Origin of the sequence: Proteus vulgaris, assembly GCF_023100685.1 — a bacterium.
Taxonomy (GTDB): domain Bacteria; phylum Pseudomonadota; class Gammaproteobacteria; order Enterobacterales; family Enterobacteriaceae; genus Proteus.
Genome location: NZ_CP090064.1, coordinates 4102844 through 4218186, shown reverse-complemented (window position 1 = coordinate 4218186; position 115343 = coordinate 4102844). Strand labels below are relative to the sequence as shown.

Sequence of the window (115343 nt, the reverse complement as noted above, 5' to 3'; positions counted from 1 at the left end):
GTTAAGATTACTTAAATATGCATAAGGTGTGTATTTTCATAATCTTATATAAATATAACCAATCCTAAAAATGTAATCCAAAAAAGATTGATTATTAACGGTGAGATTATTTATGAACAATCAGACTGGAAATGAAATAAATATAGAGAAAGGCCAAGTTATAAAAATAAGTCGATCGGAAATAAAAACAATCATTAAAGACGATAATAACCTTATTATTGTTAAAAATAACGGTGAGAAATTAGTTATTAATGATTTTTTTAATACATCTGAAAATTACTTTATTGTAGAAATGGATGGTGTTCAATACAAAGCATCCTTAACACCTAATTCAGATAAATTAGAGCTTATTTTTAATAAATTAGATGATGCAACAGATAGTGAAAATTTATTAGGTTTAACTGGTGGCGAATGGTTTTCTATCGCTATTGGTGCTGCCGTTCTTGGTGCAGGGATTGCAATAGCCTCTTCTTCAAGTAGCAGTAGTGGTGGTTCACCAGATCATGTGACGCCACCACAGCCAACTGAAAAAGAGTTAGCTGAAAAACTGATTGTCGATAAATCATTAGATTTGAAGAAAATCATTGATGCTGCAAAAAGTCTTGTTGATAAAGCCACAGAAGCAACTGAAAAAGCACAAAAAACAGGTGATGAGAAAGATCTAGATTTAGCGTTAGAAGCTCATAAAGATGCAACAACAGCACTTGCTCTAATTGATAAATTAAAAACTGAATTAAATGAATTAATTGAGCAAGGCGAAAAGCTTAATGTTGATTCAAAAATTATAGATCAAGCCAAAGAACTATTAACAACGAATACTGACTCTCTCGGTAAAACATTAGATGAGTTAGGTAAGTTATTAGAGAAACTGCAATTAGAGTTAGAGCAGAAAAAGGCGATTGATGACACTGATACGGCGATCGACGATCTGCCGGATGATGCGTCTGACAAAGAAAAAGCCGAAGTTAAAGCGAAGCTGGATAATGCCGCCGAGTTGATTGGTCAGCAAATTACTGATGCTTTAGCGTTAGCCAAAGCGGCAGAAACCGCGGCGGAAAAAGCGCAAGCCAGCGGTGATAAAGCCGATTTAGCCCAAGCGCAAGCCGACCTAAAAGTGGCGCAAGAAGCCGTTGCTAACGCTGAAGCGGTGAAAGCCAAGTTAGATGCGTTGATCAGCAAAGCGAATGCTAAAGGGGTTGATACTGCCGATGCACAGTTGGTGGCAGATAAAGCGCAAAGTCAGTTAGATGACGCCAACAGTGCGCTGAATGCGGCCGAAAAAATCATCGACAGCCTGTTAGACGTCGATGTGATTGATGACACTGATACGGCGATCGACGATCTGCCGGATGATGCGTCTGACAAAGAAAAAGCCGAAGTTAAAGCGAAGCTGGATAATGCCGCCGAGTTGATTGGTCAGCAAATTACTGATGCCTTAGCGTTAGCCAAAGCGGCAGAAACCGCGGCGGAAAAAGCGCAAGCCAGCGGAGATAAAGCCGATTTAGCCCAAGCGCAAGCCGACCTAAAAGTGGCTCAAGAAGCCGTTGCTAACGCTGAAGCGGTGAAAGCCAAATTAGATGCGTTGATCAGCAAAGCGAACGCTAAAGGGGTTGATACTGCCGATGCACAGTTGGTGGCAGATAAAGCGCAAAGTCAGTTAGATGACGCCAACAGTGCGCTGAATGCGGCCGAAAAAATCATCGACAGCCTGTTAGACGTCGATGTGATTGATGACACTGATACGGCGATCGACGATCTGCCGGATGATGCGTCTGACAAAGAAAAAGCCGAAGTTAAAGCGAAGCTGGATAATGCCGCCGAGTTGATTGGCCAGCAAATTACTGATGCCTTAGCGTTAGCCCAAGCGGCAGAAACCGCGGCGGAAAAAGCGCAAGCCAGCGGAGATAAAGTCGATTTAGCCCAAGCGCAAGCCGACCTAAAAGTGGCGCAAGAAGCCGTTGCTAACGCTGAAGCGGTGAAAGCCAAGTTAGATGCGTTGATCAGCAAAGCGAATGCTAAAGGGGTTGATACTGCCGATGCACAGTTGGTGGCAGATAAAGCGCAAAGTCAGTTAGATGACGCCAACAGTGCGCTGAATGCGGCCGAAAAAATCATCGACAGCCTGTTAGACGTCGATGTGATTGATGACACTGATACGGCGATCGACGATCTGCCGGATGATGCGTCTGACAAAGAAAAAGCCGAAGTTAAAGCGAAGCTGGATAATGCCGCCGAGTTGATTGGTCAGCAAATTACTGATGCCTTAGCGTTAGCCAAAGCGGCAGAAACCGCGGCGGAAAAAGCGCAAGCCAGCGGTGATAAAGCCGATTTAGCCCAAGCGCAAGCCGACCTAAAAGTGGCTCAAGAAGCCGTTGCTAACGCTGAAGCGGTGAAAGCCAAATTAGATGCGTTGATCAGCAAAGCGAACGCTAAAGGGGTTGATACTGCCGATGCACAGTTGGTGGCAGATAAAGCGCAAAGTCAGTTAGATGACGCCAACAGTGCGCTGAATGCGGCCGAAAAAATCATCGACAGCCTGTTAGACGTCGATGTGATTGATGACACTGATACGGCGATCGACGATCTGCCGGATGATGCGTCTGACAAAGAAAAAGCCGAAGTTAAAGCGAAGCTGGATAATGCCGCCGAGTTGATTGGCCAGCAAATTACTGATGCCTTAGCGTTAGCCCAAGCGGCAGAAACCGCGGCGGAAAAAGCGCAAGCCAGCGGAGATAAAGTCGATTTAGCCCAAGCGCAAGCCGACCTAAAAGTGGCGCAAGAAGCCGTTGCTAACGCTGAAGCGGTGAAAGCCAAGTTAGATGCGTTGATCAGCAAAGCGAATGCTAAAGGGATTGATACTGCCGATGCACAGTTGGTGGCAGATAAAGCGCAAAGTCAGTTAGATGACGCCAACAGTGCGCTGAATGCGGCTGAAAAAATCATCGACAGCCTGTTAGACGTCGATGTGATTGATGACACTGATACGGCGATCGACGATCTGCCGGATGATGCGTCTGATAAAGAAAAAGCTGAAGTTAAAGCGAAGCTGGATAATGCGGCTGAGTTGATTGGTCAGCAAATTACTGATGCCTTAGCGTTAGCCAAAGCGGCAGAAACCGCGGCGGAAAAAGCGCAAGCCAGCGGAGATAAAGTCGATTTAGCCCAAGCGCAAGCCGACCTAAAAGTGGCGCAAGAAGCCGTTGCTAACGCTGAAGCGGTGAAAGCCAAGTTAGATGCGTTGATCAGCAAAGCGAATGCTAAAGGGATTGATACTGCCGATGCACAGTTGGTGGCAGATAAAGCGCAAAGTCAGTTAGATGACGCCAACAGTGCGCTGAATGCGGCTGAAAAAATCATCGACAGCCTGTTAGACGTCGATGTGATTGATGACACTGATACGGCGATCGACGATCTGCCGGATGATGCGTCTGATAAAGAAAAAGCTGAAGTTAAAGCGAAGCTGGATAATGCGGCTGAGTTGATTGGTCAGCAAATTACTGATGCCTTAGCGTTAGCCAAAGCGGCAGAAACCGCGGCGGAAAAAGCGCAAGCCAGCGGTGATAAAGCCGATTTAGCCCAAGCGCAAGCCGACCTAAAAGTGGCGCAAGAAGCCGTTGCTAACGCTGAAGCGGTGAAAGCCAAATTAGATGCGTTGATCAGCAAAGCGAACGCTAAAGGGGTTGATACTGCCGATGCACAACAGGTCGCAGAAACCGCTCAAGCACAGTTAGATGACGCACAATTAGCCTTAGAAAATGCTCAGCAAATCATCGACAGCCTGTTAGACGTCGATGTGATTGATGACACTGATACGGCGATCGACGATCTGCCGGATGATGCGTCTGACAAAGAAAAAGCCGAAGTTAAAGCGAAGCTGGATAATGCCGCCGAGTTGATTGGTCAGCAAATTACTGATGCCTTAGCGTTAGCCAAAGCGGCAGAAACCGCGGCGGAAAAAGCGCAAGCCAGCGGAGATAAAACCGATTTAGCCCAAGCGCAAGCCGACCTAAAAGTGGCGCAAGAAGCCGTTGCTAACGCTGAAGCGGTGAAAGCCAAATTAGATGCGCTGATCAGCAAAGCGAACGCTAAAGGGGTTGATACTGCCGATGCACAGTTGGTGGCAGATAAAGCGCAAAGTCAGTTAGATGACGCCAACAGTGCGCTGAATGCGGCCGAAAAAATCATCGACAGCCTGTTAGACGTCGATGTGATTGATGACACTGATACGGCGATCGACGATCTGCCGGATGATGCGTCTGACAAAGAAAAAGCCGAAGTTAAAGCGAAGCTGGATAATGCCGCCGAGTTGATTGGTCAGCAAATTACTGATGCCTTAGCGTTAGCCAAAGCGGCAGAAACCGCGGCGGAAAAAGCGCAAGCCAGCGGTGATAAAACCGATTTAGCCCAAGCGCAAGCCGACCTAAAAGTGGCGCAAGAAGCCGTTGCTAACGCTGAAGCGGTGAAAGCCAAATTAGATGCGTTGATCAGCAAAGCGAACGCTAAAGGGGTTGATACTGCCGATGCACAACAGGTCGCAGAAACCGCTCAAGCACAGTTAGATGACGCACAATTAGCCTTAGAAAATGCTCAGCAAATCATCGACAGCCTGTTAGACGTCGATGTGATTGATGACACAGATACGGCGATCGACGATCTGCCGGATGATGCGTCTGACAAAGAAAAAGCCGAAGTTAAAGCGAAGCTGGATAATGCCGCCGAGTTGATTGGTCAGCAAATTACTGATGCCTTAGCGTTAGCCAAAGCGGCAGAAACCGCGGCGGAAAAAGCGCAAGCCAGCGGTGATAAAACCGATTTAGCCCAAGCGCAAGCCGACCTAAAAGTGGCGCAAGAAGCCGTTGCTAACGCTGAAGCGGTGAAAGCCAAATTAGATGCGTTGATCAGCAAAGCGAACGCTAAAGGGGTTGATACTGCCGATGCACAACAGGTCGCAGAAACCGCTCAAGCACAGTTAGATGACGCACAATTAGCCTTAGAAAATGCTCAGCAAATCATCGACAGCCTGTTAGACGTCGATGTGATTGATGACACAGATACGGCGATCGACGATCTGCCGGATGATGCGTCTGACAAAGAAAAAGCCGAAGTTAAAGCGAAGCTGGATAATGCCGCCGAGTTGATTGGTCAGCAAATTACTGATGCCTTAGCGTTAGCCAAAGCGGCAGAAACCGCGGCGGAAAAAGCGCAAGCCAGCGGTGATAAAACCGATTTAGCCCAAGCGCAAGCCGACCTAAAAGTGGCGCAAGAAGCCGTTGCTAACGCTGAAGCGGTGAAAGCCAAATTAGATGCGTTGATCAGCAAAGCGAACGCTAAAGGGGTTGATACTGCCGATGCACAACAGGTCGCAGAAACAGCTCAAGCACAGTTAGATGACGCACAATTAGCCTTAGAAAATGCTCAGCAAATCATCGACAGCCTGTTAGACGTCGATGTGATTGATGACACTGATACGGCGATCGACGATCTGCCGGATGATGCGTCTGACAAAGAAAAAGCCGAAGTTAAAGCGAAGCTGGATAATGCCGCCGAGTTGATTGGCCAGCAAATTACTGATGCCTTAACGTTAGCCAAAGCGGCAGAAACCGCGGCGGAAAAAGCGTTAATAAGTGGTGATAAAGCCGATTTAGCCCAAGCGCAAGCCGATCTAAAAGTGGCGCAAGAAGCCGTTGCTAACGCTGAAGTGGTGAAAGCCAAGTTAGATGCGTTGATCAGTAAAGCGAACGCTAAAGGGGTTGATACTGCCGATGCACAACAGGTCGCAGAAACAGCTCAAGCACAGTTAGATGACGCCAACAGTGCGCTGAATGCAGCTGAAAAAATCATCGATACATTGACCACAACCGAAAATGGAGGTGGGAATATTGATGATGGTAACGAAATTATTGATGACTTAGATAAAGATACAGCAACAGAAGAAGAGAAAGCTGAAGCGAAAAAAGTGTTAGATGCAGCTTCTGAATATGTTGTTGCATTGGCATTGAAAGCTGATCTTTATGCTGATATGGCTAAAGCTGCCATTGATAAGGCATTGATTAGTGAGAATAAAGTCGATATTGATTTAGCCAAAACGTTATTAAGTCAAGCCAATGAAATATTAAATACGGCGAAACAAGCAAAAGCTGAACTTGATGTCTTAATTCAAAAAGCTCAAGGAAAAGATATTGATATAACTGATGCTCAAATTGATGCAAATAAAGCGCAGGGACATATTGATGATGCAGCACATACACTAGCGAATGTGCAGTTTATTATTGATATGTTAGATAAAGAAACTAATGGTGAAGATACGAATATCTTGGATAAAACCGATGATATTCTTGAAGATTTACCAGAAGATCCAACTGATGCACAAAAAGAAGAAGCTAAAGCATCATTAAATGCAGCTTCTGATTATGTGGTGGGTCTCGCTGAAAAAGCAGAAATCTTGGCTAAAAAAGCTCATGATTCTGCTGAACAAGCTCTCATTTCTGGCAAAGAAAAAGATCTGAACACCGCGCTTTTATTGCAAGAAAAAGCACAAGAGGCAGTTAATAAGGCTCAAGTCGCTAAAGATAAGTTGGATGCGCTAATTACCAAGGCGATAGCTAAAGAAATTAATACAGATGAAGCCCAATCTGATGCACTTCTTTCACAAGAACACATTGATAATGCCAATGATATTTTAAGTCATACACAAAATATTTTGGATATGGTGAATGACTTACTGAAAGAGCAAGATGCATTAGATAAGGCCAATGATCTGATTGATGATTTAACTGAAAATTCAACACCAGATGAATTAGCTAAAGCAAAAGTATCTTTAGATGCTGCTTCAGATTTAGTGGTTAATTTAGCATCGAAAGCAGAACTTTTATCTAGTAGTGCTAAACTGGCAGCAGAAAAAGCATTGATCTCCAGTAGTGCGAAAGACTTTGCTGCCGCTAAGACATTGTTTGCTAAAGCGGATGAAGCATTAGATAAAGCAAATGAAGCTAAAGCAACATTAGATAGCTTAATTGAAAAAGCACAAAGTAAAGGTGTTGATACAGCGGATGCTCAAATTGATGCTGATAAGTCTCAAATCTCATTAGATGAAGCAACTCAAAATCTAAAAGATACACAGTCAATTCTTGATAAGTTACAACTTATTGATGATGCAAAAGATGCATTGGATAAGGGTACTGAGATTATTGATAATTTAGATGAAAATTCATCAGAGCAAGATAAAGAGCAAGCGAAAGACGCGGTTGAATTAGCATCTGAATATGTTGTTACTGTGACAGAAAATGCACTGATATTGGCTGAACTTGCTAAATCAGCAGCAGAAAAAGCATTCAATAGCGGTAAACAGACTGATCTTGTTGAAGCTGAAGCTCTATTAGAGAAAGCAAAAGTTGAATTCTCTCATGCCGAGCAAATAAAAGCAGAGTTAGACCAACTTATTGTTAAAGCACAAGAAAAAGGTGTTTCAACAGAGGTTGCGTTAGATGATGCTCAACAGGCTCAAACGAATCTTGATACAACGCATCAACTGATTAATGATACTGATGCCATTATCCAAGATTTACGTAAAACTGATGATAAAAATCCAATTGATGATGCTAATAGTATTATTGATGATTTGGGTAAAGATGCATCAGAAGATAAGTTAGAAAAAGCCAAAGAAGCGGTTGATAATGCAGTTAAATATGGCTCTGAATTAGCGCAAAAAGCTGAAGCATTGTCAGAAGCAGCAAAACAGGCGGCAGATAAAGCGGCTATCAGTAAATCTGACGCAGATATTCAATTGGCTTACGATGCAGTCGTTGTCGCTCAAGATGCAATTAAATTAGCTCAAGAAGCGCAACAACAATTAGAAAATCTGATTGAAAAAGCGCAGGCAAAACAAGTTAATGTTCAGGATGCAACGGCAGAATTTATCCTAGCGAATGAACATATTGATAATGCGCTAAATCTTGTGGGTGATGCTGAAAATACATTAGCAAATATCAAAGCAGATCTTGATGGTCAGGGTGCATTGGATGATGCTGAAAAAGGCCTTGATGATCTTGATGAAAACTCAACAGATGAAGAAAAAGAGCAAGTTAAAGAGGTTTTAGACACTGCCTCTGAGTATGTTGTGACGTTGGCTGAGAAAGCACAAACACTCGCTTATGAAGCAAAAGTTGCAGCAGAAACAGCAAGTGAAAGTTTAACATCTGACGATGTATTGGCTGCCAAAGCATTATTAGTAATAGCTCAAGAAGCATTTGATAAAGCAAATGTTGCAAAAGAGCAATTAAGCCAATTAATTGATAAAGCAGAAAGCAAAGGCGTTGATACGACAAATGCTGCTACTGATTTAAACATCACGATTGAGCATCTGACAACTGCAGAAAATGACCTTCTTACTTCTCAAAATATTCTGGATAAATTAACTTCAGACATTACAGAGCCTGCATTAGATGATGCAGATACTGCAATTGATGATGTGATTAAAGATCCAACGGATGAGAATAAGGCTAAAGCAAAAGAGAGTTTAGAAAAAGCGGCTGAGTTGGTGGCTGATTTAGCTAAATTAGCTGAAGAAAAAGCGAATATTGCTAAAGATGACGCTGAAAAAGCTAAAGTATCAGGCAATTATGATGATTTATTGATTGCTGAACAGTCAGTTCGTGATGCGACTCAATACATTGAAAAAGCGCAAAATAGTAAAGATCATCTCGATAAATTAATCGAAAAAGCACAAGGTACAGATATTGATCTCATTGTTACAGAAGCGCTAGCTGATCAAGCTGATACCTCATTACTCAGTGCGAATACTGCACTTAATAATGCGCTTGATATTCTCGATAATTTACATAACCAGGAAGGTGATCCTGATTTAATTGCGAATATCAAAAATACGCTGGATAAACTTGATACTGAAATTCTTCAAGCTCAGAAAAAAGGCATAACAGCGAATAGTCAAATTGAAAAACTATTGGAATCAACATCACCTAAAGAACAAGATATTAAGAATGCGAAAGCAGTCTTAAATGAGTTCACTAAAGCTATTGAAAATGCAGAATTAGCTGATGAGAAAGTAAAAGCTGCATTAGATAAAGCCTTAAAAGGTGGTGTAGGTAGTAATGTTATTGCGAAATATGAAGCGACGGAAGCAGAGCTTTTAGAACGCCTCAATGATCTGAAAAAAGAAGCTAATAACCTGAATAAACAGATTCAGGAAATTGAGTCTCATGTTGTATTTGATGATTTAAATACAGCATTAGATAAATTAGATCCAAAAAATAAAGAAAGTATCAATAATTTCAATAAGGCATTAAAAGCAGCTATTGATAATAACAATGAGTTAGTTCAAGAGCTTACGAGTAAAGCCTTAGAAGCCTTAGAAGCAGCACTAAAACTTGCCGAAATGGATAAGTCTAGCGTTGAATATCAGCAGGCTTTACAAGATGTGAAGTATTTACTTAATACTGCTGATGAGCTGTATACATTAGCTAAAGAGAATACCAGCGACTTACAAAAGACTGTTGAAAAAGCGATTAGTAAAGGCTTAACACCAGAAAATAACCCAGAATTTAAAGAATACATTGCCAATATTAAATACTTTGACAATGAAATCAGCAAAGCTGGGGCAAATATTGCGAAAGCGAAGAATGCTATTCCTGATGAAAAATTACCTGATTTTGAAGGTGATGATATCAGTCAATTAGTTGATCATCTTAAAGATAAAATTGGCTCAGGTGATAGTGACGCCATTAATAAAGCATTGTTAAATGTTGATAATGTTATTAATGCGCAATTAAACGAAGTGATTAAAGCGGTAGATAAAGCACAAACAGCTTTTGATCACGCACAGAAAAATCCAAGTCCTGCTAATGTTAAGAACTTTGATAAAGCAGTAAAAGATGCTCAAGATATTATTAATAAAGCTGAGCTGAATATAGAAAAACTGCACAGTGTCATTAATGATGCGGCAAACATTGATGGTGTGGATCAAGGTTTAATTGAACATGCATTAAAAGGTATTAATGGTGCAAATGATACGATTGGTTCAGCGCAAACTACGTTAGATGGCTTAACTCTGAATGCGATTGATATTGATGGTTTAGAAGATAAAGCTAAAGATGCGAATGATGCAATTAATGATCTGGCTAAAGATAAATCACCAGAGAATATTGAGAATGCATTAGCAAAATTAGGTATTTTCAAAAGCGCACTTGATACTGCATTAAATAATGCAAAAACACTCTCTGATGATGCTTTAATGGCAGCGAAACAAGCTGTTAAAACACCAACTGCAGAAAATATTCTGTTAGCAGAGAAAAAACTGGCTAAAGCGCTAGAAGCCAAAGAACAACTGATTGAAGCAAAAGGCTTATATGATGATGTTGTCAGCAATATTAAATCATCAATCAGTGCCGGTTCTTTACAAGATGCTTTATTGAAAACCTTCACTGGTGTTGATAAGCAGTTTGATGAAACAGAAGCGCTTGTTGATAAACAAAATAATGAATCTGAAGTATTGATTGCTCAAGCAAAAGATAATCAACTTACTGAAGAAGATATTATTGAAGCCTATAACGATGCCAAAGCTGCAATAACTGAAGCTGAGGTTGCTGTTAGAAAAGCGGTTGATAAAGCGGCTGAAGCAAAAGAGAACAACATTACTTCTATTCAGCAAGCGACAGCAATTAAAAATAGTGTCATTGCGGCTCAAGATAGTCTGAATAATGCTAAAGATGCAGTAGCAAATGCTTCTAGCAAAGGTGTTCCAGATTATCTTACAGATCAACTCAACAAGTATTACAACTCACTTGATAACAAGCTTGATTATCCAAAAGGGGTTCTTCAGGAAATTGATGCTTACTCACGTATGTCACTCTCTTTAGAGTTATTAACAACTGCGACAAATGAGTATAAAAAAGCCGATGAGCTACTGAAAAAAGACCCAACTTCGGTAATCAAAGATCCTACCGAGTTCTTATCTATCGTAACGGAAGCAAATGCGTTATTAGCTGAAGGTAAAGAGCGTGCTAATAAAGCGAAAGAGTTGGGATTAGACAGTGCAGGCACGACTTATCTTAATAGTGCAGCGCATACTGCTAATGAAACCAAAGTAAACTTAATGAATGAATTCCATGGACAGTTAGGTGAGCAAGCCTTTGCTGACCTCGATATTGTCATGAGTTTACTGCAAGAGTCTGTGTATAACGCACATATCAACTTAGATAAATCAACGCTTTCTAATCATGCTGTCTTTGAAGAGCAGTACAAAATTGCTATTCGTGCATTAAATGATGCGAAAGTACTATCGGAAGAGTACTCCGCGAAAGGCGTTAAAGACGTTAAATTAGCGTATTACAATTATCAAATTGAAGAATTTAGTAAAGAAATTGAAGGTTTCTCAAAAGCATGGAATAGCATCACTCAACTGACGGAAATGACGAATCAGGCTTATGCCTCTTCAAAAGAGCTGTCAGGTATTAAGAGTGCGAGTGAGAAATATGATGCTGTTCAGAAATTAGCTGCAGAACTGAGTGAAGCTTATCAATTAGTTGAGCAATCAATTATTGATGGTGCACCACTGGATATGGTTCAGGCTAATCTGAATAAACTCAACATTTCAGTCAATAATTTGTCAGCTGAAGATCCAATCGTCGCGGCTCAAATATTAATTGATAATGTTGTTTCTGAAGCGAAAAACATTGAAAAGTTACTCAATGCAACAGATACCAAAGAACAAAAAGATTTAGTTTACAACTCGCTTTATACACAGTTACAAACTGCCAATAAAGTGATGACGGAAGCTAAGTTGTCAGGAACGATTTCGAAGATCAAGCTGGCTGAATTGCAGCAAGATTATAACGATGCACTTAACTCTCTGAAAATGTTTGACCCTTATTTAAGTACGGGAGAAAAAACGCAGAAACCAGCGGGTGCATTGGATACAGCATTGGATATTACTGTTACCAATGACGGTAAAATTCATATCGAAGGAGCCCGACTTGTTGATGGTGCGGTCTTTACATTAGGAGGTAAAGATTTACCGTGGTATAGCGCATGGCTAGGTAATATTTCTGGTACTGTCGATAAAACATTTGGTTCAGGTACTGTTCACACTCGTACAGATGGCAGCAAATACGTTGATATTTTTGTAGATAAAGAAACAGCAAACAATATCAAGTCGAGTGGTAACGATTTAAGTTATCTGTATGGCTATCAAAAAGAGTTAGGAAAAGACACCTCAGATATTAGTCGTAGCTTTAAAGTTAAGGATTCTTCAACACCTAAGAATGTCGAAGCATACATCACTGAAGATCATACGATTATGATCACGGGTGACGGTTTGAAAGCTGGTGATGCCTTTACTCTCTATAAAGTCTCAACAAACCTATTAGGTATACGAGATTTTGAAGAAATCGGTAAAGGGCATGTGGCATTACATAACGGTAAATTTGTGGGTGTGGTGACTGAATATTCTGGCGCACATTCATGGGATACCGTTAAAGGGTTAGGTGATTCAAGCAATTTAGCCATTAGTCGTGTTGGTGTTGGTGAAAATGAATCTTCTAAGAGTGCTTCTTTCGGTAAGAAAGAGTCACCAGCCGAAATTCATAGTGATTTAATAACGGGTAAATATGCTGACATTACCACGAAAGATGTGACAGCTTGGGTGGATAACAAAAAACACCTTTACTTGAAGAGTACCAAATTTGAAGTAGGACAACAGATAAAAGTCTATGATTTTTATGATTATAAGACTGTTGTAGGTACTGGCGTTGTTCAAATGATTGGTGGCCAAAAAGTTGTCAAAATTGAAGGCGTAACAACCGACCAATATCCTGATCTGAAATGGATTTATGCTGCAATCGCTTATGAAGGTGGTCAGTGGGAGCATATTCAAAGTGATGCATTTATTCTTGGCAAAAACTATTTATCTGTACAAGGTAATGTGAATTCAAATACACAAGAGCCACCTACAGACCAAGATTCAAATGATGGCATAAACTTTGATGATATCGATATTGATCCTATCGCACCAACTAAACCATCGACAGGCGACACAGATACTGATGTAGATACCGACACAGACACAGACACAGATACTGATGTAGATACCGACACAGACACTGACACAGATACTGATGTAGATACCGACACAGATACTGATGTAGATACCGACACAGATACTGATGTAGATACCGACACAGATACTGATGTAGATACCGACACAGATACTGACGTTGATACCGACACAGATACTGACGTTGATACCGACACAGACACTGACGTTGATACCGACACAGATACTGATGTAGATACCGACACAGACACTGACGTTGATACCGACACAGACACTGACGTTGATACCGACACAGACACTGACGTTGATACCGACACAGATACTGATGTAGATACCGACACAGACACTGACGTTGATGGAGAAAATAATCTTGATATCGCGGCATTACTTCAGTTAGGTGAAGCCTCAGAAACAATATCGAATGAACAACAAGATAATGTTGAGTTACCTGAATTAAGTGAATTGTTAACGGATGCAAGTCAGGCCAATATTAATATTGATAATATTGTTCCAGCTTCTCAAGAAACAGAACAGGCAATTCAGTCTCCACTTTTTGTTAGTGAAACGACACATGATGGGAATATTGAATCTCATCAGGTTGCAACACTAATAACAGAGGAAGATATGGGGACAACTCATAATATCTAAATCTATAAAAATAAAATAAATAATTAACATCCTCGTGCCAATACGGCATGAGGATGTTTTTCCCATATTAAGGTATTATTATGGAAAATAGTGAAAATAATAACGCTCATTGCTATTTAGAAAATTATAAAGAAGCGATTATAAATATAGCCAATCATTACCGATTAGATTTTTCACCAGAAAATATCAATATCACGGCTAAATGGTATGAGAATAATATTTCTTATGATGACGTAATTAAATTATTAGCTAGACAATGTTGTTTAGTTGCTAAATTTATAGACAGCAAAAAATTTAAATTCAATGTTTGGTCTTTACCTGTTGTTGTTGAAAGTAATGATGGCAGAGTGGGGATAGTTCAAAATATAAAAGGCAATAACGCGACAATATTATTCAGCGGCGATCATGGTCTAGCTATTGATGTTGATATAGACACACTAAAAGAAAATATAAAAAGAATTGCTATTTTTAGACCAATGGTTGATAGACCTGATCCAAGAGTGGATTTATATATTAAACCGACAGAAAAACATTGGCTATGGCGCATTTTATTAAGAGACGTTTCTCCTTATAAATATGTCATTATGGCAACGTTTATTATTAATGTCTTGGGTTTGGCTGGGATCACTTATTCTATGCAAACCTATGATAGGATTATTCCATCACAATCTTATTCAACGATGTTTGTTTTGGTTGTGGGCGTATTAATTGCTTTTATTTTTGATTATATTCTTAAAATGTTGCGTTATGGAGTGATTGATTTATTAGGAAAAAAAGCTGATTTACGCATGTCAGATCGTGTTTATGGGCATTCTTTAAGGATAAAAGACAGTAATCGCCCACCTTCTACAGGTTCTTTTATTTCTCAGTTGCGTGATCTTGAACAAATTAGAGAAATGATGACGTCTAGTACAGTCGCAGCCATTGCAGATTTACCTTTCTTTCTCTTTTTTCTCTTTATTATTTATATGATTGGCGGAATTATTTGTGTCATTCCATTAGCTGGTTTTTTCTTAATGATAACGCCTGGGCTATTAGCACAGAAAAAATTGTTTGTGCTTGCCAACGAAGCAATGAGAGAAAGCACTCTACGTAGTGGCATGATTGTTGAATCAGTTCAAGGGCTTGATGATATCAAAGCTATGCAGGCAGAGTATCGTTTTCAACAGCAATGGATCCATTATACAAAAACGAGTGCTGAAGCCAGTTTAAAGCTAAAACACCTAACACATAAATTAAGTAGTATGGCTTATTTTATTCAAAACAGTGTGTTTGTGGGGGTGATTTGTATGGGAACCCCTTTAGTGATCAGTGGTGAACTCTCCACTGGGGCACTCGTCGCTTCTTCTATATTAAGTTCCCGAATGATGGGGCCTATTTCTCAAATGGCGAATATTATTACGCGTTGGCAACAAACTAAGGTATCAATAAAAGGGCTGACGTCTATTATGGAATTACCAGTTGATCATCCTACGTCTATTAAAAAAGTCCATTTACCTTTTATTAAAGGCCATTATAAATTAGAGAATATTGGTTTTAAATTTAATCAAAATAGCCCAAATTATGCGATTTATATAAATGAATTAGAAATTAAACCCGGTGAGAAAATTGCGATTATAGGTCGCAATGGTGCGGGTAAATCCTCTTTGCTTTCGGCACTTTTTGGTAAGATGGAATATCAAGAAGGAACAATAACACTAGATAATATTGAATTAAATACCTTAGATCCTTCAGATTTACGTAGAGATGTGGGCTATTTAAGCCAAAATGCTAAGTTATTTTACGGTACTGTACGAGATAATGTGACATTAGGAAATCCATTAGCTACCGATGAGGAAATTTATCAAGTTCTTGAGGAAACAGGTGCTGCTGAATTTATAAATAAATTACCAGAAGGGATTAATTATATTATTCAAGAAGGCGGTATTGGGATATCAGGAGGGCAAAAACAGTCATTATTATTAAGCCGTTTGTTATTGAAAAAACCAACGACTTTACTATTGGATGAGCCAACAGCATCTCTTGATGATATTACTGAAGCTAATTTCATTAAGAATATTGAAAAAACGTCTCTTGGAAAAACATTTATTATTACCACGCATAGAAAAAAATTATTAGAACTTGTGGATCGTATTATTGTTGTTTCGGGTGGCAAAATTGTACTTGATAAACCCAAAGCAGTTGCATTAAAAATGCTTTCAGGAGTAACAGATGAAAAATAAAAAAGATAACTCATCGAATGCAGTATCTCCTGATGAGATGAATAAGTTGGTAAAAGAATTAGAAAGTTTAAATCAACAACACAATCAAGGAATACAACAGACCCAAGAAGAAAAAGTGGGATTTTTTAAACGAATAAAAAATCTTATTGCGGATTATCGTTATATTACGAATAAAAAAGATAAAGATCTCTATCTTATTGAAGACAGTATTGGTGATGCTGCTGAATTTGGTTTGATTGATGATACTAAAGCCAGTAGAGCAAATCGTATTATCATGGCTATCTTTATCTTTTTATTTATTATGGTGATTTGGGCTTATTTTGCTGAAGTTGCCGAGGTGACAAAAGGGAATGGGAAAATTATCCCAAGTTCTAAAGAGCAACTTATTCAATCTCTAGATGGTGGGATTGTAACTAATATTTTTGTGAGAGAAGGGGATATTGTTCAAGTTGGACAAACGTTAGCGACATTAGATTCGACAAGAACAGCATCAAGCCTAGAGGAATCACAGGCAAAATATAATACGGCTTTAGCAACATCTATTCGATTAAAAGCAGAGGTTGAACAACATAAAATAGTTAATTTGGTTTTCCCTGAGGAATTACAAACGCAAACTGAATTAATTAATTATGAAAATAAGCTTTATTTGTCTCGCAAACAAAAACTTACTCAAACACTCGCTAATTTGCAAAAGAGTAAGCACATTATTCGTCAGCAATTAAATATTAATAAAGAACTTGCTCGCCAAGGTGCTAGTAGTACCGTTGAAGTATTAAGATTAGAAAAGGAATTGATTGATTTAGAAAGTAAAACACAAGAATACACTTCGGATTTTTATGTTACTGCGCGACAAGAACTCGCGAAAGTAATGGCTGAAATAGATAGCTTAGCGCCTTTAATTAAAGGGCGACAAGATTTTGTACAAAAAACAACTATGATATCGCCAGTTAAAGGTATTGTGAAGAATATTCAAAATTCAACAATTGGTGGTGTGGTTCCTCCAAATGGTATTTTGATGGATATTGTTCCTTTGGAAGATACATTAATTATTGAAGCTAAGATATCGCCAAAAGATATTGCTTTTATTCATCCAGGACAAGAAGCCAAAGTCAAAATAACGGCTTATGATTATGCTATTTATGGCGGATTAGAGGGAACGGTCAGTGTTATTTCACCGGATACGGTGAAAGATGAAGTTAAAAGTGATGTGACGTATTACAAAATATATATCAAAACCGATAAAGATTATTTAGTGAATAAGGCGGGAAAATCATTTTCTATTACGCCGGGGATGATTGCGTCTGTCGAAATAACAACAGGCAGTAAAACAGTATTACAGTATTTAATTAAGCCATTTAATAAAATTAATGAAGCATTAAGAGAACGGTAATAGGTTAATAAAATGAAAAAAATCAAACATACTGTTTTACTAATAGGGTCAGTTTTGTCATTAGGTGGCAGTGGTATACAACAAGCGAATGCAACATTACAAACTGAACCAGTTAACTCTTTTACTCTAGATATTGTGGATATCCATAAGGAGGTAGAGCCTTCTAAACGTTTTTTATCTCAGGGTGTTACAAAATCAATGAGCGTTGCTGATGCTCAATCTAATGTATTACAACCAATGCAAAAAGCGGAAACAGGTATTGAGAAACAGTCGCTGTCTTCTGTGGTGGAATTAGCGTTAAATTGGCATCCATCATTACGAAATAGTGAATATTTAGCAAGAGCGGCTCAAGATATGGTTGATGGATCGCGGGCAGATTATTTTCCACAAGTCAGTGTAGGAATGGATAACAAGCTCTATGAAAATAAAGATCGGTATGGAAATAATAATAAAGGTTCGGATGTTCGTTTTACCATTAGACAAATGGTGTATGACTTTGGGAAAACATCTACAAAGGTGGATTCTGCAGAAATTTCTTTTGCACGAGAAAAAATAGTTTCTTTAAAAAGCCAGCAAGATCTGATTTATCAAGTCTCACAAGCTTACTTCTATACTTCTCTTTATAATAATTTAGTTAATATTGCACAATTACAAGTGGAAGGTTTTAGTGAGATAGAGCAATTAGCGATGAGCCGTTCTTCATTAGGAGCCTCTACACAAGCTGACTATGTACAAAGTAAAAATAAACTTGTTTCAGCACAAGCATTGCTTTATAGCTATAAAACACAGCAAGCGCGCTGGAATGCATTATTACAAAATTACACAAATAATGCGGTGAGCTATTCTCAAATCCCTTTAATTACTGATGCTCATCTTTCTAATATTTGCTATCAATATGCAGATCATGGAGCAGAATCAACCGATATGTTACTTGCTAAATATGATCATGAACTTGCAAAGAAAAATATGGAATATGCGCGATTAGATAATTTCCCAACAATTTATTTGGAAGGTAACTATCGAACAAATATCAATAAAAATGATAATGTTGATTATGATCCTGATAGAAGAGAGATTAAGCTTAACGTGGATATCCCTTTATTTGAAGGGGGCAGTAAATATTCAAAAATGTCCCAAGCCGCTAATGAATTACTCGCTAGCCAATATCAATATGAAACAATAGCGATTAATACAAAGCAGCAATTAAATGTCGCGTTATCTCAAGTAACGGGTAATTTATCTATGATGAATTCACAAAAAGAAAAAATACAAACAGCAGAAAAAACGAGGGATCTTTATTTATTACAATACAAAAGTTTAGGAACAAGACCATTGATTGATGTATTGAACGCTGAGGGAGATATTCATCAATCTAACATTGAATATATTAATAATGTTATTGAGACAAATTTACAAAGTTTAGATTGCTTATTAGCATCTGGAGAAATTAGTCGCGTTTTAAATATTTCAAATTAGATCATAGCGATACCTTTTCAGTGCGATAAAATATATCAGCCTGAAAAGGTATCGCTTAAAATTAATATAAACGCTTATTGCGCAATATAAATGGCAATATAAAAAGACTTAATGCTGTAATAATTGCGGTAGCAACTAATACCACGAAAAAGGCATTTTCAAAGGCTAAATTTGCCTGAGATATCACAAGAGAAGCTACGTCATTTGGCAACTTTTCTGCCACAATCAGGGCTTCGTCTAAACTGTCATAGACAGCATCGTTGATAGCTAATGAATCAGGTAGTATTAGCTTTAAGGTGTACACGGTACTCATCAAACTGCCCATAAATGTCACCCCAATCACGCTCCCAAGCTCATAAGCAACGTCTTCAATGGAGGCTGCCATTCCCGCTTGTTTATCAGCAACACTTAACATAATGGATGTCGATGCGGTGGTAAAAATAACACCTAAACCAAAACCGATTAAGAATAGACTACCGATTAACACCATTGGCGATGTTGTTTGGTAAACGGCAATTAACCACAGATTTCCCACTAGAGTGAGTAGAAATCCGCTGATGATCAGGCGAATTTCCCCTAGCCGTGTTAAAAAATAGCCCGCTAAAGGGGATGCCAACACAGAGCCAATTGGAATAGGTAAGATCACTAATGCTGCATTTAAAGGGGTAAAACCCGCAACAAGCTGTAAACGCTGACTAAGTAGCAATTCAATACCCACAATGATCACCATAGAAAGCACAGCCATCAAAATCCCGATACTAAAAAAGCGGTTTTTAAATAACCCAAAATCAATCATCGGGTGAGTTTGTTTACGCTGGCGCAAGGAAAATAGCGTAAGAAAAATTACCGCAATTACACCTGTAATAGTGACTTCATTCCACTGTGTATAAGGTTTTCCTAGTTCTTTTAAAGCATAAATAGCGCTGATTAAACCTACTAGGATCAGTGCTGAGCTTAAATAATCAATTTTATGGTTACCATGTCCAGCAAACTTAGGAATAAGCCAAATAGAGAATGGTAATACCAAAAGAACAATAGGGACGTTAATTAAGAAGACAGAACCCCACCAAAAATGTTCAAGCAACATCCCACCAATTAAAGGCCCCAAAGCCGCACCGCCAGAGGCAACCGCAGACCAAATACCAATCGCAATAGCGCGCTCTTGTGAGTCGCTAAAGACTTGTCGTACTATCGACAGGGTAGCTGGCATACTCATTGCTGCACCTACCGCTAAAAAACCACGAGATGCAATTAAGGTCGTTGCGGTGGGAGAAAAAGCTGCACACAAAGAAGCGAGAGCGAATAGCGGTAACCCACAAATAAAGAGTGTTTTATGGCCGATCCGGTCTGTGAGCATACCCGCTGCAGGGAGTAATCCAGCAACAATTAACGGGTAAGCATTCATTATCCATAATTTTTCTGATGCACTGGCGTTTAAATCATGAGTTAAACGTGGCAATGCGGTATAAAGCACAGTTACATCAACAACGATGAGAAACAGCATACTAGATACCAAAAGTAATACTATCCAACGTTTATAATCTTTTATCATAGAAATCTCAGTTATTTTTATGTGTATTATTTTTACTAGCGGCTATAATATAAATCCATACGACCGTATTGAAAAGAGGTTTTTTTATGGGACGTCAAAGAACTATTGATAGAGAAAAATTATTAGAAGCGATCTTCGATATCGTGATGGAACAAGGTGCCGCAGCGTTAACGATTGATACTGTTGCAAAAAAAATGGGGATCTCAAAAGGGGGCGTTCAATACTGTTTTAGTAGTAAAGAAGCGATGATTGATGCGATGTTTGATTTCTGGGAAGAGAGTTATGAAACCCAATTTAACAAGATAGTTGAAAAGGATAATTCTCCTGATAATCGTGTTACTGCACATATCCGTGCAACACATCATCACGATAAAGTCTCTTTTGCCAAAGGCGCGAGTTTGATGGCGGCATTGCTACAGACGCCAGAATATTTACAAAGTACAAAAGAGTGGTATCAACAGCGATTGACAGGGTTAGATACAACAACGGAGGCTGGAAAACGTGCAAGACTGGCTTTTTTGGCGACAGAAGGTACTTTTTTACTGCGTTATTTTGGGCTAATGGATATTGATGACGATGAGTGGCAATCCATTTTTGAAGATATTGATTCTGAGTTACTTCAGCAAGGGAAGAGGCAATAAAAAAGCATGTTGTTAATGAGAAGAACAATATGCTTTTTATTGACGATAATTGGGCTAAATAGAATTAGTAATACATAGCAATTAGCTTATTGTCGATCTCTTTAACGTCAACGGGGGTGTCGAAAATATCTTCGATAATGTCTGCTTTCATGATCTCTTTGGGTGAGCCGTGATAATACAGTTGTCCATTACGCATGGCTAAAATATAGTCAGAGTAAACAGAGGCAAAATTGATATCATGAATAACGATAATAATGGTTTTTCCTAATTCATTTGCGGCTTTTCGCAGAAGTTTCATCATTATTACCGCATGTTTCATATCAAGATTATTCAGTGGCTCATCAAGCATGACATATTCTGTATCTTGGCATAGCACCATCGCAACATAGGTACGTTGACGTTGCCCACCCGATAACTCATCTAGATAGCGATGACGAAATTCAGTTAGATTTAAAAAAGCTAATGACTCATCAATGACTTTTTTATCATTGAGCGTTAAACGGCCTTTGCTGTAAGGATAACGCCCAAAGCCAACTAATTCTTCTACGGTTAAACGACTGACGAACTGATTTTCTTGGCGCAGTATTGAGAGGTTTTTTGCCAGCACATCGCTATCTGTTGCAGCAACATCCATGCCGTTAACACTGACCATGCCACTTTCAGGAATTAATAAACGTCCAATAACAGAAAGTAGTGTGGATTTACCTGCACCATTAGGACCAATGATCGAAGTAATACCGCCACGTTGAATTGTTGTTGTAATATTATCGAGAACGGTTATATCTTGATAATGCTTTGATATTTTGTTGATTTCAATCATATTAAAGTCTTCTTAACACCAAGTAGATAAAGAACATCCCGCCGACAAACTCAATCACAACAGAAAGTGTTCCTGTCATTTTTAAACCATATTCTAAAACTAATTGCCCACCAATTAAGGCGATAGTACCCAGTAAAAAGGCAACAGGCATTAAGAAACGGTGTTGGCTACTGCCACTGATATGGTAAGCAAGGTTAGCGACAATTAAACCTAAGAAGGTTAATGGACCGACTAAAGCGGTCGAAACAGCCACTAAGACAGAAATCAGTAATAAAATATAAGTGGTTTGCTTGCGGTAATTAATACCAAGGTTAATCGCATTCGCTTGGCCTAATGCCATTACATCAAAACTATAGCGCATCCGCCAAAGTAAAATACCGACGACAACGATAATGGCTAAAGCGCAAAAGATAAGATCAGGGGTTGCACGGGTGAAGGTGGCAAACATGCGACCTTGTAAAATGGAGAATTCATTAGGGTCCATCAAACGTTGTAATAGTGTGGCTGAACTACGAAATAACGTACCTAAGATAATCCCAATCATCAGGACTAAATTGATGTTAAAACGTACTGAGCTAAACAACCAACGATAAAGTACAACCGAAAATAGCACCAATAATGTTGATTCTAAAAAGAATTTTGATAAGTTCAACATCCATGACGCGGGCATATCGCCTTCAAAAAAGACAAACACGGTTTGTAGTAACACAAACAGAGCTTCTAAACCCATTAATGAAGGAGTCAAAATACGGTTGTTAGCAATGGTTTGAAACAGAATCGTCGACACACCAGCTGCAAACGCCACCACAATCATGGTGAGAATAATGTAGGCACGGTGAGTCAGAATATAAGAGATATTGCCGTTTAGGTTTATCGTCATAAATAACACAATAGATAATAACGATGCCCCTAATAATAACCAGATACGAGACATGGGCGAAAGGCGCATTTTCTTATGTTCGGCAGCGCCAGTACATTTGCTAATTATGGCTGAATTAACTTTTTGCATAACGTTGCTGCTTTAGTAGTAAAAAAAGGAAAATAACGGCACCCACAGCGCCTAAAATAACACTGGCAGGAATTTCAAATGGGTAGCGAATAAGTCGGCCAATTACATCACACAATAAAACAATCGCACCACCACTCAAGCAAACCCACGGAATGGTTTTACGAATATTATCACCCATCACTAAGCTCACTAGATTGGGGACAATCAAGCCAAGGAAAGGTAATGCCCCAACAACAGACACAACAACACCACTAATCAGTGCAATAATGGATAATCCAATGATCATCACTTTACGGTAATTAAGTCCCACATTAATGGAGAATTCACGTCCCATTCCAGCCACAGTAAAGCTATCAGCAACCCAACATGCCATTAGCGCAAGCACACCGACAAGCCATAAAAGCTCATAGCGGCCTTGTAATACACTTGAAAAATCGCCACTTGTCCATGCGTCTAAAGATTGCAATAAATCGAAATAAACTGCTAAAAAGATAGTCAACGCACCGATAACAGCGCTAAGCATAATCCCCACTAAAGGCACTATTAATGTCGTTTTTAAGGTGATCCTTTGCAGAAGCAACATAAATAATAAAGTACCAAGCAGGGCGAAAACGGTCGCTACCAACATTTTGGTAAAGATGCCAGCCGCAGGAAAGAGCAGCATAACGACTAATAATCCAAGGCTTGCAGATTGAGTGGTTCCCGCAAGAGAGGGTTCGACAAAACGATTCTGGGTTAGCAGTTGCATAATTAAGCCTGCAACACTAATGGCACCACCGGCGAGTAATAATGACAGGGTTCTTGGAACACGACTGATAAAGAAGATATCACGCATATCGGGATCAGAAAAAAGCGAAGCAGGAGTAATATCTCCTGCGCCGACAAATAGACTGATCATTGAGAGGATAGCAACAAGTCCTATCCCCAATGATAAATGGAACGTTTTCATTCAGTTACTTTATTTTTTTTGATCCAGCGCTTGATTGATAGTATCCATTAAACGAGAGTAAGTTTGGATCCCGCCAGAAATATAAATAGAGCTTGCATCAAGATAGATAACTTGGTCTTTATTCCAAGCATTTACTTTTCTGACCAGCGCATTATCAAGGACTTGTTGTGCAGGTTGTGAATCTTCACGACCAATTGCAGCGTCACGGTCGATAACAAACATCCAGTCTGGGTTAAGTTTTAACAGTAATTCAGAGTTGACGATGTTGCCGTGTGAACCTGGGCTATCAAAAACATAAGCAGGTTCAAAACCTAATACATCATAGATAAAGCCAAAGCGAGAGCCTGGGCCATACGCTGATATTTTACCACCACTGACTAACACAACCATCGCTTTACCAGCATCCGGTGTTTTGGCTTTTACAGTATCAATTTTACTATTGAAATCAGCCAGTAATTTTTTGGCTTGCTCTTCTTTGCCAAAAATTTGACCTAATGTTGTTGTGCGTTCAGCAAGGCTTTCGACAAAACGTTTAGGGTCGATATCCATTGAAATCGCAGGCGCAATTTCACTTAATTTTGCATATGCATCGCGAGCTCGGCTACCACTTAAAATTAAATCAGGCGCTGTTGTGCTGAGCTTTTCATAGTTTGGCTCGAATAACGCACCTTCATTGATGTAGTCGTTCGGATTGGTGTATTTTTCTAAGAATTTAGGTAAATGAACATTAGTTTGTGGCAGACCAACAATAGGAGCACCTAATGCATCAATAATATCAAGGGTTTCCATATTCATCACAACCACTTTCTGTGGGTGAGCTGGGATTTCAGTTGTCCCTTGAAAATGTTCAATCGTGAGAGTTTGTTTCTCTGCTGATTGTGCTGTTGATGTGTCTTGAGCGTTATCACAACCAGCGATAACAAGTGAAGAAAGCAGTAAAAACAGTGGGCTTAATGACTTTTTAAACATTCTCTTTCCCATATTGTTGCAACACGAAATAAGACGGATCTTTACAGCAGTGGCTTAAATGTCGATCCACAAAGAAGATGATAATACCATCAAAAGTATAAAGAGTAATGATACTAATTCACATTCTCATAATAATAAAGGGTTAACTTGACTAAAATGGCGAAATTTTGCGAGAGATCATTAAAGGAAAATAGAGAACAAATTTTGTGACGTGAAAGAACTCTTAAGATTATTTGCTCAATTTGTGAAGAGTGTCAAAAGAGCAGGTCAAGGAGAGACAATTCTTAACCTGTAAGAAATATCGTTAACTAGTATCATTGCGTATACTTCATTCAAGCAGAAACAATCCTTATTTTAATCTTACTTCGGTTTCTGTACTGACACAGTAATGAATGCACAAGAGAAAGCCTTGTTATCTCTAGGGTAAATCGTTGCCAACTCAAGAGGGTTTTATGCAAAAGAAATATATTTACTTATTTTGTTCTGCTGGCATGTCAACATCCCTTCTCGTGACCAAAATGCGAGCACAAGCAGAGAAATATGATGTGCCTGTGGTCATTGAAGCTTTTCCTGAAACTTTAGCTGCACAAAAAGGGCAGGATGCGGATCTGATTTTGCTGGGTCCACAAATTAGCTGGATGTTACCTGATATTCAAAAATTACTCCCGAATAAACCGGTCGAAGTGATCGATTCTCTGTTATATGGAAAAGTAGATGGCTTAGGCGTGTTAAAAGCCGCTGTCGCCTCTATTAAAAAAGCATCTGCAACAACAAATTAATTTTATTTTTTATTATTTAATTTTTTATTCCAGTCAAAGAGCGAATTTTTCAGCAAGCCGAGCAATTAGCGGCATTTAAAGGGTATTTTTCTATGAGTAAGTTCATTGGTTCACTTGAAAAGGTACTCCTTCCTTTTGCGGTTAAAATTGGAAAGCAACCTCACGTTAATGCGATTAAAAATGGCTTTATTCGTTTAATGCCGTTAACCCTTGCAGGGGCAATGTTTGTACTTATCAATAACGTTTTTCTTAGTTTTGGTGATGGCTCCTTTTTTTATTCTCTAGGTATCCGCCTTGATGCGTCAACAATAGAAACACTCAATGGTTTTAAAGCTATTGGGGGGAACGTCTATAACGGTACATTAGGCATAATGTCGTTGATGGCGCCATTCTTTATCGGAATGGCATTAGCAGAAGAGCGAAAAGTTGATCCGATTGCGGCAGGCTTACTCTCTATTGCTGCCTTTATGACGGTAACACCTTACAATGCGGCTGGCGCTTATGCTGTTGGCGCTAATTGGCTTGGTGGGGCAAATATTATTTCAGGTATCATTATTGGTCTTGTTGTGGCTGAAATGTTTACCTTTATTGTGCGTCGTAATTGGGTTATTCGATTACCTGATAGTGTCCCTGCTTCTGTTTCACGTTCTTTCTCTGCGTTAATTCCCGGTTTTATTATCTTATCAATTATGGGGATTATTTCGTGGGGATTAGCGACGTATGAAACAAACTTCCATCAAATTATTTTAGACTCTATCTCAACACCATTAGCATCAATGGGTTCTGTTGTAGGTTGGGCATACGTTATTTTTACCTCTCTACTGTGGTTCTTTGGTATTCATGGTTCACTGGCACTTGCAGCACTTGATAGTGGTATCATGACACCATGGGCATTAGAAAACGTTTCTATTTATACTGAATACGGTTCAGTAGAAGCCGCTTTAGCCGCAGGTAAGACGTTCCATCTCTGGGCAAAACCAATGTTAGACTCCTTTATCTTCTTAGGCGGTACAGGGGCAACACTGGGACTTATTATTGCAATCTTTATCGCATCTCGTCGTGCGGATCATCGCCAAGTTGCTAAACTGGCATTGCCAGCAGGTTTATTCCAAATTAATGAGCCGATTATTTTTGGTTTACCTGTGATTATGAATCCAGTGATGTTTATTCCTTTTATTCTTATTCAACCTATTCTTGCTGCAATTACTGTGACGGCTTATTACTTAGGGATAATCCCACCGGTAACAAATATAGCGCCATGGACGATGCCAACGGGATTAGGTGCATTCTTTAATACTAACGGTAGTATCGCAGCACTGTTATTAGCGCTGTTTAACTTGGGTGTAGCAACACTGATTTATCTTCCTTTCGTTATCATCTCAAACAAAGCACAAACTGAAATTGAGAAAGAAGAGAGTGAAGAGGATATTGCCAATGCATTGAAATTTTAAGTCATAGAAAAAGGAGTGCAGAGGTTTCTCTGCACTTTTTAGAGTCAAAGAGGATATACCATGTTAGATATTGAAAATGCCGTTGATAGCAGTGCTACAGAAGATGAATTTGAAGAGATAATCATGGGTCTTATCATTAATTCAGGCCAAGCACGCAGCGTAGCCTATGGCGCTTTAAAAAAAGCCAAAGAAGGCGATTTTGAAGGCGCTAGAAAGTTAATGGAGCAATCTCGCGAAGCATTAAATGAAGCCCATAAAATACAGACACGTTTAATTGGTGATGACCAAGGTATCGGGAAAACGAAAGTCAGTTTAGTTTTAGTCCATGCACAAGATCATTTAATGACTTCAATGTTAGCTAGAGAATTAGTGACAGAATTAATCGAGTTACATGAAAAGATAAAATAAGGTGAATACTGTGGTGGAGTCATTGAGAGCACAAAGCGAAATACGTATGGTCTATGAAGATCAGCTATTTAATGGCAAAAATTTTCATGTCTTTATTTATAATAAAACAGAAAGTGTCAGCGGATTGCATCAACATGATTATTATGAATTCACCATTGTTTTAACAGGGCGTTATTATCAAGAGATTAATGGAAAAAAGGTTTTATTAGAGCGTGGTGATTTTGTTTTTATTCCCATAGGCTCTCACCATCAGAGTTTTTATGATTTTGGTGCAACACGCATTTTAAATGTGGGAATTAGTAAAGCTTTTTTTGATAAACATTACCTCTCGTTATTACCTGCTTATTTTATCGCTTCACAAGTTTATGAATTAAAAAATGAATTTCTTTCCTATATTGAATCTGTTATTGGCTCTTTGAATTTTCGCCATACGGAATTTAATGAATTTATTGAAATTGTCACCTTTAATGTGGTGAACAGGTTACGACACCATCGAGATAATCGTATTGAAGATGATATTCCTTTATGGCTAAGAGACACTGTAAGCGAGATGCATGACAAACAAAAGTTTGGTGAAAATGCATTGGTTAATATGGTGATGTTATCAGGAAAATCACAAGAGTATTTAACACGGGCAACACGGCGTTATTACGATAAAACGCCTATGCAAATTATTCATGATATTAGAATTAATTTTGCGAAAAAACAGTTAGAAATAACAAATTATTCGATAACCGATATTGCTTTTGATTCTGGCTATAGTAGCCCAAGTCTGTTTATTAAGACATTTAAGAAAATAACATCATTGACGCCAAATAGTTATCGAAAAAATTTGTGCAGTATTAAAGAAACAAACTAATTCATTATTAAGCGTAAAAAATTAATCAATAATAAAGATTGATTTTATTTGAAATAGAGAGAAAGAAGAAAATAAGCTTATTTTTTTCAGGGCTCTTTACGTCTTAATTTCGCCATTAATACACAAATAACAGCATTATTGTGCTGTATGGGAGTATTTTATGAGTCATAAATTAAAAATCGTTACCATTGGTGGTGGAAGCAGTTATACGCCTGAATTGTTAGAAGGTTTTATTAAGCGTTATCATGAATTACCAATCACTGAATTATGGCTGGTGGATGTAGAAGAAGGAAAAGAGAAGCTTGATATTATTTTTGAGCTTTGCCAACGCATGGTAAAAAAAGCGGGTATTCCTTTAACCGTTTATAAAACCCTTAATCGCCGTGAAGCGTTAAAAGATGCTGATTTTGTCACAACACAATTGCGTGTTGGTCAATTGAAAGCAAGAGAGCTTGATGAGTCGATCCCGTTAAGTCACGGCTATTTAGGACAAGAAACTAATGGTGCGGGCGGGCTATTTAAAGGGCTACGCACGATCCCTGTTATTTTCGATATTATTAAAGATGTTGAAGAAATTTGCCCTGATGCGTGGATCATTAATTTTACCAATCCAGCGGGCATGGTGACTGAAGCGGTTTATCGTCATACCAACTTTAAGAAATTTATTGGGGTTTGTAATATCCCAATTGGCATGAAGATGTTTATTACAGATGTTCTTAAGTTAACAGATAAAGATGAACTCTCCATTGATTTATTTGGTTTAAATCATATGGTGTTTATTAAAGATGTCATTGTAAATGGCCAATCCCGTTTTCCTGAATTATTGGATGGTGTGGCTTCAGGAACATTAACCGCAGGCTCGGTGAAAAATATTTTCGATTTACCTTTTAGTGAAGGGCTAATCCGTTCTCTTAATATGTTGCCGTGTTCTTATTTGCTTTATTACTTTAAGCAAAAAGAGATGTTGGCTATAGAAATGGGTGAATACTACAAGGGTGGAGCTCGCGCTAAAGTAGTGCAGAAAGTCGAGAAACAATTGTTTGAATTGTATAAAGATCCTGATTTAAATATCAAACCGAAAGAGTTGGAATTACGTGGTGGTGCCTATTATTCTGATGCGGCCTGTGAAGTGATTAATGCTATTTATAATGATAAACAAGCTGAGCATTATGTGAATATTCCACATCATGGTCATATTGATAATATTCCCGCAGATTGGTCAATTGAAGTGACTGCAATTTTAGGTCGAGAGGGTGCTAAACCTCATCCTCGTTTAACACATTTTGATGAAAAGGTAATGGGATTAATTCATACCATTAAAGCCTTTGAAATTGCCGCCAGTAAGGCGGCTATTAGCGGTGAACTAAATGACGCTTTATTAGCGATGAATTTAACGCCATTAGTACTTTCCGACAAAGATGCAGAGGTGCTTACACGTGAAATGTTATTAGCACATAAAGCACATCTACCTCATTTTGCTAAAGCAATTGCTGAGTTAGAAAAAGCCTCTCATTAATTGTCGGCAGATAAATATAAGTGATAAGGAGACAGAATGGCTGGTTTATTGATTGTGAATGCGGATGATTTTGGGCTTAGTAAAGGCCAAAATTACGGTATTGCAGAGTGTTTTCGCCATGGTGTTGTTAGCTCAACAACGGCACTTGTCAATGCTGAGGGAATTGAACACGCAGCACAATTGCGTCATGAGTTGCCTGGCTTAGGTGTTGGGCTTCATTTTACTTTGACGATGGGTAAACCACTGTCTCCTTTACCTTCTTTAACACGTGAAGGTGTATTAGGGAAATGGGTGTGGCAAATGGCGGAAGAGGGTAATTTACCGCTTGATGAAATTCGTGTTGAGCTTAACGCACAATATCAGCGTTTTATTGAGATCTTTGGTTGTGCTCCCGACCATATTGATAGTCACCACCATGTGCATATGTTTAAGCAAATTTTTCCTATTGTGGCGGAGTTTGCCAAAGAAAAGTCATTACCAATGCGGGTTGATAGACCGTTAGCACAAAAAGAAGGGATTGATACCCAAGGTGTGATAAGTAGTGATGGTTTTGATAGTCAATTTTATGGTGATGAAATCACTCAAGCTTTATTTTTAAAGGTACTTGATGAATCAAAAGCGCGTCATGAGCACTCTATTGAAGTGATGACACATCCTGCTTTTGTCGATAATCCATTGCGTGCAAGTGGTTATTGTTTTCAGCGTTTAACAGAGTTGGAAGTGTTAACGGATCGCGCTTTAAAGCATGCCATTTTGGAAAGAGGTTATCAGCTAGGAACGTATCAAGATTTAATGTAGTGGGTTTTTAGACAATCGGTGTCTGTGTTTATTCCCTAGTGTGGGTCTTTTTGAATTATTTAGCCTCTATTTTTATAAAGTAGAGGCATTTTTGTATTATGAAGAAAAAAACTAAGTTGTAATTTTTTCAAACGAATGGACTATTTCTGTTATTTTATAAGATATTGGTTCTTCAATCGTAAAACATAAGTCATCATAAAAAACAAAATTTTTACCCATGCCAAATGAACTTTCAAATATTATTCCATCACAGTTACTAAAACTTTTTAAAAATTCACACAAAAACTGAGTAGGAATATAATCTATATTAGAACTTTCTGGTCTAACAGGTTTGGATAATTCACTAGAAAGCATTTCTAATAAATTTAAAATACTTATAACATTGTTGTATTTCTTTTCATCAAAAGAACATATTGATATTTTTTTTCTTGGAGATGTTAAGTCAATTAAAGAAACATCTTCTTCTAAAATCAGTTTAGATATATAAATAATGCTAGTATTATTAGGTCTAACTTCAGAAATACAAGTTTCTTCGTTATTAGCTAAATATAAGTAGGATATTCCAATCGGATTTGCGCGGCCTGCTGTAGCATTTCTTGCAGGGGGCTTTCCCATTTGCTTATATGATCTAAATAATCTTCTTTTAATAGGTATTTTTTTATTATATATTCGTTTCCTAATATTTCACCAAGTAATTTTTTTGTATTATGTATTTTTTCATTAAAGATATTAAAAGTATTTTGTAGAATATCAGATAATAACTCCCCTTTTTCGCTTTCAACTACAATTCCTAAAAAAGGTTCAAAAAATCGAGATAAATCTTTAGGATTTATTGTAAATGCATTTTCTTTTTTACAATATCCACATCTATCATTAGTATGATTAAGGCCAATAGTTCTAATGATGGCAGAATCATGAAAACAATTAGAACAGCATAGTGTCATTTATCCACCTCAATATTAGAAGATAAATAATTACAAAGAGTTTCGATATGATGCTCAATGGAGATTTTCTTTAGTTGACCAAGTCCTGGAAAATGTTTTTCATTATATAAATATGCAAGCTCCCTGGTTCCAAGTGTATTATCAAAAGTATTAGGATATGAATTTATAAAATTAATATATCTAGTTAAGGCTTCATGGAACTTACCGCCAGGGTTTGCTGGGCTATTACTTTTCTCAGAAGAAAAGTGTCTAATAAACATTTGGTTATAGTCTTTTTCTATATAAGAAAGGTGTATTGTTACCACATAAGCAGGACCTCTCGTTTCAGAATATTCAGCGCCAACAATTGCATAGTCACTGAAACCAATAACATTCGGTCTAGTCAAATAATTAATATGTAAATTGGAAAAACTTGAACGTTCTTTATAATCAGAATTTCTTGCTTTCTTTTGAAAAGGATCATCTATTAGAATAATGTTATTCTTTAATTGATAAAGTTCATCATCTACAGTTTGTTTTGGAATGATAGAGTAAGTAGCACGATTTAAATATTGGAAGTGTTTTTTCTCAAGGATATCAGCGATAAATATAGCATTTACAGTAGGCAATTCATTAAGTACTAAACTATAGTTAATTGTATTATCTGCTATTTTTGCACATGGGATAAATTTAATCTTATTATCCATTGAAGATAATTGTATAATTAAATTAATACGTTCGTTTTCAAAATCACCTAAGTTTGGATTAATAATAATTATTGGGGTAATATTATTTTCATTTAATTCTTTAATTGTTCTTACTAGTGGTAATAAATTCTTTCTAACTGGCTCTATTATAGGTTTATAAATTTTATTATTTAATAAAGGAGCTAATTCACGTAATGCATTAAGTTCGAACTGCTTACCTCTTATAAAAGGGAAGTACATAAATCATCCTTACTTAGATATAAAGATAAAGTATTTCTAAAAACTTCTTGTTGAGCTGGAGATAACTTGAAGCTAATAGCCGAGTTAATTAATGATGATGGTAGTGATTCGAGCATGGAAAAATTTACTTTTCTATATTTTTTTAGTGCAGCTATATATAGTTTTCTTATGTCATCATTTGATGATTGATTGAAAATAGATAAACAGTGATTAAATAAATACATATTTGATGATGCTATTTTTCTATTTGATAAATTTTCAGCAATATATACGTATTCTGCTTTTCTTAATGAATTAATCATTAGTTCTCTATCAATGTCTACTTTTATTTTATTAGCTTTTCGAATTTCTATCAGTGCATCTCTATTGGTTAATTCAATAATTCCAACATTTTCAGGAACTATAGATATTACTTTTTGAGTATGACTTTTATCACATACAACATATACTTTTTCAAAGATCTTGAGGTAGGTTGATATTTGTTCTGGTAATCGAACTAGAGAATCAAATTTAGTTTTTATTTCATAACAAGTAGTACATCCATTCACGATGACACAATCGGCTTTGTTATTGCCTACTCTCAATTCTGTTATCATGGTTGCGTTGTTATTGTGTTTTTTTAAAAATAGTTTTTGTGCAACAATATTCTTAAAAAAATATTCTGATTTATAATCTTTTTTACATTGTTTAAATGTTGATTCAAAGATATCAGCTATTTTTATAGAGTGATTATTTAATGAAAGATAATTATTTATTAATGTATAAAGAAATGAAAAATCACCTTGAATAATCTTATGAATAGATTGACTCGTAAAAAGTTGTGAAGCCATTTTACTTTTAAGTGAATTGTGTTTCTTTGATCTATTATTCATTTCAATATATATCCGATAATTATTCATAATTAATTATGATTGTATCATAATACTACTCGCTAAATAAAAAACATTTTTTATTAAAATTCATGAGGTTAATTAAATATTTTATATTTAATAACTTGAAAATGAAAACTTTATACTAAATAGGTATAAAATCTAGAGGGTAATCTAATAATTGAGAGAATAATCAGAAAATAGAATGTAACAATGAAATAAAAATTATTCTTATCAATCAAAACCGATAACCAATACTGGCGATAAGTGCTTTGCTTGGATGGCTTTTTCCTTCCATTTTGAAATAACTGCCCTCATAGCCTAAAGTAAGTGTAATATTTTGTGGTGATGTTAACGTGATACCCGTTCCCCAACTTACTGATTCAGATGAGTGATCTTTATTTATATTTTCTGGTGTTTGATAACTCATACCACTTACCCCAATAACGCCGTATAGTTCAACGAAAGGTGTTAATGCATAAGCTGGACCCATTACAAGTGAGGCATAACGTAATCTCTCATTATGAGATAACGATCTGTGAGCTATCGTTCCTGAAAGTTGTAGAGAGATTTTTTTATTCGTATTAGTAAATTGATACTTCATATTGATCCCATTAACTGTGGGTAAATCTTTTATTTTGATATGAGCGTAGCCAATGGAAACTAGAGTATTACTGTTTTTTGCATAAATTGATGTGGTGAAAAATAAAGAAAAAGGTAAGCAAGCTAATAATAAAATATTTTTCATAAATATAGTTTTAAATTATAAGTTAATAGAAAGCACATATCATAAAATAATATGTGCTTAAGTTTATTTAAAAACGATAACCGATATTAGCAATAAAACCATCTAAAATAATTCGATTGTCGGTATCTTTAAATTTAAAACGGCTATTTTCATAACCAAGAGAGATTGAAACCATTTCAGCTGGATTAATGATTAAGCCTGCGCCCCAACTAAATGCATTTTTCTTTAATTTTTTTAATTCTGAGCTTTCAGATTTAAATTGAATTTGGCTCATACCCGCAGTGCCATAAACACTAATAAAATCATTTAGACGTAATGTAGGGCCCGCCATTACAGAGTAATAACGTGCATTGACATCTTTAAAGAAACTATTAACAGGCTTATTCAAATCATATTCATTTTGAGCATAAGTAGCTGTTGCTAAAATACCAAATTGTGAATTTATTTCTTGACGAATAGAAAAGACACCTCCGTGCATTGGATTCTGACCCGCCATTTTGACTTGTGCATAACCCGCTGAAAGTGTGGTTTTATCTAATTTAAAATCATTTTGAGCATAAACAGAAGAGGTAGTTAATAAGCCACTAATAAATAAAGTTGATAATAATTTTGTTTTCATTAGTTATATCCCATAAATAAAAAACGGAGAACGTATTATGAAGCGGGGGGATTATAATAATGAGTTTGTTTTTAATGGAATAAAAAAGAGCACATGTATTTAAATAAGGTTATTTTATTAAAGTGTCTAATTATTTATTAAATAATTAACATAAATTAATTCTAATTAGTAATAGAAATCAATAATAAAATGAAGAAGTAGATATAAAAGGGAAAGGCTCTCTATTACCTAGAGAGCCTTTGAGGATTTATTTAAGACCTAGATCACTTTGTAGACTAATGACTTGATTTTGTAAATTCTCTAATTCAAGCTGTTTTTCCATCACCGATTTTGATGGGTTGTTTTGTGCCGCTTTCATTTGCTTATCAATTTCATTGATCTGCTTTTGAATATCATTTTGCCCTTTGGTTTTTTGGCGAATTTGATTTAACAGATTATTCATTGATTGACTTAATGCACGTTGACTAGCTTGTTTACTTTTTAGATCTGCATTGGTCTGTTGTTTTTCTTTCTCAATGGCAGCAAGAACGGCTTTAAACTCGGTGTTTAATGCTTGTTCATTACCCAAAATCGCTTTTTTTTGTTCAATGCGATTGTCATAAGTCCCTGAATAATTACAGTTAAATTTGGTAATTATACTGACATCACCCGTTGTTGGGTCACAATCAGCGGGATTGGTGACACAACCGCTTAAGAGTAAGGTCATGCCAACAAGGGAAAGAGGTAAAAATTTCATTATCATCCTTTTTAACGTTAACTAAGTTTTATTGCTGTACGTTGGGTATAAAGGCTATCAAGTTCTTCTTGTAAAGAGGTTACTTGTTGTTTCATCCCATTGATTTGTTTATCAAGCTGTGCCGTCTTTAGGCCATCTTGACGACTTTGCGCAGCGATATCACGCCATTCACCTTCACGTTTTTTCATATCTGCTAAACGAGAGCGAAGTGCTGCAATATTGGCATCAATGCCTTTTAATTGTTTTTCAGCAGCGGCTTTATTAAGGCGTTGTTGTTTCATATCTTGCTCAATTTTTGCCAACGCTCTTTTATCGTCGTTGATTACGGCTCTTGCCGTATTTGAGGCACTTTGTAGGCGTTGATTCTCTTTTTTCACATCCTCTATCATCGAGTTGAGCATTTCTTCTTTCGAGGCGTAGTTTTGGCGCTTATTGTCTAAATAGGCATTTGCACCAATACCGACACCACAACCTGCGACCGCCGCGATAATCATACAGGCGCCTTTGTTATCAACATTAGCTACTAGGCAACTTAATGCACCAATAGCTGCACCACCAGCACAAGCCCCAATGCCAGATTTACTGAAAAACTCCATATCACTGTTATTTTTCAAACGTGGATCAGCACCACTATTACTTTGACACCCTGATAAAGCAAGTACGGCACTAATGCCAAGTACAGCCATGAGTCGTTTATTCATACCACACCTATCCCAAAGTCTCTGTTATTGTTTTTTGCACGCTTCAAGCCATTCATTCCGTGAAACTTTACCGTTAGCCCAATATCCTTGGAGTCCCTGCATATATGTTGAAAGGTACGTATTTAAATTCGATTTACCTCTGGCTTCCATTAATTGGCGTACAACGTCAATTTGCGGTTTAACTAAAGAGGCATCATATGTGGTTGCCATATCCACTAATGTGTCTGCGTAATAGCTCACAACAAAGTCGAGCGTTTTTTTATGTTCGTTAACTTGCTCTTGACGTCGTTCACATGTGGCATCTTTAGTGCCTGGAGGGCAGTTTTTTTCATGTAATGCGATTAATCTGTCATAGAACTCGCCATCATCTTTTAATTTGGTACATAAAAAAGCACCTAATTGTAGTGAGGTTCGGATGGCTTGATCTCGTTGTTCATCTCGTAGTTGTGCATTTGCCCGCAAGCTATTTTTTAATTCAGCTAACTGTTTTTTCAATGCTTCATCTTGTACTTGGGTCGAGAGTGTATTTAGGCTATTGATAGAGTTATCGCTATTAGTTTTTGAGTTGTTGCTTGCTGGTTTCTCATTGCCTAATTGCTGCCACTCTTTTTCTATCTCTTTGATTTTATCGCGAGATGTTAATGCTGGAGCAACAATGGCTAAACGAAAACCAGTATATTTATTTTTATTCGCACCCGTATTGGTGTAATAAGGCTCTTCTTGACGCCATGAACTGCGCATATCACTCTCTGGTGTTAGATAACTACCACCACGTACAATAAATCCACCTGCTTGTCCGTGTAAGCGGTCGAGTTTATTTAATCTAAAAGGCTCAAACATCATTTCAGCAACATTACCCAACATATCATGTAAGCCTAATGGGTTGGGTGATAACAAACCGGTGAGTTGTAATGAACCGTTAGAGGATTGACTGCCTGCTGACCAAATATAATTTTTGGTACCTTCTGGCATTGGAAAACGCACATCACGAAACTCGGAGGCTGAGACTTTTAAACCGCCACGTGCCGCAAATTCCCATTCCGTTTCTGTCGGCAATCTTGCAAAACCTTTTGCGCCATCTTCAACGGGTAATGCTTCTGGATGATGGCTTCTTAGCCATTGATTATATTGATCAGCGAACTGCATGGCTTCATACCAGCTAATATTCACTTTCGGTAAACGTAATTTATTTGAGGCAACCGGACACTCTTTACCATTAATGGTACTTTGCATGGCGTTATATTGCAGATCGGTAACGGGATATTTCGCCATAAGGTAATAACGGCCTTTTTCTTTGCCTTTTAGTGGGAAGCTACCCGCAATATGTTCAGCTCGTGATTGCTCTAAATAACCCCATTCATCACCTTCTTGCCCTAAAGTTACGCTGTAGTCTTGTAAAGGCTGGCTGAGAGGGATAGTAACTTGGCGAAAGACCATTGAACCTTCACAAGGGAAAGGCAAGATCACATCATCAGGTAAGGCTTTTTGGTTAACGAATTTGTCATCCCATTTGGCCGATGCCGTAAAACTGCTAGATAACAGCGCGAATGATAAAGTTAAAAGCGATAAATTAAATTTCACGTAAGCTCTCCGCAGGTTCAATTGAAACGGCACGTAATGCGCCAATACTTGCCACCACTAAGGCCACAAGTAAGGCACTGCACATAGCAATCAATAAATCCCCCAATGTTAACTGGCAAACAAAGGCTTGTTCAGGTAAATGGGTGCCTAATAATGTGGTAAATAAGGTGCTACCAATGCCATAAAGCCCAAGGGCTAAAATAAAGGCAACGCTCGTTAATAACAGTGCTTGCAATACAATATATAAAGAAACAGCAAACTGACGAAAACCCAGCAGGCGTAGGACTGCCATATCTTTGCGTTTACGGTCAATATTGGCAAGAAAGGCACCAATTAATGAGGCAATACAACCTAATAGTGAGACCCAAGCAATGACCGAGAAAATAACGTTAAGGACATAACTGATTGCTTTTACAGAATCTATTTGGCTTTTTTGTGTCATCACATCAATGTGTTGTTGTCTAAACCAATCATCTAGTGGTGCAATGGCATCTAAATTTTTTGCATAAAGGCGAGCTTTAGCAAACTGGGTTCTTGGTTTTGCCTCAACACCTTGTGTAATACCAAAAAGAGGGGCTTGATAACCATCTCGGTAATCTTCCATCGCCACTAAAACATCAAGAGAAACAAAGGCTGCAGCTCTTGAAAATTTACTATCACTGATAATGGCAGCAACAGTAAAGGTACGTTTGGCACGTTCATTGACGCCATTAAGCTTACGGCTGATAAATAAGCGCACACTATCACCGACATTCGCCTGTAGTTTTTGTGCAGCATTGGCAGAGAGCACTAATGTGTCTGCATTTTGGGGTATAGCCACACCCTCTAATAAAGGATCGTTCTCTGCTGTTGGTATGATTTCCGCATTATCAATAAAATGTTGTCCATCAATCATAATATCGGCTTGTGTGTTTAAGCTACGTGTTAATGGGATAACAAAACGTACTTCATCTTTCTGCGCAATATTATTAAACCAACTTTGTGGATAATTACCATTGCCTAACATACGTATTTCAAGGTTACGAGGATCATTTAGCAGTTGATTATGAAGCTGCGTCACGATGCCATTCTTTAACCCAAACAGCAGTAGCAGTGGTGCAATAACCGAGACTAAAGAGAACACAATACATAATGCGACTTTGCGATCATAAATTAAGTCGCGCCAAGCTAGTGAGCTGAGTAAGCCTAGACGATTAGGATTGGCGCTATTGTTTGATAAAGACACTACCGCCTCCTTCGAGTTGTGCATGATAGTGGCTAAACCCAAAACGCTCGACTAAAGACCAATCGTGGCTAACAACCAGTGCAGAGATCTCCAGTTGTTTTACCATCTCTACAATGAGTGCATACAGCGCTTGCGCATTATGGGGATCAAGGGCTGCTGTGGGCTCATCAGCAAGTAATAAAGCGGGCTCGTGTGCAATGGCGCGAATAAACGCTGCGCGTTGGCGCTCACCAATGGAGAGTTGGCGAGGAAGACGAGTTAACAATGGGCGTAATTGCAGATGGTCAATTGCGTGATCAAGCCAAGGGGAGTGTGGCGTTAATCCCAGCATTTTTCGAGGTAATTGAATATTTTGCATGACGGTTAAAAAGGGAAGTAATCCGCCACTTTGGAGCATAAAACCCAATTTCTCGGCACGTAATGATGCGAGTTGTGTCTGCTCATTACTCAACACCGCTTGCGTGATAATTAATTCATCACCGAGTTGAAAATGGGTCAATTCATCTGGGCGTAAGATCAACCCTATCATTTCTAATAAGGTACTTTTACCACAACCACTTAATCCGGTTAGCGCGCCGATTTCCCCTTTTTCAAGCGTCAACGAAGGAAGCGCAACACGAAAACCATGTTGCGCATTACCGCGCGTAATTGCCATACCTTCAATCTGGATCATTAAGGCAGGTTTTCCAGTGGAACAGGGTAAACGTGATCGCGCGGATCACTTTGTGGTGCAAGGGATATCCAACGATCAACATCTTCATTATAACGTTGATAGTATTGTAATTTTGTATTGAGGCGACGGATAAACTTCTCTTGCTCAAGGCCATCCCAGCTTTTCCATGTCTCTTCATCTAAGCCTAAAACTTCACTTAAATAAGGTAGATTTTCTACGTATTCACCCAGTAAACCCATTTCACCCAATTTAGTCGCAGAACCTTGTTTGATTTGATTAGGATCGTTACCCATAGTGGCGGCAATTGAACGCAAATCAGCAAACATATTGTCAGGTGAGATCAAACCTTCGTTAGCCGCATTAACAATTTTTTTCATCACGTCACTTAAATCGCTAAGCTCACTTTTGGTCAATAACACTTGTACTTCTGTTGTTGGGATATTTTGCTGTAATAAATCTCGATCACTTATCCACGCTTTAAAGACTGGAGGTGCTTTTGTGCCCTGTTTTTCACCTAAATACGCTAAACGCATGGCATAACCTAAATCATGCGCATCGTTAAGTAAGGTATCAGTTTCTTTATTTTTGCTATAAGTGGGATCGGCATTTAATGCACTGCCTACAGTGGCTTCACCACGATAAGCAGTTTGAATTTGCGTGGTTACAGCAGTTGCTAAACTGTCTACCATACGACCAAAACTATTTACATCTCCTGAGTTGATAGGGTAGTAAAGCGATTTGTGTAAGAACGGATTAAGCGTTAATGCTTCATATTGCGCTTGTGCCGAAGCATGATTTTTTGCTCCTGACGGGGTTTTTAAATGCAGAGTATAAAGTGCAACACCACGATAAGCGGCTTCTTGGCGAATTTGTTCAGCATCAAGTTTAGTTGATGACAGAGGATCATCTCCCGTTAATGCGCCCGCGTCAGTGATTAAAATAACGTAGCGCGCACCAAAGCGTGTCCAATCAACACCATCAAGGGCTTGCATGACACCAGCATAAGCATCTTCATCAAAACGACTACTTGAGACTTTAGCTTGGCGTAATTCTTTAACTTTATTTAAGAAATCAGGGCCATCTTTTACGTCATTGGGGTTTACAAACATTTTGCTATCGTATTCCAATGCGGGAACGGCTTTGATATTAGAGCGAAACGCCACTAAACCAAATTTTACCTTATCCAACATGTTGTCTTTTTCGACTTGTGCATAAACTTTCTGAATCGCTTCTTTGGTTCTATCAATGTAAGGATCCATTGATATTGTCGAGTCGATAACAAACACGACAGCCGCAGAGAAACCTTGCATCATATTGTCAGCATCTTTGCTGTCTGGTGTTGCTGGTTTTGTATTGTTTGCAGTTGCATTCGTATTTTGTGCGTCTTTGCTGTCTTTGGTTTGTGAAGAGACAGATGCCACATTGAGCACTCGCACTTTATAGCCCGCATCAGTAAAGACTTCATCTGAGCCTAATACAGGTAGCAGATAAAAATTACTTTTTTGATCAATCATATAATCAGGCTCTTTAGCTAAAACAGCCGGATTAACTTTTTGATTTTTGATATCAGCTAAAAAAGGTTGATACTGCTTTTCGGGAGTAGGGTTTTCAAGTAAGCCTTCAACCGTTTGCTTATCTTTGAAAAATAGCATTGGGTTACGACCCGCAGGGTTAGTAAAAGCCAGCGTTAATTGCATTTTCCATTCAGATGTGCAGCTTGCATTCATCCAACCGCTAATATGACCCAAGCTATCAGGACCGACTTGTAGCCACTCATTGGCGCCTTGTTTTTGACGCTGATATACATAAAAACGGCTAAATGCAGGTTGTTCTTTACCTGCTGCGCCAATTGTGTCCGCCACTTGGCAACCTGGGTAGGTTAATACACGCTGATAGAGAGTCTTTTTACCCTCTTGTAATAGCGGTTTTTTCTCTTCAGCACTTGCCGGTGCTGTCAGAATTAAACCACTGAGAATAAGAGTAAGCCAATGCGCCTTTTTCATACGACTTTCCTATTTTTTCAGTGCTTCAAGACGCGCTTTTGCGTCACGGTTTTGTGAGTCATGATTAAGAACAGCTTCGTACCAATAGATGGCCGTTTCTTTGTCTGCACCAAAGCAACCTTGTGCTGACGCAGTTTCTGGATCGTATTCACGAGCATAATTTAGTGCGATTTCAACATCACCTGATTGTGCTTTATATGCATATAAACGCTGAGCAACGTCACATTGATTGTTCTGTTTAGCTTGTTCAATCGTTGTAAGAATAGTTTTGCTATCTGGTTGGCTCTGTATACAACTTTGTACAAAAGCGAGCGCCGTACCTGATTTCATATTTTCAACACTACACACACTTGGTGTTGATGGTTCTGGTGTCGGTTGTGGCGCGGGGTCGCCTGCTGGATTGCCTCTTAGTAAGAAGAACCACGTTAAGATACCCGCTAAAATTAAGATCAAGATAATCGCTAAAATTAAACCAATTTTAGATTTTTTCGGTGTAGGTGGTGTCGGCCGTTGTGGCGGTTCATCTACCTTAATTTCAGGAATAATCGGCTCAGGTTCAGGCTCTTTGACTGCTTCAGGCTCCGGCTCCGGTGATGTTTCGATAATAGGAGTTGGTGGAACGGCTTGAGTATCTAATGTCGCCGTTGATTTTAATGCTTCACTTTGACCTTGTGCTTGTGAGGCTAACACACCATCACGAATACGTAATCGGCCAATATCTTGTGTTTCATTATCGTCTTTTAACGTAAATTGATAGGCCATTTGTAAGTTGCTAACAAGGGGATCAACTAACGTTTTATCAAGAACGATTTGATAGCCTTCCTCGGCATCTTCAAGAGAAAGCTGGTGGAAAAAAGCATTACCTACCCACTCCCCTTTATCATTTAAGAAATAGCGATCTTGGTTACGCTGAATGCTTAAATAAACAGGGGAAGCATCACCTTCCCAATTTCGAATACTTAATACCGCAAAGCCAGGACGAGCAGGTTGTACGGGTTTTAATTCTGGATTAAACACGAATTATGACTCCACGACGGATGATTTCATGGTTTGAATGATTTGGCCTAACTGTGCGTTTTGTTCAGCACTGATTTCTCTTCCTGCTGAATGTCCTGCATTCTCAGTAATAATCGCCGATAAAGCGATAAGCCAATCAATTACAAATAAAAGGGTATAGTTAACAGGGTTAGTGGGTAAGCGGACTAAACGCTCATCATCACCCCATTGCACGCTAGTGTTATCGGGTCTTTCAAAGATCTTATGACCTGCATTGATTTTGCTATCTGGCTTCTCAACACCGTTATCTTTGAAATTAAACCAAGTAATAAAATCACCCAATACATTATAAACGCGAGAGGATTGCTGTTCGGCTAAGTCATCACGACGGGCAATGGCTTCTGTTCCTGCCAAAGTTTTCAACATACGTTGTTCAACACCAAGACGATTGATAGCTGTAATAAGCTCATCGACTAACAGCACCATAATTTCTTGGTCGATGCCTAGGTAGGTTAATAATGTACTGTTATCAGGCAGACTACGTAGATGATTTATCCATAATGCCATCACTTTTTTAGGGTAGGTAACCTCATTGCCGTGGCCTTTGGGGGCTTCATCTTCTTCTGGCACCAAAGAGATTGGCGCATCGCTAAAGAGATCAAAAGTCGGTTGTTCCATAGCGGCAAAGGCAGAAACTGGGGCCTGTGTTGCTTTTTTGTTGTCTGAAAGAGTATCGACAACCTCTTTTTCCTGCATATACAGGTCGTAGAGAGATTTACGAGAAGGCAACAGGTAGTCTAGTAATGCACCTTGTAAATAAGGGCGACTTTGCATAAAACGCAAAATAGTCGCGGCATTACGGCGTTTTACCTGTAATTCCTCTTCACCACCTGATTGATACCATTTTTCAAGATGATGACCGATTAAATCACGTTGAATTTCTTGCAGTTGCTCACTGATACGTTCAAGTTTTAGTGATTTTAAGGCAACGGTTTCAAGATAATCAGCAAGGCGTTGCATACCACCATCGTTAAGCGACAACATGGCATCCCATGCTTGGTCTGGTTCACGAATATAACGTTGGACAGTTTCATCTTCAGCAAAGGTTTTTTTCATCAGATGTAATTGTGAAACACTGTCTTCATTTAGAACTGTTTCTTTACCATTACTGATTTGAATAAACGGAGTGGGTACGCCCGGTTTACGTACTAAAAAGGTGTTATTAAACGCTTCACCATTAATCCAATCTGATGACATCCATTCATATTGACCAAAGCGCTCTAACATCGCCATTTTTATCATGCCACCTTTACCCCATGATTGGCGTAATAACGCTTCATTCATGGTTAAGGAGTTAGTAATACGCATATCAAACATGGTCATTGCCCAAATCAAGCCAGAAGGGCGTTTAGCACGAGTTTGTGCATCTTTACCTTGCGTGTTATTGATCCATTCTGTGAGTACGGCACCGACTTCTTTTACATCGGATTGTTTGTTTGATGCGGTACACACCACCAGTACATTCATTTCTTGGTTATCGGTATAACGCTCAAACAGATAGGCGACTTTACCCCGAAGAATAAGTTGAGCGAGTGGGTTTGCGCTATCATCATTGACTTGACGGCGCACATCCGCCATGGTTTCAACCCCTAAACGTCCGCGATAACCCGGAAAATCTAGTAGCTCAACCTGTTCAAACAGCGTTTTGCTTGGTGCATCTAATAATGGTACGACTAATTCAACGGTGAGTGCGGTCAGTTCCGCTAAAGAAAGGGTTACAGGGGCATCAATACGATCACCATGAACAGGGCAAATGCTGATCTGGCTATCATTGGCAGTATTGAGACGCTCTAGCATATCTACGTTCATAATACTGTCGTTTTGTACTAACACACCGTCTTGTTCTTTGACTAAAGAAGAAAGTGGAGCCAAAACTAATGGTGCATTGCCTAAAGAGGCAAGTGTGGTACTAAAACGCTGATAAGCCGATGTCAGTTCTGCAATGTCGCCCCATAACACTGAAAATAACTTAGCACGTTGGGCTATGCTGAGATAAGGAGCTAGTTCAATCGCTTTAGGCCAATAGGTTGTTGCTAATTTCTTCTGGCTTTTTTCGGCGTGACGTTGCAGATAATCCCATAATGAAACGACATCATCGTGCGTAATACCTGCGACAGTTGTGGCACTACACTGTGAACTTAATGAATTGATTAAACTAGATATTTTTTCTTCATCTAATTCAAAATCAATTTTTTCCTGATTAAAGTCATACAGGTAAGCATTAGCAAGGATCTTAACAATTTCAATTTCGCTAAAAAGGTGTAGCTCTACTGGAAACTCTTGCGTACCTTTCGTTGCTTTGCGACTAAAGCGAGTGACTAATCCTGTAGCCTCTTTGCCGCCACCAGGTGGGTTGATATGGTCGATAAAATCAAGTGTTTTACCTGACATGCTGGTTCTTAAACGACCTTCTTGTCCCGCAGCAAGGGCTGAAATCAGGTACGATTTTCCTGCTTGAGACAGACCAAAGAAGCCGACTGACATTGGACGTTGGGTCGCTAAGCTGAGGTTCTTTGCCATATTACGGCTACGACGCAGGCGATAGATAAGGCTATCTGCTTCTGTATTTAAACGAGGTGCATTACCTCTTACTGCGCTAACCCAATCAATGGCTTTGCCTGCACCTTGATAAATGGCATCCCATTTAGCTGTTAACTGTTTTTCATCCATCATATTCATTTACCTAGTACACTCCCGCTATCCAGCCAATAGGATGTTTCACCAATACCACTGTCTGCTAACGTATTGAGTTTGAAGCTTAAACCACTCTTATTAACGCCACCTTTACCATTAATGAGCTCCATTTCTTCAATACGTAATTTTTCAGATTTATTGTCATTATTATGGCTAGAGGCTCCGCGCTCTTCTCCTAGCTTGATATGCAATACGCTGTCTTCTTGGCTTAATTGTTGTGCCAATTTCGGATTTTTAATGCGTAATGTATAGAGTGGCGAGGCTGGCCAACGAGCATTATCTAATTGACGGAAACCTAAACGTATCCCGCCTCTGACTTCAAAATAGGTATCTGGATCAGGCTCAAACTTATCCTGAATATCTCGGTAATAAACGTCATTATCAGAAATGGTGTTGTTATTATCCAACATCCCTAAATAACGCACTGTTGAGTAAGTTTTAAAATTACCTGTTGAGAAATAGAAGTTGAGCAAACGTGCATTTTCAGCCATTAAACACAACATCGCACCAACCGCAGCGGTTGATTTTGGATCATCAATGCGGCCTTTTTTGTTAAACGGATACCAACCACCCGTTTTGTAACCATGTAATGGCAATATACGAGAAGGTGGTACAGGTTGTAATACTTTTAACAGTGCTTGAATACCTGGTAAGCGAGAAGGGCGGCCTGTAAGTAGTAAAACATCACAGGAGTAGTAATAAAGCACCTCACACAGTGCTTTTAAACTACGGGTGATGTTAATACGTTCACCTGAAATAAATTCAGCGTGTAGTTGTGTAAAGTTAATTTGCACTGGCACATTCAAGATAGAGAAACTATCTCCGCCACCTAACTCTTTATTGGCGGCATCGTCAATATAACGTCGCACATGCTCTGTTGGTTGAACATTTAGCAATTCACCAAAGGTGCTGTTAATGCCTTCATGAGGCACTAATGGATCGAAGTTTTCGTATTGGCTTAAAATACGTAATCCAATTGGATTGAAGATTTGTAAGGTAAGCTGTTGGCGCAACACTTGCTGACCCGCATCTAAACCTTCACTACCAAAAAGAGAAGACATTAGGGCATCGGCATCAGAAATACCCGCGTCTGTTAATGCGGTGCGTAATGCTGGCAAAACACACATCTGGATGATATCTAATAAAATATCATCACCCGCAATTTTGAATCCTTCGCGGAATAATTGTGTTGGAATAATTTTGACGTTACTTCCTGTTCCCGTATCCAGTTTATAGCGAGTGATAACGAGATCGGTTGTGCCACCACCAATATCAATTGAGGCAATTTTTAATGTGCTATCACCCGTTAATGCGCGGTTATCTTCACGCACTTGGCTGGCAAAAAAGGCTTCAGTACGCTCACCAAATTTAATTTGTGTTTCGTTGTAGAGATAAACTAATTGACCACAAGTGGCTTCATCCCACTTAACGTGGATATTAGGCATTGGTATGCGACATTGGGTATCTTTGCCATCAAAATTCAGTTTTTCGTCAGTCGGATCCCAATTCATTGCTTTCCAAATTAAGCCTAATGCGTTTTCCATGCATGTTTCAAAAATAGCACGCTCTGGTTTTGGCATTGCGGGTGGAATAGTCAAAATGATATTGCGTAATTGACGAGGCGCACTTGCGTGACTCATTTTAAGACGCTGAGCCGGGCTGTTCATTTGCGTTAATGCCTGAGCTAATACTTCGGTTAACATCATGGTCATTAATGAACTACGTGTGTAGTTTGGCGTAAAGACAGGCATGCGAAAGTCAGGCTCTAAACGGAATAACGGTTCACCATGATCGTTAAGCAGATAGGTCATAGGTACAGCAGTTGCCAATGGTTCTCTGTCTGTTTGACCAAAGGAGCGACTAAAGCGCCAACCTGGAGAATACGGCGAATCATCCCATAAATAACGTTTAGGGCTTGAAATACCTGTTGAGCCTTCGGTTCCTAAGCGTTGTGCCGCCATGCGGTTAGCTTCAGGGCCAACGCGACCAATAGTTGGCCACATAAAGGCATTATTTCTCCCACTACTGACTGAAAAGTCTTGTTTACCAAATTCCGCTTGCGCAAATTCAACACGGCTTTCAAAAGGCTCGTTGTAGATTTGATAAGGGTGGCTTAAATCACGCAATGTCATTTCATAAAGTTGAGTTAACCCTTTATTATCATTGATATGATCTTCAATTAAGATCCCACATGTACGTGAGTTACCCACATCAAGAATAAGGTCAACTTCAATGGCAGGCTCTTGTGGTTTGGTTTCATTAATTTTGATCTCAGGTAAGTGGAGTTTCTCACCTAAGATATTGAGCAGATTGAGATAATGTGCTTGATGTTGAAACTCTTTAATCGCTTCTTCAAGTTCATCATGGTATATCTTAGTGACTGCTAGTGCTCTTTCACTAAAGACTTCCTTTAACCAACCATCAATCCAAGGTGTTTCAAGGAAATTTTCTACCTCATAACCTAGATAAGCTAGTGCAAAAGCAACACCAGAACGAACATCTTCTTCGTTTGGTGCTAGATAAGCCGTATTAGTGCGATTGGGTTCAATGCGAGTATCAAAAGCCACTACAATGCGATGTGTATGCCCGTCTTCATCTGGCTCTGGCAGTTGGTGAAACATCATTCTCACCCAGTTATCAGGGCCTTGAGAGAATGAACGTGGCGGATTAAAGCGGAAAAATGGTACTGGTAACCAAGTGTCATTGAGTAAATTTAATGACTCATCAAGAGAGAAGCTAAATTCTGCTTCTCTAGGCGTTTGTGGTTGATTTTTCGGCGCTGGATAAAGATAGTTATCGTCTCGCTCATTGTAGATGAGTCGCATTAACGGGCCGTTTTCACCTTTTTTAACAAACTCACCGTACTCTTTGCGCTGTGGTAGCGTAAAACCAAAATCCAGAAACTGAATATTGCTGTCACGGATAAGGGTAATTTTATCTTTATAATCGGTCAGTGGCGCTAACATGAATTAATTATTCTCCCGCTTCATTGATAATGGGAATGGCTGACTGTTCTCATATTTCCCTTGGCAATCAGCAATATTTTGGCTTCCTGGTTGGCAAATAATATTTGGCATCAAATAGTTTGAGCCATCACTACACAGAGCCTGACCTTGGTTATTTATATTCAGTCCACCTTGATTGACGGCTGCGTTAACAGGGGCTTTGCAGGTCACGCCATCACTGCGTGTCATGACGACTTGTCCTTTGCCATTATCTAATTGATAGTTCAGGCTCAGTGGTTTACCTGTTTTTTGATCTTGAATACCTGCACCTGCTTTCCATTGGCCATTAAGGAATTGGGTTGAGCCATTGGCTAACGCATTTGCAGGAATAGTCAGTGGTGTTGTGTTATCAGCCGTGGCTGGTGGTGTGACATCTGGTGGTGCATTAGGATCAACCGGAGGGTTAGCAGTATTGTTCTCATTTCCTGCATTTTGAGGAGTATCTGTTTTCGGTTGCTCATTTTGTGTTGCGGGATCAACAGGAGGCACATTTGGTTGTTGTGCCTCATCGGGCGTTGTTCCATCAGGTAAAGCACCTTGGTTATTATCTATTTGAGGATCAACCACGGGTAAACCAGTATTAGGATCAACTATTGCACCGTTCCCATCAGTGCCATTAATCACATTTCCATTGGCATCTACGGTGCCTAATGTACTTGTGTGAGCTGTACCTGTTGGAACACCAACGGTGTGGCCATTAGTGACCACAGTAGGGACTTTTGGCTTCTCAAGCGTAGGATCAGGTAGCTTAGGCGCTTCAATATCTGGCGTTTTAATATCGACGGTTGGTAATGTCGGTGTTGAGAAACAGCCTCTTAAGAAGAAAATAGCGAGTAGTAGTAATAATAAAGGTAACAGCCACCATAAAAAACGCCACCAAGGGCGCTTTGTGTCAGTAATGATGACTTTTTCTTGTACGGGTGGAATGGCTGTTGATGTTGGTGCTATTGTCGCAACAACGGGTTTTAAGCAAGCAACAGGATCAACTCTTAGTTGTTGATTGGCGCTGACAAATCCCCAAAAGGTAATAATCGGTTGGCCATCAACAATAAAAATATGGTTTTCGTCAGGAAATTGGATTGTTTTACTGAGGAGTGCGCCAAAAAGCTGACTTTCTTTATTTCCATCCCTCTTCTGTTCTTGTTCGCTAAAGGCGATTAAATCATCTTGATTTTTTTTCAGCACAGCATAAGCGGCAGTACGCTCTTCTTCTGAAGCCGCAGACCAAGGGATAACAGAGCCGTCAATCGGTGAATACCAGTCAATACGTTCGCCCGTTTCATTTGGCTGAGGAATGGCAAGGCATTGAGAAATATGTGCCTTTCCTCTTAAACGCAAAGTTTCACGTAGCTGCAGTGCAGAGATATAAACAGCCTGTCCATTTTCTCCCATAGGGAGGTAACTTTCTAATTTACCACTTCGTAAGAATGCTTTATTCACGACGATCATTCCGCTAGGCAAGATTATCTATGGGTAAGTTGGCTTATCCGTAAATAGGCTTTAAGGCTAAAAATAAAGATATAAAATTTATATACATTTTATATTATCAGAAATTGGGTGTCTATCTAGCGGATTATTTAGGGTTAATTAACTGATTATTATTAAAGACTTTTTTATTTTTCTTGAGTAAAAGAGGAATATTGAGATAACGATTATGATAATTAAATAATGACGTTACAGGTTGCGCTATATTTTCTTAAATATACGGATAAAATCACCGATATATTGGTTTTTGCATTAAAAAATAATGAAATAGAAGAAAAAAAAGACAAAATATAAAAAGGTAAACCATCAGATAACATTTGGTCGCTGTGATAGTAATCACAAAATAGGTTTATTCTGAATAATGAGTGAATAAGAAAAGAAACAAAATACGCAATTAAAGAAGGGTCTTAAATAGATAAGATATAGCACCTATTGGCTTCAATATAATAATAAATTATGCGTAATAGGTGAAAAATTTCACCCTCAATGTTGAAACAAAGAGGGTGAAATAAATATTAAAAACTGTAATCAATCATTATTTACAGTTCTTCGGAATATAATCTTCAATCGCTTTTCGAGTCATTAAACTGACCTCATTGGCATTACGCGCAGTGAAGACTTTACCGCCCGTTGCATTTGCCACACAGTTGCCTGCGCCGGTGCCTAAAATATCAACAACGTTAATTACGGCGCGAGGGTGGGCACGTTTTAAAGTTCTGGCTGCTGCGCATGGATCTTGATCGCAAGACTCTAAACCGTCAGATAACAAGACAATAATAGTGTCACGATTATTGCCTTTGATTAGAGAACCCGCTCGTTGAATAGACTCGGCTAATGGTGTGCCACTATCAGGTTCAATACGTTTAATGTAGTTAAGTAATTTTGAGCGTTCATTGCCACCATAAGCAGGACTTGATTTCACTACACCGCAATCTGATGCCACAACGGTAGTAATTTTCATATCTGAAGGAATACTATTAATAATCTTTGTTGCTGCATTTCTTGCCACAGTGATCCGACGAGGTTCGGCATCATAGCCCGCGAAGAGTTTTCCTGTGTTTGCAATAAAGTCTAAATCATCTTCTGTTAAGCTCATACTCAACGCCATTGAGCCTGAAGCATCAAAGATAATAATCACTTGTGGTGCCAGTTCTGGTGGGCGATCTACTGGACACATTTGTTTTATCTTACTGGCTAAGCGATTTTCACAGGTTGCATTCGCTGTCTTTTCTGTCATCCCCGCTTTTTTTAATTCATCTTGTACACAAGCTTCTAGTGGCGTGAGTTTTTTCACAGGCACTGGTTTGGGCACAGGTTTTGGCTCAGGAATGGGTTCCGGTACTGGAACGGGTTCAGGGATCGGCTCTGGAATAGGTTCTGGTACAGGTTCTGGCTCAGGAATAGGCTCTGGCTCAGGTGCAGGTTTTGGTGGTATTACGACGGCAGGTTTTTCTTCCACAACAGGAGGAACGGCCTTGGGATCAAAACACCCTTTTAGCCAAGATGCCAATAAAATTAAAAACAGCAAGAATAAGAAGAGTAATAGCCAACGTAACCAGCGATTGCGTGTTTTGGCTGGCACATCAGCAAGTGCGGCACCCGCAGCCGCGGCACTTGCACCGGCGGTAACTTGTGCAATCGGTGGTGGTAATGGGGTTGTTCGTGGCCACCATGTAATAACAGGTTGCCCATTAATCACATAGACACTTTCACTATCAGGCAGTGTTGATGCCGTATCTAAAAGGTGGCGCTCTTCATCTGTAATTCTGTTTTGCGAAGCTAATAGCGCGGTTTGCGTTTTAATATCGTTAAGGCGTTCATCTAAAATGCGTCTTATCTCTTGTTGTTCTTGGCCTTGTAACGAGGTCAAAGCAACAGGATTACCAGAAACAGCAGAATACCATTCAATGACATCATCCGATTTCTTTTCGGGCGTGGCAAATAGCGCTCGATACTTAGTCGGAAAATGTTGTGTCAGCAATTGGAGTAACTGCTGTTGATGAGTTAAGGCAAAATCGGCGCGGGTAATATCAGCCGTTAATCGTGAAATTCGATTCATATTTTAGAGAGCCTTCGTGACGGCTATATTCGTTTAAAGAGAGAAAATTAAGATATCAATATTACTGACTATAACGGTTTTATTAAAAAGGTGAAATTAAAGCGTTCATTTTTTTAATCTAAGGCAAAATAAATTTTTATAGCACTTAGGCTTTAGTTTATTGCTAAATTCGCTCAATTCATTTCTCTATTTTAACAGGCAAAATAATCTATTTGCTTATTTATCTTTTTACCCCTTAGGATGGCGCCTTTATGTTAAAGGCGAAGATTACAAATCAGCCAATTCTCACCATTGAGTGCTGATGAATATTGATATAGCACATAGAGTATCGACGGGTTACAAGGTATGTTACCCACACTATAAAATAGCCAAATCATTTGCTTTTGAGGGAATTTATTCTCCCTCTTTACGTTGATACAACCGTAGGTTTCTGATGACAAATAAAATAAATAATAACCCATTACTTAATGATGTAACTCGTTACTGGAATATCAGAGCAGAAAGTTATAGTGAGTCTAATCAACAAGAATTGCTGAGTGAGAAACAACAAAAATGGCGTCATTTATTATTGGGACATGTTAAGGAGGGTGAAACTTTAAAAGTATTAGATATTGGAACTGGCCCAGGCTTTTTTGCCATTTTATTAGCGTTATCAGGACATGATGTCACGGCAATTGATGCAACGGAAGGCATGTTGCAGGAAGCCAAACAAAATGCACAAACACACAAGGTAAATATTCAATTTATTCGTGGCGATGTACATCAACTGCCTTTTGCCAATGAACAGTTTGATCTTGTTGTCAGCCGTAATGTCACTTGGAATTTAAAAGCACCACAAGTGGCGTATTCAGAATGGTTTCGTGTATTAAAGCCTGGCGGTAGTTTAATTAATTTTGATGCTAACTGGTATTTACACCTTTTTGACGAGACTTATTGGCAAGGTTTTGTCGCAGATAGAGCTCGTTCAATAGAAGAACAAGTTGAAGATCACTATGTGAATACAGATACAAAAGAGATGGAGCGAATTGCCCATCAACTTCCATTAAGTCAAATAAAACGTCCTCAATGGGACATTAATACGTTGCTAGAGATTGGTTTTAATCGATACATGATAGATACTCGCATTGGTGATTTTGTGTGGAATGAAGAAGAAAAAATTAATTATGGGTCAACGCCGATGTTTATGATCCACGCACAAAAAAACAACGCATAAATAATGAAAGGAGAATAACGTGAAGCCTTTATTTTCGGTGATCCCAACCCTGTTATTAACACTTGCATGTGCATTTCCAGCACTTGCAGATCAAAGCAATAACATACTGGATTATGCCAGTACAAAAGATATTCGTGATATTAATCCTCATCTCTACTCTGGTGAGATGGCAGCTCAAAACATGGTATTTGAATCTCTTGTATTAAATACCGAAAAAGGTGTTGCTCCTTATTTAGCGGAACGTTGGGATATTTCCCCCGACGGCAAAAGTTATACCTTTTATTTACGTCATGATGTGACCTTTAGTGATGGTGAACCGTTTAATGCCAAAGCTGTAAAATTAAATATTGAAGCCATATTAGATAACTATGAACGACATGCATGGTTAGAGTTAGTTCGTCAAATTGATAGCGTTGAAGTTGTTGATGAACTTACCGTTAAATTAAATTTAAAAAACCCTTACTACCCAACATTAACTGAATTAGGTTTAACTCGCCCATTCCGCTTTATTTCGCCAAATTCATTTATTAATGGCAAAACAAAAACAGGTGTTGCGAACTATATTGGTACGGGGCCTTGGGTATTAACTGAACATAAAAAAGACCAATACGCAGAGTTTAAAGTTAACCCAAATTATTGGGGAGAAAAACCTGTATTAAATGGGGTAATGTGGCGGGTGATCCCAGACAGACAAACGATGCTACTTTCGCTACAAAAAGGGGATATTCAGCTTATATTTGGTGCTGATGGTGACATGTTAGATATGGATTCATTTGAAGCTCTTATGGCATCAGATAAATTCAAAACTGAAATGAGCGCCCCAATTGCATCTCGCGCTATTGTGTTAAACAGCAGTCGTCCAATGACATCAAACCAACATGTTCGCCAAGCATTACAATATGCCGTCGATAAAGAGGGGATTGCACAAGGTATTTTAGCGGGTAGTGAAAAAGTCGCTGATAGTTTAATGGCGCGAAGCGTGCCTTACTGTGATTTTGCTTCCCCAACCTATATTTATCGTCCAACAAAAGCGATTGATCTATTAGAAGCTGAAGGCTGGGTATTACCAAAAGGTAAGACTATCCGTGAGAAGCAAGGTGAGAAATTAGAGCTATTGCTCTCTTATAATGTGAATAACGCAGTAGAAAAAGAAATTGCCGAACTTATTCAAGATGATTTTAAAAAGATTGGCGTTGGTCTGACTATTTTAGGTGAAGAGAAACAAGCTTATTTAGATAGACAAAAAAATGGTGATTTTGATTTGCAATATTCGCTTTCATGGGGAACACCTTACGATCCAGCTTCCTTTGTTTCATCTTTTAGAATACCTGCTCATGCCGATTACCAAGGACAAAAAGGATTAGCGAATAAAGCACAATTAGATGCCATGATTGGTGAGCTATTAATTACACCTGATGAAACACGACGTCAGGAATTATATAAAACCTTATTTACGTCATTAGCTGATCAAGCGGTCTATATCCCATTAACCTATTCACGTACTAAGGCTATCCATCGCAGTGAATTAGAAAATGTTGGCTTTAATCCGTCTCAATATGAAATACCGTTTGAAAAAATGTATTTTAATCCGTAATTAAAACGCTCACTTAGATAAGTGTGGCACCTTATATGAAAGTGCCACACTGATTAAATCTGATGCTACGTTATATATTCTGGAGAGTGTTGGCGATATTTCCGCTGGCACTGATGATTTCATTTATTGCCTTTATTCTGTTGGAATTGGCGCCGTCTGATCCTGCGGAAGTCGCATTACGTGTCAATGAAATTGTTCCAACCCCTGAAGCGATTGATGGTATGCGTCATGAGTTAGGCTTAGATAAGCCTTTCTTTACCCGTTATTTTTTATGGTTAATGGCAGGGTTTCAGCTCGATTTTGGCACCTCTTTTCTTACCAGAACCCCAGTTATTCAAGAGATGCTAAGGGCATTACCTCCAACGCTTTGGTTAGCTTCAACGGCTTTATTCTTTACGATTATTTTGGCACTGCCTTTAGCATTGTGGTGTGTGGCTAAACCTCAAAGTTTTACAGATAAATGCATTCGTTTCATTGTGTTTGTTTTAACGGCTATACCTAATTATTGGTTAGGGTTGCTATTGATTTGGGGAGTTGCCGTTTATTTAGATTGGTTGCCAGTTAGCGGGATGTTATCGCCTCAGTCTGTTATTTTGCCTGCATTAGCGCTTTCTTTAGGGTATATCGGTACTTATTTACGGTTGTTAAGAGGTGCGATGTTAAATCAATGGCATCAGCCTTATGTCTTTTATGCCAAAGCGCGAGGATTACCTGACAACCTTATTTTACGTCGTCATATTTTACGAAATTCGCTGTATTCCAGTTTAACGGCATTGGGTATGAGTATTCCAAAGCTAATCGCTGGTACAGTCGTGATTGAAAATATTTTTGCATGGCCGGGAATTGGGCGACTATGTATCAGCGCCATATTTGGTCGTGATTATCCGATGATACAAGCCTATATTTTATTGATGTCACTGTTATTTCTCTTTTTTAACTTTTTGATGGACGTCATTCAAATGATGGCTGATCCGCGGTTAAGGAGATAATGATGTGGCAACTGTTTTGGCAACGACTTGCAAAAGACAAAAGTGCGCAATTGTGTTTATTGGTGATCACGATTGTGGTCATCGCAGGAATATTCGCCCCTTGGTTAGCACCGCATGATCCCACATTAACCTCAATACGTTTGAAATTTAAGCCTATGAGTTTTGATTATCCGTTAGGTACGGATAATTTAGGGCGCTGTATCTTTTCACGATTATTGTTTGGTGTAAGAACCACGGTATTTTATGCCTTATTAGCTATGAGTGTGACATTAATCATTGGCTGGCTAATGGGCATGTTAGCTGGATTTTTCCATGGAAAAACAGACACATTGATTATGCGATTATGTGATGTGGTTTTGTCATTTCCTGCAGAAATTATGATCTTAGCATTAGTGGGAATAATGGGGCCGGGTATTGGTAATATCTTAATTGCCGTTATTTTAGTGAAATGGGCATGGTATGCCAGAATGATCAGAGGGGTTGTTCGTCAATATTCACACCGTAATTATATTGCTTACGCCCGTGTGATTGGTGCGCCTTCTCATCATATTTTACGACGTCACTTATTACCGGTGACTTTTGCTGAAACTATCGTCTTAGCATCAACCGATATTGGCAGTGTTATTTTAATGATCTCGGCGCTCTCTTTTTTAGGGTTAGGCGTACAACCACCGACCCCAGAATGGGGAAATATGCTCAGTGAAGCAAAAAATGTCATGGTATTACATCCAGAACAGATGTTGCCTGCGGGGATTGCTATCACTCTTGTTGTCACAGCCTTTAACTTTTGGGGTGATTTTTTACGTGATGTGTTTGATCCCGATAATCGCCAGTCAGTAGGAGAAAAGCATGAACAACTTACTGACGCTTGAGCATGTTTCTGTTATTCATCAAGAAAGCGGAAAAAAGCTGATTGATGATGTCTCTTTCTCGATAAAGCAAGGACGCACATTAGCGATTGTCGGAGAAAGTGGTAGTGGAAAAAGTGTGATCAGCAAAGCCATTATGGGATTACTGCCTGAACAATTAGCAATATCAGGGGAGATTTTTTTTGCAGGAAAGAAAATCAGTGATGAGGCCTTTTCTCAACATCGAGCTTTATTGGGAACATCTTTAGGTTTGATTGTTCAAAATGGCATGAGTGCGTTTGATCCTTTGATGAAAATAGGCAAGCAAATTAGCCAAACGTTAATCTACCATTTTTCCTATACTAAAAAGCAAGCTCTAGAAGAAACTCAGTTGGCATTATCTCATGTTTTTCCTCATCAATTTCAATCTATTATACAGGCGTTCCCTCATCAATTAAGCGGCGGACAACTACAACGAGTGATGATTGCGATTGCGCTCGCCTTGTCACCTAAACTATTAATTGCTGATGAACCCACAACAGCACTTGATGCACCTCTTCGTCGAGAGATTTTAAAATTGCTCCAGCTTGTCGTAACGACTCATCACTCAACGCTGATTTTTATTTCCCATGACTTAGGGCTCGTGAATGAAATTGCCGATGATATTGTCGTGATGCAAGGGGGGAAAATGGTTGAGTTTGGTGATAAAACAACCGTTTTAACATCTCCAACACAGGAATATACGCGTTATTTAATTAATGCACGGCGACAGCTTTCATTACGTTTCGAGCAATTGATTAATAAAAAAACATATTAATATCATCATAATAAAAGAGACGCTATGTTATTAAACGTTGAGAATATCAGTAAGTTTTATACTCAAAGGAATAACACTTTATTCGGTGAGAAAGTGAAGGTTATTGATGCTCTTTCTTTTAATATAAATACCCAAGAAACTTTTGGTTTAGTGGGGGAAAGTGGCAGTGGTAAAAGCACCTTAGCACGTTTAATTTGTGGATTAGAATTACCAGATAGTGGTGCTATCTATTTGAATAATAAATCAGTGACAAAACGACTTCATCGTCAAGGTATTATTAGTATTGTTTTCCAAGATTATACAACATCTGTTAATCCCACATTAACGGTTGGCGAAATTATTGCTGAGCCAGTAAAAATAGTGGACCCAAGTATTCATCATCAGGCATTAGAAAAGCTGATTTTTGCTTTTTTAGATAAAGTGGGATTACCTAAAAATTGTTATCGGCGTTATATATATGAACTGTCAGGTGGGCAGGCACAACGGGTATGTTTATGTCGTGCATTAGCTTCTTACCCTAAATTGATTGTATTAGATGAAGCGCTTAGCTCGCTAGATATTCCTACCCAAGTACAGATATTAGATTTATTAAAACAGTTAAAAGAAGAATTCCAATTATCTTATCTTTTTATCAGTCATGATATTCAAACGGTTGCTTACTTTTGCGATAAAGTTATGTTCTTTTTACAAGGTAAGAAAATTGAATTATGTGAGGTAGATAATCTAGGTAATGTTGCGCATGATTATTCTAAAAAACTTATTCAATCTGTTATCTAATTAATAAACAGCAATACTTTTAAGTATTGCTGTTTGCTGAATTTAATCTATTTAGAGATTATTCATTAAGTGTTCTTGAACGGCTTTTGCATCATTTGAGGCATTGAAATCAATACCGAAATTTAGCGTACCTTCTTTGAGTTCAATACTACGAGGCGTTGCTTTAGAACAGGTGATATTCTGTATTTTTTCTTTTACTGTTTCTTGGGCGATTTTAGAGCTTTCACAGGTATTTATTACACCTTTTAGTCCTTCACTACAATAACTATCAACCCCTGTTGTTTTTAAATCATCAGCAGTAAATGCAGACCAATCAAAAGCAACTTTTATATTGGCATCACAGCTTTTATTTAAATCAACAACACGAGATTGAATATTCTCTTCAAATTTTTGGTGTAATTCTTTTTCTGCTAATGTCGCTGAAAAAGCAGAAGAGGAAATAAGCAGTAGAGAGAGACTGACAGCAATATTTTTCAACATGATCAAATGCTCCAAAAATGAATATATAAATTTAAATTAACTTATTAAAAATAAAACAATGGGAAGTTATAACAATAGGAAGATGATTATTTTTAGTACTTTACTCTTTTTTGAATAATATTTTTAATTATTAGTGAGATGTCTTTTAATAAAATCATTTTATGATAAGCCTATTAATACTTTAATAGGTATTTTTACTCAGTCATTAATTAAATGTTCGTTATATTTATAACGAACATAATCGATTCAGTACTTCATTTAAATTATCAATAAAGTGAAATAAATAAATTACCATTAAAATCAACCGATTAAATTATTGATGTAGATCTGCATCACAAACCAATCTTATTGTGATTGTTTTTTCATCATGCTCGAATTAACTTGCTAACTCGAAGTAGCAAAAATTAGCATAGCGTTAGCAAATGATGAGGGTTCGCATGGAACAACAATATTTTATTGGCGTTGATGTTGGCTCAGCCAGTGTCCGTGCAGCGGTATTTGATAGCAATGGAAAGCGTTTAGGCTTTTCTGTTCGCCCTATTGCCCAATTCCGTCCTAAAACGGATTTTGTTGAGCAATCATCCACCGATATTTGGCAGCAGGTGTGCACTACCGTAAAAGAGTCGGTGGCGTTATCTGCTATTGATCCTATCCATGTGAAATCTATCGGTTTTGATGCCACTTGTTCTTTGGTTGCTGTGGATAAAGAAGGTAAAGGACTTTCTGTTTCGCCAAGCGGTAACGCTGAACAAGATATCATCATGTGGATGGATCACCGGGCTGTACAAGAAACGGTCACCATCAATCTGACCAATGATCCTTCACTGCGATATGTCGGTGGTGAAGTGAGTATCGAAATGGAATTGCCAAAAATTCTGTGGTTAAAAAATCATTACCCAGAACGTTATCAAAATGTATGGCGATTCTTTGATTTAGCTGACTTTTTAGTTTGGAAAGCAACATCAGGAGATGTAGCAAGTACCTGCACATTAACCTGTAAATGGAACTATTTAGCACATCAGGGACAATTTAGTGAGAGTTTGTTAGCCGATGTAGGTTTGGATGAATTATTAGAAAAAGTACCACAAACCATTCTGGCATTAGGTGAACAAGCAGGTTGTTTAGATGAGGCGGTTGCCAATGCATTTGGCTTGCACACAGGGGTCATTGTTGCTTCAGGCATTATTGACGCACATGCAGGTGGCTTGGCATTAACAGCATCACAACCTGAAGGTAGTTTGGCAATTATCAGTGGTACGTCTAACTGCCATATGATTGTGAGCCAATATCCAATTATGGTACCCGGCGTTTGGGGTCCTTATTTTGGCGCGATGTTACCCGAGTTATGGCTAAACGAAGGCGGCCAAAGTGCTGCTGGTGCGTTAGTTGAATGGTCTATCCGCCGTCATGAATCATGGGCTGAATTAGAGCAAGAAGCGAATGAAAAAGGCGTTAACTACTATGCCTTATTAAACGAAGCTGTCGCTGAATTGGAAGAAAATGAACAATATCCAACCACACAGTTTCATGTTTTAGCTGACCATCATGGCAATCGTTCTCCGCGCGCCAATCCTGCGGCAAAAGGCATGGTAAGCGGGTTAACACTGGAAAGTGGTCGTGTTGCATTGGCTCGTTATTATCTTGCGACACTGCAATCTATTGCTTATGGCACACGCCATATTATTGACACACTTGAAGATGCTGGACATCAAATCAATCGCATCGTGATGTGTGGTGGAGCAACGAAAAATCCATTGTGGCTACGCGAATATGCCAATGCGACAGGTCGTGAAATTCATTTAGCACAAGAAGAAGATGCGGTGAATTTAGGGGCTGCATTACTAGGTGCTGTAGCGTGTAAAGCCTTTGATGATTTCTCAAAAGCTGCCAGTGCAATGGTGAGAGAAGGTGGCATTATTACACCAGATAGCGACACGTTTGCCTTCCATCAAGCTAAATATCAAGTTTATTTGCAGATGTATCAAGATCAGCAACGTTATAACGAAATGATGTCAGATTGTTGACCACGAATTTTTCCGATTATGAACCGAGTTTACCTTACCAGGGATATCTTATGTTGAACTTAAATCTACCAAAATTACCGACAACCATCACAGCAGGTCAGAAAGAGATCCTGATGGTCACTAACGCAGACTTACGCGAGCCTGCAAACGTAACGTGCTGGCCTGTACAGAAAAAATTTGAAGATAAACTGGCCGCAGCATTAGAAGCGCAAGGTTACAAAATGAAGCGTGCTCATGAAATTAGTGAAGCTCGCGGTCATGGTTTTATCAGTAGTCAGCGTGAAGGTTGCGACATGTTTGCCGCTATCGATCCTGATGCGCCAGTTATTGTGTTATTAACTGCATGGCAATATTCACACCATATTGCCTCTTCATTAGTACACCATCGTGGTCCTATTTTACTGCTGGCTAACTTTGATGGTACATGGCCGGGTCTGGTAGGAATGTTGTGTTTAGCGGGCACGATGACCAGTTTAGGTAAAAATTATTCACGTTTATGGTCAGAAGAGTTTGAGGATGAATTCTTTGTAGATGGCTTAGCGACTTGGTTGAAATATGGTTATGTAAATCATAAGCTTAGCTATCTTACAGATATTGCGCCAACACACAGGGTAATGGCGACGGAAGCTGGCGAAGTGGGTCGTAAAGTCGGCGAATACATAATTAAAAATAAAGAAATAATAGGTTTGTTCGATACATTCTGTATGGGAATGATTAACGGGGTCTTCCCACAACAGGCCATGATCAATATTGGTATGCCAATTGAATCCCTTTCTCAATCTGCGTTACTGGTCGAAATGGCGAAAGTACCGACAGAATTAAGAGAGGCATGTTTACAGTGGTACGAAGATAACGGGATGACGTTTATGTTTGGTCAAGATGACAAAACTGAACTCACTCGTGAACAGGTGATGGAGCAGTGCGCCATGATGATCGCAATGGCGCGTTTCGTAAAACGTTTTGGTTTAACTGCGGTGGGTGTGCAATATCAGCAGGGCTTAAAAGATTGTTGCCCAGCGTCTGACTTTGCCGAAGGTGCTATCGGTTCAACAGCACGTTTCCCACTACCAGATGAAAACGGCGAGATTATCTGCCCTAATACGCCAATTCCTTGTATCAACGAAGTGGATATGGGTACGGCTATTCCTCAAACGATGTTATGGCGTTTATTAACATCATTAGGATTACCAGCAGAAACCACATTGCATGATATTCGTTGGGGTAGTGAGTACGAAGGAACATTCTACTGGGATATGGAGATTTCAGGATCAGTTCCTTTTGAACACCTCAAAGGTGGCTTAAAAGGTGCAACAGGTTATCGTCAGCCTGCGATGTTCTTCCCTAAAGGGGGTTCAACTATCGCAGGTCAAGGTAAAGCAGGGCGCTTGTTATGGGGTCGTGCACACTATGAAGGCACTGATGTGATTATGCATATCGGTACGGGTGTGGCGGTAGAATTACCTGAAGCAGAATTTGAACGTCGCCGTAGAGCAACCAACTACGAATGGCCATTATTAAACTGTACGTTAGATGGCGTAACGCGTGATGACCTTATGGCGGGACATCAAAGTAATCACATTACTGTGGCTTACATTGATGAAGATAAATTGGCGTTTGTGCTTAAAGCCTTTGTTGCTCAAGCATTGACTCAAGGTATTCAAGTAAAAGTGGCAGGTGATGCCATTAACCTACTGTAAGGAATTGATGATGAGCCAGCAAAAATACGTCGGTGTTTGGCCTGTTATGCTAACCCCTTTTGATGCCAAAGGGGAGATTGATTGGGCGTCGTTAGAGCGCCTTGTAGACTGGTATATCGATTCTGGTGTACATGGACTCTTTGCCGCCTGCCAATCAAGCGAAATGTTTTATTTAAGTGATGAGGAAACTCAAGCGCTTACCCGCTTTATCGTTGAAAAAGCAGATGGAAGAGTACCTGTAGTAGCTTCTGGTCATACTGCAACCGCATTAAGTCAGCAAAAAGAACAATTGCAGGCAATGGCGGGTACCGGTGTCGATGGCGTCATTATGATCAGTAATCGCTTAGCGCTTATTGGTGAGTCAGATGATAAAGCGCTGGAAACACTACAGGTCTTAACCAATGTGGTGCCAAAAGAGATTGATTTGGGCATTTATGAATGTCCTCATCCTTACAAACGCCTGTTATCTGAAGAGATTGTAGAGTGGTGTGCGCAAAGTAATCGCTTTACCTTTATCAAAGATACGTGTTGTTCTCTACCAATGATAGAGCGTCGTTTGGCATTATCAAAAGGAACTCGCTTGCACTTAGCCAATGCGAACAGTCAAACGTTATTAGCATCATTCCAAGCGGGATGTCAGGCATATAGCGGTGTTATGGCCAACTTCCATCCAGAGCTTTATGTTTGGCTTTATGAAAATTGGAAGGATAAACCTGAGCAGGCTGCCGTATTAGCTGATTATTTATCAACAGCAGCGATGACCGAAACACTGGATTATCCAGCATGCGCTAAATATCATCAGCGCCTGATTGGTAACTTCAGCACTCTGGTCTGCCGTTCCCGTAATAGCAGTCAGTTTGAAAACTCATTTTTCCCTTCTGCCGTCAATAGCATGACTGCATTAGGTGAAAACATGAAAAAATGGCTTTCGTTAGATTAATTTAGGACACAGGAGTAGGAATATGCCTTTCGTGATGAAGGAAACTCAGTTTGTGCTTGATAACGCACATTCACTTTTTAATCACTGCCATGCTTCAACGATTGTGCGTGTGCCTAACTCTGAGCGTTTGTTAACCGCTTTTTTCGCTGGTGATAAAGAAGGTAGCGGTAATACCGCTATCTGGCTGGCGATAAAAGAGGGCGATCATTGGCAGCACGCTCAACCTGTTGTTAAAAATCCGGGTGTTGCGCACTGGAATCCAGTTTTACATGTTGACCCATCAACAGGTAATATCTGGCTGTTTTATAAAACGGGTCCCGACGTACATAGTTGGACGACCCAATACGTTATCTCGAAGGATGGCGGAAACAGCTGGAGTTTACCGAGTGAATTGGTTTCTGGTGATGTAGCACCTAGAGGTCCTGTGAAGAACAAAGTATTAGTGATGTCGAATGGCGAGTGGTTGGCACCAGGATCGGTTGAGGATGACCAGTTCTGGGATGCGTTTGTCGATATATCAAGTGACAATGGTCAACACTGGTTGCGAGTGGATATTCCGATTGAACACCATAAAGGTGGGCAAACGGAACATGAAATCTGGCAGGGTTTAAAGGACGATGCCTTATGGGAGACTGATCTACAACGCGTTTTTCAATGGGATGGCGTGATACAGCCAACACTATGGGAATCCCAGCCTGGGCATGTGCATGCCATGATGCGGAGTACGCGCGGTACTATTTATCGTAGCGATTCAACGGATTATGGGCGCAGTTGGTGTCCGGCTTATGCAACAATATTACCAAATAATAATAGCGGCATTGATGTCGTCTCCTTCGCAGATGGTCAACTGGCATTGGTGTATAACCCGAATTCAGGTAACTGGAGCCGTCGTTATCCCATCTCTGTCAGTCTTTCATCCGATAATGGCAGTACTTGGTCTGAACCATTCGATTTACTCGATGGGGAAGGCGAATTTTCATATCCGGCTATTATTGCTGAAAACAATACCCTACACGTGACCTTTACTTGGAATCGAAAAAACATTGTTTATCAGCAGTTAATGGCTACTCAATAAAAATGTGGAGAAAGGGTTTTATGAAAAAGAGTCTACTCGCAGCGTTGGCGATTACGATGACACTGGGCATGGGGAATGCAGTTGCCCAACAGTTAACGTATCCTACAAAAAATATTGATGTTGTCATCCCGAAAAATCCGGGCGGAGGTACTGATACTTCTGCACGTACTATTGCAGAATTTGCTAAAGATATCATGCCTGCTGGTCGTATTTTTGTTCCTATCAACAAACCAACAGGTAATGGTTTAACAGGTCTGATTGAAGTCGCTAATGCGCGTCCAGATGGCACAAAATTAGTCATGACAACAGTTGAATTGGCAATGTTCCCTCACCAAGGGAAATCGCCAGTGACTTATAAAGACTTTACTCCGATTGCCACGACTATTGCAGATCCTGTTGTATTAGTCGTCAATGCTAATTCACCTTATAAAACACTACAAGATTTTGTGGATGGTGCAAAAGCGAACCCAGGAAAATTGAAAATTGGTAACTCCGGTATGGGCGCTATTTTCCATCTTGCAGGTGTGAATATTGAACGTACTACAGGAACTAAATTTAACCATATTCCTTATAACGAAGGTACAGGTCCCTCAATTGCAGCTTTATTAGGTGATCATATTGATGGCGTATTAACTACACCCGGCGCAGTAAAATCACACGTTGATGGTGGCTTATTACGTGTTCTGGGTGTGATGGACGAACGTCGTTTCCCTCTTATTCCAGAAGTACCAACATTCAAAGAAGCACTGAAGTTAGATACCAATGTGAAAATGCGTGCTTGGGCTGTATTAGCAACAACAGCGGGTGTACCTGATAACGTGAAAAATGAGTTAGTTGGTGCATTTTCTGAAGTAGTGCAAAAACCAGCTTACCAAGAAGCGTTGAAAAAACAAGGTATTATGCCTGTGTTTATCACAGGTGATGATGCTTACCAAATGATGAAAGAAGACCACGAAATGTACGCTGAGCTCATCGCGGCGACACTGAAGAAATAATAGTGATACCACCCTGTCCGTTTAGGCGGATAGGGTTGGTCAGGGAGATCCCGACATGACAAAAAGTAATACCATCATCGGTGCGATTTCAGTAGTTTTTGGGCTACTTATTATCTACCTCTCCCGTGATATGAGCATATTTGACGAGTATGGTGTACCTGGGGAGCGTTTTTGGCCCTATGGTTTAGCTATCTTGTTTATTTTACTGGGGATTTTTCAGTGGATCAGTGTAATTATAGATAAAGCAAAACACGTCCACCGCTCTGTTGATTTAAGTTCGACGGCTGTTAAACGGGCTTATGGTTTAGGATTTTTATTAATATTCTACGCAGTAGGCTTATATTTCTTAGGATTCATTATTTCATCATTGCTCCTTATCCCAATCATTATGTGGTTGATGAATGAACGCAAAAAGATCTCACTTATCGTGGTTCCTATTGCGATTGTGGTGATGTCGTATCTTTTCTTTGAACTCCTGTTCAATTCACCTCTACCAATCCCTGTTTTTCTTGAGTAACGCAGGAAAGGAGCTTTGATATGGAAATATTAGATGCATTTATGATTGTTTTCAGTTTGGAAACATTCACAGTACTACTGTTAGGGGTATTCGCAGGTATTGTTATCGGTGCATTACCTGGCTTAACAGTCAATATGGGAATTGCATTGCTACTCCCATTAACATACTCCTTCCAAGGAATGACAGGGATATTATTGTTATTAGGAATGTATTGTGGTGCCGTTTATGGTGGCTCCATTACTGCGATACTGATTAGTACGCCGGGTACTCCCGCTTCTGCTGCAACGGTGTTGGATGGTTATCCAATGGCGAAAAGAGGTGAAGCAGGGCGAGCACTGGGTTTATCCACCATGGGTTCTATGTTTGGGGGGATATTTAGTACGATTGCTCTGATTGTAATTGCACCTCAGTTGGCTAAAGTTGCAATAGGTTTCTCTGCCGCTGAGTATTTTGCACTCGCTGTATTTGGCATAAGTATTATTACCAGTGTATCATCGCAATCGATTATCAAAGGATTAATGGGCGGTGCAATTGGGTTAGCTATCGCAACAGTTGGTCTTGATCCGATGACATCGGGTATGCGATTTACTTTTGATACTGTGTACTTAATGGGCGGGATCTCCTTTATTCCGATCCTCGTTGGTTTGTTTGCTTTCTCTCAAGGTTTAATTAGCTTTGAAGAAGATTACCGTGAACGCCGTCAAAAGAACCCAGAAGGAAAAGTGAGTGCGCGTATTCACCGTGTATTACCAACATGGTTAGATTTTAAACGCGTATTACCGACGTACTTACGTTCATCAGCGATTGGTACTGGTGTGGGCGTTATTCCTGGTGTGGGTGGCGATATCTCTTCATTTATTTCTTATAATGAAGCGAAGCGTTGGTCAAAACACCCTGAAGAGTTCGGCCATGGTTCACCAGAAGGCGTTTCTGCGCCAGAAGCGGGTGCTAACGCAGTAACGGGTGGGTGTATGGTGCCATTAATGACCTTAGGTATTCCGGGTGATGGTGCGACTGCCATTATTATGGGTGCGTTTATGGTGCAAGGGTTGGCATTAGGACCTCAGCTCTTTACGGATAACCCCGTTGAAGTCAACAGCATTTTTATTGGCTTAATGGTTGCGAATATTTTAATGGGCATTTTAGGTTTCTTATGTATGAAACTTTTTGTCCGAGTGATGGATGTACCTCGTCGCGTATTAGTTCCTATCATCTTTGTATTGTGTAGCATTGGGGCTTATTCTGTTAACCACGATATTCGCGATGTGTTTATCATGATGGGAACGGGGCTTCTTGCTTATATATTGATTAAGCTAGATTTCTCCATGTCACCAATAGTCATTGGTATCATTTTAGGGCCAATGGCGGAATCTAACTTACGTCGAGCATTAACAATGTCTCAAGGTGATTTATCGATTCTGTATACACGCCCGATTACAGCGACATTCTTAGGTATTGCGATATTGACGTTGATCCTACCGATTATTGGACCTTCGTTAAAAGCAATGTGGAAGAAATGCCGAGCTAAACCTGCTCAGTAAAGGTTAACTGGCCCTCATCATTACGATGAGGGCAATATCAATGATGGAATATTAATGTAATGGCAAAAACAGTTGAACAGATTGCAAATGACCTGAATTTGTCTATTACCACAGTCAGATTGGTATTAAATGGCAAAGGTGATCAATACCGGATCAGTGCAAAAACACAAAAGAAGATAGCAGACTATGTTGAGGTATTTGGCTATACCGTCAATCATGCGGCTAGAAGTTTAAAGCTGAATAAAACAGATACCTACGGATTGGTTATTCCTCGTCTTTCTAACCCGTTTTTTGCCGCGTTGGCTGAAAAATTAGAGATGCATTGTCACCAAATTGGTTGCCAGCTAACAATTAGCTGTACCTATGGTGATATCAAAAATGAAAATAAACTCGTCAAATCAATGGATGAACGTAATGTTGATGGTATTTTCATTGTTTCATCTAGTCGCAAAAATCAGTTACACCATGTGAAACATCGTCAAAAACCCCTCGTTTTCTTAGATAGAGATTTTTCTGTGAGTGACGCTATTTGTGTCGCCTCAGATAACTGTGACAGTGGAGCCCAACTGACCAGAGCAATGATAAAGCTAGATGCGCCAATCCATTTTTTTGCGGGAGATGCATTACTGCCCACGATTGCAGCGCGTTTGCGCGGTTATGTGCAAGCGATAAAAGGGCATTATGGCGATGATAGTCGTGTCACGGTCTCTTATGCAGAACATAATACGACCAAAGATGGCGAACAAATGATGAAACAGTATTTAGAGCAACATCAGCAAATACCGACTCATTTTATTGCCTCATCACTGCCTATTCTTGAAGGTCTATTGAGTGTTATTCGTCAGCGTGAAGGCGTTATTCCTGCTCACCTTCATATTGGTACCTTCGATGATCATGTGATGTTGAGTTTTTTACCTAATAACGTGTGGTCAATGAAGCAAGATGAGGCTTTATTGGTCGAAAAAGCCTTTGAAATCATGTCTGCAAAGATAGCAGGCACCACAGTTAAATCCCCTGCATTAATAAAAACACAGCTTATCGAGCGCCTAATTTCTAACCAGTAAGTCAATTAAATCGCTTATTCGCCTCACTTTGTGAGTAGATTAGCAAGATTTATTGACTCATCACAGTATAAATAAAACACAATAGGAACATTAGTCTGTTCGTTTTATTGTTATTCTTTTTTTTACTTTTATAAATGCGCGCTACTCTATTGATAGAGCTTTAACAAAAATAAGGGCTCTTGATTATCTGCGATCAGAGGCTCATAATTTAAGCGGATAGTTCCATTTTATTAATATAAAAGGATATTAAAGAAAGATGAACGATGATGTTGACCGATGTCCTGAGTGTGAAGTAAGGGCATATTATACGAATGATTTTGTTCGTGTTTATCAAGCCTATTCTAATACTATTGCTCAGAGCGCAGTCGCAAACGGAACATTTGTTTCGCCCCCTTTTAGTATGACCCGTATGACTTGGGTAAAACCTTCCTTTCTTTGGATGATGTACCGTTCTGGTTGGGGACGTAAAGACGCTAATCAAGCTTCTATTCTTGCGGTTGATATTACACATGAAGGCTTTCAAGAGATGCTGACTCAAGGTGTTGTGAGTCATTTTGATCCAGATCGCTATACTAGTGCTGAAGCTTGGAAAGAAGCATCAGAAACCAGCAATATCCGCATTCAGTGGGATCCTGAACGTGATATTTATTTGAATCGGCTCAGTTATCGCACCATCCAAATTGGTTTGCGAAATCAAGCAGTTGAAAAATATTGCAAAGAGTGGATTGTGAATATTACGGATATTACCGATAAGGTACATAAAATAGATGCTTGTATTGCTAATGGTGATCTTGATACCGCATACAGCCTATTGCCAGTTGAAAAACCGTATCACTTTGGTGAATAATTCATCAGAATGTCACCCCGCTTTATTGGCGGGGTAATTGTGTCAATTTATGCTCTAACAAGTTCAGGACGAACACCCAGTGTGTGGCAAATAGCATAGGTTAATTCTGAACGATTAAGCGTATAAAAGTGAAAATCTTTTACTCCTTCACGACTTAAAATTTTCACCATATCAATTGCAATTGAAGCACCTACCAGACTACGGGTTTCAGGATCATTCTCTAATCCATCAAACATTTTATTCATCCATCCTGGAATTTTTACATTGGTTAAACCCGCAAAGCGTTTTAGCTGTTTAAAATTAGTCACGGGTAGAATACCCGGTACAATTTCCACATCAATTCCTGTTGAAACACAGCGATCGCGAAAACGTAAATAACTTTCCACATCAAAGAAAAATTGAGTGATGGCGCGATTTGCTCCCGCATCTACTTTTCTTTTTAAGTTAATTAAATCCGCTTGTGCACTTTTCGCTTCAGGATGCACTTCTGGATAAGCTGCAACAGAAATATCGAAATCACCCACACCTTTGAGTAAGTGAACTAAATCGGTGGCGTACATCTCTGGTTTTTGTGTGTTATCGGGCAAGTCTCCGCGTAATGCGACAATATGACGAATGCCACTTTGCCAATAATCCTGTGCGATATGTTGTAGCTCTTCGCGGCTTGCATCAACACAAGTTAAGTGTGGTGCTGCTTCTAATCCTGTGCGTTCTTTTATTCCTTTAATAATAGAGTGTGTTCTATCACGCTCTCCTGAGTTTGCACCATAAGTCACAGAAACAAAGCTCGGTTTTAAGGTATTTAAACGCGCAAGAGATTGCCAAAGGATATTTTCCATCTCTTCGGTACGAGGAGGAAAAAATTCAAATGAAACTTGGATCTGGCCATCTAATTCAGCAAGATTTTGGTTAAGTGCTTCATGTTGGCTTGCGTGATAAAAGCTCATACCTGTACCTCATCAATCTTTCACTGTGTTGTTATTTTTATTTAAGTATCACTACTCATTTACCCATCTAACCATTTAGACGTCTAGATGTAGATTCTCTTAATTAGGTTATTTAGTCAACAACTATTCACCCTGTTTTTGATGAGGATAATTCAATCAAAAGGAGAGGAAATTTCATGTTGAAAAAGGCTCTATGATGAAAATGAGCGTATTGAGAGATCAATCTTCTCATTTTTCTTCTACAATAAAGCTAACTAACGTATTGATGAGAAGCGAAATGATCACTTGTAAACGTGTTTATGATGATAAAGACGGTGAGCATGAAGGTTATCGTGTGTTAGTCGATAGGCTCTGGCCAAGGGGCGTGAAAAAGACAGATTTTCATTATGATGAATGGAATAAAGGTGTCGCGCCTTCGACTGAATTACGAAAATGGTTTCATGGCGGAGGGGGAGATTTTACTGAATTCACGCAACGTTATACGCAAGAATTAATGGCTGTACCTGAACATTGGCAATCGCTTGTCGCAATAGCTAAAGAGCAACCGTTGGTATTACTTTATTCAGGTAAAGATAAGCAACAAAATAATGCGACAGTATTAAAAGCCTTTTTAGAAAAACAGCTTAAATAGGCATCAACAGGTTATATATTGATTTTCTTACTGTGGAAAAAGAAAAAAAAAGTGGCGCGTTATTCGGCGCCACAAAAATTGCTAATAAAAACATCGAACAGAGTCAGAGAATATTTTTACTACTCTTATACAGTGTGTGTATTTGCCAATAGCCATTGACTAATACGTTGTTTTTGCTCGTCATTTAGCCACATGCCGAGTTTAGTACGACGCCAAATAGCATCATCAACTTCGATAACCCACTCATGTTTCACTAAATAACGTAATTCTGCTTCATACAGATTATGACCGAAGTTTTCGCCCATGCCGGCCAAATCAGTAATGCCTTCAAGCAATAACTCGGTGTTGCTACCATAAGTGCGGGCAAAGCGCAGTGCCAGTGCTTCTGGTAACCAAGGATGACGTTGACGAATTAAACGTGAATAACCATCACGATCACAACCTTCTAAATTACCGCCTGGTAATTGACCATTTTTAGTCCACGGTTTACCCATGTTAGGGAAGTAAGCAACAAGTTTATCAACAGCATGCTCACCTAATTTACGATAAGTCGTTAATTTACCACCAAATACAGATAACAGTGGTGTTTGGCCATTATCATCATGCACATCTAAGGTGTAGTCACGGGTAATCGCTTGTGGTGAATCTGATTCGTCGTCACATAATGGACGCACGCCAGAGTAATCCCACACCACATCTTCTTTAGTTAACTGCTTTTTAAAGTGATCGTTATAGACTTTCAGTAAATACTGAATTTCGTTGTCATCAATAGCGACATCTTTAGGATCGCCTTTATATTCAACATCCGTAGTACCGATGATAGAGAACTCATCCATCCAAGGAATAACGAAAACAATACGGTTATCTTCGTTTTGTAAAATATAAGCTTGTGGTTCGTTATGAGCACGAGGAATAACGATATGGCTACCTTTAATTAAACGGATACCATAAGGTGATTTCAGTTTTAAGCCTTCATCAAATAAGGTTTTAACCCAAGGGCCTGCTGCGTTTACTAAGGCTTTCGCTTGGTAGAGAGATGTTTCACCTGTACGTAAATCTTGTGCTTCTACCATCCATAAATTATTTTCACGCCAAGCGCGGGTTACTTTTGTGCGTGTGCGCACTTCACCACCACGACGGACGATTTCTTGTGCGTTGAGTACCACTAAACGTGCATCATCAACCCAGCAGTCTGAATATTCAAAACCGCGTGTTAATTCTGGTTTTAAAACAGAGTTTGCACCAAATTTAATGCCTTTACTGCTTGGTAGGCTTACTCGTTTTCCTAAATGATCATAAAGGAACAGACCAATACGGATCATCCAAGCTGGGCGTAAGTGTGGTTGGTGTGGCAGGCGAAAGCGCATTGGAAATGCGATATGTGGTGCTAAGCGTAATAACACTTCACGCTCTGCCAGAGCTTCGCTAACTAAGCGGAATTCGTAGTGTTCTAAATAACGTAAACCACCATGAATAAGTTTAGAGCTCGCGGAAGATGTCGCACTTGCTAAGTCTTGAGCTTCCAGCATAAGTACTGAAAGGCCTCGGCCAGCTGCATCCGCCGCAATTCCAGCGCCGTTTATTCCGCCGCCGATGACAATCAAGTCTTGAGTTTTCATAACATCCTCCTACGAATGCGCGAAACAATTCTTTAATGTTCGTTTTCGCTCATAATTGTAATGAAGTTTGATGAAAATGCCAACTATATAACTGATAAAAAACATAACCGCGTGATATGGATAACAATTTATTATCATATCCACATGGTTTGTGGGCTTATTGAAAATAAGCAACATTGTTAATGTATTAATAAAAAAGAGAATAAATAGAAGGAGTTAATTGAATTTGATGGTGAATTGATAAAAAAAAGTACCTAAATAGGTACTTTTCGAGGGCGTTTATTCAATTAACATAATTCGAGTTGAACGTTGTGCTGTTCAACAATTTTCTGGATCCCTGCAGGTGGCTCTTGATCGGTAAATAAGTAATCGATCAGATTCATATTGCCTAAATTTACCATCGCATTACGACCAAACTTAGAATGGTCAGTCACCAACATAACACAGCGCGAGTTTTCGATAATTGCGCGTTTAGTGCGAACTTCGTGGTAATCAAATTCAAGCAATGAGCCATCCATATCAATACCACTTATCCCTAAAATGCCGTAATCAAGGCGGAATTGAGAGATAAAATCAAGTGTCGCTTCACCAACAATCCCTCCGTCTCGTGTACGCACTTCACCACCGGCAAGGATCAAACGAAAGTCTTCTTTGCCCATCAGTAACGTTGCCACATTGAGGTTGTTAGTCACGATACGGAGGTTTTTGTGGTTAATTAATGCATGTGCGACAGCTTCGGGTGTTGTACCGATATCGATAAACAGTGTTGCACCATCAGGAATTAAGCTCGCCACGCGTTGTGCGATACGTGATTTTTCATCAGACCACATGATTTTACGATCATGATAAGCCGTATTCACGGAGCTTGAAGGTAATGCCGCACCACCGTGATGGCGTTGGATTTTGTTCTTTTCCGCTAATTCATTTAAATCACGTCGGATTGTCTGTGGGCTGACTTCAAAATGCTCCACCAACTCTTCAGTGCTGACATAGCCTTGTAGGCGTACCAGTTCAATGATGGCATCATGTCGTTGCGTTTGCTTCACAGGTATCCCCTAATGTTAAAAATATCATGTTAATTTTATTATGATCTACGAGATAATTGATGTCGATTATCCCACAAAGCCATCAATAAGCCGATAAGGAAGCCTGCAAAATGTGCAGCATTTCCGATAGAGTCACCTAAAACGCCCATATAACCTGCAACAATCCACAGAATTGAAAAAACGATTAAACCTGTTGGGGCGCCAATACCTTTTTCTGGATTACGTATTCCTGTTAAACCGACATAGCCAATTAATGCGTAAACAACACCAGAAAGCCCACCAAAGTTGGAATCTGTAAACAAGGATTGTGCCCAATTACTAAAGAGCGCAGAAACGAGCATGATCACAAATAATTTACCGGTACCCAATCGCTGCTCTGTTTGACTTGCGAGATACCACCACATAGCAAGGTTGAAGGCGATATGCATCAGTGAAAAATGAATAAACGCTGGAGTAATATAGCGCCAGACTTCAAAGTTTAAGCTCTCTTCATAAGGCCATGCTAAATGGAGCATGACATCATAGTCGCCAACTACTTGTTGCCAGATAAAAACGAGGATACATAAAATAATCACCAGCACCGTTAGTGGGCCTGAACGTTGCACCATATTTTTTATCGAAAAGGCAGGGCGATATTTAATACCTGTATTTTTCGGATCACCGGTTTGCCAACTTGCGGCTTGATAGCGTGGATGAAAAGGCTCACGTAGAAACGTGTTAAGTTCTTTTTCAACCATTTCTAACTGATGTTGGTCTTCTAACCAAAGAGAGATTTGCTGATTTTCATTTTTTGCGTGAATTCGCACACCTTTAGTTGCCATGTAATTGACAAATAAATCAGCAGCTTGAGGGTTGGAAAGCGTAATAATGTGGATCATTGACAAAACTCATCCGTCGTTATTGCAGAGACGTTATCGCTTGTGGAAACTCTCTTTGCCATGCTTCAAAACCACCATTAATACTATAAACGGTTTCAAAGCCCATATTAACTAGATATTGAGCTGCCCCTTGACTGCTGTGGCCGTGATAGCACATCACCATAACAGGAACATCAAAGTCAGCATCTTGTAAAAATTGATTTAGCGTTTCATTGGTGAGATGAAATGCATTTGTTGCATGACCAAAACGATAACTCTGAGGATCTCGTACATCGACTAAAATAGCTGATTGAGATACCCAGAATTGATAAGCTTGTTCAATGCTAATAAATTGAAACTTATCCATAATTGTCTTATTTATTATATTGTTAGTTAATTTATTTGTTCTGAGCGAGAGAACGATACATTTATCATAACGCCAAATGGGTAAAGATGACGTAACGCTTTGTAAATGATTATTTTAATACAAAAATCCCCCATGATATCAGTGCAGGTGAATATCATAGGGGACTTAATACTGAAGGATCAGTAGTAGGAGTGCTCGCCACGTTGGTGTTCAGTTAAGTCTTTCACACCTTTTAATTCATTAGGGAACAGGTTTAACAGTTCTTTTTCGATGCCATCTTTTAAGGTGACATCAATCATTGAACAACCGTTACAACCACCACCGAATTGTAAGATAGCATAGCCATCTTCAGTGATTTCCATCAGACTCACGCGACCACCATGACCCGCTAATTGAGGGTTAATTTGTGATTGCAGTACGTATTCAACACGCTCAATTAATGGTGCATCAGCATCAACTTTACGCATTTTTGCGTTAGGTGCTTTTAGGGTTAATTGTGAGCCTAGTTGGTCAGTAACAAAATCAATTTCTGCATCTTCTAAGAAAGGTGCGCTGATGTCATCAACATACGCAGAAAGTTTTTCGAACTTTATTTCAGTATCGTTTGGCTCTACAGCATCAGGTGGGCAGTATGAAACGCCACATTCAGCATTAGGTGTGCCTGGATTGATAACGAATACACGAATTTGGGTGTTGGGTTCTTGGTTAGCCAGTAGTTTGGCAAAATGCGCCTGTGCGGCATCAGTAATAATAATCATATCGTCTTGCTCAATAGTTGACTGTTCTGGTTGGTTATCATACGCCCAATTGGCGGTTAACTACAAGGTTCGACAAATCGCCCATACCTCAACAGAGCGTGCTCCCGCACGAAATAACAAGGGTACGATAGAATTTAATGTCGCACCAGTAGTGATAACATCATCAATTAGTGCCAGATTTTTCCCTGATACCGACACTGTGTTATTTAATACAAATGCATGTTTTAAATTTTGTTGCCTTTGCTTGGCATTAAGATGCGTTTGCATCAGTGTAGCACGAGTTCTTATCAGGGTATTCGGTTGATAAGCACAATTTAACCACCTTGCCAAAGGCTTAGCGATAGCTTCTACTTGCTCAAAGCCTCTAGACCAACGGCGATGACGATGTGAAGGAACGCTAATTATTCTGTCAGGTTTCTGCACTAAATTTTCTCGTCGATGTGAGAACCATCGCAATAGAAAAAGTCGTGCAAGACATAAGGCTATCTGAGGGCGAGGTTGATATTTATAAAGGTGTAATAATTTATTTAATGGCGGTTGATAGTCGGTGACTGTCAACATCTGTTTCCATAGCGGTGGTGATTGTAAGCAACGCCCACACAACATCATAGAATGATGAGAAGGATATAAACAGCAAGGGCAACGATTTTGTTGTTTTGGTAGATGTCGAATACAACTCGAACAAATGCCTTTAGTATCATAAATTAAGGGTTGACGACATAGCCAACAATATCCTGCTATTGTTATCCACATAATGAACATCCTTGTAAAAGAGAAGAGAGCATAGCAATGAATAAACTGTATTGGCAGACAATTGGTGAAGGAAAAACGCATCTTGTGCTATTACACGGATGGGGATTGAATGCAGAGGTCTGGCAATCATTAATATCGCGACTAAGTTCGCATTTTACACTGCATCTTGTTGATTTACCGGGTTATGGACGTAGCCAAGGTTTTCCTGTTCTCACATTAAAAGAGATGGCTGACATTGTTTTTGCTAAAGCGCCTGCTAATGCCATTTGGTTAGGATGGTCTTTAGGTGGATTAGTCGCTAGCCGTGTTGTTTTAGATAATCCCAATAATGTGCAAGCGCTGATTACAGTGGCTTCTTCACCTTGTTTTGGTGCTCATGAGGATTGGCCGGGGATCAAACCTGAGGTTTTAAAAGGATTTGAACAACAGCTAAATGAGAATTTTCATCGCACAGTTGAGCGCTTTTTAGCACTGCAAACATTGGGCACACAAAGTGCCCGTGAAGATATGAAAGCATTAAAATCAGTGGTGTTAGAACAACCACTCCCTTCTGTTGAAGTGCTTAATGGTGGATTGGAAATTTTGCGTACTGAGGATTTACGAGAAGAATTGAAAACGTTGAGTTGTCCTTTTATTCGTTTTTACGGTTATTTAGACGGTTTAGTTCCTCGAAAAGTGGCCGGATTATTAGATACTTTTTATCCACATTCACCGTCTGTTATTTTCCGTAATGCGGCTCATGCACCGTTTATTTCACATCCTGATGAATTTGCTCAAGCGTTAATTGAAGCTTGTGAAATAACATCATAGTTATCACCCAAAACTGCCCATATTTGAGGGCAGTTCTGAGAGTTTATAACGCTATATTTTCAATGTGGTTTTCGACACTATAAGATGTTTCACAAATCGGTGGATTTTTAATAGTGTCAAAAACAGGGCAAGTGCGTTCAATAAAAGCGATAAATGCAGCAATCTCTTCTTCGCTATTATCGGCTTGAATAAAAAAATGTGTCGTAATTTTACTAAAGCCCAATTTGGCCTCTTTATTTTTTCCCGTAAAACCATCGGTATCTAATTCACCTTTAACTTCAATGCGAATATCGTTGAGATTAATTTTATGCATACGCGCAAAGCTTTTGGCGACAATCCCCTTACAAGCCCCTAATGTACCTAATAATGCTTCAACAGGATTCATTGCACTGTCTTTTCCACCTAATGACAAAGGTTCATCAAGTAAAAATTGAAACTGGCGTGATGCACATTGCATCTGTAATCCGCCTTGTTTGCCGGTCGTAATGGTCGATGAAAATTCAGTTATTGGCATAATTTTATATTCTTATAAAGTGAAGTAATAACAGACGTCTTTACGTCTATACTAAAGGATTATGCCGTGATAGTTAGGAAAGTAAATCATTAAATAGGAAGATGAAAATGATTCATCTTAAGCATTAGATAAAAACCCCTACATAAAGTAAGGGTTTTTATAATGGCATTTATCAATTTGTTAGGTTAATTGATAAAGCTTTGTCTGGCAGGCAGTGGCTTCAGGGCAACTTTTACAGCTACCCGTAAGACACTCTTCAACATCGACTTCTTGAAGTTTACCCATCAATGTGAGCCGCTCTAACATTGCTTGCACCAACGGTTCAGGCATATTGAGTTGATGGCTGATAAGACGGGCATCGGCTCGACCATTAAGGGCGATACAATCACGTACTTCTATCAAACTGGCCATCTGAACTTTCCTTTGTCACTTAGTGACAACTACCTTTTGAACAACATTGTTTAGCCAATGAAGGCTTATTGCTTAAGTTAATTGTTAGACGACTACGAGCATTACGCAACAAGATAAATAGAATTAAGTTAAAGATCACCACGGCAGCAATGGTTATGCCACTACTTTGCGGATGCTCACTAAAGGTTGCGACTTGATAGAACAGCGCTGACAATGAGTAAGCAATATTTAATCCCCAAAGAATAGAGAAGGTCATCCAGCCACGGCTTGTTTCACGAGCAATAGCACCCATTACTGAAACACAAGGGACATACAGTAAAACAAAGATTAAATAGCTGTATGCAGCAATGCCAGAGCCAAATTTAGCCCCCATGGTACCCATAGTGCCGGTATCCATTTCACCATCGCCTTTACTTGCTTCAATTGGATTAGAAAGTGCAGCTAGGGTAAAGGTCTCTTTTAAGCTATCCCACGTTTCACCAAAGGCGTCACTAATTTCACCCCAAAGATCGAATTCTTCAGGATCAAAAGGCTCGTTCACAATGCTTTCCGCGGTATAAAGGGTATTTAATGTTCCCACAACCACTTCTTTTGCCATCGCCCCTGTTACTAAGCCTACCGTTGCTTGCCAGTTATCGTTATGAACACCAATAGGTTGTAATAATGGAGTGATCACTTTACTGACCGATGCCAAAGCAGAGTCATTGATGTTATCGGCAGGTTTACCTGAGAAGGTAAAGCTATTTAATGCACCGATAAACATACTGGCAATAATGATGACTTTACCTGCACGTACCACGAAACCTTTTAGACGTTGCCATGTTTGCATGAGTAACGTTTTTAGGTGAGGAATGTGATAAACAGGCAGTTCCATCACGAAAGGTGACGCTTCACCGCGCATAATGGTGTGTTTTAGCAGTAAGCCTGTGAGGATAGCAACCACAATACCTAAAAGATAAAGTGAGAAAACAACACTGGCACCGTTTTTACCGAAGAAGGCCGCCGCAAATACCGCAAAGATAGCTAAACGAGCACCACAAGACATAAATGGTGCCATTAATACTGTGATTAATCGTTCTCTTGGAGCATCGAGGGTGCGCGCACCCATAATGGATGGCACGTTACAACCAAAGCCGACAATCAGCGGTACGAATGATTTACCCGGCAGACCCAAAGCCTGCATCAATCTATCCATAACAAATGCGGCGCGAGCCATATAACCTGAATCTTCAAGGATGGATAAGAAGAGGTACATCATCCCGATTTGTGGCACGAGTGGAAGAACAGTATTGATACCACCACCGACACCTTGTGCAAGGAAAATGGTTAACCATTCTGGGAAGTTAAAAGTTGCACCAATCCATTGAATACCATGGATAAAGATGGCTTCAGAACCTCCCTCAAAAGCAGGTTGTAATGCACCACCGATGTTAATCGCCAAAACGAACATTAAATACATGACAAACAGGAAGATAGGTACACCTAACCAACGGTTTAATATCACTTTATCGATATTTTGAGTCAGGATGTTTGGCTTAATAGATTCCATATTAATCACAGTATGACAGATGCGCTCAATATTTTGATAACGGGCATCCGCAATGACTAATTCTGGTTCATTATTGTGCTCATCTTGAATTCGCTGACGAATTGCTTTGATATCTTCGGTGGTAACTTGAGCACGTTGATGGGTATAAATATCCCCTTCCAAACACTGTAATGCCATCCAACGGCGTTGCTGTAAATTAAACTCATCATGATTAATTTTTTCAGCGAGTGCCTCGACTTCATTAAGTAACCATAATGGGTAAGACGTTAGTAGTTCTTGTGGTTTTTTCTTTTCAGCAGGGAAAGTATCAATCGCTTCTTTGAGCTTATCCATTCCCGATGCTTTAGTTGAAACCATTGGAATAACAGGGCAACCCAGTTGTTCAGACAATGCTTTGATATCAATTTGCATATCTTGATGTTCTGCAATATCGAGCATGTTTAATGCCACAATGCAGGGAATGCCTAACTCAAGAAGTTGTAATGTCAAATAAAGGTTACGTTCAAGATTAGAGGCATCAACAACGTTAATCAGCATGTCTGCTTCATTACTTAAAATGAAATGACAGGCAATTTGCTCATCAAGTGATGTCTGTTCTGAGATTGTCGTTAAAGAGTAAGTGCCGGGTAAATCGACGAGCTCAATTTTATGATTTGTCGTTGTGAAACGACCAACTTTGCGTTCGACCGTCACACCCGCCCAGTTACCTACGCGCTGGCGAGAGCCTGTTAACTGATTAAAAAGTGTTGTTTTACCAGCATTGGGGTTGCCGATAAGGCCTATAGTGAGAGGAGTCATAATAGTGGTGCCAATAGTTGTCTTGCCTGGTTGAATGAGAAATAACGATTATTTTTCGTTATGAACCACTTCGCTAAGGTTGATAAGTGCGAGATCTTTTTTTCTCAAAATGAGGGATACTCGGTGCGTTTCTATTTGAATAGGATCACCCAGTGGTGCGATACGAATAACGTTAAACACAGCGCCAGGCAACATACCTAAAGATAATAATTTTTGCCTGTATGCAGGGCTAATCTGAGGTGAGTAGCTCAAGATTTTATAACTGTGATTTGGGATCAGTGACATAAATCGTTCTTCCACGAATATTGATACAAAAAATAATGATACTGATAATTATTAACGTATATAAAAATTCACATAATAAGAGTCAGGATAATTATAATAAATATTTTTAATGCTAATGAGAATTATAATTATCTTTATTGGGTATAATTTAGCCTACTCTACACTTATCCACACTTGATTTAAATCAACCAGAGAAAAGATATTGGGAGGAAATCAGACTGTTTTCTCTATCTGTTACTAGACAAAAACAAAATGTGAAGAGTTGAGATGTCAATGTAGCAACAAAATAACAATCAATTAATAATATTAACTGGTCACCAGATGAAAGTAGATTTTACTGAAATTTAAAAACGGGTTTCTCATCATAATTAAATAAGAAACCCGCATTAAGGGCGTGAGATTGTTAGCTAATTAGTGAGTTTGCTGGTGGCTAAAAAGCTGGTAAATATTGTTAGGGGTATAACTATCATCTTCGAATGAAACGACCCAATCAGTAATTAAATCTATATTGATGGGATAAATTTCACCTTCTTGCATCTCTCTAACATAAAATGGCACGTTGAGTAATTTGGCATAAACAGTGTCACCATCACGAGACTGTGGCACAAACCACATATGTTCAAGCTCTTTTTCTTCCTCTTCACCATAAGGAATACCGAATTTGATCATAAATTGCCAAGGATTTTCGGTCTCTTCGGGTTTTTCTTTACCTAATAATTTCGAAAGAAAACCGTTCTTTTTTTCGACGGGGGGTTGATTGTAGTTATCAAACATAGAAACAAAGTATTCCCAGCGTCGTTTGGCTTTTTCAGACATTTCATAGGTTTCTTCATTGCTACGTAGTAGCATCATTGCTTGCTGCTCTTCATAACCTTTAAAGAAGGTTTCTAAAACAGGATTTTCTTCATTGGTTCTAAATAGCATAGATGAAGGGTGTTGGTGATACTCGTCACGATCGGCTAGATCACCTAAGAAAACGCCGTTTGGTGCGCCTTCAGTGTCGTAACGCATCTCTTCTAAAGATCTAAGGTTTTCGAGAGGTGTTGATTGATTAATATGGCGGATACCTTCTTCAAAAGGTAAGGCAACAAGATACTCTAAACCTGATGATGTTTGCCCACAAAGCATTGGTTCACCAAATTCGATTTGGCGATGATTAATACTGTTGTTAACAAAGCAGCGGAAGAGATCAGGGATACCATAGTAAGATTCAAGCATACTTGGAATAACTAAATCGACTTCAGTTAAGCCACAGCGTGCGAGCCCATGAGTATGGAACCAAAACATGGTTGGTGGATCATTTTCTGTGTCATAGACAGCATGAATAACATATAAGCTTTCTACTTCAGGATAGAGATCGGGGGTTTCTAATTGAAAGCGGATCCACTCTGGTGATAAGGCTTTACCTGCTGCTGATTCATCTAATGCCAAAACCATTTCAGGAGCAATGATATTTAGAAAATTCAGTTGATGGCGGTAACTTGCTAAGGGATGCAACGCCTCAGTAAATAGCGTTTCTAATAATAAATCTTGAGTTGTGGCATTTGCGTGCGCTAATAATTGCGGGGTAAGTTCATCTGTTGAATACATTGGGCGTATTTCATAATCTTCATCTCTAGGGTAAAGACAGACAAAAAAATGCAATTCATTATCGCCATGTTGGCAACGATAGAAAAAACCATCATCAATATTTTCACTCAGATAATTGATTTCACCATCAGTATAATCCGTCTGCTCTTCTAGGCGTTGCTCAATAAGTGCATAGTTTAGTGGCTGTGCAGGAAAAGCCACTATACGAGAGGGCACTTTTTCTCCTTGCCCGGCTGCGATATCTAAGTACTGCTGTCTGTTATCCATATTTCTTATCACTCGTATATTTATATTAAAGATAGAAAAATAGAATATCAGGGATGATAAGAGAGGAATAGGCGGAGTTATCTGAGCTTGATAGGTTTGTTTATGTCATCACAAGAAAAGGGTATTTTCAAACATAAATCAAATATGAAAAAATAGATCGTATATAAAAATTAATGGATATCAATAATTTATTGATATCCATTAGATGTAAGATAATCAAAGAAAATGATTAGCCTTTTGATTATTTACCTTTCAGTAATTGCATGATGTCTTCAGTTTTTTCTTCATCGTCATCATCTTCAAACTCAATACCAAGTTCAACCATTAATTCGTCAATGCGATCAAGGGTTTTCTCAGTATAAGCCTGTTCTTCAGCATTAAGTTTTTCACCATTTTCAAGGCGAGACAGTAATTCATCTAAACGAGCATCGTTTTCTAACAAGTCTAATTCTTGTTCAGGTGTTAAACGAACCGGCTCTGCTTTGACTGGCGCGGGTTTTTTCTTCGTCACTTTAGGTGCATCACCGACAATCAGAGGGATTGGTTTTTTACTACCAATACGTGGATCTTTCGGTGCTGTATTTTTAGTTTGGTTTTTATTTTCCATTTCCTGCTGACGGTTACCAGCAGGATTGCCGCGGTGTTTCTTTTGACGTTTGCGTTCACGTCCTTCCGCGTTCAGCTCTTCACGTGTTTTTTTACGTGTTTTTGCTGCGGGCTTTCTTTTAATCATATTCATAATGGTAACTCGGTAGTGATCTTCTTGGTTGCGCAATCTATCAGAAACAAATTTTCAATAAAAGCGCAAATTTAAGACAATTTAATTTTTGCTCACGTACAATGTGCGGTTCATTTCACTATACTTTACTGTGTTGTGACATTCTTTAATAACAAAATTAAATTTATCAACTTAACTTTCTATTTATTATGACATTATCATCTGCGCAATTGCGTAAACCGGTATATTGGTGGGTTATTGGCTATGCGGCACTGTGGATCTTAGTCAGCTATCTTTTTGACCCTACGGTGCCTTATGATGCCGTAGAAGCGGTCAATTGGGGCACCAATGGAGGTTGGGGTTCCCCTAAAAATCCTTGGTTTGTTGGCTTTATAATATCACCTGCTATTTATGGCGGTGTCGATTTTAGCTTTTATTGGTATTTTATCCACTTTATTGTGATTGCCATTGGGTTATTAGGTGTCTGGAATTTAGCTTATAAATTGACACGCAACACTAATCTTGCATGGTTTGCCATGTTAGGGCTTAATTTATCTGGCATTATTAACTTCGATATTATCCCTTATAACGATAACTATATTCTAGTCGGTTGCTGGGCTTGGGCTCTTTATTTTTTCCTCTGTGCAATCAATGACAATCAAAAATATTGGATTGGCTTTGCTATTGTTATGGGTATTGCCACAATGGGGAAATACTCATCACTAGCTTTTATGGGTTCTGTCTTCTTATTAAGCCTATTTGTCCCTAAAGTGCGAGTGAGCTATCGTTCACCTTATTTTTATTTGGCGATTGCGATTTGGTTTGCTTTTGTTATCCCTAATTTTATTTGGTTATGGCAAACCGACTTTGCCGCGTTTAAATGGGTTGATTCTCAAATAGAGAGCCGTTTTAATTTGCGTACAACGCGTGCTGCACTGACGGTTTTTTATCCTATTATCTTGATGTGGGCAATATTACGTCTTTATGGTGGTCGATTAAGTTGGTCTGCATCTCCAGATAGCCAATTATTGAATTTTATTTTGTTATTCCCATTAGCAATTATTTTTACTTGGTTTAGCTTTCATGAAGGTGGCCGTATTACGGAGTGGTTACAGCCATTTATGTCGATAGCGACTGCACTTTTTGTGGGTTCAATTAGTGTCATGCCTAAGCGTTCATTGCGTGGTGTATTGTACGGTTTAGGTGTGTTTGGCATGTTGGTTGTTTCTGGCTATACCGTCGTACAAGCAGCTAATGTGCGTAATGCGGGTCAAAAATTTATTGGTATCAAAACATTTGTGCAAGAGGTTGAACAAGCTTGGCATCAACATTATCACACCCCGTTAGCGTATGTGGGTGGTGAATATATGCATGAATGGGTAACTTTTTATGGTAAAGATAGGCCTCTATCTTCACAGCCTTGGATATTAGAAGAAAATGTGCAACCACCTAATATCTATAATCGGCATATCACGCTTCAACAATTAGAAGAAAAAGGCGTCGTATTGATTAGCGAAGTGGGCTATTACTGTGAAAAAGCCTCTTTTGATAAAGGATTAAAATACTGGCCAAGTTTAAAAATAGTTGATACTCAAGAGATAATGTTTCGTTCTGAGCCAAATGCTATTGCAGAGCCCGTTTGTATTGCATTTGTGGCTCCAAGCACTCATAAGGAAAAGTAGAAATGCGTTACGCTGATATTCAGGTTGAAACACCAAGATTGATTTTACGTCCCTTTAAAATGGGAGACGCTGAAAATTGGTTTAATATTATGAGTTCACCTGAAGTCACTCGCTACTGGAGCCATCTTCCTTGGCAATCACTGCAAGAAGCGCAAGAAGATATCATTCAAGATATTACGCATATGGAAAGAAAAGAGTATCTGCGCTTAGCGGTCATAGAGAAAGAGACAAATACACTAATGGGAATGTGTGTTTTCTTTAATCATTATCCTAGCTCCCGACGAGGCGAAATAGGGTATTGCCTTGATACACCATATCAAGGGAAAGGGATCATGAAGGAAGCCATGGTTGCGTTTATCACGTACCTACAAACACATTTATCTGTTCGTCGTTTAGAAGCGGATATTCATCCGAATAATAAAGCATCAGCTGCTTTATTAGCGAAGTTAGGTTTTGAACAGGAAGGATATCTTAAACAGCGTTGGATAGTGGGTGATGAGGTTTCTGATTCTATTGTTTTTGGTTTGTTGTTGCCCACAAAAGCAGAGTAATTGCAGAAAATAGAAAGGCACAAGTGGCATATAACACTTGTGCTTTTAGCTACTTAGCCAAAAAATAGGCTTGATTTTTTAAGCTTAAAGTTTGGTTTACTGCAAAAATATCACCACGTATTTCTGGAATACCAAACGATTTTAACCGAGCGCTATGTTTCTCTAAATAAGCTTGAGCATTTTCTTCTGAATCAAAAAGATAAATCCCACCTGCTTTTTGGGTTTCTTTATTTTCAGTCCAAATTTTCCAAATAAAGCCAGGCTCTTGATTGATTGATGCAGATAATGCATCCATAGCTTGTGTCATTTCATCTCCGAAAGGACCATGATAAGGGAAATCTACTTGTAAAAGTACGTGCATAATCACCTCTTTTCTTATAAAAAACGGCACGTTATTGGTGCCGTTTTATCTGTATCATGATGATCTTAATTTATTGAATATTAGAATAAAGAATTCAAATCAATCACATGAGTATCAATCAGCAATATTTTTAAAATAAATAGCAGTGAAACAATCACAACACATAGATTAATTTCTTTCCAGCGGAAAGTACCCACTTTCATAACACAATAAGCAATAAAGCCTAGTGCGATACCTTCTGTAATTGAGAAGCTAAATGGCATCATGACTGCGGTGATAAAAGCAGGAACGGATTCTGTTAAATCATCCCATTTCACGCGTGTAAGGCTGGATGTCATTAATACACCCACATAAATCAGTGCACCTGCTGTCGCATAGCTTGGTACCATACCTGCTAGTGGTGATAAGAAGATAGCGAGTAAGAACAGAATACCCACAACAACTGCAGTTAAACCTGTGCGACCACCAACAGAAACACCAGAAGTACTTTCGATAAAGGCGGTTACGGAAGATGTTCCCATTGCAGAGCCTGCAACAGAACTTAAGCTATCGACGTATAACGCTTGTTTCATTCGTGGAAACTTACCTTTGTCATCAGTTAAACCTGCTTTATCAGTAACACCAATTAATGTGCCTGAAGAGTCAAATAGGTTCACCAACATAAAAGCAAAGATCACGCCAGAAAGACCGATATCTAAGGCTCCCATAATATCAACTTTACCAACAACGGTGGTGATAGAAGGAGGAACAGCAAAGATACCTTGATATTGAACATCACCTAAAAGAAGACTAATTACAGTGGTGATAACAATTGAGATAAGAATGGCGGCATGAATATTACGAGCAGCAAGAATAGCGATAATAAAAAAGCCTAATGCACCTAATAATACGTTATGAGAAGCAAAATTACCGATAGTAACGATAGTGTCATTATTAGGAATAATAATACCGGAGTTTTTTAAGCCCATCATGGCGATAAAAAGACCGATACCGCTAGTAATACCAACACGTAAACTTAGTGGAATATGGGCAATTATCCAGTAGCGAATACGAAAGAGGGTCAGTAAAAATAGCCCTACTGCACCCCAAAAGATCGCACCCATAGCGACTTCCCATGAGTAACCCATAGCACCAACGACGACGAAGGCAAAGAATGCGTTTAAGCCCATCGCAGGTGCAACGGCAATAGGTAAATTCGCCACTAATCCCATTAAAATACTGCCGAAAGCCGCAATTAAGCAGGTCGTCACGAAGACGGCTTTGATATCCATATTGGCAGCAGCAAGAATTTGAGGGTTAACGAAGATAATATAAACCATCGTTAAGAAAGTTGTGATACCCGCAATCAGTTCGGTGCGAGCGTTTGTGCCGTGTTCTTGTAGCTTAAACAGGCGTTGGAGCAAACCCTGTGATCCAGAATTTGGTGATGACATGCTCATAGACAAAAGATCCCAAAAAAAATGTTTTTCGCTTTATCCTACACAAATAAAACAATAACTGCACCTAAAAAAGTAATCGATTGCGTAGAGCGCTACAGCGAAGGCATTAAAAATAGATGGAGATATTTAATAAACTAAGTGTAGTTTAGTGCTAATAATTGTATGACGTCAAAATGGCACATTTTATTTACTTTGTTAAAATTTGATCATATTATCTTGCTTGAAAAGTGAGCTGTTTTGAAGTTTTACTAGTTTTATAAATAACAGCTATTAAATAAGTTTTAATAAAGAGGTGGAGGAATTATGCCTACTTTATCAAATGAAAGGATCACAACACGTATTAGCCCCGAAATGAAAATTTTGTTAGAAAAGGCTTTATCATTATCAGGTTATACGAGTTTAAATAGTTTTATTGTACAAGCAGCTATTGCTGAAGCTAAACGGCTAATCGAGCAAGATATGCGTATTAAACTTTGTCAGGAAGACGCTTTAGATTTTATTAATGCATTGGAAAAACCAATCGAAATAAATGATCGCTTCCTTCGTGCCGCGCGCAAGCATAAGGAAACAATTCTTGATGAAAATAAGTCCTCTGAATAGAAAAATACATGATAGAACATCTTTTGATTGTGGCGATAAAACACTTAATAACTACTTGAAAGCAATATCCAATCAACATCATGAAAAAGATTTAGCACGTACTTTTGTATTAACAAGTGAAATCGAGCCTACAAAAATTAAAGGATTTTATTCATTAGCATTGTGTACTATCGATTTAGATGAATTACCGCAAGAAATCGGGAAAAAATATCCTAAAGAGCTCTATTGCGTATTAATCGGGCGGTTAGCAATTAGTCAGCAGTATCAACGCCAAGGTTTAGGATCTATTTTATTAGTTGATGCTGTAAGAAAAGCAATAAATTCATCTGGTAATATTCCGATACCCATGATTATCGTAGATGCAAAGCATGATATTGCAAAAAGTATGTATCAAGGATTAGGTTTTTCTTCATTTAGCCAAAATGAATATCGTTTATTTATGACTATGGCGAATGCTAAAGCGGTAATCAGTCTAGTTGATAATGAATAAATCAATTATAAAGAGACTAACTTATTCTATTAAAACAATAAGTTAGTCTCTTTTGTTTATCCCATTTCTTTCTTAACAAATGATTGTTGTTTAAACGGCAACACTATCTGCCAAAAAGGGCGCTTTTCTTTTTGTGTGGAAAATAATTTCGCTACTCTATTGGCAATAATTTCCAATGAAAAACAGAGAATAAAATAGATAAAAGCAACGAATAGAAAAACTTCCATTGGATAAACCATACTGCGGTTATTAACTTGGGTCGCTAAGAATGAAAGTTCACCTACACCCACCACATAAGCTAATGAAGTATCTTTAATTAAGGCTATCCACTGATTAATAAACGAAGGCACCATCATGCGTAATGCTTGTGGTAATACGATATACCACAACACTTGCCAGCGATTAAAGCCTAACGATAATCCTGCCTGCCATTGCCCTTTTCCAATCGCTAAAATACCGGCTTTAACGCCATGCGCAATATAAGACGATGTAATTAAAGCCAATGCACAAATTACGGTGGTGATTTCAGGTATTTCCATTCCTAATACTACGGGCAATAAAAAATAGACCCAAAATATCAACATAATGACAGGAATAGCGCGGAAAAAGCCTAAAAAAGCTGCGAAAAGGTTAACCCAGACACCTCTGAGCATAGCCAAAGCAATGCCACCTAATGTACCCAAAATAATTGATGCAATACCTGCAATGATACTGATAAAGACGGTCAGTGCTGCACCTTCTAAAGGTCCATCAGGATAAGCACCAAAGAGTAAGTACTGCCAGTTATCAGCAATAACAGTAAAATCCATCTTAATATCCTTGTGCTAATTTACGTTGCTGATGCCATTGACCCCAAGCTTCCATCAATGCGATTGCTGCAATATAGAGAACCGTTGCAACACCAAAGGCTTCAAAGGTACGTAAAGACTCTGTTTCGACTTGTCTTGATGCGTAAGAAAGCTCTGCAACACCAATAGCCATAGTTAGTGATGAGTTTTTTATCACATTCATGTATTGACCCAGCAAAGGGGGTAGAGCAATACGAAAGGCTTGAGGCAGGATCACATAACGCATAGATTGCCATTGTGTTAAACCTAATGCCAAAGAAGCATATTTTTGCCCTTGTTTAACACCTTGAATACCAGCTCTTAGCTCTTCGGCAATAAATGGTGTTGAATAAAATGTCAGACCTACAATACCCGCTAAAAACTCAAAAGAAGGCCAAGAAAGCGTTACACCTAAAAATGCAATCTCATGAGATGTGTTTAACCATAACATGGCGCTTTGTGGCAGAATTTCTCCAGATGCGAAATACCAAAAAAATAGTTGTACTAACAGTGGAGTATTACGAAATAGCGATGTATAAGCCGTGGCTAACCAGCGTAATGGTGCAAAAGTGCTGTCTCTTGCAGCACTAAGGGCAAAGCTCATTAATGTTGCAATGACAATAGTCCAAAAAGAGATAAGCAAGGTGATTAAAAAACCACTCCAAAGCCAACTTAAATAGTGTGGCTCAAGAAGGTAATGTGATAGAAATTGCTCAAACATATAATAGGCCTATTGTAGACACCAAACCCCGCAAAAGCGGGGTAGGTGTTTTAGTAAAGGAATAACTTTATTTTGATGAAAGAAGAAAGTTATTACGCTTTAAAGATCAAGATTGTGGTGCTTGCTCTGATAGCGGGGCAAATTTAAAATCACCACGAGGTTGAGCTGATTTTGTTTCAGGGCCAAACCAACGATTGTAGATCTCGTCTGCTTTACCTTCTTTTTCCAATCTTAATAGGGTGTTATTGATTTCATTAATTAAACGGTCTTCACCTTTAGCCGCTGCAACTGCTTGGTATTCACGGGTGATGCTAAATGATGACACTTCAAAATCGGCTTTAATTGCATCAGGAAGATTTGCTAATAAACCCACTAATTTTGCATCGTCTTGGGTGATGGCTTGTACGTTACCGTTACGTAATGCGGCGAAAGCCAGTGGTGTATCGTCATAAGAGATAACTTTGGTGTCGGGATAGCGTTCACGTAGCGTAATTTCTTGAACAGTACCTTTATCTGCACCAATACGTAGTGAGTGAATTTGTTCTGGGTTAGTTAAAACCCCTTTACGTGCAATAAATTTTTGTCCGGTTGCAAAGTAAGGAACAGAGAAGTCAACTTGCTTAGCGCGTTCGTCGGTAATGGTGAAGTTAGCTGCGATTAAATCGACTTTCTTAGAGCTTAACAGTGGAATACGGTTTGCTGGGTTTGTTGGACGCAGCTCCAGTTTTACACCTAGATCTTTGGCTATTTCATTGGCGATATCCGCATCATAACCTGCGAGCTTTTTGGTTTGAGGATCAATAAACCCAAAAGGAGGATTGCTGTCAAAAATCGCGATACGTACTACACCTGCTTTTTTTATATCATCAAGTTTATCAGCTTTTGCAATACCAGAGAAAAGCACAGAGCCTGCAATTAATGCGGTTGCCAAAACACGTAGTTTCATTATTCACCCCAAAGAAAAGAATTATCATCGTTATGTTGGATATCACGCTATCAAGTTGATCTAAGTTCATAAAATAATAAAAATTGATATGGATATACTTTTAAGGAATAAGGTGAGGAAAAGTGTTGAGCTAACACGGTATTAAATTTATGAGGGAATAAAAAAACAGCGACATAATTATCGCTGTTTGTAAGAAAAGAGAAGAAGAGAGAAATTTATTTGGTGGTATTGTTACCATCACTTTTTGTTAGCATTTTTTCTACTTGGTCTCCCCCTAAATGGCGGAAATCATGACCTTTTACATAATAGAAAATAAACTCACAAATATTCTGACAACGGTCGCCAATGCGTTCAATAGAACGAGCACAAAATAAGGCGGTTAACACACTGGGAATAGTGCGAGGATCTTCCATCATATAAGTCATTAATTGACGAACGATACCTTCATATTCGTTATCAATTTTGGCGTCTTCACGATAGATACGCACTGCTTCATCCAAGTCCATACGCGCAAAGGCATCAAGAACATCGTGAAGCATTTGTATCGCATGTTGGCCTAAAGATTCTAAACTGACTAATAATGGCTGATGTTGATGTGAAAACTTTTCAAGTGCTGTTTTACAGATTTTTTCAGCAACATCACCAATACGTTCTAGCTCAGCGATCGTTTTTGATATCGCCATAATTAAACGTAAGTCACTGGCTGTTGGCTGGCGTTTAGCAATAATTCGCATACACGCATCATCAATGGCAACTTCCATCATATTGACGTTATGGTCACCTTGAATAACTTCATTTGCCAGTGCTTGGTCTTGATTGTGCATTGCCATAATGGCTTTTTTCAGCTGTTCTTCAACAAGCCCACCCATCACCATCAGCTCAGTACGGATATGCTCTAACTCAGCATTAAATTGACCAGAAATATGCTTATTGTGATTTAAATTATCCATTTATTGCCTCGTTATCAGCCATAACGCCCAGTGATGTAATCTTCAGTTTGTTTTTTCGCAGGACGCGTAAATAACGTATCCGTATCGCTAAATTCAATTAACTCGCCTAAATACATAAATGCAGTGTAATCAGAACAACGTGCCGCTTGTTGCATGTTATGTGTCACGATAACCACGGTATATTCTGATTTGAGTTCGCTGATAAGCTCTTCAATACGACCTGTTGAGATTGGATCAAGTGCTGAACAAGGCTCATCAAGTAACAAAACTTCAGGACGAATAGCGATACCGCGCGCTATACATAAACGCTGTTGTTGACCACCAGATAGACTATATCCACTCTGATGTAATTTATCTTTGGTTTCGTTCCATAATGCGGCTTTTGTCAAAGCCCATTGAACACGTTCGTCCATATCAGCGCGAGATAACTTTTCGAATAAGCGTACACCAAAAGCGATATTGTCATAAATTGACATCGGGAAAGGGGTTGGCTTTTGGAACACCATTCCGACTTTGGCGCGTAATAGCGCAATATCTTGTTTATCTGTCAGGATATTGTTGCCATCTAGTAGAATTTCGCCTTCTGCACGCTGTTCGCCATAAAGCTCATACATTTTATTAAAAGTACGCAGTAAGGTTGATTTACCACAGCCAGAAGGGCCGATAAATGCAGTCACCTTATTTTTGGCAATATCTAAAGAGATATTTTTCAGCGCATGGAATTTACCGTAGTAGAAGTTCAAATCACGAACTTGAATTTTATTTCCCGCGTTATCATTAGCCATAATCATTCAACGTCTCTCTTGCTTAACTTTCTGCGTTAACCGTGCTTGCGTTTAGCAAACAGCACGCGCGCGATAATATTGATAAATAGAACACAGAGGGTGATAAGTAATACGCCAGCCCAGGCAAGCTCTTGCCACTGTGCAAAAGGACTCATGGCGAACTTAAAGATAGTCACAGGTAAGTTAGCTATCGGTTCGTTTAAGTCTGTGCTCCAGAATTGATTTGATAGTGAAGTAAATAACAGTGGCGCAGTTTCACCTGCAATACGTGCAATCGCTAATAACACACCTGTGATAATGCCTGATACCGAGGCTTTTAAGGTGATTTTAGAGATCATTTTCCACTTTGGTGTTCCTAATGCATAAGCAGCTTCGCGTAAACTATCAGGCACTAACTTCAACATATTTTCAGTGGTACGAATAACGATAGGAATTTGCAGTAAGGCAAGAGCAATAATACCTGCCCATCCTGAAAAGTGCTGCATCTGTGCGACCACAATAGTGTAGACAAAGAGCCCGACAACAATTGATGGTGCTGACAGCAAAATATCGTTAATAAAGCGAGTGGTTTCAGCAAGCCATGAGCGACGGCCATATTCTGCAAGATAAATCCCTGCAAGAATACCTAATGGCGTGCCAATCACTGTGGCCCAAAGAATGAGTAATCCACTACCGACAATGGCGTTCGCCAATCCACCACCATCAGTATTTGGCGGCGGTGTCATTTCGGTGAAAAGCGCAAGGGACATACCATCAACGCCTTTTGTGATTGTTGAGAATAAAATCCACGTTAACCAGAAAAGACCAAATGCCATAGTAGATACAGATAAAAACAGTGCGATACGGTTTTTTTGACGACGCCAAAGTTGGCGTTTATGACGTACTCGCAGTTCGCTCTCTGTTTGAACTTGTAATGAAGAAGGGGATGTTTTAGACATATTAACGCGCTCCTTCATTCTTAGATAAACGTAATGTCATAAACTTAGAAATCGCAAGTACGATAAAGGTGATGACAAACAGGATAAGCCCTAATTCCATTAATGCCGCAGTATGTAATCCCGTTTCTGCTTCAGCAAACTCATTGGCTAATGCAGACGTGATACTGTTACCTGGCATAAATAGCGAGGCAGAATCTAATTGGTAGGTATTACCGATGATAAAGGTCACCGCCATGGTTTCACCTAAGGCACGGCCTAATCCCAACATAACGCCACCGATGACACCGTTACGGGTATAAGGTAGAACGATATTCCAAATTACTTCCCATGTTGTACAGCCAATACCGTAGGCTGATTCCTTCATCATGACAGGTGTCTGTTCAAACACATCACGCATCACAGAGGCGATATAAGGAATGATCATGATAGCGAGGATAACCCCTGCTGCTAAGATACCAATACCAAAAGCAGGGCCTGAGAAAAGCTCGCCAACGATAGGAATAGAAGAAAGCACATTGCCTACCGGCTCTTGGAAATAGGTTGCAAACAGTGGTGCGAAGACAAACAGTCCCCACATACCATAAACAATACTTGGGATAGCCGCGAGTAACTCAATCGCAATACCTAATGGGCGTTTTAGCCAATTAGGTGCTAATTCAGTGAGGAAAAGGGCAATACCAAAACTGACAGGAACAGCAATAACCAGTGCGATAATTGACGTTACAATGGTGCCGTAAATAGGCACTAATGCACCAAACTCCTGTGCTGGTGGGTCCCACTCTTTTGTCCATAAGAATGAAAGACCAAACTGCTGAATACTTGGTAATGAGGCAAAAATCAGTGAAACAATGATACCTGTTAAAAGCAAAAGCGTAATCAACGCAGCTAGACGGACTAGTGCGCTGAAAATAACGTCCCCTCGTTTACTAGGGGCCTTTATTACCGTTGTGTGCTCGGCCATAAAGCCTCTTTTAATTTATTACCCCCTGTTAGCAGGGGGTGAACGTTAACTTATCTCTTAATGGTTACCGGTTTTATTAGTAAATCGGTTTGCCATTACTGTCTTTAATACTTGTTTTCCATGCAGCACGAATTTGTTCTACAACTTCTGCAGGTAATACTGCGTAATCTAGATTTTTCGCTTCTTGATTACCTTTGTCATAAGCCCAGTTGAAGAAATTCAGCACTTCTTTACCTTTTTCTGCATTTTGTTGTTTTTGATGCACTAAGATAAAGGTGGTTGAAGTAATCGGCCATGCGTTTTCACCTTTCTGATTAGTCAGGTCTTGTGCAAAGCTTTTGCTCCAATCAATTTTTCTTGCTGCGGCACTAAAGCTGTCTGCTGTTGGTGCGATTGCTTCGCCATCAGCTGTGACTAATTTAGTATAAGCAAGGTTGTTTTGTTTCGCGTAAGCATATTCAACATAACCAATTGAACCTGGTACACGTTGAACGAATGCAGCGATGCCATCATTTCCTTTACCACCTAAGCCTGTTGGCCATTTTACGGTAGAGCCAGCGCCTACTTCATCTTTCCATGCGCTATTTACTTTTGATAAGTAGCTAGTGAAAACGAAAGAAGTTCCAGAACCATCAGCACGACGAATAACCGCGATATTCTGGTCTGGTAATTTTACGCCTGGATTGAGTTTTGTGATGGCAGGGTCATTCCATTTTTGGATCTTGCCTAGATAGATATTACCGATAGTGTCGCCATCTAAGGTCAGCTCACCTGATTTGATACCAGGAATGTTTACAGCCATAACAACGCCACCAATCACGGTAGGGAATTGGAATAAACCGTCAGCTTGTAATTTGTCGTCTGTTAATGGTGCATCAGAAGCGCCAAAATCAACGGTGTTTGCAATGATTTGTTTAACACCACCAGAGGAGCCAATGCCTTGGTAGTTAATTTTGTTACCCGTTTCTTTTTGATAGGAATCTGCCCATTTAGCATAAACTGGGGCAGGGAACGTTGCGCCAGCACCAGTCAGCGAGGTCGTTGCCTGCGCAGAAAGAGCGGTCATTGAAAACGCAGCGGCAATGACACTAGTCAGGGTGGTACGCATCAGTTTCATAATCCCTCCTGTGGGATAGGTAGAATAATTTTCGACATCTATCAACTTCGGTTACGGTACGCACAGACAATAGGTCAGTTAGATGACAATTAAATGTCTTAATTGTGACAGTTTTATGACAAAGTAAAAAAATGATGAAATATTTAGAGGGAGAAGAAAAAATAGAGCAAAAGTAGCGGAATAAAAAAGGGCTTTATCAGAAAGAAAAATTAATCATCCTCATCATCACGCTCTTTTAATGGAAAATTAGCACGGATAAGTAATCCACCTTTAACGCTATCATCAAGTTCAACATAACCACCGTGAGCATCCATAATACGGCGAATAATGGATAACCCTAAACCTGCACCTGTCGAGCTACGCGCTTGTTCACCTTGAACAAAAGGTTGGAAAAGACGTTGTCGGTCTTCTTGTGGAATACCGGGGCCGTCATCTTCGACTTGAAACCATGCATATTCTTCATTTTTTCCACTTGAAACACTTATCCAGCCATGGCCATAGCGGGTCGCATTTACAATCATATTGGCAAGTGCTCGTTTCACAGCGATAGGATTAGCCGTAATATTAATGGGTTCAGGATGAAGATGATCTTCACTTATTTTACCTGAATTAGATTCAGCCGAAATGACTTCTTGTAATAGATTATTCATATCGCACAGTTCTAAAGACATCTCTTTACCTGTGCGCATATAGTCTAGAAACTGGCCAATAATGGCATCGCAATCTTCAATATCTTTATTGATAGAGTCAGCAAGATAGCTATCCTCTGGGCTCATCATTTCAGTGGCAAGGCGAATACGGGTAAGAGGTGTACGCAAGTCATGACTGACACCAGCCATAACGAGTGTTCTATCATTATCTAATGAACGAATACCCGATGACATCTGATTAAATGCGCGAATGATTGATCGCATTTCAGAGGAGCCAGATTCAGGAATAGGTGGTGGAATAACCCCTTTACCGATACGACGTGCAGCATATTCTACTTCATTGAGTGGGCGATTTTGAAAACGGTTATAGAGCCAAAAAAAAGCGACAACGATGATAATAAAAATAATCGCTTGTCGATAAACTGGCAGTAGGAAATTTTGCCCTAACTCAGTGAGAGGAACACGGATCCAGAGAGAGGGGGAAATATGTGTATTAACCCATAAAACAGGGTATTCCAGCGTGTTTTCAATCCAAATTTCAGTTTCTCCACCCAGATATTCAGACATCTGTTCACTTAAATCGTCATCGATTTTAGCCCAATAAAGTCCTTCCTCAAGTGCGGCCTCTTTATCAAAAAAAGAGATACCTAATTCGCTATAGATTTTATTGCGTAAAGCCGGGGAGATTTTGAGTGGAGTGCCATCAACTAAAATAAGTTCTTCAGGCATTAATGTGCGTATTTCATACGCTAAAACTTTATTAAATTGCTGAAGGCTTGGCCCAACAATAAGGTGCTGTACAACGATATAACTGGCTATCAAGCTAAAAAAAAGTAGCGAGATAACCAGAAATAACGAACGTGTCAGTTTATTGTGAGGGGAAAGCCTCAGCCTTCTCATTGAGCACTGGTTCCATCAGGAACAAAGACGTAACCAAGACCCCAAACTGTTTGAATATAGCGAGGATGTGTTGGATCCTCTTCAATCATTCGGCGTAAACGAGAAATTTGAACGTCGATTGAACGTTCCATAGCACTGTATTCGCGACCACGAGCAAGGCTCATTAATTTGTCACGAGAAAGAGGCTCACGAGGGTGAGATACCAGTACTTTTAATACAGCAAATTCACCACTCGTTAGAGGCATATGCTCTTCTTCATGGAACATTTCCCGTGTACCAAGGTTTAGCTTGAATTTACCAAAGGAGATAATGGCATTATCTTGTGAAGGAGCACCCGGCAATTCGTTCGCTTGACGGCGAAGTACTGCGCGAATGCGAGCCAGTAATTCTCTTGGATTAAATGGTTTTGAGATGTAATCATCAGCACCAATTTCAAGCCCAACAATTCTATCAACCTCTTCCCCTTTTGCTGTAACCATAATAATAGGGATAGGGTTGTTTTGGCTTCTTAAGCGACGGCAAATGGATAAGCCATCTTCACCTGGAAGCATTAAGTCGAGCACGATAAGGTGGATAGATTCGCGAGTGAGCAGACGATCCATTTGATCAGCGTTTGCAGCAGTACGGATTTGAAAACCCTGCTCTGTCAAATAGCGCTCTAATAGTGAACGTAGACGTAAATCATCATCCACGATTAGCACTTTATAACTTTCTTGCATTTTTTTAAGCTCCCGAAGTGCAAATGCTTTTGTTAGCGAATTCTATCATCGTTAAGAATATTAAACCAAAACCAAAGAATAAATGTTAATAATTTATAGATAAAACTTGTTCTTTAGTGATAATAAAGGTAATAAATCTATTTATTTGTCTTATTCCGAATGATATTTGATAGATAATACGCAGTAATTAACTTCACCACCTGGTGTTTGCACACTAATTTCATCATCAACTTGTTTACCAATGAGAGCTCGGGCAACAGGAGAATCTATAGAAATCCACTGTTTTGCCGGATCAAACTCATCAGGCCCCACAAGTCTGAAAGTTTTGACATTTTCGTCATCATCTTCAAGCGTGACCCAAGCACCAAAATAAACTTTTCCTTCTTGGCGAGGATCGGGGTCAACAATTTTTAGCTCATCAAGACGTTTTGATAAAAAGCGAACACGTCTGTCAATTTCACGTAACCGCTTCTTTCCATAAATATATTCAGCATTTTCTGAACGGTCACCTTGTGCCGCTGCCTCTGAAACTGATTGTGTGACACGAGGGCGCTCTTCTTTCCAAAGATATTTTAGCTCTTTGTCTAAGGCATACCAGCCATCACGAGTAATATAGTTACTTTTTGCCATTACGAATTAAAACTATCATCAACATTGAATTTCATAAAGATACTATAGCGTGAATGATAAATTAATCTGTTATTTTCCTCATAATTGTCGAGTGTAATCGGAAATTTGCCAAATTTTTTTAGTGTGGCGTGTGTATAATAGCCCTCTTTAAAATTATTCCTCTCGGTAGGTAAATATATTATGAATGAATCATTAAGCCGAATTATTGCAGAAGAGCTCACGGTTAAGCCTCAGCAAGTCCTTTCGGCCATAACGTTACTGGATGAAGGGAATACGGTGCCATTTGTTGCCCGTTACCGTAAAGAGGTCACTGGTGGGTTAGATGATACGCAACTACGTCAGTTAGAAACTCGCCTTAGTTATTTACGAGAACTCAATGATCGTCGCCAAACCATTTTAAAATCAATTGAAGAACAAGGAAAATTAACACCTGAGTTACGTTCTTCAATTAATGAAACGCAAAGTAAAACAGAGCTTGAAGATCTTTATCTTCCTTATAAGCCTAAACGCCGTACTCGTGGACAAATCGCCATTGAAAATGGGTTAGAGCCCTTAGCAGACTTGTTGTGGAATGAGCCACAAAATAACCCAGAAGATGTAGCAACCGCTTATATCAACGCAGAAAAAGGCGTGAATGATACTAAAGCCGCTTTAGATGGTGCGCGTTATATTTTAATGGAGCGTTTTTCTGAAGATGCTGGATTATTGGCGAAAGTTCGTCAATATTTATGGAAAAATGCACATCTTGTTTCCAAAGTAGTGGAAGGAAAAGAAGCCGAAGGTGCGAAGTTTAGTGATTATTTTGACAGTCATGAGCCGATTGCCAATGTTCCTTCTCACCGTGCGTTAGCCATGTTTCGTGGTCGTAATGAAGGTATTTTACAATTATCACTTAATCCTGATCCGCAATTTGAAGAAGCACCTAAAGAAAGCTACGGTGAACAACTGATTACAGAGCATTTAGGATTACGCTTAAACAACCAACCAGCGGATAGCTGGCGCAAAGCGGTTGTAAGCTGGACTTGGCGTATTAAAGTTTTAATGCATATTGAAACAGAATTGATGAGCCAATTACGAGAAAAAGCGGAAGAAGAAGCTATTAATGTTTTTGCTCGAAACCTAAATGATTTACTGATGGCGGCACCTGCGGGTATGCGAGCCACTATGGGGCTTGATCCTGGTTTACGTACCGGTGTGAAAGTTGCCGTTGTAGATAGCACTGGTAAGTTAATTGCAACCGATACGATTTATCCACATACAGGCCAAGCTGATAAAGCGGCTGCCAGTGTCGCGGCGTTATGTATTAAGCATAATGTTGAACTGGTGGCGATTGGCAATGGTACTGCTTCTCGTGAAACCGAACGCTTTTTTGCTGAAACAGTAAAACGTTACCCAGACGTCAAAGCACAAAAGGTAATTGTGAGCGAGGCGGGAGCGTCCGTATATTCTGCATCAGAGCTTGCTGCTAATGAATTTCCTGATTTGGATGTGTCTATTCGTGGTGCGGTATCTATCGCTCGCCGTTTACAAGATCCGTTGGCTGAGCTTGTAAAAATTGATCCTAAATCAATTGGTGTTGGCCAATATCAGCATGATGTTAGCCAAACATTATTAGCCAGAAAACTTGATACTGTTGTTGAAGACTGTGTGAATGGTGTTGGTGTGGATTTAAATACAGCGTCAGTACCATTATTAACGCGAGTTGCGGGGCTTAGCCAATCTATCGCTCAAAATATTATTAATTGGCGTGATGAGAACGGCCGCTTTATTGATAGAAAACAGTTACTCAAAGTCGCACGCTTAGGGCCAAAAGCCTTTGAGCAATGTGCAGGATTCTTGCGCATTCGTGATGGTAAAAATCCGCTGGATGCGTCAACAGTTCACCCAGAAGCGTATCCAGTTGTTGAAAATATCCTGCAATCTACGCAGCAAAAGATTGACGATTTAATGGGAAATAGCGCTTTGATCTCACAGGTTGATGCAAGAGCGTTTATCACAGAGCAATTTGGTCTACCAACAATTAATGACATCTTAAAAGAGTTAGCAAAACCAGGGCGCGATCCTCGTCCTGAGTTTAAAACTGCGACTTTTGCTGAAGGTGTCGAAACAATGAATGACTTAGTTAGTGGCATGATCCTTGAAGGAACCGTGACTAATGTGACTAATTTCGGTGCATTCGTTGATATCGGTGTACACCAAGATGGCTTGGTTCATATCTCCTCTTTAGCTGACCGATTTATTGAAGATCCGCATACTGTGGTAAAAACAGGTGATATTGTTAAAGTCAAAGTTCTTGAAGTTGATTTAGCTCGTAAACGTATTGCATTAACTATGCGTTTAGATGAAGTTGCTGGTGATAGTGAAAATAGACAATCATCACCGAGTAATAGTAATAATCACCCTAGAAATAATAAAGGGCAGAAGCCAGCTCGTAATAACCGCCAATCAACAAATAGCGGTAATAATGCGGGAAATAGTGCAATGGGTGACGCGTTAGCCGCTGCATTTGGAAAAAAACGCTAATAACACATTTATGGTTATGGTGTTAATGAGCTAGAGGCTCTAACGTTGTTGAATGTGGTGTCATGAATATTGATGGCACCACATTTTTTTATTTTGCCTTATTCAAGCTATTTTCTAATAACAAAACATTGATAAAGAAGAGTGCAAACTAAATATCCTCTCATTTACTTTTTATTTTTAATCGGTTTGGTTTTAATCTGACTTAAGCGATATTAAAAAAATAATAAATAAAGTATTCTCTATTTCATCTCTATATTTATTTATTATTGTTTTTATCATCTATCTTCTATTCTCCCCATCGCTGATTACCTTTATATTATAAATATGAGTTGATCGTCTTATAACCTTATTACTAATAAGGTTTTTAAGTGAACTTCTATGAGCTAAAACTGAAAACCATTTTTTCTGTTTATATCAACTCTATTTTAATTAATAGAATGAATATCTATAAGTTTATTTCACCTTTATTAGGTTATTTATATGAATTTAAATAAATTATCGCTTGGCTTGATTTTAGTTTCTGCAACATTACTTGCAGGGTGTGCTTCAGAGTCTTCTCGCTCTTTAGATGTTGCTAAAGTTGCAACCTATAATACGACTTATACAGGGACAAAAAGCGCTATTTCAATTGGTAAGTTTGATAACCGTTCTAGTTATATGAATGGAATATTCTCTGATGGTGTTGATAGATTAGGTAATCAATCCAAAACCATTTTAATGACACATTTACAACAGACAGGGCGTTTTAATGTATTAGATAGAGCTAACTTATCTGAATTAAAAGAAGAAGCGGGTATTAAAGGCCAAAGCCAGCAATTAAAAGGTGCAACCTATGTTATTACTGGTGATGTCACTGAATTTGGTCGTAAAGAAGTGGGTGATCGCCAATTATTTGGTATTTTAGGCCGCGGTAAAACTCAAGTTGCTTATGCCAAAGTGAATTTAAACGTTGTGAATGTAAACACATCAGAAGTGGTGTTCTCATCTCAAGGTGCAGGTGAATATGAACTTTTTAACCGTGAAATCATCGGGTTTGGTGGAACAGCAAGCTATGACTCAACACTTAACGGTAAAGTGCTTGATCTCGCTATTCGTGAAGCGGTTAATAATTTAGTGGCTGGTATTGAGAGCAATGCTTGGCAGCCTTCAAAATAATGCTCATTTTATAAGGATATAACAATGTTAAAATCATTAATGAGCCTTGCTTTTGGCGCACTATTATTAACAGGGTGCGCAAGTGGCCCTAAACCGCTTTATAACTGGGATAGCTATCAACAAGTGGTTTATCAACACTATCAACAAAGTGAAAGTGACCCTCAAGCACAGATTGATACATTAAAGAAAAGTATTGAACTTTCCCGCGCTAAATCATTAGGTATTCCACCAGGATTACATGCACATTTAGGCATGTTATATGGTGCAACAGGTGCATTAGATTTAGCGATGGCTGAATTTAATGAGGAAAAAGCACTTTACCCTGAATCAGCAGAATTTATGGATCGCCTGATGAAAAACAAAGGAATGCAAAAATGAGTCGTTTATTTGCTTTAATGTGTTTTGCGTTTGCGTTGGTATTAACGGGTTGTGCTCAACCTGTCAAAACAGATTACACCGCCTTTAAACAAAGTAAGCCAAAAAGTATTTTAGTTTTAGTGCCACAAAACCACACAACAGAGGTTGGTGCGGGGCATAGTTTCTTATCTCAAGTGACGTATCCTTTGGCTGAAGCGGGCTATTATGTTTTCCCAGTTGCGGTCGTTGAAGAGACATTTAAGCAAAATGGTCTATCAATGGCTGGAGATATTCACGCAGTAAGTCCGAATAAATTGCGTGAAATCTTTGGTGCTGATGCGGTTTTATACTTAGATATCACTGAATTCGGCACGTCATACCAAGTTATTTCCAGTGATACACGAGTCACTGTTAGCGCTAAACTTGTTGATCTCCGTAATGGTGGTGTGTTGTGGAGCAGTTCTGCAACCGCATCAAGTACAGAGACAGAAAGTTCATCAAGCAGCTTAGTGGGAATGTTGGTTTCTGCTGTTGTGAATCAAATCGTTAATACCGTTTCTGATAAGAGTTACCAAATTGCAGGAATAACCAGTGTGCGGTTACTTTCAGCAGGTAAAGCAAATGGTATTTTATACGGCCCTCGCTCACCTAATTATGGTAAAGAAGCAAAATAATTTAATGCTATAAATTAACCATAATAAAGAAAAAGGCTCTGTTTTATGTGATCATAATAAACAGGGCCTTTCTATTTGTTATTATCAAATAATAATAATTCTTATTAGCTATTAAAGGAATGCAGATATTTTAATCAAAGAAATTAGATTAATAACAAAGAAAATAAAATAGAGGGTTATTTTTATTGAAAAGAGAAACCATCCTTGGTTGCTAGTCCGTTTCCTTCCATGGTTAATAATCCATAATTCGGGTATATAAAAGAGACTGATAAAATAAGAGAATGGTCAATTAAAATAAGATAAGGTATGGGGGATGCTATCTTTCCTTGTAATATAGCGACCTTTATTCTTTAAATGACTCTCAAATTTAAATCAAAACACGACTGAGTTGGATATTAATCAATGTTTTGTCCTAGGGTATGTAATATTATAATTTAGGTAAAGATATAATTATTACTATTATTGCAACCATCGAATTACGAGAGAATAAAAAAATAATAAAATTAATATAACGAGATATTTAATTAATTTAAATCGTATTTTGAGTAATATATCGTTTTAAACTCTGGGTAAAAGTTGAGAAGCGTTATTTTAAAATAATAAAGCTTAACTAACATGTTGAATAAACTTAAATTATTCATGAATATCTTTAATGAGTAAGACTATTTTTATGTAATGTGATTTATATCACATATTGTATTCAGGCCGGATAGCCTATGAATAAGAAGATAAGGGGATTTATACGATACCCCTTTCGATCATATTCAGTTCTCGATTTATTGGTTACACTATTATTTCAGATATTCATAATGTCTGTTTGCTGGTATGAGATATCAGCGGTTCACTTTTGGAAGGTAGAGGCATGTCAGAACAAACAATTATTTGGGATCTTGACCTGATCCATAAGTATAACTATTCAGGTCCTCGCTATACATCATACCCAACAGCATTGGAATTTAATCAACAATATGGTGATGCTGATTTTATCAAAGCGACTCAACGTTATCCTGAGCGCCCTTTATCACTTTATATCCATATTCCTTTCTGCCATAAGCTGTGTTATTTCTGTGGTTGTAATAAAATTATTACGCGGCATAAACATAAAGCAGACGAGTATCTTGATGTTTTAGAAAAAGAAATTATTAATAGAGCTCGTTATTTTAAAGACCGAAAAGTGACTCAAATGCATTGGGGTGGGGGTACGCCTACTTTTCTGGATAAGCAACAAATTAGTCGATTGGTTTCGTTATTACGTCAGCATTTTCATTTTGTCGATAATGCAGAGCTTTCTATTGAAATTGACCCGCGTGAGATTGAATTAGATGTTATCGATCATTTGCGTAATGAAGGCTTTAACCGCCTGAGTATGGGCGTGCAAGATTTCAATAAAGAAGTACAACAAAAAGTAAATCGTGAGCAAGACGAAGCATTTATTTTTGCATTAGTAGAGCGTGCGCGTGAAGTGGGTTTTCACTCTACTAGTATTGATTTAATTTATGGCTTACCTAAGCAAACCAAAGAGAGTTTTGCCTTTACATTAAAACGTGTCATTGAATTATCGCCAGATAGATTAAGTGTATTTAATTATGCTCATTTGCCTAATTTATTTGCGGCTCAACGTAAAATTAAAGATGAAGATCTCCCTTTAGCGGAAGAAAAATTAGAAATATTACAAGAAACCATTTCTACGCTAACGACAAATGGCTATCAATTTATTGGAATGGATCATTTTGCTAAGCCTGATGATGAATTAGCGGTTGCTCAGCGCAAAGGCATTTTACATCGTAATTTCCAAGGATATACCACTCATGAAGAGTGTGATTTATTAGGTATGGGTGTTTCTGCAATTAGTATGTTAGGGGATAACTATGCGCAAAATGAGAAGGTATTGAAAGAGTATTATGCGCGTGTAAATAGTGAAGGTAATGCACTATGGCGAGGTTTATCACTGACTAATGATGATTGTATTCGCCGTGATGTAATTAAAACCTTAATTTGTAATTTTAATTTGCATTTTTCTGATATTGAAAAAATGCACGATATTGTCTTCCATGACTATTTTAAAGAAGATTTAGAATTACTTGTGCCAATGAAAGATGATGGTTTAGTTGAAATAACAGCTGATGGCATTCAAGTGACACCAAGAGGACGTTTGCTTATTCGTAATATCTGCATGTGTTTTGATACCTATTTACGAAATCAAATGCGCCAACGTCAATTCTCACGTGTAATTTAATTGATGAAGGGGGTAGAGGATCAATATTCCTCTATCCCTAATTCTTTTAATTTTCGGGTTAATGTATTTCTGCCCCAACCTAATAATCGTGCGGCATCTTGTTTATGGCCTTGTGTATAGGCTAGGGCGCTGAGTAAAAGTGTCCGTTCAAACTGAGGTAATGCATTCGTTAGGATATTGTCTTTTCCTTCAGCTAATGCTTCATCTGCCCATAATGAAAGATGTTGTGACCAATGTTGAGATGAAGCAATTCGACTGATATTTTTTGCTTTCTCATCGGGTTGGCGAATTTCTTGTGGTAAATCTTGAGGCATAATTTCTTGGCTTGCCGTCATTACCGTTAACCAGCGACACACATTCTCTAATTGTCTTACGTTACCTGACCAGTTGTATTCCATCATTATTTGCAAACTTTGCTGATGAAGCGCTTTGGCTTCGACGCCTAATTCTTTTGCTGTTTTTTGTAGAAAATAGCGCGCTAAGCTGGGAATATCTTCAGTTCTATCACGTAATGGTGGTAATTGAATGCGTATTACATTAAGTCGATGATAGAGATCTTCACGAAAATCACCCGCTTGAACGCGTTTTTCTAAGTCTTGATGTGTAGCGGCAATAATACGCACATCAACTTTAACAGGAGCATAACCGCCTACTCGGTAAAATTGTCCTTCAGCAAGCACTCGTAGTAACCGTGTCTGAATGTCGAGAGGCATATCACCAATTTCATCAAGAAAAAGAGAACCCCCATTTGCTTGTTCAAATCGCCCTTGGCGTACTTGAGACGCACCTGTAAATGCCCCTTTTTCATGACCAAAAAGCTCTGATTCAATTAAATCTTTAGGAATTGCCGCCATATTGAGAGCAATAAAAGGAGAAGAAGCTCTTGGGCTGTGGCGATGTAATGCATGTGCGACTAGCTCTTTTCCGGTACCTGATTCACCATTAATAAGTACACTGATTGAGGAGCGAGAAAGTCGACCAATAATACGGTAAACCTCTTGCATTGCAGGTGCTTCACCAATCATATCAGAAACAGATTGCAGAGTAGGTTCAGTCGTATTGGGCTGTTTTTGCTCGCGATAATGCGTAATTGCACGATCAATTAATGCTAAGGTTTCATCAATATCAAAGGGTTTCGGTAAATAATCAAAAGCCCCTTGTTGATAAGCATTTACTGCGGCATCCAGATCAGAATGCGCAGTCATAATTATCACGGGTAAAGTAGGGTAGCTTTCTTTAATGATTTTAAGAAGAGATAAACCATCGATATCAGGCATACGAATATCAGATAGCAAGACATCTGGCATTTCTGTATTGAGGGCGTTAAGTACATCATTTGCATGTTCGAAAGTTTTACATACAAGGCCTTCACGAGAAATTGCACGTTCCAGTACCCAGCGAATAGAGCTGTCATCATCGACAACCCACACATTTCCTTTTTGCATTAGTTATCTCCTACTTAATTGGTAAATAAATAGAAAATTCGGTATTCCCAGGCCAACTGGTAAATTCAATTTTACCTGCATGCTGATCCACTAAATTACGCGCAATTGATAATCCCAATCCATTTCCTCCTTCTCTACCGCTTACCATGGGATAAAAAAGAGTATCTTGTAAGTGAGAAGGGATCCCATCGCCAGTATCAATTACATCAATACGAGCAACAAGGCGATGACGCTCACCATGGAGTGTGACTTGAAAAGCAGTACGGGTACGCAAGATAATCGTCCCTCCTGTTTTTTCAACGGCTTGTAAAGCATTGCGTGTAATATTTAGGAGTACTTGTTCTATTTGATCTGGGTAATGTGATAACTCAGGCAAACTGGGATCGTAATCTTTTAACAAGGTGACATTGTCAGGGCATTCAAGTGAAATAAGTTGAGCCACTCGCTCAACAACATGATGAATACTCTGATATGTTTTTGTTCCTGGGTGTTGTGGGCCAAGTAGTCTGTCCACCAGCACACGCAGGCGATCAGCTTGTTCAATAATAACTTGCGTATATTCTGTTAAGGCAGGATCGGGCAATGATTTTGCCAGCAATTGTGCCGCGCCCCTTAACCCACCTAACGGGTTTTTAATTTCATGTGCCAGCCCCCTAACCAATTCCCTCGCTGCCATTTGCTGTGCTTGTTGTATCTGCTCTTGGCTTAACCGGCGTTGACTATCCATAGGCGCCAGTTCCAGCAAAATGTGTTGCTCGGAAATAGGTTGGGCACTGAGCGACATTGTGTGTGATTGGTTATTAACAACCAATATCACTTCATTGTCAGTAAAGCTTTGTCCACTCGCTAACGTTTCACGCATTAAATCAGCATCAAAAGAGTAATAGCTGAATAAGGCAGTAAAAGGCGTTTCAAATAATTTTCGGCGGCTTTGTGCTAAAACCTGTAACGCAGAATGATTCGCATAACAAATAATAAACTCTTTGTTGATAACCAATACTGAGTGTATCAATGAGTCCAAAATTAATGTGTTATCAGGTAAGTCTGCCGTTTCCATATTGAATACCTCTTTGCACCATTTTAGTGCATCTTACCTTTATTGCATTAATGAACCAATGCGTAAGTGAATAGACGGACTCCTTAAGTGGGAGAAAAGTGCCCATCCGAAGATGGGCAAAATAGCTTCACGGCAAAAAAAACAGTTTTACATCTTGGCTTAAGTTTTTATCGGTAAAACTTATCTTAAGCGCTGTAATACATTTCAAATTCAAGAGGATGTGGAGCCATACGTACACGTTGAACATCTGCACGTAATAATTCTAAATAAGCATCAATAGCATCGTCAGTAAATACACCACCACGAGTTAAGAACTCACGATCGGCATTCAGTGTATTTAATGCTTCCTCTAGTGAACCTGCGACAGTTGGGATCTCTTTGGCTTCTTCTGGTGGTAAGTCATAGAGATTCTTATCCATAGCATCACCAGGGTGAATTTTATTGATAATTCCATCAAGACCAGCCATTAACTGAGCTGCAAACGCGAGATAAGGGTTTGCTAAAGGATCAGGGAAGCGTACTTCAATACGGCGTGCTTTCATGCTGGCAACCACTGGAATACGAATTGATGCCGAGCGGTTACGTGCGGAGTAAGCCAACATAACAGGAGCTTCAAAACCCGGAACTAAACGTTTATAAGAGTTAGTTGTTGGGTTAGTAAACGCATTGAGTGCACGAGCATGTTTGATAATACCGCCGATGTAATACAGCGCCATTTCAGATAATCCGCCGTATTTATCGCCCGCGAACAGGTTTACACCGTTTTTAGACAGTGACATATGGCAGTGCATACCTGAACCGTTATCACCCACGAGAGGTTTTGGCATAAAGGTCGCTGTTTTACCAAATACGTGAGCTACATTTTGTACCACGTATTTATAAATTTGGGTTTCATCTGCTTTTTTGGTCATGGTATTGAAGCGAGTCGCCACTTCGTTTTGACCTGCTGTTGCCACTTCATGATGGTGTGCTTCAACCACTAAGCCCATTTCTTCCATAATGTTACACATGGTAGAACGAATATCTTGTGATGAATCAACAGGTGGCAGTGGGAAATAACCGCCTTTAACCATAGGGCGGTGCCCTTTGTTACCGTCTTCATATTTTGTGTTGGTGTTCCAAGCTGCTTCAATATCGTTGATAGCGTAAGAAGCACCTGAAATATCGTTTTTAAAACGAATATCATCAAACAGGAAGAATTCAGGTTCTGGCCCAAATAATACGGTGTCTGCAATACCACTTGATTTTAAATAATCTTCAGCACGCTTTGAAATAGAGCGTGGATCGCGGTCATAACCTTTCATTGTGCCCGGTTCTAGCACATCACAACGAATAATCAGGGTTGGATCTTGAAAGAATGGGTCGAGCATTGCGGTTGTTGCATCTGGCATCAGTACCATGTCTGATTCGTTAATGCCTTTCCAGCCACCAATAGAGGAACCATCGAACATTTTTCCTTCTTCAAAGAAATCATCGTTAACCTGATGAGCCGGAATAGTAAGATGTTGTTCTTTACCGCGGGTATCAGTGAAACGTAAGTCAATATATCTAACTTTATGTTCTTCAATCATGGATAACACATGTTCAAGGGACATAGGAACTCTCCTGGCGAATGGTTTTATTGAGTGCAGTGGCCTTACACATTTTTCGGTGAATTTTTTGCTCACCTAAATTCTATTGCGAAAAGCATGCCAACTTATCTAAAAAGGGATATATACTGTATTGATGAAGTTTAGTGTAGAATATCTCCTGTGATTTTTTAATTATTGCACAAAGTTGGTGCAAGTTAAGCCTAATTAGTTGCACTATTTTGGTGCAAACGAACGGATGCTACTAAATTCTGAGGCGTGAAAAGGATCACAATTCAATTAATTGCATATTGTTAAGCAATCATTATTGTGATCTTGTTTAGTCTCTCGTCTAAAGCGTGTACAATACTGCGCTTATTTCTACAATGCCTGAGGCAAATTTTGTGATCGAAAACTTGCGTAATATCGCCATCATCGCCCACGTTGACCATGGTAAAACAACTATCGTCGATAAATTACTACAGCAATCTGGTACGTTCGGTGAACGTGAAACCGTTGCTGAGCGCGTGATGGACTCAAATGATCTCGAAAGAGAGCGCGGAATTACTATTCTTGCGAAAAATACAGCGATTAAATGGAATGACTATCGTATCAATATCGTAGATACCCCAGGACACGCCGACTTCGGTGGTGAGGTAGAACGCGTTATGTCTATGGTAGACAGCGTTCTATTGCTGGTTGACGCGATGGATGGCCCAATGCCACAAACTCGTTTTGTGACACAAAAAGCATTTGCTAACAACTTAAAACCTATTGTTGTTATCAATAAAGTTGACCGCCCTGGTGCGCGTCCAGACTGGGTTGTTGATCAGGTATTTGACCTGTTCGTAAACTTAGGTGCAACTGACGAACAACTTGATTTCCCAATTATCTATGCATCTGCATTAAATGGTATTGCGGGAACAGATTACAATGACATGGCTGAAGATATGACTCCGTTATATGAAGCTATTGTCAAATATGTAGAGCCACCAAAAGTGGATCTGGAAGGCACATTCCAGATGCAAATTTCTCAGTTGGACTACAACAACTACATGGGTGTTATCGGTATCGGTCGTATTAAGCGTGGTAAGGTTAAACCTAACCAACAAGTGACTATCATCGATAGCGAAGGTAATACCCGTAACGGTAAAGTCGGTAAAGTTTTAGGCCATTTAGGCTTAGAGCGTATCGAAGTTGATGTTGCTGAAGCTGGCGATATCATCGCAATCACTGGTTTAGGTGAACTGAATATCTCTGATACGATTTGTGAAGTTGGTGCTGTTGAAGCGCTACCTGCATTAGCCGTTGATGAACCAACTGTTAGCATGTATTTCTGTGTTAATACTTCACCATTCTGTGGTCGTGAAGGTAAATTCGTGACTTCTCGTCAGATTTTAGATCGTCTGAAAAAAGAGTTAGTCCATAACGTTGCATTACGTGTAGAAGAAACTGAAGATCCAGATGCATTCCGTGTATCAGGTCGTGGTGAGCTTCACCTGTCAGTTCTGATTGAAAATATGCGTCGTGAAGGTTACGAATTAGGTGTATCTCGTCCTAAAGTTATCTTCCGTGACATTGACGGCCGTAAACAAGAGCCTTTCGAACAAGTTACTATCGACATTGAAGAACAGCACCAAGGTGATGTGATGCAAGCGATGGGTGAGCGTAAAGGCGAAATGCGCGATATGCAACCAGATGGTAAAGGACGTGTACGTTTAGACTACATTATCCCTAGCCGTGGTCTGATTGGTTTCCGTACTGAATTTATGACCATGACATCAGGTACTGGTTTACTGTATGCAACATTCAGTCATTATGATGATGTTCGCCCAGGTGAAATCGGTCGCCGTAATAACGGTGTTATGATCTCTAATGGCCAAGGTAAAGCTGTTGCTTACGCACTGTATAGCTTACAAGACCGCGGTAAATTATTTGTTACTCATGGTGCAGAAGTTTATGAAGGCCAAGTAATTGGTATTCATACTCGCTCTAATGACTTAACAGTAAACTGTTTAACAGGTAAAAAGCTAACTAACATGCGTGCTTCTGGTACCGATGAGGCGACAACGCTGACTCCACACCTGAAACAAACATTAGAACAAGCATTAGAATTTATTGATGACGATGAGTTAGTTGAAGTAACTCCGCAGTCTATCCGTCTGCGTAAGCGTTATCTGTCAGAAAATGATCGTCGTCGTGCTTACCGTAGCAAAGACTAATTCATTATTCTGATAACATAATTCTTAGGGCGCGTTAGCGCCCTGAGTTTATACTCGTCATACTTTAAGTTACAGGGGTGTTGATTACACTCAACTAGTCGAGTTACATAGTTTATCTATGTTCCCCGCCTATCTGTAATTCAAATTATTTAGAGTATAGGTACTATCAGTACTATAAGACGAATGCGGTGGTTTATTTACCATCGCATAAGTTTTTCTTCCTCAAGTTAAATTTACAACTTAAGTGTTGTTTATCACTCAAAATACAACTTATAAGTTGTTTTCTGGTATCAATATCAAAAATCATCATCCACCCTATTATGCATTATAGATAATGATGCTTTTAGTCTCATTTTTCGTCTCTCCCTATTCTGGTTTTATGTTTTACAAAAAAATTAAGTGTGATTATTGTACTTTTTTAGCGTTTAAGCCTGTTCAGTAAAGCGATTTATGATTAAAGTAAAATGAGTTTTCTATTATGGAGAGGATTTATGCTTTATATCTTTGATATGGGTAATGTGATTATTGATATCGATTTTAACCGGGTATTCGCAGTATGGAGTAAACTCAGTGGTGTTCCATTAGCGAACATAAAAAAGAACTTCACCACAGGAGAGATCTTTAAATTACACGAACGCGGCAATATTACAGACATCGAATTTGCAGAAGAAATCAGTTCAGAATTAGGCATGAATTTAAGCTTTGAACAGTTTGCTGAAGGATGGCAGGCTATTTTTATCGCAGTTCGCCCCGAAGTCATTGATATAATGAATAAATTAAGAGAGCAAGGACATCGGGTTGTGGTATTATCAAATACTAATCGCTTACACCAAGATTATTGGCCAGAACACTATCCTGAAATTGCAGCTTCCGCAGATTTTCTCTATCTATCTCAAGATATTGGAATGAGAAAGCCTGATCCTGAAATCTATAAATATGTTTTACAGTCTGAAGATATTGAAGCACAAGATGCCGTTTTCTTTGATGATGTAAAAGCCAACGTTGATGCTGCCATTGCTGTGGGAATAAAAGGTGTGCATGTCATTGATAAACAAACCATCATTGACTATTTTAAAGATTATGATTTTTCTCTCCCGGTAGAAGAATAATGCTATTGTAAGGATAACAATATATTGAATTTGTTATCCTTTTTTATTGATTCATTTTGGAGAGAGTATGATCGCGTTAATTCAACGAGTGACACAGGCAAACGTGGATATTGCCGGTGAAACAGTGGGCGCTATTAATCAAGGCTTATTGGTTTTATTAGGTGTAGAGAAAGACGACAACGAACAGAAAGCCAAAAGATTATGTGAAAAAGTGTGCGGTTATCGCATCTTTAGTGATGAAAACGACAAAATGAACCTAAATGTGCAACAAGCTGGTGGCAGTTTATTAGTTGTCTCTCAATTCACTCTTGCCGCAGAAACACAAAAAGGAATGCGCCCAGGATTTTCAAACGGCGCGCCGCCAGAATTAGCGAAAAATCTCTATCACTACTTTATTGAACAGTGCCAGCTACAAGGCTTAGAAACGCAAACAGGCCAATTTGCCGCAGATATGCAAATCACACTGACTAATGATGGCCCTGTTACCTTCTGGTTGCAGGTATAACGTCAAACATGTAGTGATGTAAAAAGGAGCTCAGATATGTACCATTTACGAACCCCAAAAACAGAGGCCGAATTTGAGGCTTATTATGCTTTTCGTTGGGAAATGCTTCGTAAACCTCTACATCAACCTGAAGGCTCTGAAAAAGACGGGTATGATACCTTTGCTCATCACCAAATGGTTGTTGATGAAACAGGGCAACCCGTTGCAATTGGGCGACTTTATATTAATGCGGATAACGAAGGGGCTATCCGCTTTATGGCGGTACACACTGATGCGCAAGGTAAAGGCTTAGGTACTCTTGTTGCCATGGCGCTAGAGTCATTAGCTCGCCAAGAAGGTATAAAACGGATCGTGTGCAGTGCAAGAGAAGAGTCTGTAAGCTTCTTTGAAAAATTGGGTTATGAAAATTGTGGCCTAGTTACAGGTCCGCAAACAACACCCATAAAGCATTTCTTTATGAAAAAAAGTATTGAGTCCTTAGATGATATTCTTCATCGGCCTGATTGGTGTGCTGAATTACAAAAACAGTGGCATCAACATATCCCATTAAGTGAAAAAATGGGATTACGCATCACTCAATATACGGGAACTCGTTTTTATACCACTATCCCAGAAGCGGGAAATCAAAATCCCCATCACACCATTTTTGCTGGTAGCCAATTTTCACTTGCCACCTTAACAGGTTGGGGATTGATTTGGTTATTAATGCAAGAGCATAAATTACAAGGTGATATTGTGCTGGTGGATGCCCATATTCGTTATCGTAAACCTGTTTCTGGGCGTCCTGCTGCCGTTGCTGATATGGAAAATTTAAGTGGTGATTTAGGACGATTAGCAAAGGGGAGTAAGGCACGTATTAAGTTAGATGTCGATATTTGCGGTGATGAAGGAGTTGGTGCTGTTTTTAGTGGTACTTATATTGTTTTACCTGCACAAAACAAGCAATGTTAGGTGGTTAAAGTTAATTAATTGAATTTAATGATTTTTTATCTTTTTTGCGTTAAAGAGTGTGGATAATTAATTTATACTTTAATGCTTATCTTATTAGGTGAGCCACAAAATTCCATCCTTTAGGGCGAGGAGAATGGCAAAGTGTTTCTATCGCGATCCAATTGATGTATATTTCGCAGTTTACGGAGGGAAGCATGGACACCAATTTATCTACTCGTCTTAATAAATATATCAGTGAAAGCGGGATCTGCTCACGTCGTGAGGCTGACCGTTATATTGAGCAAGGACTTGTCCTTATTAATGGCAAACGCGCTGGTATCGGCGATCAAGTATTTGCTGGCGATGAAGTCAAAGTTAATGGTCGATTGATTGAAGCACAAGATAATTCTGAGCTGGTGCTGATTGCGCTGAATAAACCTGTGGGTATTGTCAGTACCACAGATGATGGCGAAAAAGATAATATTGTTGATTATGTTAACCACAGTACCCGTATTTTTCCAATTGGCCGTTTAGATAAAGATTCACAGGGATTGATTTTCCTGACTAACCACGGTGATTTAGTCAATAAAATCTTACGTGCAGGTAACGATCACGAAAAAGAGTACCTTGTGACAGTGAATAAACCGATCACCGATGAGTTTATTCATGGAATGAGTGCAGGCGTTCCTATCATGGGACAAAAAACCAAGAAATGTAAGGTGAAGAAAGAAGCACCAATGGTGTTTCGTATTACCTTAGTTCAAGGGCTAAATCGCCAAATTCGCCGTATGTGTGAATATTTTGGTTATGAGGTCACTAAGCTTGAGCGTATTCGTATTATGAATGTGAGCTTATCGGGATTGCCTGTTGGTGAATGGCGTGACCTGACCGATGATGAACTGATTACCTTATTTGAAGCGATTGAAAAATCAACGTCTGAAGCACCACCAAAAGCAAAACAAAGTAAACCTAAAAAACAAATCAGTAGTAATGCAAAAACCTTGGGTATTCATATTCCTCAAACAAAAACCAAAGAAACGGAAAATAACTCTCGTAAGCGCTTTGTTCAACCGGGTCGAA

Annotated in this window: 94 protein-coding genes (1 of these 94 cut by a window edge); 42 read left to right on the top strand and 52 right to left on the bottom strand. The window is 39.1% G+C overall.

The features are described 5' to 3' along the window. Positions 1 to 112 precede the first annotated feature (112 nt). The 4 genes from LW139_RS19860 (at position 113) to LW139_RS19845 (ending at position 18802) form a co-directional block, all read left to right on the top strand. Positions 113 to 13714 (top strand): hypothetical protein, encoded by a 13602-nt coding sequence (locus LW139_RS19860; protein WP_247850419.1) that lies wholly within the window; start codon positions 113 to 115, stop codon positions 13712 to 13714. Positions 13715 to 13794: 80 nt separating this feature from the next. After that, positions 13795 to 15936, top strand: a complete 2142-nt coding sequence (locus LW139_RS19855; protein WP_166539170.1) for a type I secretion system permease/ATPase — start codon at positions 13795 to 13797, stop codon at positions 15934 to 15936. A 274-nt stretch (positions 15937 to 16210) separates the two neighbouring features. Continuing rightward, positions 16211 to 17326: an HlyD family efflux transporter periplasmic adaptor subunit gene (locus tag LW139_RS19850; protein WP_208105085.1), complete on the top strand. Its 1116-nt coding sequence runs from the start codon at positions 16211 to 16213 to the stop codon at positions 17324 to 17326. Between the two features lie 12 nt (positions 17327 to 17338). Next, positions 17339 to 18802, top strand: coding sequence for a TolC family protein (locus LW139_RS19845; RefSeq protein ID WP_166539169.1), 1464 nt, complete (start codon positions 17339 to 17341; stop codon positions 18800 to 18802). A 61-nt stretch (positions 18803 to 18863) separates the two neighbouring features. On the opposite strand, the gene LW139_RS19840 is transcribed toward LW139_RS19845, so the two are convergent. After that, positions 18864 to 20354, bottom strand: a complete 1491-nt coding sequence (locus tag LW139_RS19840) for an MFS transporter (protein WP_166539168.1) — start codon at positions 20352 to 20354, stop codon at positions 18864 to 18866. 86 nt (positions 20355 to 20440) lie between these two features. Here LW139_RS19840 and LW139_RS19835 point away from each other — a divergent pair, with 86 nt between their 5' ends. Beyond that, positions 20441 to 20995 carry a TetR/AcrR family transcriptional regulator gene (locus LW139_RS19835; RefSeq protein WP_166539167.1) on the top strand — a complete coding sequence of 185 codons (555 nt, stop codon included), beginning with the start codon at positions 20441 to 20443 and terminating at the stop codon, positions 20993 to 20995. 64 nt (positions 20996 to 21059) lie between these two features. Here LW139_RS19835 and LW139_RS19830 read toward each other — a convergent pair whose 3' ends face one another. Genes LW139_RS19830 through LW139_RS19815 form a run of 4 tightly spaced genes read right to left on the bottom strand, consistent with a single transcriptional unit; the run spans position 21060 to position 24742 of the window. Continuing rightward, positions 21060 to 21815 (bottom strand): iron ABC transporter ATP-binding protein, encoded by a 756-nt coding sequence (locus LW139_RS19830; RefSeq protein ID WP_227336177.1) that lies wholly within the window; start codon positions 21813 to 21815, stop codon positions 21060 to 21062. A gap of 1 nt (position 21816) precedes the next feature. Further along, positions 21817 to 22824, bottom strand: coding sequence for an iron chelate uptake ABC transporter family permease subunit (locus LW139_RS19825; protein ID WP_109409031.1), 1008 nt, complete (start codon positions 22822 to 22824; stop codon positions 21817 to 21819). After that, on the bottom strand, positions 22811 to 23773 hold the full coding sequence (locus LW139_RS19820; protein ID WP_072068902.1) for an ABC transporter permease: 963 nt from the start codon (positions 23771 to 23773) through the stop codon (positions 22811 to 22813). Before LW139_RS19820 ends, LW139_RS19825 begins: the two co-directional genes overlap by 14 nt. A 9-nt stretch (positions 23774 to 23782) precedes the next feature. Further along, positions 23783 to 24742 (bottom strand): siderophore ABC transporter substrate-binding protein, encoded by a 960-nt coding sequence (locus LW139_RS19815; protein ID WP_109409029.1) that lies wholly within the window; start codon positions 24740 to 24742, stop codon positions 23783 to 23785. A 452-nt stretch (positions 24743 to 25194) separates the two neighbouring features. Here LW139_RS19815 and LW139_RS19810 point away from each other — a divergent pair, with 452 nt between their 5' ends. From LW139_RS19810 to chbG, 6 genes are all read left to right on the top strand, one after another. Then, complete coding sequence (locus LW139_RS19810) at positions 25195 to 25521, top strand: PTS sugar transporter subunit IIB (RefSeq protein WP_072068900.1); 327 nt, start codon at positions 25195 to 25197, stop codon at positions 25519 to 25521. A gap of 92 nt (positions 25522 to 25613) precedes the next feature. Continuing rightward, on the top strand, positions 25614 to 26972 hold the full coding sequence (gene chbC / locus LW139_RS19805) for a PTS N,N'-diacetylchitobiose transporter subunit IIC (RefSeq protein ID WP_109409028.1): 1359 nt from the start codon (positions 25614 to 25616) through the stop codon (positions 26970 to 26972). Between the two features lie 60 nt (positions 26973 to 27032). After that, entirely contained in the window at positions 27033 to 27380 is a 348-nt protein-coding gene (gene chbA / locus LW139_RS19800; RefSeq protein WP_072068898.1) for a PTS N,N'-diacetylchitobiose transporter subunit IIA, read from the top strand. A gap of 46 nt (positions 27381 to 27426) precedes the next feature. Then, entirely contained in the window at positions 27427 to 28239 is an 813-nt protein-coding gene (gene chbR, locus LW139_RS19795) for a transcriptional regulator ChbR (RefSeq protein ID WP_208105084.1), read from the top strand. 160 nt (positions 28240 to 28399) lie between these two features. Then, positions 28400 to 29755, top strand: coding sequence for a 6-phospho-beta-glucosidase (locus LW139_RS19790; RefSeq protein WP_166539164.1), 1356 nt, complete (start codon positions 28400 to 28402; stop codon positions 29753 to 29755). 36 nt (positions 29756 to 29791) lie between these two features. Then, entirely contained in the window at positions 29792 to 30553 is a 762-nt protein-coding gene (gene chbG, locus LW139_RS19785) for a chitin disaccharide deacetylase (RefSeq protein WP_109409025.1), read from the top strand. A gap of 111 nt (positions 30554 to 30664) precedes the next feature. On the opposite strand, the gene LW139_RS19780 is transcribed toward chbG, so the two are convergent. The 17 genes from LW139_RS19780 to LW139_RS19700 all read right to left on the bottom strand — a co-directional run bounded on the left by LW139_RS19780 (position 30665) and on the right by LW139_RS19700 (position 51877). Continuing rightward, the gene (locus tag LW139_RS19780) at positions 30665 to 31168 is read right to left on the bottom strand and encodes an RES family NAD+ phosphorylase (protein ID WP_247850418.1); all 504 of its coding nucleotides are present in this window, start codon (positions 31166 to 31168) and stop codon (positions 30665 to 30667) included. Continuing rightward, positions 31096 to 31497: a hypothetical protein gene (locus LW139_RS19775; RefSeq protein WP_247850417.1), complete on the bottom strand. Its 402-nt coding sequence runs from the start codon at positions 31495 to 31497 to the stop codon at positions 31096 to 31098. The genes LW139_RS19780 and LW139_RS19775 overlap by 73 nt, the downstream gene beginning before the upstream one ends. After that, positions 31494 to 32423: a sce7725 family protein gene (locus LW139_RS19770; RefSeq protein ID WP_247850416.1), complete on the bottom strand. Its 930-nt coding sequence runs from the start codon at positions 32421 to 32423 to the stop codon at positions 31494 to 31496. The genes LW139_RS19775 and LW139_RS19770 overlap by 4 nt, the downstream gene beginning before the upstream one ends. Further along, complete coding sequence (locus tag LW139_RS19765; RefSeq protein WP_227336172.1) at positions 32405 to 33295, bottom strand: sce7726 family protein; 891 nt, start codon at positions 33293 to 33295, stop codon at positions 32405 to 32407. The genes LW139_RS19770 and LW139_RS19765 overlap by 19 nt, the downstream gene beginning before the upstream one ends. Positions 33296 to 33530: 235 nt before the next feature. Further along, on the bottom strand, positions 33531 to 34040 hold the full coding sequence (locus LW139_RS19760; protein WP_247850415.1) for an outer membrane beta-barrel protein: 510 nt from the start codon (positions 34038 to 34040) through the stop codon (positions 33531 to 33533). Between the two features lie 67 nt (positions 34041 to 34107). Further along, positions 34108 to 34659, bottom strand: a complete 552-nt coding sequence (locus tag LW139_RS19755; protein ID WP_166539160.1) for an Ail/Lom family outer membrane beta-barrel protein — start codon at positions 34657 to 34659, stop codon at positions 34108 to 34110. Positions 34660 to 34906: 247 nt separating this feature from the next. Next, the gene (locus LW139_RS19750; protein ID WP_227336171.1) at positions 34907 to 35395 is read right to left on the bottom strand and encodes a hypothetical protein; all 489 of its coding nucleotides are present in this window, start codon (positions 35393 to 35395) and stop codon (positions 34907 to 34909) included. A gap of 17 nt (positions 35396 to 35412) precedes the next feature. Next, positions 35413 to 36096, bottom strand: coding sequence for a hypothetical protein (locus LW139_RS19745; RefSeq protein ID WP_109409018.1), 684 nt, complete (start codon positions 36094 to 36096; stop codon positions 35413 to 35415). A gap of 24 nt (positions 36097 to 36120) precedes the next feature. Beyond that, complete coding sequence (locus LW139_RS19740; RefSeq protein ID WP_227336169.1) at positions 36121 to 37677, bottom strand: formylglycine-generating enzyme family protein; 1557 nt, start codon at positions 37675 to 37677, stop codon at positions 36121 to 36123. After that, entirely contained in the window at positions 37667 to 38902 is a 1236-nt protein-coding gene (locus LW139_RS19735) for an ABC transporter permease (protein ID WP_247850414.1), read from the bottom strand. Before LW139_RS19735 ends, LW139_RS19740 begins: the two co-directional genes overlap by 11 nt. Continuing rightward, positions 38883 to 39575 carry an ABC transporter ATP-binding protein gene (locus tag LW139_RS19730; RefSeq protein WP_247850413.1) on the bottom strand — a complete coding sequence of 231 codons (693 nt, stop codon included), beginning with the start codon at positions 39573 to 39575 and terminating at the stop codon, positions 38883 to 38885. Before LW139_RS19730 ends, LW139_RS19735 begins: the two co-directional genes overlap by 20 nt. After that, a complete protein-coding gene (locus LW139_RS19725; RefSeq protein ID WP_227336167.1) occupies positions 39575 to 41578 on the bottom strand; it encodes a vWA domain-containing protein in 2004 nt (667 codons plus the stop codon). Before LW139_RS19725 ends, LW139_RS19730 begins: the two co-directional genes overlap by 1 nt. Positions 41579 to 41587: 9 nt before the next feature. After that, on the bottom strand, positions 41588 to 42595 hold the full coding sequence (locus LW139_RS19720) for a hypothetical protein (protein ID WP_166539156.1): 1008 nt from the start codon (positions 42593 to 42595) through the stop codon (positions 41588 to 41590). Between the two features lie 3 nt (positions 42596 to 42598). Then, positions 42599 to 45307 (bottom strand): putative virulence factor, encoded by a 2709-nt coding sequence (locus tag LW139_RS19715; protein WP_227336166.1) that lies wholly within the window; start codon positions 45305 to 45307, stop codon positions 42599 to 42601. Positions 45308 to 45309: 2 nt separating this feature from the next. After that, on the bottom strand, positions 45310 to 48294 hold the full coding sequence (locus LW139_RS19710) for a virulence factor SrfB (protein ID WP_166539154.1): 2985 nt from the start codon (positions 48292 to 48294) through the stop codon (positions 45310 to 45312). 3 nt (positions 48295 to 48297) lie between these two features. Beyond that, the gene (locus tag LW139_RS19705; protein WP_166539153.1) at positions 48298 to 49773 is read right to left on the bottom strand and encodes an SrfA family protein; all 1476 of its coding nucleotides are present in this window, start codon (positions 49771 to 49773) and stop codon (positions 48298 to 48300) included. A 580-nt stretch (positions 49774 to 50353) separates the two neighbouring features. Then, complete coding sequence (locus tag LW139_RS19700) at positions 50354 to 51877, bottom strand: vWA domain-containing protein (protein ID WP_247850412.1); 1524 nt, start codon at positions 51875 to 51877, stop codon at positions 50354 to 50356. A 433-nt stretch (positions 51878 to 52310) separates the two neighbouring features. On the opposite strand from LW139_RS19700, the gene LW139_RS19695 reads away from it, so the two are divergent. From LW139_RS19695 to LW139_RS19670, 6 genes are all read left to right on the top strand, one after another. Beyond that, positions 52311 to 53090, top strand: coding sequence for a class I SAM-dependent methyltransferase (locus LW139_RS19695; RefSeq protein ID WP_247850411.1), 780 nt, complete (start codon positions 52311 to 52313; stop codon positions 53088 to 53090). 19 nt (positions 53091 to 53109) lie between these two features. Further along, on the top strand, positions 53110 to 54684 hold the full coding sequence (gene nikA / locus LW139_RS19690; RefSeq protein WP_166539151.1) for a nickel ABC transporter substrate-binding protein: 1575 nt from the start codon (positions 53110 to 53112) through the stop codon (positions 54682 to 54684). Between the two features lie 62 nt (positions 54685 to 54746). After that, positions 54747 to 55673 carry a nickel/cobalt ABC transporter permease gene (opp1B, locus tag LW139_RS19685; protein WP_109409007.1) on the top strand — a complete coding sequence of 309 codons (927 nt, stop codon included), beginning with the start codon at positions 54747 to 54749 and terminating at the stop codon, positions 55671 to 55673. 2 nt (positions 55674 to 55675) lie between these two features. Then, complete coding sequence (opp1C, locus tag LW139_RS19680) at positions 55676 to 56545, top strand: nickel/cobalt ABC transporter permease (protein WP_109409006.1); 870 nt, start codon at positions 55676 to 55678, stop codon at positions 56543 to 56545. Further along, positions 56523 to 57338 carry an ABC transporter ATP-binding protein gene (locus tag LW139_RS19675; RefSeq protein ID WP_247850410.1) on the top strand — a complete coding sequence of 272 codons (816 nt, stop codon included), beginning with the start codon at positions 56523 to 56525 and terminating at the stop codon, positions 57336 to 57338. The genes opp1C and LW139_RS19675 overlap by 23 nt, the downstream gene beginning before the upstream one ends. A 24-nt stretch (positions 57339 to 57362) precedes the next feature. Beyond that, positions 57363 to 58115 (top strand): ABC transporter ATP-binding protein, encoded by a 753-nt coding sequence (locus tag LW139_RS19670; protein ID WP_166539149.1) that lies wholly within the window; start codon positions 57363 to 57365, stop codon positions 58113 to 58115. A gap of 51 nt (positions 58116 to 58166) precedes the next feature. Here LW139_RS19670 and LW139_RS19665 read toward each other — a convergent pair whose 3' ends face one another. Then, complete coding sequence (locus LW139_RS19665; RefSeq protein WP_109409003.1) at positions 58167 to 58595, bottom strand: hypothetical protein; 429 nt, start codon at positions 58593 to 58595, stop codon at positions 58167 to 58169. Between the two features lie 437 nt (positions 58596 to 59032). Here LW139_RS19665 and LW139_RS19660 point away from each other — a divergent pair, with 437 nt between their 5' ends. From LW139_RS19660 to LW139_RS19620, 9 genes are all read left to right on the top strand, one after another. Further along, positions 59033 to 60619, top strand: coding sequence for an FGGY-family carbohydrate kinase (locus tag LW139_RS19660; RefSeq protein WP_109409002.1), 1587 nt, complete (start codon positions 59033 to 59035; stop codon positions 60617 to 60619). Between the two features lie 50 nt (positions 60620 to 60669). Further along, on the top strand, positions 60670 to 62316 hold the full coding sequence (locus tag LW139_RS19655) for a signal transduction protein (protein ID WP_247850409.1): 1647 nt from the start codon (positions 60670 to 60672) through the stop codon (positions 62314 to 62316). 10 nt (positions 62317 to 62326) lie between these two features. Next, a complete protein-coding gene (locus LW139_RS19650; protein ID WP_109409000.1) occupies positions 62327 to 63256 on the top strand; it encodes a dihydrodipicolinate synthase family protein in 930 nt (309 codons plus the stop codon). A 22-nt stretch (positions 63257 to 63278) separates the two neighbouring features. Next, entirely contained in the window at positions 63279 to 64331 is a 1053-nt protein-coding gene (locus LW139_RS19645) for a sialidase family protein (RefSeq protein ID WP_247850408.1), read from the top strand. A gap of 20 nt (positions 64332 to 64351) precedes the next feature. Beyond that, complete coding sequence (locus tag LW139_RS19640; RefSeq protein WP_227336161.1) at positions 64352 to 65326, top strand: tripartite tricarboxylate transporter substrate binding protein; 975 nt, start codon at positions 64352 to 64354, stop codon at positions 65324 to 65326. A gap of 55 nt (positions 65327 to 65381) precedes the next feature. Next, positions 65382 to 65843: a tripartite tricarboxylate transporter TctB family protein gene (locus LW139_RS19635; RefSeq protein ID WP_151436395.1), complete on the top strand. Its 462-nt coding sequence runs from the start codon at positions 65382 to 65384 to the stop codon at positions 65841 to 65843. A 20-nt stretch (positions 65844 to 65863) separates the two neighbouring features. Next, positions 65864 to 67384 (top strand): tripartite tricarboxylate transporter permease, encoded by a 1521-nt coding sequence (locus LW139_RS19630; protein WP_166539146.1) that lies wholly within the window; start codon positions 65864 to 65866, stop codon positions 67382 to 67384. 59 nt (positions 67385 to 67443) lie between these two features. Continuing rightward, positions 67444 to 68448, top strand: coding sequence for a LacI family DNA-binding transcriptional regulator (locus tag LW139_RS19625; RefSeq protein WP_166539145.1), 1005 nt, complete (start codon positions 67444 to 67446; stop codon positions 68446 to 68448). A 256-nt stretch (positions 68449 to 68704) separates the two neighbouring features. Beyond that, a complete protein-coding gene (locus LW139_RS19620; protein WP_109408995.1) occupies positions 68705 to 69295 on the top strand; it encodes a DUF4291 domain-containing protein in 591 nt (196 codons plus the stop codon). Between the two features lie 47 nt (positions 69296 to 69342). Here LW139_RS19620 and metF read toward each other — a convergent pair whose 3' ends face one another. Next, positions 69343 to 70242: a methylenetetrahydrofolate reductase gene (gene metF / locus LW139_RS19615; RefSeq protein WP_109408994.1), complete on the bottom strand. Its 900-nt coding sequence runs from the start codon at positions 70240 to 70242 to the stop codon at positions 69343 to 69345. A 277-nt stretch (positions 70243 to 70519) separates the two neighbouring features. Here metF and LW139_RS19610 point away from each other — a divergent pair, with 277 nt between their 5' ends. Then, the gene (locus LW139_RS19610; RefSeq protein ID WP_109408993.1) at positions 70520 to 70873 is read left to right on the top strand and encodes a DUF488 domain-containing protein; all 354 of its coding nucleotides are present in this window, start codon (positions 70520 to 70522) and stop codon (positions 70871 to 70873) included. 125 nt (positions 70874 to 70998) lie between these two features. Here LW139_RS19610 and glpD read toward each other — a convergent pair whose 3' ends face one another. The 6 genes from glpD to gntX form a co-directional block, all read right to left on the bottom strand. After that, on the bottom strand, positions 70999 to 72492 hold the full coding sequence (glpD, locus tag LW139_RS19605) for a glycerol-3-phosphate dehydrogenase (protein WP_247850407.1): 1494 nt from the start codon (positions 72490 to 72492) through the stop codon (positions 70999 to 71001). Between the two features lie 287 nt (positions 72493 to 72779). Further along, a complete protein-coding gene (locus LW139_RS19600) occupies positions 72780 to 73538 on the bottom strand; it encodes a DeoR/GlpR family transcriptional regulator (protein ID WP_006534541.1) in 759 nt (252 codons plus the stop codon). A gap of 38 nt (positions 73539 to 73576) precedes the next feature. Continuing rightward, the gene (gene glpG / locus LW139_RS19595; RefSeq protein ID WP_109408991.1) at positions 73577 to 74416 is read right to left on the bottom strand and encodes a rhomboid family intramembrane serine protease GlpG; all 840 of its coding nucleotides are present in this window, start codon (positions 74414 to 74416) and stop codon (positions 73577 to 73579) included. Positions 74417 to 74435: 19 nt separating this feature from the next. Continuing rightward, positions 74436 to 74762, bottom strand: coding sequence for a thiosulfate sulfurtransferase GlpE (gene glpE / locus LW139_RS19590; protein ID WP_166539143.1), 327 nt, complete (start codon positions 74760 to 74762; stop codon positions 74436 to 74438). A gap of 179 nt (positions 74763 to 74941) precedes the next feature. After that, positions 74942 to 75520: a Fe-S biogenesis protein NfuA gene (gene nfuA, locus LW139_RS19585; RefSeq protein ID WP_072068863.1), complete on the bottom strand. Its 579-nt coding sequence runs from the start codon at positions 75518 to 75520 to the stop codon at positions 74942 to 74944. A gap of 60 nt (positions 75521 to 75580) precedes the next feature. Beyond that, positions 75581 to 76273: a DNA utilization protein GntX gene (gntX, locus tag LW139_RS19580; RefSeq protein WP_166539141.1), complete on the bottom strand. Its 693-nt coding sequence runs from the start codon at positions 76271 to 76273 to the stop codon at positions 75581 to 75583. A 36-nt stretch (positions 76274 to 76309) separates the two neighbouring features. On the opposite strand from gntX, the gene bioH reads away from it, so the two are divergent. Next, positions 76310 to 77083 carry a pimeloyl-ACP methyl ester esterase BioH gene (gene bioH / locus LW139_RS19575; RefSeq protein WP_166539140.1) on the top strand — a complete coding sequence of 258 codons (774 nt, stop codon included), beginning with the start codon at positions 76310 to 76312 and terminating at the stop codon, positions 77081 to 77083. Between the two features lie 43 nt (positions 77084 to 77126). On the opposite strand, the gene LW139_RS19570 is transcribed toward bioH, so the two are convergent. The 6 genes from LW139_RS19570 to yihI all read right to left on the bottom strand — a co-directional run bounded on the left by LW139_RS19570 (position 77127) and on the right by yihI (position 83236). Beyond that, positions 77127 to 77597, bottom strand: a complete 471-nt coding sequence (locus LW139_RS19570) for an OsmC family protein (RefSeq protein ID WP_166539139.1) — start codon at positions 77595 to 77597, stop codon at positions 77127 to 77129. 180 nt (positions 77598 to 77777) lie between these two features. After that, the gene (locus tag LW139_RS19565) at positions 77778 to 78008 is read right to left on the bottom strand and encodes a FeoC-like transcriptional regulator (protein ID WP_072068859.1); all 231 of its coding nucleotides are present in this window, start codon (positions 78006 to 78008) and stop codon (positions 77778 to 77780) included. 19 nt (positions 78009 to 78027) lie between these two features. Further along, complete coding sequence (gene feoB / locus LW139_RS19560) at positions 78028 to 80355, bottom strand: Fe(2+) transporter permease subunit FeoB (protein WP_166539138.1); 2328 nt, start codon at positions 80353 to 80355, stop codon at positions 78028 to 78030. A 48-nt stretch (positions 80356 to 80403) separates the two neighbouring features. Further along, the gene (gene feoA, locus LW139_RS19555) at positions 80404 to 80640 is read right to left on the bottom strand and encodes a ferrous iron transporter A (protein ID WP_036914344.1); all 237 of its coding nucleotides are present in this window, start codon (positions 80638 to 80640) and stop codon (positions 80404 to 80406) included. 411 nt (positions 80641 to 81051) lie between these two features. Beyond that, a complete protein-coding gene (locus tag LW139_RS19550; RefSeq protein WP_247850406.1) occupies positions 81052 to 82497 on the bottom strand; it encodes a DUF4026 domain-containing protein in 1446 nt (481 codons plus the stop codon). A 241-nt stretch (positions 82498 to 82738) separates the two neighbouring features. Continuing rightward, a complete protein-coding gene (yihI, locus tag LW139_RS19545) occupies positions 82739 to 83236 on the bottom strand; it encodes a Der GTPase-activating protein YihI (RefSeq protein ID WP_247850405.1) in 498 nt (165 codons plus the stop codon). A gap of 188 nt (positions 83237 to 83424) precedes the next feature. Here yihI and LW139_RS19540 point away from each other — a divergent pair, with 188 nt between their 5' ends. Together LW139_RS19540 and LW139_RS19535 are read left to right on the top strand one after the other, a co-directional pair. Beyond that, positions 83425 to 84897 carry a glycosyltransferase family 39 protein gene (locus LW139_RS19540; RefSeq protein ID WP_166539136.1) on the top strand — a complete coding sequence of 491 codons (1473 nt, stop codon included), beginning with the start codon at positions 83425 to 83427 and terminating at the stop codon, positions 84895 to 84897. Positions 84898 to 84899: 2 nt separating this feature from the next. Continuing rightward, positions 84900 to 85448 (top strand): GNAT family N-acetyltransferase, encoded by a 549-nt coding sequence (locus tag LW139_RS19535; protein ID WP_109408981.1) that lies wholly within the window; start codon positions 84900 to 84902, stop codon positions 85446 to 85448. A gap of 49 nt (positions 85449 to 85497) precedes the next feature. Here the strand turns inward: LW139_RS19535 and LW139_RS19530 are convergent, their stop codons facing one another. Together LW139_RS19530 and LW139_RS19525 are read right to left on the bottom strand one after the other, a co-directional pair. Then, positions 85498 to 85809 (bottom strand): monooxygenase, encoded by a 312-nt coding sequence (locus LW139_RS19530; RefSeq protein WP_166539134.1) that lies wholly within the window; start codon positions 85807 to 85809, stop codon positions 85498 to 85500. Between the two features lie 80 nt (positions 85810 to 85889). Continuing rightward, a complete protein-coding gene (locus tag LW139_RS19525; protein ID WP_166539133.1) occupies positions 85890 to 87248 on the bottom strand; it encodes an NCS2 family permease in 1359 nt (452 codons plus the stop codon). 303 nt (positions 87249 to 87551) lie between these two features. Between LW139_RS19525 and LW139_RS19520 the strand changes: the two genes are divergently transcribed. Together LW139_RS19520 and LW139_RS19515 are read left to right on the top strand one after the other, a co-directional pair. Then, complete coding sequence (locus LW139_RS19520; RefSeq protein WP_109408979.1) at positions 87552 to 87848, top strand: DUF1778 domain-containing protein; 297 nt, start codon at positions 87552 to 87554, stop codon at positions 87846 to 87848. After that, entirely contained in the window at positions 87826 to 88338 is a 513-nt protein-coding gene (locus LW139_RS19515; RefSeq protein WP_109408978.1) for a GNAT family N-acetyltransferase, read from the top strand. The genes LW139_RS19520 and LW139_RS19515 overlap by 23 nt, the downstream gene beginning before the upstream one ends. A 56-nt stretch (positions 88339 to 88394) precedes the next feature. Here LW139_RS19515 and LW139_RS19510 read toward each other — a convergent pair whose 3' ends face one another. The 11 genes from LW139_RS19510 to greB all read right to left on the bottom strand — a co-directional run bounded on the left by LW139_RS19510 (position 88395) and on the right by greB (position 98482). Next, positions 88395 to 89147 (bottom strand): amino acid ABC transporter permease, encoded by a 753-nt coding sequence (locus tag LW139_RS19510; RefSeq protein WP_227336156.1) that lies wholly within the window; start codon positions 89145 to 89147, stop codon positions 88395 to 88397. A 1-nt stretch (position 89148) separates the two neighbouring features. Then, on the bottom strand, positions 89149 to 89886 hold the full coding sequence (locus tag LW139_RS19505) for an amino acid ABC transporter permease (protein ID WP_109408976.1): 738 nt from the start codon (positions 89884 to 89886) through the stop codon (positions 89149 to 89151). A 106-nt stretch (positions 89887 to 89992) separates the two neighbouring features. Beyond that, a complete protein-coding gene (locus LW139_RS19500) occupies positions 89993 to 90832 on the bottom strand; it encodes an ABC transporter substrate-binding protein (protein ID WP_247850404.1) in 840 nt (279 codons plus the stop codon). Positions 90833 to 91047: 215 nt separating this feature from the next. Next, on the bottom strand, positions 91048 to 91782 hold the full coding sequence (gene phoU, locus LW139_RS19495) for a phosphate signaling complex protein PhoU (RefSeq protein ID WP_109408975.1): 735 nt from the start codon (positions 91780 to 91782) through the stop codon (positions 91048 to 91050). A 14-nt stretch (positions 91783 to 91796) separates the two neighbouring features. After that, positions 91797 to 92573 carry a phosphate ABC transporter ATP-binding protein PstB gene (pstB, locus tag LW139_RS19490; RefSeq protein WP_006534565.1) on the bottom strand — a complete coding sequence of 259 codons (777 nt, stop codon included), beginning with the start codon at positions 92571 to 92573 and terminating at the stop codon, positions 91797 to 91799. 29 nt (positions 92574 to 92602) lie between these two features. Further along, the gene (gene pstA / locus LW139_RS19485; protein ID WP_210812990.1) at positions 92603 to 93505 is read right to left on the bottom strand and encodes a phosphate ABC transporter permease PstA; all 903 of its coding nucleotides are present in this window, start codon (positions 93503 to 93505) and stop codon (positions 92603 to 92605) included. A 1-nt stretch (position 93506) separates the two neighbouring features. After that, positions 93507 to 94466, bottom strand: coding sequence for a phosphate ABC transporter permease PstC (gene pstC, locus LW139_RS19480; protein ID WP_166539129.1), 960 nt, complete (start codon positions 94464 to 94466; stop codon positions 93507 to 93509). Between the two features lie 76 nt (positions 94467 to 94542). Continuing rightward, the gene (pstS, locus tag LW139_RS19475) at positions 94543 to 95583 is read right to left on the bottom strand and encodes a phosphate ABC transporter substrate-binding protein PstS (RefSeq protein WP_166539128.1); all 1041 of its coding nucleotides are present in this window, start codon (positions 95581 to 95583) and stop codon (positions 94543 to 94545) included. 209 nt (positions 95584 to 95792) lie between these two features. After that, positions 95793 to 97133 (bottom strand): two-component system sensor histidine kinase EnvZ, encoded by a 1341-nt coding sequence (envZ, locus tag LW139_RS19470; RefSeq protein ID WP_166539127.1) that lies wholly within the window; start codon positions 97131 to 97133, stop codon positions 95793 to 95795. Beyond that, positions 97130 to 97852: an osmolarity response regulator transcription factor OmpR gene (gene ompR / locus LW139_RS19465; protein WP_036933800.1), complete on the bottom strand. Its 723-nt coding sequence runs from the start codon at positions 97850 to 97852 to the stop codon at positions 97130 to 97132. Before ompR ends, envZ begins: the two co-directional genes overlap by 4 nt. Positions 97853 to 98002: 150 nt before the next feature. Beyond that, on the bottom strand, positions 98003 to 98482 hold the full coding sequence (gene greB, locus LW139_RS19460; RefSeq protein ID WP_006534574.1) for a transcription elongation factor GreB: 480 nt from the start codon (positions 98480 to 98482) through the stop codon (positions 98003 to 98005). Positions 98483 to 98662: 180 nt separating this feature from the next. Between greB and LW139_RS19455 the strand changes: the two genes are divergently transcribed. From LW139_RS19455 to hemN, 5 genes are all read left to right on the top strand, one after another. Further along, positions 98663 to 101005 carry a Tex family protein gene (locus LW139_RS19455; RefSeq protein WP_227336152.1) on the top strand — a complete coding sequence of 781 codons (2343 nt, stop codon included), beginning with the start codon at positions 98663 to 98665 and terminating at the stop codon, positions 101003 to 101005. Between the two features lie 480 nt (positions 101006 to 101485). Further along, the gene (locus tag LW139_RS19450) at positions 101486 to 102160 is read left to right on the top strand and encodes a CsgG/HfaB family protein (RefSeq protein WP_247850403.1); all 675 of its coding nucleotides are present in this window, start codon (positions 101486 to 101488) and stop codon (positions 102158 to 102160) included. Positions 102161 to 102184: 24 nt separating this feature from the next. Then, a complete protein-coding gene (locus tag LW139_RS19445) occupies positions 102185 to 102538 on the top strand; it encodes a DUF4810 domain-containing protein (protein WP_166539124.1) in 354 nt (117 codons plus the stop codon). Then, entirely contained in the window at positions 102535 to 103191 is a 657-nt protein-coding gene (locus LW139_RS19440; protein WP_109408968.1) for a DUF799 domain-containing protein, read from the top strand. Before LW139_RS19445 ends, LW139_RS19440 begins: the two co-directional genes overlap by 4 nt. An 862-nt stretch (positions 103192 to 104053) precedes the next feature. Then, positions 104054 to 105427: an oxygen-independent coproporphyrinogen III oxidase gene (hemN, locus tag LW139_RS19435; RefSeq protein ID WP_166539123.1), complete on the top strand. Its 1374-nt coding sequence runs from the start codon at positions 104054 to 104056 to the stop codon at positions 105425 to 105427. A 20-nt stretch (positions 105428 to 105447) separates the two neighbouring features. On the opposite strand, the gene glnG is transcribed toward hemN, so the two are convergent. The 3 genes from glnG to glnA form a co-directional block, all read right to left on the bottom strand. Further along, positions 105448 to 106872, bottom strand: coding sequence for a nitrogen regulation protein NR(I) (gene glnG, locus LW139_RS19430; protein WP_109408966.1), 1425 nt, complete (start codon positions 106870 to 106872; stop codon positions 105448 to 105450). 10 nt (positions 106873 to 106882) lie between these two features. Continuing rightward, on the bottom strand, positions 106883 to 107929 hold the full coding sequence (glnL, locus tag LW139_RS19425; protein ID WP_109408965.1) for a nitrogen regulation protein NR(II): 1047 nt from the start codon (positions 107927 to 107929) through the stop codon (positions 106883 to 106885). A gap of 185 nt (positions 107930 to 108114) precedes the next feature. Further along, positions 108115 to 109524, bottom strand: coding sequence for a glutamate--ammonia ligase (gene glnA, locus LW139_RS19420; protein WP_072068833.1), 1410 nt, complete (start codon positions 109522 to 109524; stop codon positions 108115 to 108117). A gap of 359 nt (positions 109525 to 109883) precedes the next feature. On the opposite strand from glnA, the gene typA reads away from it, so the two are divergent. From typA to rluF, 5 genes are all read left to right on the top strand, one after another. Continuing rightward, positions 109884 to 111719 (top strand): ribosome-dependent GTPase TypA, encoded by a 1836-nt coding sequence (gene typA, locus LW139_RS19415; RefSeq protein ID WP_166539122.1) that lies wholly within the window; start codon positions 109884 to 109886, stop codon positions 111717 to 111719. A gap of 491 nt (positions 111720 to 112210) precedes the next feature. Next, a complete protein-coding gene (gene yihX / locus LW139_RS19410) occupies positions 112211 to 112828 on the top strand; it encodes a glucose-1-phosphatase (RefSeq protein ID WP_109408963.1) in 618 nt (205 codons plus the stop codon). Positions 112829 to 112895: 67 nt separating this feature from the next. Next, the gene (gene dtd, locus LW139_RS19405) at positions 112896 to 113333 is read left to right on the top strand and encodes a D-aminoacyl-tRNA deacylase (RefSeq protein ID WP_072068830.1); all 438 of its coding nucleotides are present in this window, start codon (positions 112896 to 112898) and stop codon (positions 113331 to 113333) included. A 36-nt stretch (positions 113334 to 113369) separates the two neighbouring features. Continuing rightward, positions 113370 to 114284: a fatty acid biosynthesis protein FabY gene (fabY, locus tag LW139_RS19400; protein WP_247850402.1), complete on the top strand. Its 915-nt coding sequence runs from the start codon at positions 113370 to 113372 to the stop codon at positions 114282 to 114284. Between the two features lie 194 nt (positions 114285 to 114478). Next, a protein-coding gene (gene rluF, locus LW139_RS19395; RefSeq protein WP_166539120.1) for a 23S rRNA pseudouridine(2604) synthase RluF crosses the window boundary here: on the top strand, positions 114479 to 115343 show its 5' portion. It continues 17 nt past the right edge of the window; only the first 865 of its 882 coding nucleotides appear in the window; its start codon is at positions 114479 to 114481; its stop codon lies beyond the right edge, outside the window.

What these genes read in the sequence shown, in the direction of transcription:
- LW139_RS19860 (WP_247850419.1), top strand. Translation starts at nt 113, where the DNA reads ATGAACAATCAGACTGGAAATGAAATAAATATAGAGAAAGGCCAAGTT.
- LW139_RS19855 (WP_166539170.1), top strand. Translation starts at nt 13,795, where the DNA reads ATGGAAAATAGTGAAAATAATAACGCTCATTGCTATTTAGAAAATTAT.
- LW139_RS19850 (WP_208105085.1), top strand. Translation starts at nt 16,211, where the DNA reads ATGGCTATCTTTATCTTTTTATTTATTATGGTGATTTGGGCTTATTTT.
- LW139_RS19845 (WP_166539169.1), top strand. Translation starts at nt 17,339, where the DNA reads ATGAAAAAAATCAAACATACTGTTTTACTAATAGGGTCAGTTTTGTCA.
- LW139_RS19840 (WP_166539168.1), bottom strand. Translation starts at nt 20,354, where the DNA reads ATGATAAAAGATTATAAACGTTGGATAGTATTACTTTTGGTATCTAGT.
- LW139_RS19835 (WP_166539167.1), top strand. Translation starts at nt 20,441, where the DNA reads ATGGGACGTCAAAGAACTATTGATAGAGAAAAATTATTAGAAGCGATC.
- LW139_RS19830 (WP_227336177.1), bottom strand. Translation starts at nt 21,815, where the DNA reads ATGATTGAAATCAACAAAATATCAAAGCATTATCAAGATATAACCGTT.
- LW139_RS19825 (WP_109409031.1), bottom strand. Translation starts at nt 22,824, where the DNA reads ATGCAAAAAGTTAATTCAGCCATAATTAGCAAATGTACTGGCGCTGCC.
- LW139_RS19820 (WP_072068902.1), bottom strand. Translation starts at nt 23,773, where the DNA reads ATGAAAACGTTCCATTTATCATTGGGGATAGGACTTGTTGCTATCCTC.
- LW139_RS19815 (WP_109409029.1), bottom strand. Translation starts at nt 24,742, where the DNA reads ATGTTTAAAAAGTCATTAAGCCCACTGTTTTTACTGCTTTCTTCACTT.
- LW139_RS19810 (WP_072068900.1), top strand. Translation starts at nt 25,195, where the DNA reads ATGCAAAAGAAATATATTTACTTATTTTGTTCTGCTGGCATGTCAACA.
- chbC (WP_109409028.1), top strand. Translation starts at nt 25,614, where the DNA reads ATGAGTAAGTTCATTGGTTCACTTGAAAAGGTACTCCTTCCTTTTGCG.
- chbA (WP_072068898.1), top strand. Translation starts at nt 27,033, where the DNA reads ATGTTAGATATTGAAAATGCCGTTGATAGCAGTGCTACAGAAGATGAA.
- chbR (WP_208105084.1), top strand. Translation starts at nt 27,427, where the DNA reads ATGGTCTATGAAGATCAGCTATTTAATGGCAAAAATTTTCATGTCTTT.
- LW139_RS19790 (WP_166539164.1), top strand. Translation starts at nt 28,400, where the DNA reads ATGAGTCATAAATTAAAAATCGTTACCATTGGTGGTGGAAGCAGTTAT.
- chbG (WP_109409025.1), top strand. Translation starts at nt 29,792, where the DNA reads ATGGCTGGTTTATTGATTGTGAATGCGGATGATTTTGGGCTTAGTAAA.
- LW139_RS19780 (WP_247850418.1), bottom strand. Translation starts at nt 31,168, where the DNA reads ATGGGAAAGCCCCCTGCAAGAAATGCTACAGCAGGCCGCGCAAATCCG.
- LW139_RS19775 (WP_247850417.1), bottom strand. Translation starts at nt 31,497, where the DNA reads ATGACACTATGCTGTTCTAATTGTTTTCATGATTCTGCCATCATTAGA.
- LW139_RS19770 (WP_247850416.1), bottom strand. Translation starts at nt 32,423, where the DNA reads ATGTACTTCCCTTTTATAAGAGGTAAGCAGTTCGAACTTAATGCATTA.
- LW139_RS19765 (WP_227336172.1), bottom strand. Translation starts at nt 33,295, where the DNA reads ATGAATAATAGATCAAAGAAACACAATTCACTTAAAAGTAAAATGGCT.
- LW139_RS19760 (WP_247850415.1), bottom strand. Translation starts at nt 34,040, where the DNA reads ATGAAAAATATTTTATTATTAGCTTGCTTACCTTTTTCTTTATTTTTC.
- LW139_RS19755 (WP_166539160.1), bottom strand. Translation starts at nt 34,659, where the DNA reads ATGAAAACAAAATTATTATCAACTTTATTTATTAGTGGCTTATTAACT.
- LW139_RS19750 (WP_227336171.1), bottom strand. Translation starts at nt 35,395, where the DNA reads ATGAAATTTTTACCTCTTTCCCTTGTTGGCATGACCTTACTCTTAAGC.
- LW139_RS19745 (WP_109409018.1), bottom strand. Translation starts at nt 36,096, where the DNA reads ATGAATAAACGACTCATGGCTGTACTTGGCATTAGTGCCGTACTTGCT.
- LW139_RS19730 (WP_247850413.1), bottom strand. Translation starts at nt 39,575, where the DNA reads ATGATCCAGATTGAAGGTATGGCAATTACGCGCGGTAATGCGCAACAT.
- LW139_RS19725 (WP_227336167.1), bottom strand. Translation starts at nt 41,578, where the DNA reads ATGAAAAAGGCGCATTGGCTTACTCTTATTCTCAGTGGTTTAATTCTG.
- LW139_RS19715 (WP_227336166.1), bottom strand. Translation starts at nt 45,307, where the DNA reads ATGATGGATGAAAAACAGTTAACAGCTAAATGGGATGCCATTTATCAA.
- LW139_RS19710 (WP_166539154.1), bottom strand. Translation starts at nt 48,294, where the DNA reads ATGTTAGCGCCACTGACCGATTATAAAGATAAAATTACCCTTATCCGT.
- LW139_RS19700 (WP_247850412.1), bottom strand. Translation starts at nt 51,877, where the DNA reads ATGAATCGAATTTCACGATTAACGGCTGATATTACCCGCGCCGATTTT.
- LW139_RS19695 (WP_247850411.1), top strand. Translation starts at nt 52,311, where the DNA reads ATGACAAATAAAATAAATAATAACCCATTACTTAATGATGTAACTCGT.
- opp1B (WP_109409007.1), top strand. Translation starts at nt 54,747, where the DNA reads ATGCTACGTTATATATTCTGGAGAGTGTTGGCGATATTTCCGCTGGCA.
- opp1C (WP_109409006.1), top strand. Translation starts at nt 55,676, where the DNA reads ATGTGGCAACTGTTTTGGCAACGACTTGCAAAAGACAAAAGTGCGCAA.
- LW139_RS19675 (WP_247850410.1), top strand. Translation starts at nt 56,523, where the DNA reads ATGAACAACTTACTGACGCTTGAGCATGTTTCTGTTATTCATCAAGAA.
- LW139_RS19670 (WP_166539149.1), top strand. Translation starts at nt 57,363, where the DNA reads ATGTTATTAAACGTTGAGAATATCAGTAAGTTTTATACTCAAAGGAAT.
- LW139_RS19665 (WP_109409003.1), bottom strand. Translation starts at nt 58,595, where the DNA reads ATGTTGAAAAATATTGCTGTCAGTCTCTCTCTACTGCTTATTTCCTCT.
- LW139_RS19660 (WP_109409002.1), top strand. Translation starts at nt 59,033, where the DNA reads ATGGAACAACAATATTTTATTGGCGTTGATGTTGGCTCAGCCAGTGTC.
- LW139_RS19655 (WP_247850409.1), top strand. Translation starts at nt 60,670, where the DNA reads ATGTTGAACTTAAATCTACCAAAATTACCGACAACCATCACAGCAGGT.
- LW139_RS19650 (WP_109409000.1), top strand. Translation starts at nt 62,327, where the DNA reads ATGAGCCAGCAAAAATACGTCGGTGTTTGGCCTGTTATGCTAACCCCT.
- LW139_RS19645 (WP_247850408.1), top strand. Translation starts at nt 63,279, where the DNA reads ATGCCTTTCGTGATGAAGGAAACTCAGTTTGTGCTTGATAACGCACAT.
- LW139_RS19640 (WP_227336161.1), top strand. Translation starts at nt 64,352, where the DNA reads ATGAAAAAGAGTCTACTCGCAGCGTTGGCGATTACGATGACACTGGGC.
- LW139_RS19635 (WP_151436395.1), top strand. Translation starts at nt 65,382, where the DNA reads ATGACAAAAAGTAATACCATCATCGGTGCGATTTCAGTAGTTTTTGGG.
- LW139_RS19630 (WP_166539146.1), top strand. Translation starts at nt 65,864, where the DNA reads ATGGAAATATTAGATGCATTTATGATTGTTTTCAGTTTGGAAACATTC.
- LW139_RS19625 (WP_166539145.1), top strand. Translation starts at nt 67,444, where the DNA reads ATGGCAAAAACAGTTGAACAGATTGCAAATGACCTGAATTTGTCTATT.
- LW139_RS19620 (WP_109408995.1), top strand. Translation starts at nt 68,705, where the DNA reads ATGAACGATGATGTTGACCGATGTCCTGAGTGTGAAGTAAGGGCATAT.
- metF (WP_109408994.1), bottom strand. Translation starts at nt 70,242, where the DNA reads ATGAGCTTTTATCACGCAAGCCAACATGAAGCACTTAACCAAAATCTT.
- LW139_RS19610 (WP_109408993.1), top strand. Translation starts at nt 70,520, where the DNA reads ATGATCACTTGTAAACGTGTTTATGATGATAAAGACGGTGAGCATGAA.
- glpD (WP_247850407.1), bottom strand. Translation starts at nt 72,492, where the DNA reads ATGAAAACTCAAGACTTGATTGTCATCGGCGGCGGAATAAACGGCGCT.
- glpG (WP_109408991.1), bottom strand. Translation starts at nt 74,416, where the DNA reads ATGATCCACATTATTACGCTTTCCAACCCTCAAGCTGCTGATTTATTT.
- glpE (WP_166539143.1), bottom strand. Translation starts at nt 74,762, where the DNA reads ATGGATAAGTTTCAATTTATTAGCATTGAACAAGCTTATCAATTCTGG.
- nfuA (WP_072068863.1), bottom strand. Translation starts at nt 75,520, where the DNA reads ATGATTATTATTACTGATGCCGCACAGGCGCATTTTGCCAAACTACTG.
- gntX (WP_166539141.1), bottom strand. Translation starts at nt 76,273, where the DNA reads ATGTGGATAACAATAGCAGGATATTGTTGGCTATGTCGTCAACCCTTA.
- bioH (WP_166539140.1), top strand. Translation starts at nt 76,310, where the DNA reads ATGAATAAACTGTATTGGCAGACAATTGGTGAAGGAAAAACGCATCTT.
- LW139_RS19570 (WP_166539139.1), bottom strand. Translation starts at nt 77,597, where the DNA reads ATGCCAATAACTGAATTTTCATCGACCATTACGACCGGCAAACAAGGC.
- LW139_RS19565 (WP_072068859.1), bottom strand. Translation starts at nt 78,008, where the DNA reads ATGGCCAGTTTGATAGAAGTACGTGATTGTATCGCCCTTAATGGTCGA.
- feoB (WP_166539138.1), bottom strand. Translation starts at nt 80,355, where the DNA reads ATGACTCCTCTCACTATAGGCCTTATCGGCAACCCCAATGCTGGTAAA.
- feoA (WP_036914344.1), bottom strand. Translation starts at nt 80,640, where the DNA reads ATGTCACTGATCCCAAATCACAGTTATAAAATCTTGAGCTACTCACCT.
- LW139_RS19550 (WP_247850406.1), bottom strand. Translation starts at nt 82,497, where the DNA reads ATGGATAACAGACAGCAGTACTTAGATATCGCAGCCGGGCAAGGAGAA.
- yihI (WP_247850405.1), bottom strand. Translation starts at nt 83,236, where the DNA reads ATGAATATGATTAAAAGAAAGCCCGCAGCAAAAACACGTAAAAAAACA.
- LW139_RS19540 (WP_166539136.1), top strand. Translation starts at nt 83,425, where the DNA reads ATGACATTATCATCTGCGCAATTGCGTAAACCGGTATATTGGTGGGTT.
- LW139_RS19535 (WP_109408981.1), top strand. Translation starts at nt 84,900, where the DNA reads ATGCGTTACGCTGATATTCAGGTTGAAACACCAAGATTGATTTTACGT.
- LW139_RS19530 (WP_166539134.1), bottom strand. Translation starts at nt 85,809, where the DNA reads ATGCACGTACTTTTACAAGTAGATTTCCCTTATCATGGTCCTTTCGGA.
- LW139_RS19525 (WP_166539133.1), bottom strand. Translation starts at nt 87,248, where the DNA reads ATGAGCATGTCATCACCAAATTCTGGATCACAGGGTTTGCTCCAACGC.
- LW139_RS19520 (WP_109408979.1), top strand. Translation starts at nt 87,552, where the DNA reads ATGCCTACTTTATCAAATGAAAGGATCACAACACGTATTAGCCCCGAA.
- LW139_RS19515 (WP_109408978.1), top strand. Translation starts at nt 87,826, where the DNA reads ATGAAAATAAGTCCTCTGAATAGAAAAATACATGATAGAACATCTTTT.
- LW139_RS19510 (WP_227336156.1), bottom strand. Translation starts at nt 89,147, where the DNA reads ATGGATTTTACTGTTATTGCTGATAACTGGCAGTACTTACTCTTTGGT.
- LW139_RS19505 (WP_109408976.1), bottom strand. Translation starts at nt 89,886, where the DNA reads ATGTTTGAGCAATTTCTATCACATTACCTTCTTGAGCCACACTATTTA.
- LW139_RS19500 (WP_247850404.1), bottom strand. Translation starts at nt 90,832, where the DNA reads ATGAAACTACGTGTTTTGGCAACCGCATTAATTGCAGGCTCTGTGCTT.
- phoU (WP_109408975.1), bottom strand. Translation starts at nt 91,782, where the DNA reads ATGGATAATTTAAATCACAATAAGCATATTTCTGGTCAATTTAATGCT.
- pstB (WP_006534565.1), bottom strand. Translation starts at nt 92,573, where the DNA reads ATGATTATGGCTAATGATAACGCGGGAAATAAAATTCAAGTTCGTGAT.
- pstA (WP_210812990.1), bottom strand. Translation starts at nt 93,505, where the DNA reads ATGTCTAAAACATCCCCTTCTTCATTACAAGTTCAAACAGAGAGCGAA.
- pstC (WP_166539129.1), bottom strand. Translation starts at nt 94,466, where the DNA reads ATGGCCGAGCACACAACGGTAATAAAGGCCCCTAGTAAACGAGGGGAC.
- pstS (WP_166539128.1), bottom strand. Translation starts at nt 95,583, where the DNA reads ATGAAACTGATGCGTACCACCCTGACTAGTGTCATTGCCGCTGCGTTT.
- envZ (WP_166539127.1), bottom strand. Translation starts at nt 97,133, where the DNA reads ATGAGAAGGCTGAGGCTTTCCCCTCACAATAAACTGACACGTTCGTTA.
- ompR (WP_036933800.1), bottom strand. Translation starts at nt 97,852, where the DNA reads ATGCAAGAAAGTTATAAAGTGCTAATCGTGGATGATGATTTACGTCTA.
- greB (WP_006534574.1), bottom strand. Translation starts at nt 98,482, where the DNA reads ATGGCAAAAAGTAACTATATTACTCGTGATGGCTGGTATGCCTTAGAC.
- LW139_RS19455 (WP_227336152.1), top strand. Translation starts at nt 98,663, where the DNA reads ATGAATGAATCATTAAGCCGAATTATTGCAGAAGAGCTCACGGTTAAG.
- LW139_RS19450 (WP_247850403.1), top strand. Translation starts at nt 101,486, where the DNA reads ATGAATTTAAATAAATTATCGCTTGGCTTGATTTTAGTTTCTGCAACA.
- LW139_RS19445 (WP_166539124.1), top strand. Translation starts at nt 102,185, where the DNA reads ATGTTAAAATCATTAATGAGCCTTGCTTTTGGCGCACTATTATTAACA.
- LW139_RS19440 (WP_109408968.1), top strand. Translation starts at nt 102,535, where the DNA reads ATGAGTCGTTTATTTGCTTTAATGTGTTTTGCGTTTGCGTTGGTATTA.
- hemN (WP_166539123.1), top strand. Translation starts at nt 104,054, where the DNA reads ATGTCAGAACAAACAATTATTTGGGATCTTGACCTGATCCATAAGTAT.
- glnG (WP_109408966.1), bottom strand. Translation starts at nt 106,872, where the DNA reads ATGCAAAAAGGAAATGTGTGGGTTGTCGATGATGACAGCTCTATTCGC.
- glnL (WP_109408965.1), bottom strand. Translation starts at nt 107,929, where the DNA reads ATGGAAACGGCAGACTTACCTGATAACACATTAATTTTGGACTCATTG.
- glnA (WP_072068833.1), bottom strand. Translation starts at nt 109,524, where the DNA reads ATGTCCCTTGAACATGTGTTATCCATGATTGAAGAACATAAAGTTAGA.
- typA (WP_166539122.1), top strand. Translation starts at nt 109,884, where the DNA reads ATGCCTGAGGCAAATTTTGTGATCGAAAACTTGCGTAATATCGCCATC.
- yihX (WP_109408963.1), top strand. Translation starts at nt 112,211, where the DNA reads ATGCTTTATATCTTTGATATGGGTAATGTGATTATTGATATCGATTTT.
- dtd (WP_072068830.1), top strand. Translation starts at nt 112,896, where the DNA reads ATGATCGCGTTAATTCAACGAGTGACACAGGCAAACGTGGATATTGCC.
- fabY (WP_247850402.1), top strand. Translation starts at nt 113,370, where the DNA reads ATGTACCATTTACGAACCCCAAAAACAGAGGCCGAATTTGAGGCTTAT.